The organism is Chloroflexota bacterium (genome assembly GCA_026708035.1).
In the GTDB taxonomy this organism is placed as follows: Bacteria; Chloroflexota; UBA11872; order UBA11872; family UBA11872; genus JAJECS01.
This window is the reverse complement of the sequence record JAPOVQ010000001.1, coordinates 1-115,343: the sequence shown is the minus strand read 5'-3', so window position 1 is coordinate 115,343 and position 115,343 is coordinate 1. Positions and strand designations below refer to the sequence as shown.

The window sequence follows — 115,343 nt, the reverse complement described above, 5'->3', positions numbered from 1 at the left end:
AGTAGTTTTGGAACGTCACCGTGGCCATCGTCTGGCTCTCGCGCTGCACGGCGACGTTTTCCTTGGCCTCGATCGCCTGGTGCAAGCCGTCGCTGAAGCGCCGCCCGTGCATCAGACGGCCCGTGAACTCGTCCACGATCACCACCTCGGCCCGGCGATCGCGGCCATCGATGACTTGGCCGTTCGCAAACAGCACGTAGTCCTTGCCGCGCGTGTACATCACCTGCGCGCGCAGCGCCTGCTCCAGGTAGTGAACGAGCTGGAACGACTTTTCGTCGTACAGGTTGTCGACCTTGAGCAGCCGCTCCATCTTCGAGATGCCCACTTCCGTCAGTGATACGGCGCGGAGCTTCAGATCGACGGTGAAGTCCGTGGCCGCATCCAGCCGCGTCACGAGCCCCGCAAACTGGTAGTAGTGCTCGGTGGACTCCTCGGCGGCCCCCGAGATGATGAGCGGCGTCCGAGCCTCGTCGATGAGGATGTTGTCGACCTCGTCCACGATGGCGTAGTTGAGCCCGCGCTGCACCCGGTGCGCCAGGTCGTGCACCATGTTGTCGCGCAGGTAGTCGAACCCGAACTCGTTGTTCGTGCCGTAAGTCAGGTCGGCCGCATAGGCCGCGCGCCGATCGTCGGGCGGCAAGTCGTGCTGGATCACGCCGGCGGTCAGCCCCAAGCGCTCCACGAGGGCGCGGCCGTACCAGCCGGCGTCGCGCGCCGCCAGGTAGTCGTTCACCGTCACGATGTGCACGCCGCGGCCTTCGAGCGCGTTGAGATAGGCGGCCAATGCCGCCACCGACGTCTTGCCCTCACCGGTGCGCATCTCGGCAATGTCGCCGTCGTGCAGCACCATCCCGCCCATCAGCTGCACGTCGAACTGCCGCTCGCCCGTGTGCCGGCGCACGGCCTCGCGCACGGCGGCAAAGGCCTCCGGCAGCAGGTCGTCCAGCGACTCGCCGGACGCCAGCTGCTGGCGCAGCTCGTCGGTTACGCCAAGCAGCTCCCGATCCGAGAGCCGCTGCGTCTCGGGTTCCAGGTCGTTGATCTCGGCCACGCGAGGTCGAAGCTGTCGCGCAGTGCGCTCGGCATCGTCGCCGACGAGGTGTTTGAGAATGCCCAGGGCCATGGCAGAAAGATGGTCCGGCCGCTCGCGGCCGCTACTTCAGTCGAGTATATCGGCGGATTCGCCGCCTGACCGTGGCATCGCCAACCCGACCCCGGTGACTCAGAGGCTGATCACCTGCTCGTAGAGCTCCACGATCTCGGCCTCGGAGGCCAGCCGGGGATTGTTGCCCGGACTGCCGCTGGCCAGCGCGTCGCGCGCCATCTTGGGCGTGGCGCGCCGAAACGCCTCGCGATCGACGCCCCATGCGGCCAGCGTCGGCACCTCGACCTGGGCGCAGAGCTCCTCGACCAGCCGCATGCCGCTCGCGGCGGCCGCTTCGTCGGTGTCGCCGGCCCCGGCCGCGCCCATGGCTCGCCCAATGTCGGCATAGCGCGCCACGGCTCCAGGGATGCTGAACGCCATCACCGCGGGCAGCAGCATGGCGTTCGAGAGCCCGTGCGGGACGTGGAACAACGCGCCGATGGGCCGCGACATGCCGTGCACCAGCGCCACCGAGGAGTTGTGGAACGCCATGCCCGCGTGCAGCGAGCCCCGCGCCATCGCGTCACGGGCCTCCAAGTCGTCCGGGCACTCATAGGCCCGCACCAGCGACCCGGCGATGCGCTTGACGGCGTCGATAGCCAGCGCGTCGGTAAGCGGATAGCTCTTGCGGGAAACGTACGCCTCGATGGCGTGCGTCAGCGCGTCGAGGCCGGTGGAGGCCGTCACCCCCGGCGGCATGCTCACGGTCGGCGCCGGGTCGACGATGGCCGCCGCCGGCACCAGCTGCGCGCTCATCAGCAGCATCTTCACGTCGCGTACGGGATCGGTGACCGCCACGCCGCGGGTCACCTCCGCGCCAGTCCCGGCCGTGGTGGGAATCGCAATAACCGGCAGCCCCGGACGCGGAATCCGCTCGTACCCTTCGTAGTCGGGCAGCCCGCCCGGATTGCCCGCCAGCACGGCCGCCGACTTGGCCGTATCGATGGCGCTGCCGCCGCCGAACGCGATCACGCCATCCGCGTCGCTCGCGCGAATGCGCCCCAGCGCGCGGCCCACGTCGTCCGTCGTCGGCTCTGCCGCCAGCGCATCGTCGATCGTCAGCTCGACCTCGGCCTCGGCCGCATATGCCTGCAAGACGGGCATCCACGGCCCGCTGGCGAGCACGCGATCCGTCACCAGCACCGCGCGCTGGATGCCCAGGTCGGTCAGGGTTTCCGGCAGTCGTGACAGGGCGCCTTCGCCGACGTGAATCACGGGCGGCACGCGAAAGTCTCGGCCCTGGGGCATTTCGGCCATGACGGTCTCCTCTGGCGGCCCTATAGCGACCGCTCGGCGACTTCCTCGAATCGCCCGTGCGAGCGAATGAATCGCAGATCCAGTTCACCGACCGGCCCGTTGCGTTGCTTGGCAATCGTCAGGCGCAGGTCCACGGGCTTTCCAATCACTTCGTCGTCGCGCTCGGGCTCGTGCAGGAAGACTACGACGTCAGCGTCCTGCTCGATGGACCCGCTTTCGCGCAGGTCCGAAAGCCGGGGCGTGGGGTTTGGCCGCTGCTCGACGGCGCGCGAGAGCTGGGCGCAGGCCACGACCGGGATGTTGAGCTCACGGGCCAGCGACTTCAGCGAGCGGGTGATCTCGGTGATCTCTTGCACCCGATTGTCGCGGTAGGTCGCGGAGCTCATTAGCTGCAAGTAGTCAACGATGAGCAGCCCGATGGTGTGCTCCAGGTGCATGCGCCGGGCCTTCCCCCGCAGCTCGAGCACCGTCAGCGACGGCGAATCGTCGATCAAGATCGGGTACTCGGCGAGCTCGGCCATCGCCGCCACGGCCTTGGCAATCTCCGCGTCGTTGAGCTCGCCGTCTCGAATCCGCATGGAGTCGACCCGGGCGCGGCTGCCCACGATCCGCTGCGCCAGCTGATGCCCCGGCATCTCCAGCGCGAAGAAGCCGACTGGAACGTCGTTGTGCATGGCGGCGTGCAGCGCCAGTTGCAGGGCGAACGCCGTTTTCCCCATGCCGGGCCGCGCCGCCAGGACGATCAAGTCGGAGCGCTGCAGGCCGCCCGTCAACCGATCCAGCTCGCCGATGCCGGTTGCCACGCCGCTCAGGACGCCTCGATGTTGCAGCCGGAACATGAGCTGCTCTTCGAACACGTGCATCACCGCGCGCAGCGACTCGAAGTCGCGCGTCCCCATCTCATTGGCGATGCTGAAGATGAGGCTCTCGGCCAGGTCCAGCACGTCGTCGGGATCGGCGCCCGCGCGATAGGACGCGCCGGCCATTTGCGTGGCCGCCTGGATGATCCGCCGCAGGATGCCCGTCCGCCGCACGATAGAGGCGTAGTGCTCCACGTGGAACGCCGTGGGCACCGCGTTGATCAAGTCGGCGATATACGGCGGGCCGCCAGCGAGCTCCAGGCTCTCCGTCCGGCGCAGCTCGTCGGATACCGTCACCGAGTCCGAGCGTTCGTTGCGCGAGGCGATGTTGGAGACGGCCTCGAAGATGGCGCGGTGCTGCTCGCGGTAGAAGTCGTCGGGCTGGATTTTGCCGCTGACCGTGCTCACGGCATCCGAGTCGATCAGCAAGCTGCCCAGCAATGAGCGCTCGGCATCCAGGTCCTGGGGCGGAAGTCGTTCGATCTCGGTCGTCACAGCGGCAAAACCGTCCGTTCGGGGATCAATGGCGGCGTGCCATTAAGGGGGCATTTGAGCGCCCTTGCCACGGCGCGCTGTATCGCCGCGCGTGACTCCCGAGCATGGGCCCCCCCATCCACAGCTGTTTCCGAAAGACTCCAATATGCCGTGGGGATAACCACGCCCTCGAAAAGCAGACCACGATAAGGCGGGACAATTATACCAGACATAATACGAACAACGCGCTTTTTGCGCGGGTGGATCGCGGTCCACTCTGAGTCCGTCAATCCGGCGAAGGCCGGAATCCAGTCCGGTCGAACCGGCAGCCGCTCTGGGTGTCTGTTGCAGGGGCGGGTCTCAGACCCGCCCGCGCAGCTTGCTCGCTTCGTCGGATCGCCGTCCGGTCCCCTCTCCCTTGATGGGAGAGGGCTAGGGTGAGGGTGCACTCGGAGACGCTTGCGCCGGACGCGATCCTTCAGGAAGCAGGGAGACCTACCACTGCCCTATCCACAGTTACAGAAGGAACCTGTGCGTTTGAAGAAGAACGGCCAGCCCTAGCGCGAGAAGTCGTATTCCCCAACTTCGACGGCACCTGGCTCGGCTTCCTCCGGCGCCTCCGGCTCCTCCGGCTCCTCGGGCTCTTCCGCCGGCTCCTCGTATTCGACTACCTCGAGCGTGATGGACGCCTCAACGCCCGCCGCGACTCGAATCGGCAGCAGGTAGCGGCCCAGCGACCGGATCGGACTGTCGATCTGCAGCGTGTGACGATCGATCTCCACCCCAAGCTGCTCGCGAATCGCCGTGGCGACGTCCTGGTTGGTGATCTGGCCGTGCATGCGTCCCTGGTCGCCCACGACCACCGCGATCGTGATGGCCTGGCCCTGGAGGGCGGCGGCGAGGCCCTCCGCCTCGGCCCGCGCGGCCGCCTCGCGCCGGTCGGCCAATTCCTCATGAAAGTGCGTGTCCGCCAGCCGTTTGGCGGTCGCGGTCACCGCCAGGCCGCGCGGCAACAAATAGTTGCGCGCATAGCCCGCCGAGACCGAGGCCACGTCGCCAATCTGGCCCAGACTCGGCACGTCTTTGATCAGCACGACTTTGACGCTTGGCATGTCAGGACTGCTCGAAGCTTCTGGTATATGAAGCGGCGTAGATCATAAGCCGAATCTACCCGCCCTGCTCGCTGAGGGACTTGAAGAACGCCGCATTGCTTTCCGTGCGGCGCATGCGGTCGAACATCAGTTCGGTGGAATTCGAGGAATCGTGCGAGTCCATGGCGTTGAGCATCCGCCGCAGGCGCCAGAAGTACTTCAGCTCGTCGTCGGCCAGCAGCAGCTCTACGCGTCGGGTCCCGGACCGCAGCACGTCCACGGCTGGGAAGGTGCCGCGCTCGGCCAGGCGCCGGTCGAGCATCAGCTCCCAGTTCCCCGTGCCCTTGAACTCCTCGTAGATCACCTCGTCCATCCGGCTGCCCGTCTCGATCAGACACGACGCGATGATGGTGAGGCTGCCGCCGTCGTCCACCTTTCGCGCGGCGCCGAAGAACCCCTTGGGCGGATAGAGGGCTTGCGGTTCGATGCCTCCTGAAAGCGTGCGCCCGCTCGACGGTTGCACCAGGTTGTAGGCCCGGGTCAGTCGCGTGATGCTGTCCAGCAGAATCAGCACGTCCTCGCCGCTCTCCACCTGGCGCTTGGCGCGTGCCGACGTCATCTCCGCGACGCGGGTATGGCTCTGCGGCTGCTCGTCAAACGTCGAGCTGATCACCTCGGCGCCCTCAACGGTGCGTGCCCAGTCGGTGACTTCCTCCGGGCGCTCGCCAATCAACGCCACGATCACCCGCACGTCGCTGTAGTTGTGCAGCACCGAGCGGGCGATGCGCTTCATCAGCTCCGTCTTGCCGGCCTTGGGCGGTGAGAGCACCAGGCCCCGCTGGCCGCGTCCGATGGGGGACACGATGTCGATGACGCGAGACGTCAGCTCGGACTTGTTGTATTCGAGGCGCAGTTGCTCATTGGGAAAGACGGGCACCAGCTTCTCGAACAGCAGGCGGTTGCGGGCGCGCTCGGGGTCGAGGCCGTTGACGGCCACCACGCGCACCAGCCCGTGATAGCGGTCGTTCTGGCGCGCCGGACGGACCTGGCCGCTGACGAGGTCGCCCGTGCGCAGGCTGAAGCGGCGGATCTGCGACTGCGAGACATACACGTCCTCGGGACTCGGCATCCAGTGCGCGTCGCGCCGCAGGAATCCGTAGCCCTCGTCCACGATCTCCAGCACGCCTTCCAGGAACAGGGACCCCTCGCGCTCGTTGCGCGCCTGGACGATCAGATTGATCAGCAGCTCTTTGGTCGTGTCGACCTCGCCGTTGGGCTGGATGCCCAGTTCGGCCGCCAGGGCTTGAAGCTCGTCCATCGAGCGCGCCTCGAGCTCGGCCCACTCGATGCCGGGGTCTTCCTGGAGCTCATAGGTCCGCTGCCGGCCGTGTCCGCCGCCGCGACGGCCTCGTCCGGGACGCCGGGAGCGCCGATTCGACCCGCCGCGACCGCCGCCGGAGTCCATCATCATCAGCTCCTCCCCAACGCCGCGCGTGAATCCTGGGACGGTGGCATAGGCCGGCGATATGGCTTGCGCATGGGGTACCTACGAGGTCCAAAACGCACAACGAACCATTGCGAACGCGGTGAAGTCGCGGGCCCGGTTCGTTGCCGGGGGCGCCCGCCGTCAAGTATGCGGGCGGCTCGAATCACGCTAGCACCGCGCGAAATTCGATGTCAAGAAGCCCAGCGCCACTGCCGATTCACACCTGACCGCTCCGTCGCGCGTCGACGGCTTCCAGGTTCCATCGGGCAACGTCCGGCCGCACGAAGGCAAGGGGCGCGGCCCGCCGACCGCGGGCGCTTCACGACGTTTGGAGTGTCAATGTGGGTGATGAACCGGACGCCGCGCCGTCTCGGGATCCGCTGGTCCCAGCCATGTCCACCGGCGCCGCGATGGTCGGTCGGTCACGCCACCAATTCACCCGCTGCCTCATGGTAATCTGGCGCGTCCACCAGCCTACTCATCTAACGCACAACTGCCATTGGACAACCGGTGCGCCTCATGCGCGCCCTGATGCACGGCACGCACCTGAGGCCTAGCGCCACCGGGGCGGCGCAGCGGCTCATTCGGCGGGCCGGCCTTGGCGCGGCCCTCCTGCTGGCCGCCCTCGTGTTGGCGGCGTGCGGCGTGACGCCGCAGACCATCCTCGAGCCCACCACCGAGGCCGCGCGCGCCTCGCATTGGCTCTTCCTGGTCGTCTTTTGGGCCGGATTGGCCGTCTTCGTCGTCGTCGAGGGCGCCTTGCTCTACACGATCTTTCGCTATCGCCGGCGGCGCGGCGACACCCTGCCGGCGCAGACCCACGGCAATCTCAAGCTCGAGATCGGGTGGACCATCGCCCCAACCATTCTCGTCGTCCTCCTGGCGGCGCTGACGGTGCCCGTGATCTTCGCCAATGCCCAGCAGCCGGAGGACGACGCCATTCGGGTCGAGGCCATCGGCCACCAGTGGTGGTTCGAGTTTCGCTATCCGGATCTGGGCGTCGTGACCGCCAACGAGCTGCACCTCCCGGTCGGCAGGCCGGCCGCGATCATCATCAAGAGTGAGGACGTGCTGCACAGCTTCTGGGTGCCGGCCCTGCGCGGCAAGTTGGACATGGTGCCGGGCCGCACCAGCGTGTTCCGCATCTTCCCGGAGCAGACCGGTACCTTCCCGGGCCAGTGCGCCGAGTTCTGCGGCACCGCCCACGCCCTCATGCGCTTCACGGTTGTCGTGGAGGAGCCTGAAGAGTTCGACGCCTGGGCGGCCCATCAGTTGACCGACCGCGTGCCGCCGACCACCGAGTTGGCGCAGGCCGGCGAAGCCCTCCTCACACCGGCCGGCTGCGCCCTGTGCCACACGATTCGCGGCGTCACCGACATCGGCACCATCGGGCCGGATCTGACCCACGTCGGGAGCCGCGCCCACATTGCGGCCAACACGATGGGAATGTCACGGACGGACCTGGAGCACTGGCTCCGCGATCCCACGGGCATGAAGCCCGGCAATCTGATGATCTTGCCGCGTGAGCTCACCGAGGACGAAATCGACGCGCTCACCGAATATCTGATGGGTCTCAAGTGATACGGTGCGGCCGAGTCGCGGCGGCGCCTCCGCGGAGCAGTTTCTGATGGCCACCACCACGGTCAGCGTTCGGCCCAACACCTACGCCGGGACGGCGTGGAGTTGGATCACCACGGTCGACCACAAGCGCATCGCCGTGCTCTATTTCGTCACCTCGCTGGCGTTCTTTGCGCTCGGCGGCCTTGAGGCGCTCCTCATACGGTTGCAGCTTTCGCGTCCCGAGCTCGATCTCGTCCATCCCGATCGCTTCGCCGAGCTCTTCACCATGCACGGCACGACCATGGTGTTCCTGGCGCTGATGCCCCTGTCGGCGGCGTTCTTCAACCTCCTGGTGCCGCTCATGATCGGCGCGCGCGATGTGGCCTTTCCGCGGCTGAACGCGCTCAGCTATTGGGTCTATCTCTTCGGCGGCATCTTCCTGAATATCAGCTTCATCGCCGGCGGCGCTCCGGCCATGGGCTGGTTTGGCTACGCGCCGCTGACCGCCATGGAGTTTGCCGACACGCACGCCGTCGACTTCTGGGCATTTGGGCTCCAGATCCTCGGCGTCTCGTCGATCCTGGCCTCCATCAACTTCATCGTCACGATCATCAACATGCGGGCGCCCGGCATGACGTTCAACCGCATGCCAATGTTCGTCTGGATGACGCTGATCACCGGGTTCCTGATCATCTTCGCCTTCCCCGTGATCACCATCGGACTCGTGCTGCTGCTCTTCGACCGCTACCTCGGGACCAGCTTCTTCCTCTACCAGGGCGGCGGCGACCCGGTCCTGTGGCAGCATCTGTTCTGGGTGTTCGGCCACCCCGAGGTCTACATCCTGATCCTGCCCGCGATGGGCATCGTGTCTGACGTCCTGCCCACCTTCTCTCGCAAGCCGCTGTTCGGCTACGCGGTGGTGGCCTACTCAGGCGCGGCGATCGCGCTGGTCGGATTTGGCGTCTGGACGCACCATATGTTTACCGTCGGCCTGGGTCCGGTGGCCGACACCGCCTTCGCGATATCCACGATGGCCGTGGCCGTCCCGACCGGCGTCAAGATCTTCAACTGGATCGCCACGCTCTGGGGCGGCTCGATTAGCTTGCGCACGCCGATGCTGTTCGCCATCGGCTTCATCGCCATGTTCATCCTTGGCGGTCTTACCGGCGTCAGCCTCGGCTCGCCGCCGGTGGACACCCAGGTGCAAGACACCTATTACGTGGTGGCTCACCTGCACTACGTGCTGTTCGGCGGCACGATCTTCGGGCTCTTCGCCGGCATCTACTTCTGGTTCCCCAAGATGACCGGCCGAATGCTCAATGAAGGCTGGGGCAAGGTCCACTTCTGGCTCATGATGATCGGCTTCAACCTCGCGTTCGGACCGCAGCACCAGTTGGGCATCGACGGCATGCCCCGGCGGATCCACACCTACGGCGCCGACATGGGCTGGGATCTGTGGAATTTGATGTCGACCGTGGGCGCGTGGACCATCGGGCTCTCGATGCTCATCTTCGCCATCAACGCCATCCGCTCCCTGCGCAGCGGACGTGACGCCGGACCGGACCCGTGGGACGGCGGCACTCTGGAATGGGCCATGTCGTCGCCGCCGCCGGTCTACAACTTCGCCGAAGTGCCCGTGGTCGACGACCGCTACCCCGTGTGGAAGGAGAAGCACGGTGGCGGCCACACTGGAGCCGCCGTGGCGGAGCCTCCGGCCGCCGAGACGGCGCACGAGGACGATGAACCGCATATCCACATGCCAAATCCGTCGTACTGGCCCATTCTGGTGGCCGCCGGCATGGTCCTCGCGGCCTGTGGGCTGATCTTCCACCAGGTGTTCATCTTGGTCGGCGCATTGATCTTTGGCATCTCCCTGATCGGCTGGATCGAGGAACCGCCCGGATGACCATCGACGCTCACGCACACGAGGAGCACCCCACCTCCACCGGCCTCGACAGCCGCAAGGTCGCCATGTGGGCCTTCCTGGGCTCGGAGACCATGTTCTTCGGCAGCCTGATCCTGGTCATGCTGATCAACAAGCACAACACCCTCGGGGTCATGCTTGGGCACGGCGACCACACGTTCGAGGCCGGCCAGGGAATGCTCGACCTCGTGCTCACGTCGTTCACCACCTTCGTGCTGCTCACCAGCAGTCTGGCGATGGTGCTCGCGCTGGCCGCGTTCCGAAATCGCAGCCTGAATTGGGGCCGCTTTTGGCTGATGGCGGTGGTCGCACTCGGGGCCATCTTTCTCGGCGGCCAGGTCTACGAGTTCACGGCGTTCGTCCGCGAGGGGCTGACACCGTCCACCAATCTCTTCGGCGCGTCCTTTTACATGCTGGTCGGCTTCCACGGCGCGCACGTCGCCATTGGAATTTTGTGGCTGCTCGCCGTGGTGTACTACTCCTATCGCGGCCGGTATCAGACCGCCGACACTTGGGGTGTCGAAATGGTCGGCCTGTACTGGCACTTCGTGGACCTCGTCTGGGTGGCCATCTTCACCCTCATCTACCTGATCTAGACCGAGTGACGCACTGATGTCAGCCGAGCATCCCCCCGAGGGCCACGCCGCCGAGGAGCACGACGAGCGCCACGGCTACGCCCACTACGTGGTGGTGGGGGTCATTCTCACGGTCGTCACCATCGTCGAGATCATGATTCCCAGCATCGACGCCATCCGTAACGCGCTGGGCACCGTGTGGACGACGACGTCGCTGCTCATCCTGTCGTTCCTCAAGGGCGCCGGCGTGGTCATGTACTACATGCACCTGCGGGAAGACGACCGCCTGTTCACCGCGCTCTTCATGTTCCCGTTCATGATCGCGACCACCATCGTGATCATTCTGTTCCTCTTCTGGACGCTCACCGGCCTGATTGCCTAGAAGGCATATCGGGTTCCCTCCGCCTAAGGGAGAGGGTGAGGGTGAGGGGAATCCGCCGTCTGGGCGCGGTCGGCTGAATCCCCGCCCCGCCCTGCGTAGACTTCGGTGATGACCTTCTATCTGATCCCGGAGATCACGCTGGGGCTGCTGGTGCTCACCGGCGGCTATCTCTACGCCGTGAGCCCTCTCAACCCGGACCGTGTGGAACCGGTCGCATGGCCCAGGATCGCCGCGTTCGTCACCGCCGCCGTCACGCTGTTCGTGACGCTGCACCCGCCGTTCGACACGCTCGCGGCAACGCACTTCAGCGTCCACATGTGGCAGCACAGCCTGCTGGTGTTCGCGGCGACGCCCCTGCTGCTCATTGGACTGCCCGACTGGCTGCTGGCGCCGATCTTTCGGGTGCGCGTGGTGCGATTCGTCGCGCAACAGGCGACGCGCTTGCCCGTGGCGCTGGGGCTCAGCACTACCGCCTTCTGGATCTGGCACATGCCGCCGCTCTACGAGCTGGCGCTGCAGGACCGCATCGCCCACGACTTCGAGCACCTCACCATGATCGTCGGCGGCCTCGTGATGTGGTGGCCGGTCCTCAGCCGGGTGCGCGCGGTGCCCGCGGCCGTGCCGCCCATGCAGATGCTCTACCTGCTGCTGCTGTCCATCCCGTCCGGATTCTTCAGCGCCATTTTCGTCTTCGCCAACGACCCGCTGTATCCGACCTACGAGCTTGCCCGTGGAGCGGAGGCGCTCGTCGACCAGCGCATCGGCGGTCTCATCATGAAGCTCGGCGGAACCCTCGTGCTCTGGACCATCCTCAGCGTCAAGTTCATCCGCTGGCTCAACCAACGGCCCGACGCCCATCCCGCGTCACCCCGCCCGCCGCACTAGAGGGCACGTCCTGTTTCCTCTCCTTGAGGGCGAGGGTTAGGGTAAGGGCTTCCGCGGCTCGGGCGTTGGATTCAGCGATCCTCCCGCATTGCGGAATCCGCCGCCCCCGTAGGGGCGCCCTTTGTGGGCGCCCGAGCGTCTAATCTTCGGGCTTACCCGCCGCTCACTTCGAGCGTCGCCCGCTGACCCCGCACCGCGTGTCCCTCGATCGGACACGTCAGCGTACGCGTCCCCGGACGGACGTCGACGTCCAGATACCCCGTCTGTCCCGGTCCGATATTCGGCGACGTGACGGGATCGCGATCCACGGCAAGCTCGAGCGAGTGGGTGAAGGTGCCCTCGTTCGTGATGCGGAAGCGAACCCGCGAGGCGCTTGTGGTCATGCTCGACGGCACGATCTTGAAGTCCGACATGATCACGTCGATCACCTCGCATGACGGCGCGAGGCAGTTCGTGGCCGGCGTGGTCAGGAAGTCGGGCGGCGGATTCTCGGCCACTACATACGCCAGCCCCTCGCCACAGGCCGCGAGAAGGAACGACGCGACCAGCAGCAGCGGGAAAATGGCGCGACGCACGGGTATCGGGATGTGAAGCCTCGGAAGTTGGTCGGCAACCGCTTGCCGACCGTCAAGCATAGGAGCGCGCTCCCGCGCCGTGCAACGAAAATGAAATTCCTCCGAATCTCGCTTACGCCGGCCGCGAGCGGGCGTATACAATTACGTGGAGATTGGTATCCCTGCGCTGGATGGAGTTGCTGCGTCCACGCCTCGACCGGACCTCGCGGGCGATCGCCCGAAGTCTAAACTGACCCCTCTGCTCCGGATCGGCAGATGCAGCTTCCGCGATTGCCGGGTGCTGGCGCCGTGCGTCGGCCTCGGACTGGAGCCATTGGCGCAGGGTTGGGGATCGAGACACTGATGCACACAAAGGTGGGCTGTCGTTGACGCTTGAAGTTGCCCTAGTCCTTGACGAAGAGACTCTTGAAAACGGGTTGGCCGAGCTGGTGGCGCTCGGCGCCGAGCCTGGATTCATCTATCGCGACGCCATCAACCGGGTGCTGCCGGACACCACGCAGATCCCCGACGACATCGTGCAGTGGTTCCGCGATCGGCTCGCCGAGGAAGAAATCGAGCTGCGCGACGAGCGGCCCGAGGAACGCACCGAAGAGCCCGCGCCCATCACCACGGCCCGCAGTCAGCGCGAAGAGCAGTTCGAACTCGAGTCGGCCAGCCAGGACACCGTTCGCAGCTATCTCAACGAGATTGGCCGCATCCTGCTGCTCACCGCCAAGGAAGAGGTGGACCTCGCGCAGCGGATCGAGCGCGGCGACGAAAGCGCCCGCGAGCACCTGATCACGGCCAATCTCCGCCTGGTCGTGAGCGTGGCCAAGAAGTACACCGGGCACGGCATCCCTTTGCTGGACCTCATCCAGGAAGGCAACGCCGGGCTCATGCGTGCGGCCGAGAAGTTCGACTGGCGCCGCGGCTACAAGTTCAGCACCTACGCCACATGGTGGATTCGGCAGGCCGTCACGCGCGCCATCGCCGAGCAGAGCCGAACCATCCGCCTGCCCGTCCACGTGCACGAAAAGCTCACCAAGTCCTACCGCGTGCAGCGCGACCTCCAGCTTCGGCTTGGACGCGAGCCGACCGACGACGAGATTGCCGGTGAGATGGAGATGTCGGAGGACCAGATCGGCGAGCTCAAGCAGGCGGCCAGGCTGCCCATTTCGCTGGAAACTCCCATCGGCGAGGACGGCGACACCGAAATTGGTCACCTCATCCCCGACGACGACGCAGTGGAGCCCATGGAGGCCGCCACGCGGCAGCTGCTCACCGAGCAGCTCGACAACGTGATGGAGATGCTGGATCCGCGCGAGCAGAAGATCCTGCGGCTGCGCTACGGCCTTGACGACGACACGCCGCGCACGCTGGATCAGGTCGGCCAGGAGTTCGGCTTGACGCGCGAACGCATCCGCCAGATCGAGTCACAGGCGCTCCGCAAGCTCCGCCATCCCCGCCTCGCCCGCCGCCTCAAGGACTTCCTGGCCTAGACGACGCCTCCAATTCGACTCTTTCCCCCTTCGAGGGGGAAGGTCGGGATGAGGGTCCAACCCCTTCCCCCGGCAAGGAGACGTTTGCGCCACCCCTCCGTCATTCCGGCGGAGCCTGTCCCCGCGCAGGCGGGGAGCCGGAATCCAGTCCGGACGAACCTGGCCGCAAGCCAAATGTCCGGGGTAGGGGCGGGTCTCAGACCCGCCTTTCCGGTTCCCAGCGTGCCCCGCTGCTAGATATTTCGCACACGAAGAAAATGCCCGAACATGTATAAAAACTCCAGCCCCAATCCCTTCGCCGCCTCTCTGCCTTAACGCACGACGCCCGGCGCACAAGGCGCCGGGCGTCGTGTAGGCAGCCCTTCGGCTACATCATGCCGAGGTCGCCCGCGGGCGGAATCGGCGAAGCCTTCTTCTTCGGCGGCAGGTCCGCGATCAGCGTCTCCGTCGAGAGGATCATCATCGCCACGCTGCCGGCGTTCTGCAGCGCGGCCCGAACCACCTTCGTCGGATCGACCACGCCAACCTCGGTGAGGTCGGCGATCTGACCGTCCGCTCCGTTGTAGCCCATCGGGCCTTCGGCGTCGGCGACGCGCTGAACGATGACATCGCCCGTCTCGCCGGCGTTGACGGCAATCTGCCGTAGGGGCACCGGCAAGGCGTCGCGCACGATCCGGGCGCCGATCGCCTCGTCGCCGGAAAGCTCTTTGTGCACTTGGTCGACCGCGGCCATTGCGCGGACGTACGCCGTCCCCGCGCCGGGCACGATGCCCTCATCCACCGCGGCCTGGGTCGCCGACAGGGCGTCTTCCACGCGGTGCTTCTTCTCCTTGAGCTCCACCTCGGTCGGGGCGCCCACGCGCAGCACCGCCACGCCGCCGGCCAGCTTGGCCGCGCGCTCCTGGAGCTTCTCGCGGTCGTAGGCCGAATCGGTGTTGTCCATCTCCGCGCGAATCTGCTCGATGCGGGTGTTGATGTCGCGCGTCGATCCGGCGCCCTCGACGATGGTGGTCTCGTCCTTGGTCACCAGGACGCGGCGAGCCTTGCCAAGCACGGACAGCGGCGTGTCCTTCAGGTCCTCGCCCAGATCGCGCGCCACCACCGTGGCGTCGACCAAGATCGCGATGTCCTCCAGGATCGCCTTCCGCCGATCGCCGTAGGCCGGCGCCTTGATCGCGATCGAGTTGAGAAGGCCGCGGGCCTTGTTGACGATCAGCGTCGCCAGCATGTCGCCTTCGACATCCTCGGCAATGACCAGCACGTTGCGGTGTCCGCCCTGCACCAGGCGCTCCAGGAACGGCAGCATGTCCTGGGCGCTCTTGAGCTGCCAGTCCGTCACGAAGATGCTGGCGTCTTCCAGCTCCGCCGACATGCGGTCGGTGTTGCTGATCAGGTACGGCGAGATATAGCCGCGGTCGAGCTGCATGCCGTCCACCAACTCCAGCTCGAGCGCGTTCGTGCGGCCTTCTTCCACCGAAACCGCGCCGTTCTTGCCCGCGCGGTCAAGGGATTCGGCGATCATCCGACCAACCTCGGGATCGCCCGAAGAGATCGTCGCGACCCATTCCATCTGGCGCGGATCGTCCACCTCGCGCGACTGCTCGCCGATCGCGTCGTCGGCCGCCTTCAGCGCCTTTTGAATCCCGCGCTTGAGGATCATCGGATTCAAATCGGCGGCGATCGCCCGCAAGCCGCCGTGAATCATGGCCTGCGCCAAGACCGTGGCGGTCGTTGTGCCGTCGCCGGCGATGTCGTTGGTCTTGCTGGCGGCTTCCTTGATGAGCTGGGTGCCCATGTTCGCGAAGTTGCTTCCGAGCTCGATGTCTCGGGCGACCGTCACTCCGTCGTTGGTGACCACGGGAGCCCCGAAATTGCGGCCCAGCGCCACATTGCGTCCCCGGGGACCCAGGGTCACGCGCACGGCGTTGGCGACCGCGTCCACGCCCTGCAGCAGGGCGCTGCGGGCCTCGGCGCTGAATCGGAGCTCTTTGGGATTGCCAGGCATAGTCGGCAGCCTCCTGAATGTGTGAGCTGTGTGGGAAAGGCGCGCGGGGAATTGCGGGACCCGGCGCGCGGGTCAGCCGATGATTGGCTTCGTTAGCGCCAAATTGTAGCGCAGAGTCTCCGAGCCCAACAGAATGAGCCGCCGGATTTCGATCGACCGCCGGCGCGCCTACCGGCCTTTCCAGTAAGGGTTGGCCGACCACCGCCTCACCGGCGCCAGCCCGAGGGCCCGCGCGACCTCGGCATTGGCCAGCATGCTCTCGCGCAATCGGGCAAGGGCGTCGTCGCGGCTCGCGCCGTTCAGGACCATCACCTCGCGCCGGCCAACCTGCGCGGCGGCGCGCCATGTGGAACCACCGCGCCACACGGAGACCTCGACCTCGACGCTGCCCAGATTGAGCGATGTTGCCGCTCGGGGATCGTCGCGAGACTGCGGTGCGTCGCACATCGGCGTTGACACGGTTGAACGGCGCCAAAGTGTATCGGGCCGGCCGGCGTGGACGCCGCGCCGCCCGCGCGACAGAATCAAGCACACGCCGTCATCTGAAGAGCGTCGCGGGCATGGCAACTGAGCTTTTCGAAGTCGTTTCGCCCGAAACGGCGTTGGAACGGCTGCTCGAAGCCGGCTTGCCCGAGCCGCGCGTGGAAACCGTGCCGTTGTCGGCCGCCGCCGGCCGGGTTTCGGCGCGCCCGGTGCGAGCGCCCGAGTCGAGTCCGTCCTTCGACCGATCCTTGATGGACGGATTCGCCGTGCGCGCGTCGGACACCTTCGGCGCGACCGAGTCGTTGCCCGCCGCCCTCGCCGTGATCGGCGAGGTGCCGATGGGCGCGCCGCCGACGCAGGGCATTGCGCCCGGCGAGGCCATGGTGATCCACACCGGCGGCATGTTGCCGCCGGGCAGCGACGCCGTCGTGATGGTGGAACACACCGAGTGGATCGATGACCGAATGATCGAAGTCCTGCGTTCGGTCGCGGCCCGGGATGCGGTGATTCGGCGCGGCGACGACGTCGCCGAGGGCGCGGTGGTCATCCCCCAGGGCGCGCGATTTCGATCGCAGGATCTTGGCGGGCTCGCCGCGCTTGGCGTGACACAGGTCCCAATTGCCCAAGCTCCGGTCGTGGGGCTCATCGCGACCGGCGACGAGGTCGTGCCGCCTCACCAGACGCCGGAACCGGGCGAAGTTCGGGACGTGAACTCGACCACGCTCAGCGTGGAGGTTGAGCGCGCGGGCGGTGCGGCGCGAACCTACGGCATCGTGCCCGATACCCGCTCGGCGCTGGAGTCTGCGGCGCGTGACGCGCTGGGCGAGTGCGACATCGTCGTCATCAGCGCCGGAAGCTCAGTCAGCACGCGCGATCACACGGCGGACGTGATCGGGTCGCTGGGCTCGCCCGGCGTCTTGGCGCACGGTTTGGCCCTCAAGCCCGGCAAGCCGTCGATCGTGGGCCTCGCCGACGGCACGCCGGTGTTCGGCCTTCCCGGCAATCCGGTGTCTGCGCTCGTGGTGTTCGACCTGCTGGTCACGCCCACGATTCGCCGGTTGCAAGGCGCCCCGCCCGACACCGCCGCGTCACCGCTGCGTGCCCGGCTGGCGCGCAACGTGGCATCCACGGCGGGCCGCCTGGATTTCATCCCCGCGCGCCTCACTGAGCGTGACGGCTGCATGTGGGCGGAGCCCATATTCGGCGCATCCAATCTCATCTTCACGCTCGTGCGCGCCGACGCGCTGATCCGGATACCGGCCGACGCGAACGGCCTCCAAGTCGGCGCGTTCGTCGACATTCGCCCGCTGGCATGACCGCGCCCTCCCGATCGGGCGAGCGACCCAGCCACGACGCTCAACCTGGGAGCGGCGACCGCGTGCCGTATTTGCAGGACGTGCCGCTGGACGAGGCGCGGGCGCGTTTCGACGAGGCGCTGCGCCGTGCGGGCGCCCTGGCGCCCGGACCGGCGGTTTCCGTGCCCCTCGAAGCGGCGGTGGGACGGGTCACGGCCTCGGCGGTCTGGGCCCGTTCGTCAAACCCCCACTACCACGCCGCAGCCATGGATGGCGTCGCGGTCGCGGCGGAAACGACGCTCGGGGCGTCGCCCACGTCGCCGCTGCGGCTTGGCGTGGGCCGGGACGCCGTGTGGGTCGACACCGGCGACGCCATGCCCTTAGGCACGGATGCGGTGGTGATGCTGGAAGACCTGCACGAGGTCGGCGACGGCAGCGTTGAGATCCTTGCGGCTGTCGCGCCTTGGCAGCATGTTCGTCCGCTGGGCGAGGACATCGTGGCGACCGAATTGGTGCTTCCCGCCGGCCACACGCTGCGTCCGGTGGACATCGCCGCCGCCGCCGCGGCCGGCCACGCGTCGCTCGAAATCCGTCAGCCCCCACGTGTGGCGGTGCTTCCCACCGGCTCGGAGCTGGTGCCGCCGGGAGCCGAGGCCGAGCCGGGCCAGATCGTGGACTCAAACTCGCTCATGCTGGCCGCAACCGCGCGGGAGTGGGGCGCGGACGCCGAGCGTCTGCCGCCGATACCCGACGACTTCCCGCGCCTGCGAGCGGCCGTGGATGAGGCACTCGACCGCGCCGACATCGTGGTCGTCAACGCCGGCTCGTCGGCAGGCGCGGAAGACTTCACGGCGCGAGTCATCGCCGCGCACGGCGAGGTGCTGGTGCACGGCGTGGCGATCCGGCCGGGTCACCCGGTGGTCCTTGGCGTCGCGCGCGGGCGCGCTGTCGTGGGCATTCCCGGGTATCCGGTGTCCGCGGCGTTGGCGATGGAGCTGTTCGTGGCCCCGCTCATCGACGCCAGGCTCGGCCGGCGGCGAAGCCGCCGGCCAACGCTGCGCGCGGTGGTCCCGCGGGCCGTGGTGTCGCCGATGGGAGACGACGAATTCGTGCGCGTGAAAGTCGGGCGCGTCGGGGAGCGCACCATCGCCGCGCCGCTCGCGCGCGGGGCCGGGATGATCACCTCGATGGTGCGCGCCGACGGCGTCATCCGCATTCCCAGGATGTCCGAAGGGCTCGCGGCGGGATCATCGGTCGGCGTGGATCTGCTCACCGATCCGGATGCCGTCGACCACACCGCGGTGCTCATCGGCAGCCACGATCCCGCCCTCGACCTTCTGGCCAACGAGGTCCACCGGCGCTTCGCCCCGGCAGCGGTGGCGTCGACCAACGTCGGCAGTCAGAGCGGGCTCGTGGCGCTGCGACGGAACAATGCACATGCCGCCGGATGCCACCTGATCGACCCGGACACCGGCGCCTACAACGTCGCCGACGTTCGACGCATCCTTCCCGGTCGCGATGTCGTCCTTGTGACCTTTGCGCACCGCCAACAGGGACTCATGGTCGCTCCCGGCAATCCGCGCGGCATCCAGGCAATTGATGACCTGGTGCGCGACGACGTTGTCTTCGTGAACCGGCAGCGAGGCTCGGGCACCCGGATGCTGCTGGACTACGAGTTGCAGCGCCGCGGTCTCACCGGCGCGGCAATAGGCGGCTATGACCGCGAGCTGTACACCCACGTCGCGGTGGCCGCCGACGTGGCCGCCGGCGGCGCGGACGCCGGTCTCGGCGTGCTGGCCGCCGCCCGGGCGCTGAATCTCGACTTCGTCCCGCTGCTCGAAGAGCGCTACGACCTCGTCATCCCGCGCGAGCACTACGAATCGCCGGTGCTGCAGCCCGTTCTGGACGTGTTGCGCGATTCGGCATTCGCGCGCGAGGTCGAGGCCATGGGCGGCTACGACACGTCGCGGATGGGGCAGGTGGCCGCCGAGCTTCCAGCCTCGCCGGCGGGCGAAACGCCGACCTAGCTTGGCCAATACGCCGGAGCAAGCGCAGCCGGCGGGCGGGCGGGCCGCTAATGCCGACTCCCCGTCACACCTCAGGGTCTATCGCTGGATCGGCCTCCTCCTCGCGCCTGCAGCGGTGGCGCTGGCGATCCTTACGCCCAGTGCCCTGCCGGAGTCCGCTCCGCCTCAGGTCGCGCAATCGAGCGCGGCGATCGAGCTTTCGGCCGCGACGCTCCAGTGGATCAACGCGGCATCCGCCGAGGAGCTCGCCGATGAGCTGCCCGGCATCGGCCCCCTGTACGCCGAGCGGATTACCACCTACCGCCGCCTGTTTGGCTCCATCACGGAGTCTCGGACGCTCACCGATCTGGGAATCCCCGCGAGCGTGGTGCAGCGGCTCCCGGCTCAAGCGCCCTCAGCTCAGTGACGGCCTGGCTGGGCGCGGCGATCTTGCTGGGGATCGGGCTCGCCGCCTGGTGGGGCCCAGCGCCGGCTTGGGCGGTCATCGGGCTGGCCGTCATAGGCGCGGCAGCTGCCCTAACCGGCCGCCGCCTATTGCTGGTTGGTGCGGTTCTCGCCGCGCTGGCCCTTGGCCTGGCGCGCGGCGGTCATCACGTCGCCTCGCAGACGCCGTTGCTGCAGGCGCCTGCAGGAGCGGCGCTGACGGTGATCGGAACCGTGGTCGACGACGTACCGGGCCCGCGACGAACGCTCCAAGTTGTGGGTGTTGCCGGAGCACAGGACCAGGGGTCGCGGCCGGCCGCAGGTCGCGTGCAAGTCTTCGCTCCGCGGGCCCTGGCGCTGCCGAACGCCCGAGTGGCGGTCAGCGGGGTGTTCGTGCCCGCAAGCCCGCGGGCTACGAATTCCCTCGCCGGAAACGCCGACACCTGGGCCGGGACGCTGGGCGACGCCACGGTTAGGGTCATCGAGGCCGGCACGGCCGCGGATCCTCCGGCGCTTCTGCGCCTGCGGCGCCATGTCGACGCCAGCATTCGCTCGGCCTTGCCCGAGCCCCATGCCTCGCTGCTCTCGGCCATGCTCGTGGGCATTCGTCAACGACTGCCCGACGAGCTGCGAGATGACTTTCTCACGTCGGGCTTGATTCATATCGTCGCCATCTCGGGCTTCAACATCACCTTGATCGCGCTCTGGGTGCGACGGCTCGCCGGCTGGGGGCTTGGCCGCTATGGAGTCGGCCTGGCCGCGGTGTTGCTGCCGCTCTACGCGGTGCTGGCCGGCGCCGAGCCGGGCGTGATACGGGCGGCCATCATGGGCGACCTGGTGCTCGTGGCATGGATCCTCGGGCGGGACGCCGATGCGCTCACGGCGCTGGCGCTGGCCGGAGCTGGAATGGCGCTGGTACAGCCCCAGGCGCTGGGCGACGTCGGATTTCAACTGTCGTTCGCGGGAACGCTGGGCCTGATCGTGATTGCGCCGCGCGTGTCGGCCGTGCTCACCGAACGCATCCGCTTTCCCCGGTGGAGCGCCGAGCTGATCGCCACCACCACGGCCGCCAGTCTGATGGTGACCCCGATCATCGCCCACACGTTCGAGCGCTTTCAGCTCATGGCGGTGCCGGCCAATCTGCTGGCCCTCGCGGCGCCAGCCGCCATCATGGCCACCGGCGCACCCGTCGCCATCTGGGCGTCCGCCGGGTGGCCGGCGGCCGACGTGGTCGGGTGGGCCGCCTGGCTTCCGCTTGAGTACTTGATTCAGGCCGGGCGGCTCGCCGCGCAGTTGCCAGGGGCCTCGCTCGCGACCAGCGGGTTCGACTTGCCCCAGGCGCTGGTCTCATATCTCTGCATAGGCGCGGCGCTGGTCCTGCTTGGCCGTCCGCCGCCGCGTCTCGTTCGCTCACGCGTCGGGTCGATCGTGCTTCCCCGACGCGCCGTCTACGGCGTGGCGTTGGTCGCCTTGATCGCGCCGCCGGCGATGGCGGTCGCGGGAATGCCACGCGTCTTCGACGACGGCGCCACGGTGGCCACCGTCGACCTCTCGGGCCGTGCTCCCACCGTCTACGTCAGGAAGGGCGATGACCGGGTGGTCGTCGCGGGAAGCCGCCTGGACCGGTTGCTGCTTGACCGCGCGCTGCCGCGCTGGGACCTCCAGGTCGACAACCTGGCCGTTGCCTCGTCGGGCGGCAATCTCTCGCACATGGCCCTCGACCTCGTTGGCGCCCGAGACGTAGCCGTAGTGCAAGCGCCTCCCACCCATGCGTTGGGGGCGCACCTGGTAGCGCCCAACCGTGCCGGCCGCGCGCCCGTCGTCGTGGACGCGAGCCGGACTACCGGCGCCCTGGAAACGCAGCTAGTCCCGGCAGAAGGCCGCGCCTGGGTGTTGGTGAGGTCAAGCGACGCGGTGTTCGCCGTCGCCCCGCCGACCGTGTCGCAGCCGGCGCTGCCAGCGGACCTGCGCGCGGACGTGCTGGTGCTCGGCCGGTCCACGACGCTCGGAGCCATGCCCGCGTCCGCCCTGCGGGACTCGGGCGTCGCAGTCGTAATTGCCCCGCACCCTCGACTTCCCGAAATCGTCGCGCGAGCCGTGAATGAGGATGGCCAAATCGTCGTTCCGGAGCCCACACTCGACACCCCACGGCTTGTCGGCAGCGCCTGGCTCCGCGCCGACCGGGGAACCATCGAGGTGCGGCGCTGAGCCTTGCCCGGCCAATCAGCAGGTAGGATCGCCAACGTCGGTTCTTCCTTGAGGTCGCGACCCGTGAGCGAGCGCGTCACCGTCATCGGCGCCGGGGCAATGGGCGGTGCGGTGGTATCCGCCCTGGCCGCCAGCGGCGCGGTTCCCGCCGCGTCGATCGTCGTGAGCGAGATTGACGACGCGCGCCGCGATGCCGTCGTCGCGGCGACCGGCGCAACCGCTGGCGAGGGATTGCCGCACGACGTGACGGGCGCGCAGGCGCTGGTTCTCGCCGTGAAGCCGCAGTCCTTCGCCACGGTGGCGGCTGTCCTCGCCCCCGCGCTGGCGCCGTTGCAATTGGTGATTTCGATCATGGCCGGGGTGCGCCTGGAAACCATGGAATCCGCGCTGGGCGCCTCGCGCCTCGTTCGCGCGATGCCCAACACGCCGGCCCAGATCGGCCGCGGCATGACGGTCTGGATGGCGGGCAGCGGCGTTGACGACGCCGACCGCCGTCGCACCCGACAGATCCTGGGATCGTTTGGCGCCGAGATCGAGGTCCACGCCGAAGACATGCTGGACGCCGCGACGGCGGTGCACGGCAGCGGCCCCGCCTATGTCTACCTGGTCGCCGAGGCGTGGGTCGACGCCGCCGTCGCCGTCGGGCTCGACCGGGAGATCGCCACAACGCTCGTTCGGGAAACCCTCATCGGATCCGCCGAGCTGTGGAACGCCGGCGACATGAGCGCCGAGGCCCTGCGGCATGCCGTCACCTCGCCCGGCGGCACCACGGCCGCCGCGCTCGACGCATTCGAGGAGCGAGACCTGCGCGCGGCGTTCCTCGCCGCCGTGACCGCGGCCTACCGCCGATCGCAGGAGCTCGGCTGAGCGCACTCACACGGGTCGTGGACATGCGTCGGGAGCACTGTCACTTTCCCCGGCGACCGCCATGGTTCCGTTCGCCCTGACCTTGTCGAAGGGCGTGGTTCGACTGAGCCTGCCGAAGGGCTCACCACGAACGGGTCAGGTCCTTGGCTACACCGTGCTACGGTTTGCCCCGCGTGTGTGAAGGACGCCACGAGGTGAGCCTTGGCCGTCAACTTGACGCCCGAACAGCTCGAAGAGCTGCGCCAGATCGATTCAGCCACGATCGCCAACGCGATCGAAGAGTTCAACGTCCGCGACCGGACCGAGGGATACCTCGGCAGCGACGTGCGTTGCCTATTCCCGGAGATCGGCGAGGCCGTGGTGGGCTACGCGGTGACCGTGAAGGGCGATAGCACGACCCACGGACGCCGCCGCAATCCGTCGGGGCAGATGGATCTGTGGGAGCTGGTGGAGCGCTCACCGAGCCCAACGATCCTGGTGATCCAGGACTCGGGAAACAACCCGGCCAAGTCCTGCCATTTCGGCGACGTCATGGCCACCATTTTCAAGGCGCTGGGCGGCGTGGCCGTCGTCACCGATGGGTGCGTGCGCGACCTCTCCGAGGTGCGCGAGATTGGCGTCCAATACTTCGCCCGCGGCGTCACCGTGTCGCACGGCACCTCGGTGAGCTTGGAGCCGGGCGATCCGGTGATCATCGACGGCACGCCCATCAAGATGGGCGATCTCGTACACGCCGATGAAAACGGCGTGGTGGTCATCCCGGACGAAGTGGCGGGCGAGCTCGCGGAAGCGGCGCGCAATGTGCTGGACTACGAGGCCGGGCGCAAGGAATTTGCGCAGCAGCCGGGCTTTACGGTGGCCAAGCTGCGCGAGAAGACCGGCCTCTAGCCCCGACCGCCTACGTGTAGGACGTCCGCAGGCTTCGACGTTCCTGGTGGCGCTCGAGCGCCAGCCGGATCAGCCGGTCCATGAGCTCCCGCGCGGGCACGCCGCTGGCTTCCCATAGCTTGGGATACATGCTGATCTCGGTGAAGCCGGGAATGGTGTTGATCTCGCCTATGGTCGGCGCCAGCGTCTCGGCGTCGACCAGAAAATCCACCCGCGCATAGCCGGCGCAGTCCAGGGCGCGAAACGCCCGCACGGCGTCCCCGCGAATGCGATCGGCCAGCTGCGGTGGCAGCTCGGCCGGGACGATGGCCTGTGACCGGTCGTCCTCGTACTTCGCGGCGTAGTCGTAAAACTCGGTCGCCGGGACGATTTCCCCGCATACCGACGCCTCGGGTTGATCGTTGCCGAGGATGCTGACCTCGATCTCACGCGCGTTCGGGACGCCCTGCTCGATGATGATGCGGCGGTCGAATTCGGCCGCGGCGGCCATGGCGTCGTCGAGTTCACCGGCGTTGTGGACCTTGGACACGCCCACGCTGCTCCCCAGGTTGCAGGGCTTGGTGAAGAGCGGATAGGTCAGCTGCGCCTCGATCTCCGCCCGCACGGCCGCTGGGTCGGCCCGCCACGCCGACACGGTCACGACGTGCCAGAGACCCACCGAGAGACCGTGGTCACGCAAGACCGCCTTCGCCACGCCCTTGTCCATCGCCACGGCCGAGCCCGTGACGCCCGAGCCCACGTAGGGCAGGTCGGCAAGCTCCAGCAGCCCCTGCACCGTGCCGTCTTCACCGTAGGTGCCGTGAAGTACCGGAAACACCACGTCGAGCGCCCCAACCGACGCCCGTCCCGAGGCGGGGAGATGCGCCGTCGGCAGCGTGACCGGCAGCGACGCGCCGGAGTCGGCGGCGGGCGCCGCGCTGAGCTGGCGCATTGGATCGGCGTCTAGCAGCCACTCGCCCTGTTTGCCAATGCCGATTGGCACCACGTCGTACTTGGCGCGGTCGAGGGAATCCATCACAAAGGCCGCCGACCGCAGCGACACCTCATGCTCGCCGGAGCGTCCGCCGAATATCACGCCAATGCTCAGGCGGCCGGAGGGGAATTCCATAGCAATAGCCTAGCGACTCCGCGTGGCTTGCACGGGCGCGAGGCGTAGCGTCACGATGTAGACGCCCTGACCACCCGGTCGCAACGCATGCCCAACGGGCTCATCATCGGCATCACCGGCTTCACCGGCAGCGCCCTGGCGCGCCGGCTGGCGGCTGCGGGATGGGATGTCCGCGGCATCGACGAGCACGAAGACGCGGCCCCCGAGCTCGATGAACTTGGCGTCACGATCGAGCTCGCCGACGTGGGCGACCCGGACGAGCTGGAAGACCTCGGCCGGGACGGCGATCACGTCTTCTACGTGATGCGCAGTGTCTCGGACAGCGAGGACGACATGGAGCGGCGCACCATCCGCGGCGTGATGAACGTCGTCGAGGCCCTGAGTGGAACCGATATCGCGTCGTTCGTTTACGGCAGCACCATGGCCGTGTTTGGCGCAGGGTCTCGGGACACGCTGACCGAAACATCGCCACCGGCGCCAAATACCGTGCTGGGGCGGCTCAATCTCGAAACGGAGCAATACCTCCAGGAACAGCACGAAACGGAGGGGCTTCCGGCGCGCGTCGTGCGGGCGGGGACGGTGTATGGCCCTGACGGTGGAACCCTTGAGTCGCTACGGGGCGGCAACCTGCGGCTCATCGGCGGCGGCAAGCACCCGACCAGCCGCATCCACGTGGAGGACGCTGCCGCGATTCTCGAGGCCGTCGCGCTCCGGGGGCGCTCCGGCGAGGTGTACCTGGCGGTGGACGACCACCCGGCCCCGGCCGGCGAGTATCTGCGCTACCTGGCCGCGCAATCCGGAGCGCGTCCGCCGCGGTCGTCGCCCAAGCACTTGGTGCAGGGTTTGGTGAAGCTGCACGAGGGCTTCACTCGCCTGACGCGCACCAAGGCCTCGATCTCCTCCAGCCTGTTCGGCCTGGTGACCGGCTCCTACCCAACCTCGAACGCCAAGGTGCGCGAGGAGCTTGGCGTCGAGCTGCGCTATCCGACCTACGTTGAGGGAGCCGCCACGCTGCTCCCACCGGAAGAGGACGAGGGCTAGCCACCGGATGCGGCGCGCGGCATTCGGATGACCGGCGAGATCGTGTTCGTGCTGGTGGTCGTGGCTATTGCGGTGGTGGCCCTGGCCAGCGGACGCGTGCCGTTCGAAGTGACGGCCATCGGCGTGCTGCTGGTCCTGTTCCTTGGTCGCGCAATCGACTTGGAGGCGGCCCTGCGCGGGTTCTCCAACAGCGCGGTCGTGACGATCGGCGCGGTGATGGTGATGAGCGCCGGCCTCGCGAACACCGGCGTGGCGCACTGGATGGGACGTTTGATCGGGCGGCTCGCCGGGAACAGCGAGGCGCGGCTGATCGCCTTCACGGTGCTCGCCGCCGCCCTGCTCTCGGGCTTCATGAACGCGATTGCCGCAGGCGGCGTGCTCCTGCCAGCCGCGGTGGCCGCCGCGCGCGAGCTCAAGATCCCGATTTCCCGCGTATTGCTACCGCTGTCATACGCCACCCTGCTTGGCAGCGTGCTCACCCTGGTGGGAACGCCGTCGAATCTGCTGGTGAACAGCGTGGTCGTCCAGGAAGGGATCGAGCCGTTCGGCCTGCTGGATTTCACGCCGTTCGGAGCGGCGATTTTGGTTGCCGGAATTCTGGCGCTGGTGTTCGGGCGGCACCGGATATTGCCGCGGCATGCGTCAGGCGCCGCCGGTGATGCATTGCTTCCGCGGGCGCGCGAAGACCACGTGCCCTATCGGCTCGAAGAACGCCTATACGAAGTTGCCATTCCGCCCGCCAGCCCGCTCGTGGGGCTCACCTTGCGCGAGAGCGGCATCCGCACCGACTTCGGCATCTCCATCGTGGCCATCCAGCGGCAGGGCCGCACGGACATCGCGCCGGCGCCTGAAATGACGCTGAACGCGCGCGACGTACTGGTCATGAGCGCCCGCAACCGTGACATCGTCCGGCTGCGCGAGCGTTTCGCGCTGCCCGAGCCACGCCCATCGACCCTGGGCGCCGCCGCGCTGCAGACTGAAAACGTGGAGTTTGCCGAGGCGTCGCTGGCCCCGCGCAGCACCCTGGTGGGTGAGACGGTGCCCTCGCTCAACTTCCGGGATCGCTACGGATTGAGCGTCGTGGGCATCTGGCGAGACGGGGCGCCCCGGCGCACCCACCTCCATGACATGCCGTTGCGCGTCGGCGATGCGTTGCTGGTGCTCGGACCGCTGCCGCGAATCGCGGAGCTAAGCGACGACCCAGACTTCGTAGTCGTGACCGAGCGCGTGGGCCTTACGCTGCGTCCGCGACAGGCGCCCATTGCGATCGCCATCGTGGCCGGATTCGCCGCCGCGCTCATGTTGCAACTCGCGCCGGTGGCCATCGTGGCGCTGGCGGCGGCGGTGGCCATGGTCGCCACCGGCTGCGTTCGCGGCCGGGAGACGCTGGCCGCCGTCGACTGGCGCGCGATCGTGGTCATCGGCGGCATGCTGACCCTGGCCGAGGCCATGCGACAGAGCGGCGCCGCGGCGCTGGTCGGGGAGTCGCTGGCCGAGTCGCTCGGCGACGGCGGTCCCTGGATGCTGCTCGCCAGCATGCTCTTGCTTACCGCCATGTTCACCCACGTGCTCGGGAACCACGTCACCGCGGTGCTGATGGCGCCGGTGGCGCTCAGCGCCGCGGCCCTTGTCGGCGCCGACCACCGCATGTTTGCCATGGGTGTGGCGCTGGCGGCCTCAACGGGATTTATCACCGCCTACGCGCACCCGGTCAATCTGCTCGTCATGGGACCGGGGAACTTTCGCCCGCGTGACTACGCGCGCGCCGGCATTCCCATTGCCCTGCTTGTATTGCTCGTCGACTTCGGCATGCTGGCGCTGATGTTTGGCGCCGGAGGTTCATAAACCCAAAGGGGGACCGATGCGCAATCACTCCAGCGGAGATTCGGAGAGCCGGTCCGGTCCCCTCTCCCTTGAAGGGAGAGGGTTAGGGTGAGGGTCATCCGAGGCTTGCGCGCGGGACATCGACCACTCATGCAAAGGTTTCCAAAAGAGGGAGCGTCCAAATGATTCGCATCGCCATGCTCGGCAGCGGCTTCGTGTGTGACTTCTTCATGCGCGCGCTGCGCTACGTGCCGGGCCAAGAGGTCGTGGTGAACTTCTCGCGCAGTGAGGCGCGGGCCTCGAAGTTTGCGGGCGAGTGGGGCATTCCCGAGTGGACCACCGACATGCATGCGGCCGTCGCGCGTGACGACGTCGACCTGGTCGCGGTCGGTTTGCCGAACGACGCCCACGCGCCCGCCTGCATTGCCGCCGCTGAAGCTGGCAAGGCCGTCGTCTGCACCAAGCCGCTCGGTCGCAACGGGCCCGAGGCCAAGACCATCCTCGACGCGGTGCGCGAGCACGGCGTGTGGCATGGCTACGCCGAGACCGAGGCTTTCATGCCCGACGTGCTGCGGGCGCGGCAGGCGGTGGAGGATGGCGCCATCGGCAAGGTGCTCATCGTCCGCGCGCGCGAGGCCCACACGGGCTCCCACGCCAGCTATGCCTGGGACGTGGAAAAGAGCGGCGGCGGCCCGCTCCTGGGCATGGGCATTCACGCCGTGGCCGCGTGCCGCATCTTCGTCGGCAAGGACGTGATGCCGAAGGAGGTGTTCTGCTGGGCCGACACCCTGGAACACGACGTGCCCTTCGAGGACAACGCCATCGCGCTTGTCCGCTTCGAGAACGACAGCCTCGGCCAGGTCGAGGCCGGCTGGAGCAATCACGGCGGCATGGACGTGCGCACGGAGGTCTACGGCACCGACGGGCTGATCCACATCAACTCCACCCACGGCACGCCGATTCGGGCCTTCAGCCTCAACTCCATCGGCTACGTGCAGGAAAAGGCCGACTCCGACACCGGCTGGACCTTCCCGCAGGCCGATGAAGCATGGCAGTACGGCTACCACGGCCAGATGTTCCACTTCGTCGAGGCCCTGAGCCGGGGCAAGCCGTCCGACGAGGACTTCGTCGACGGCTATATCGCCAACATGGTGATCGACGCGGCCTACCGCAGCGCCAAGTCGCGCCAGTGGGAGCCGGTGAACCTCGATCTGTAGTGCGGCGGCCCGACTGAACTGGTCAGCAGACGAGGACTCCGCTCGCGGGCCGCGCGCATGACAAGCCGGACGCCGTTGCGGGGGATTCTGGGGCACGCGGCGGGCGGCGCAGGCGCCCTCGCCGCAACCGCCGCGCTGGTCTCTGTTCCTGTCTGGCTGGGCTATGACGTGCCGTGGGGCTGGTTCGGAGCAGGGGCGCTGGGATGGGTGCTGGCGCTGGTGCTGCGCCTGCCGGTCGTCCTGGGTCTGCGGAGACTCGGCGCCGGCGTGGACGTCATGCGCCGCTGGACGCCCGCACTGGCGGGGCCGACCGAAGAGTTGGTGCGGCTGGGCGTCGTGCTCGCGGCCAGCCAGGATTTCGCGACGGCCTACGCCGTCGGGGCCGGCTGGGCGGCGATCGAGGCCGTCTACGGGATCCAGGTCGGATTCGTCCGGCTCGCGCTCCTGCGGCGTGACGACCCCAAGGCGCTGGAGGCGCGACAAGAGCTCGCCGCGATGGGTCTCGACCGCGAGATCGCGCCCGCCTGGGGCGTCGTCGAGCGGCTGTTCGCCGGCGCCGCGCACATTGGCTTCACGCTGCTCGTCGCGCGGTGGCCGCTGCTGGTGATCGCCCTCATACCCATACATGCGGCGGTGAACATGGGGGTCATGGCCCTGCTGCCTCGGGGGATCGCCCGCACCGAGGCTCTCGTGGCGCTTTCCGGCACCGTGCTCTTCCTCGGCGGCTTGGCCGCGTTCGGCGTCATTGGCGGAACCTGAAAAAGTGCGTCGCCAAACGCCAACCCGCGTCGCGTATGCTCCCCGGACCGACGATTGAGAATCCACCTGAATGACGACGAGCCAGAATCGCCGTGCCGCTGTTGCCGTTGAAATCGCCGATGCTGTTTTCCCGACGGACAGCCGTGGACTAGGCGCTTGTCGTGGCCTTCTTCCGGAGGACGCCTATGCCCGGGCAGCCGTAGCCATCGCGGATCGCCCGCCCGCCCAGGCCATGCTCCTGACCGGATTTCCAGTCGGCGGGATTGGAGAGACCGACGGACCTCCCGGAGCGATGGCGGTCGGCCTGACGCTTTCCGCGCTGGGGTGGGACGTGGTCACGGTGGCCTGCGACACCACGGTACCCGTGGTGGATGCGCTGCTTGCCGATGTCGGCCCGGTCATTGCCGCCCCGTGCACCGAACGCGGCGCCGAGGAGGCATGCGAAGCGTTGCGCCGTGAGTACGCGCCCGATCTGGTGGTGGCGATCGAGCGGCCGGGTACCACGGCGGACGGGCGTCGATTGACCATGCGCGGCGAGGACATTACCGGCATCGCCGCCGCGCTGGACCCGCTGATGCGCGCGCCACTCTCGGTGGCGGTCGGCGACGGCGGCAACGAGATCGGCATGGGCGCCATCGCGCCCTACCTCCAGGCCAAAGGCCTCATTCCCGGCGTCAGCGTGACCCGCGCGTCGCACCTGCTGCTGGCCGAGGTCAGCAACTGGGGCGCCTACGGCCTCGTCGCCATGCTGGATATCGTGACCGGGCGCGACACGCTGCCCGACGGCGCCACCGAGGCGGCCTGGATCGAGCGGCTGGTGGCGGCCGGCGCGGTGGACGGCATGTCCCGCTCGAACTCCGCCATGGTCGACGGCCACTCGCACCAGGTCAACGCGCAGATGCTTGATCGGCTGCGGGAGATCGTCGAACGCTGCCGAGGAGCCTCAGGCGCGGCATAACCCGGTCCCGTCGACCGTTTTCACCAACGTGCGAGGAGCGTCCAGTCCCGTCTCACGTCGCGAGGCCTTCGCGTGACTCCTCCGTCATTCCGGCGGAAGCCGGAATCCAGTCCGCACGAAGCCATCGGCGCGCTCGAGGCTTGGCATCGCGCAGAACCTTAGACCCGGTCCCGTCGATTGCAATAGGCCGCAGGTAGGGGCGGTCCGGTCCCTTCTCCCCTGGTGGGAGAAGGTTAGGATGAGGGGGAAATCGGCCACGGACGCGGGCATGGCGATCACGGAACGACTCGAAACCGGCGCGGCCGTGCGGGCGGCGTGCCGCGATGGCTCGTGGACCGCGACCACCGCCGGTCTGGCCCCGGGCTACGTCCAGGCCAACCTGGTCATGCTGCCGGCGGCACTGGCCGACGACTTCGAGGCCTTTTGCATCGCCAATCCACAACCGTGCCCGCTGCTGGAGCGCACCGCGGTTGGCGATGCCGAGCCGCTTCGATTCGCTCCCGGTGCCGACATCCGCCGCGACGCCCCGCGCTACCGCGTATACGTTGACGGAGAGGCGCGCGGCGGGGAGCCCACCGATTCGCTGGCGCACTGGCGCGACGACTTGGTGGGGTTTCTGCTCGGCTGCAGCTTCACGTTCGAGGCCGCGCTGCATGACGCCGGAATCCCTCTACGCCACCTTGAGCAGGATGTGATCGTGCCGATGTTCCGCACCTCGGTCGACTGCACGCCCGTCGGACCGTTCGCCGGTCCCATGGTCGTGAGCATGCGCCCCATCCCGGCCGATCGAGTGGACGAAGCCCACGAAATCTCGGCCCGCTACCCGCGCGTGCACGGGGCGCCCGTGCACGCCGGTGACCCAGCGGCGCTGGGTATTGCCGATATCGCGGCGCCGGATTGGGGCGATCCGGTCGAGATGCGCCGAGACGAAGTGCCGGTCTTCTGGGCGTGCGGCGTCACGCCCCAGGCCGTGGCGCAGGCCTCGCGTCCGCCACTGATGATCACCCATGCCCCCGGCCACATGTTCGTGACCGACTGGCGCGACCACGAGCTTGCCGGCGACGCGCCGGCGCTCGCCTAGCCTCCAAACAACCCCTTGAGACCGGCCGGCATCTTGCCGCTGCTCATCATCTGCATCATCTGGCGGGCTTGCTTGAACTGCTTGAGCAGCTGGTTCACGTCCTGCACCGACGTGCCGCTGCCAGCCGCGATGCGCCGCCGCCGACGGCCCGTGATGATGTCCGGCGACGCGCGTTCCTGGGGCGTCATGGAGAGGATGATCGCCTCGAATCGGCGCAGTCCCTCGCCCTCAACCGCCTGCCGAACCTCCGGATCGTTCAGCGCGCCGCTCATGCCCGGCAGCATGCTCATCACCTGGCTCAGCGACCCCATCTTCTTCACCTGCTCCAGCTGATCCAGGAAATCGTCCAGCCCAAAGGAGGCCTCGCGCATCTTGCGCTGCATCTCCTTGGCCTGGCGCTCGTCGATGACCTGCTCGGCCCGCTCGACCAGCGACAGCACGTCGCCCATCCCCAGGATTCGTGAGGCCATGCGGTCGGGATGGAACGTCTCCAGCGGTTCGATGGCCTCACCCGTGCCGACGAACTTGATCGGCACACCGGTCACGGCTCGCACTGACAGCGCCGCGCCGCCCCTCGCGTCGCCGTCGAGCTTCGTCAGGATCAGTCCCGTGAGCGGGCTGCGGGCATGGAATGCCTCGGCCACGGCCACCGCCTCCTGGCCCGTGGTGGAGTCGGCGACCAACAGCGTCTCGTCGGGCTTGATGCGCTTCGAGATGCGCCCGATCTCGTCCATCAGCGCGTCGTCCACCTGCAGGCGGCCGGCGGTGTCGAGGATCACGTGACTGTGGCCTTCGGCTTGCGCGCGAGTCACGCCGTTGACGGCGATATCCAGCGGCGCGGGCCGGGTGCCCTCCTCGTGGACCGGCAGATCAACCTGCCCAGCCAGCGTGACGAGCTGGTCAATCGCGGCGGGACGCTGCGTGTCCGCGGCCACCAGCAGCGGCGTGCCGCCGCGTCCCTTGGCGCCCAGCGCCAGCTTGGCCGCCGTCGTGGTCTTGCCCGATCCCTGCAGACCCACCAGCATCACGACCGTGGGCGGGGTCGAGGCGGTCGCCAGCGGCACCGCTTCGGTGCCCAGAAGCTCGACCAGCTGATCGTTGACGATCTTGATGACCTGCTGCGCGGGCGTGACGCTCTCGAGGACCTCGGCGCCCACGGCGCGCTCGCGGATGCCCGCCACCAGATCCCGCGCCACCTTGAAGTTGACGTCGGCCTCGAGCAGCGCCATGCGCACCTCGCGCAGGGCGGCGGTGACATCCTTCTCGGAAAGCCGCCCGCGGCGCCCCAGGCGCTCAAACACGCCCCCCAACCGCTCGGTCAGCGTGTCAAACATCTGTGCTCGTCTGGCTAGGCGTGGCGGTCCTCCTGCGAATCCCGGCCGCTGCTGATGAGGCTAGCGAATTTGGTCCGATCCCCTCTCCCTTGACGGGAGAGGGTTAGGGTGAGGGTGCAGGCCCCAGCAAGCACGGTGACCTACGTCCGTCGATTCTACGCGGCTGCACCGTGCATTGCCGTTTCGGTAGCATGGCGGGCGGCGCAACGCCGCATGGGGCATTCGTCTAGCGGCCTAGGACACCGCCCTCTCAAGGCGGAGATCGCGGGTTCGAATCCCGCATGCCCTACCAGTCATCGAGTCATGCGACGAGTACGCCTCCGCGGTTGAAGAAAGCCGTCGCCGACCTGCCGGACGCCGCCGCTGGGCGCAGGCGCCGCAGATCACCTGCGCGCCCGGGTTGTTCAACGTGGACGCCCCGCACGATTACGCCAGTTGCCCCGCCTGCCTTACCCGAATATCATGAACGTAAGGAGGCTGCCATGCTCGTCAAGATCACCTCGAAGCGTCAGGTCACCTTTCCCAAGCGCGTACTGGACGAACTTGGCGTGGGGCCAGGGGACCGGCTGGAGCTGCTGGAGGGACCCGATGGGTTCACCCTACGCCCAAAACGGATCGACTATTCCAAGCTAGGAACCCTCAGCGACAAGATAAAGCCCGGAACTCCGCCCTTCGATATCCGCAAGTTCAGGGACCAAAGGGAGCAAGGGCATGGCCCTTCGCTCCGGAGTTGACACTTCGATCTTGGTCAGGTTGGTCGCGAGAGAACCGCAAGAGGACTTCGAGCGCTGCGTGAGCCGGCTTGGCGGCCTGATTGAGGAGCGGGGATGTGAGGTCTTCGCATCCAATCAGGCCATCGGCGAGGCCTTCGCGGCACTCATGCACCACTACGGCGTCGCCAGTGCCGACGCCCGATCCGGGCTTCTGGATGCGCTGACCAGCGGTCTCGTCGCTCCCCTGAACGGCCCAGCCGTGCTCGAAGCCCTCTCGGCGACGGGCGATCCCGGCCTCTTCGACCGACTGATCGTCAATGACTATTCCCAAGCCGGCTTGGAGACCCTGACGTTGGATCGCAGTATGGCTTCCCTCTCCGGGGCGCAACGCCTCTAGACGAAAGTCTTGCGGCGGTAGAAGCTGAACAGCCCTGGCCTCAACGACAGGCCACCGACGTCACCTGCCTCTTCCCGCCGCGGCCGTTGCTCGAGGAGCTCGGTCACGCCGAAGGGCAGCGCGGATCGATTTAGGCTGTCAAACCGCGATGCGCCCCGCCAATGCTCGTGCGATACGGAGCGAGTGAGCCGGTGGTCGAAGAGCCGCCTATGTCCGCGTCGAGTCAAACTTGAGGCATTCCTCGCAGACCGACTTCGGCACCAACCCCCAGCGAATCATGTAGTTGAACACAAAGCATCCGGCGCAGAAACCCAGAAATGACTCAAGCGCGGCAAACACGGTCAGCACGGCCAATACGGCGCCGGCCGCCACCGACAATCCGGCGGCGAAGTGCAGCACCAGCGCGGTGATGGAGAAAATAAGCCCCACCGTTTGCGCAAAGCGCTTGGGCGGCCCGGGGACTAGCCGCTCTTTGGCGATCCGCGGCGCGATCACCCTGGTCGCCAGCAGGCCCATTGGGCTAAGCGTAGGGCCGGTGGCTACTCTCGCCAGAAAGCCATACGCAAGAATGAACATCAGCCACCACTGACCGGTTACCAATACAGCAATGGACAGGATGACTACCATTCCGGCTACGATTCTTGCAGCTACTTCGTTGACCGGATTCGGAAAGCTGAAGATATTGCGAAGCCAATGTGGAATATGTTCGTCTAGGCGCTGCGTAATCACTGGTTGAGCCTCGCCTCCTGCGCATTTAGGCCGAGATCATACATCGGTTCACATTCGGCGCTGTGGCGGCACACCGAACCGGCAACCTCTGGCGCGTCGCCAGCCGATCAAGCAGTTGGAATAGTCGGCGCGCTCCGGGGTTGAACTGGCGGGATGGGGCGACCCCGGCGTGATGTGCGCGGAGAAGGCCGCGTCCGCCGCCGTGACGTTGCACCAAGAGAGGCCGAGCGCCTGAAGCATGGCAACGTCCGGCACGGGGCGCCACTGGCTCAGGGCGCCGGCAAGGCCACGCGCTGGACGAGCGCGCCTCGCGCCGGGTCTTCCTAACTCTTCTCCGTGAACTCCAAGCTGGCGAACGCCGGCTGACAGAACGAGGGGCGCTCGCCGTTCCTGGTGAGACTGCTCTCATAGCTGCACCGGCTCACTTGCCACAGTGACTTGCGCCGACCCTCCCCGTGTGACAGGCTCCTTATTGAGATAACATCTCAATAACACGAAGGGTGAGTAGGAGATGATTCGACGAATGGCGCTTACGCTCGTGGCGGCTCTGGCTCTGCCACTGGCCGTGGCCTGCGGGGAGACCGCCGACAGTCCGGCAGCGGCTGCAACATCGGCGCCCGTGACTTCCGCGGCCACCTCGCCGACGGCAGCGCCGCCGCCCCCGGCAGCAACCACGGCTCCGCACAAGCCTTCTCCAGCAGCCGAAACAGCTCGACAGCCGACAGCTCCGACCGCCAAGGCCGAAGAAGCTTCGGTGGGCGCCAGCGTCGATGCGGCACGTCCCACCCTGAAGGCCGGCGTCATCTGGCTTGACAGCCCGCTGGACCCGGTGCGGGGCGGTTGGGTTGCCAGTCAATCCGGGATGTCCGAAAACCTCTTCCGCCTGTCTCCCACCAATTTCAGGCCGGTGCCATGGCTGGCGACGGCAGCCACGGACGTGGACCCGTTAGCTTGGCGAATCGACCTGCGGTCCGGCGTGAGGTTCCACAACGGCGCGGTGATGGATGCGGAAGCGGTGAAGGCGTCGCTGGAACGAACGATCCGGCTATCGGAAGCGTCCGCGAACGCGCTGGGGATCGAGAGCATCGCGGTGAACGACGAGCAGACCATCACCATCACCACGCTGGAGCCTCGACCCACGCTGCCCGGCCTGCTGACCAATCCGGCGGTGGCCATTACCGATGCCGCGGCTGCCGACGCCGCCGGCGAGGACAACTTTCTGCAGGCCCGCGCCCTGACGGGGCCTTACATTCCCACCGAGTACATCCAGAAGGAACGCCTCAGCAGCGTTGCCAATGACGATTACTGGGGCGGTGCTCCGCCGCTGGCCGGCATCGAACACTTCGCCATTCCGGACACCAACAGCAGGGAACTGGCCCTGCAGGCCGGCGACATCGACGTTGCCGTCAACATATCCCCGGAAGGGGCCCAGACTATAGACGCCCATCCCGAATTGGAGAGTCGTACCGCCGGAATAGGCGCCGCGGCGGTGATCTGGTGGGTCAACTTCGAGCGGCCGGCGCTGTCCGATCCTCTGGTGCGCCGGGCGGTGAGCCTTGCCATTGATCGCGAGAGCATCGCGGGGCTGATTGCGCCTGCCGGATCCGGGTCATTTGCCGACTTCCTGTTGCCCGATGCCCTCGCGTCCTGCCCCGGCGTCACCACCCCGGGTTTCGACCCTGCTCAGGCCCGCGAACTACTGACCGAGGCCGGCTACGTCGACACCGACGACGACGGGTTTGTGGACAAAGACGGCAGTCCTCTGGAAATCGTCATCGGCGGTTACCCCGAGCGGTTCCAGCTGCCCGTCATGGCCGAAGCCGCCCAGGCCATGCTGGCCGACGTGGGCATCAAGGCCGAGGTGCTGATCACCGAATGGTCGGTTGTGAAGGATCCCGGCTGGGATCTCTTCGGGTGGTACAACAACGTGGTGGAGGCTGGAGACCCCATCCAGAACATCGGCAAGTTTGTCGGGGTCAGCGCCGACGCCTCCGGTAGCGGCGCCAACAACTACGGCCACTTCCACAGCGCCGAGCTGGAGAACATCATCAGCAGCGCATCGAGCGTGGCCGACACCCAGCAACGCCAGGAAATTGCCTGCCGGGCGCTGGATGTTGTTGCATCCGAAACCGCGCTCCTGCCGGTGGCGCACCCCTACCTGGTCTACGGTGTCAGCAAGCGGGTCACCGATTTCGAGCCGCACCCGGCCAATCTCTATTTCTTCGACCATCGCATCGGTCTGAAAGCGTGAGCGAGGTAGCGGGATAGCGGGGGCGCCAAGAGCCTCTCCGGCATGGGAGCATACGTGGCCCGACGGTTGGTCACGCTGCCGCTGCTGCTCCTCGGAATCTCGGCGGTCAGCTTCGCGCTGCTGAATCTGGCGCCGGGCGATCCTGCCGAGACCGTGCTGCACCAGCGCAACCCCGGCCAGATGCCCAGCCCGGCCGCCGTGTCTGCCATGCGTGCCGAACTTGGTCTCGACGCTCCCCTCCCGGCGCAATACGTTAGCTGGATGTCCCGGGCGCTAGGGGGCGACATGGGCCGCTCCTACCTGACGGAACAGCCCGTGGCCGCCCAGTTGGCGCGCTGCACGGTCCCAACGGCCTTGCTCACGGCGGCTGCTTTGGGCCTGGCGCTCCTGCTCGCCGTGCCCATGGGCGTTCTGTCCGCCCGGCGACGGGGCGGCGCCCTGGATGTCATCGTACGCTTGGCGGCGCTGGTGGGCGCGGCGGCGCCGTCCTACGCCTTGGCCTTCGGGCTGATCATTCTGTTCGCGGTGAAACTGTCCTGGTTGCCCGCCGTGGGCTACGGTTCGGCTGCTCAAATCGTGCTTCCGGCCATCGCCCTGTCGCTAGCCCCGATGGCTCAGCTGACGCGGCTGATACGCGCCAGCATTCTGGAAGTCCTGGGGCAGGACTACATCCGCACGGCGCGGGCCAAGGGGCTGTCTGAACAGGCCGTAATCGTGGGGCATGCCCTGCGCAACGCGCTGCTGCCGGCCATTGGAGCGACTGGGGTAATGGTGGCGCACCTTCTCGGCGGCGCCGTCATCATTGAGACGATATTCACCTGGCCGGGCTTGGGGCAGTTGATCGTGGGCGCGGCCCTGACCCGGGACTACCCGGTGGTACAGGGGTTCGTAACCTACCTTGCCGTAGTAGTGCTGCTGGCCAACCTTGCGGCTGACATTGCCCTGCGCCTCGCGAACCCGCGCCTGCGCTTCGAACGGGGCAATGCGTAGCGGCCGATGACGACGAATGCTGGACGCGCTGGGGTACGACTTCCCCACCGGCCGGCCATCACCGGTCCGCGCCGCCGCAGACAGTGGATTTCGCTGCTGCGGGAGCCGGGGACCGCCCTGGGGCTTTTTCTGGTGGTGTCCCTGCTGACGGCGGGATTGTTGGCGCCCTGGAGCCCGCTGGCTGATCCAACCGAAATCAACCTGCCCAAACGGTTGCTCGCTCCGTCGCCGGAGCACCCGTTGGGCACCGATCATCTGGGTCGGGACACCTTCAGCCGAATGATCCACGGCGCGCGCACCACGCTGCTGGCTGCCGCGGCAACCCTGATCCTCAGCATGACCGTCGCCGTGACCGTGGGCATGCTGTCCGGATACTACGGCGGCTGGCCGGACACGGCGCTGATGGGGGTCGTGGACCTGCTGTTGGCCTTTCCTTCGCTGATCTTGGCGCTGGCCGTGGCGGGAGTCTTGGGTCCCGGTCTGCTCAACCTGCTGCTGGCAGTTGGCGCCGTGTGGTGGGTGGGCCACGCCCGCATTATTCGCGGGATCACCCTGGGGGAGCGACAAATGGGGTACGTGACGGCGGCACGGGCCGCTGGGGCCAGTAACCCGCGCATCATCCTCCGGCACATCGCGCCAAACATCGTCGGCCCAATCGTCGTGCTCGCCTCCCTGGATGTCGGCTGGATCATCCTGGGAATCGCCGGTCTCAGCTTCCTGGGGCTGGGGGCGCAGCCGCCCACACCGGAGTGGGGCGCCATGCTCAGCGACGCCCGCCCGCACCTGCAAACCGCGCCGCATCTCCTGCTGCTGCCGGGAGCGGCCATCTTTGTGGCGGTGTTGGGGTTCAATCTGCTGGGTGACGGCCTGCGGGACCTGTTGGACCCCCGCATCCGACGCCTAGGGGACTGACCGACGAGGATGAAGGTGCATTGGGGCTAGCCGGTTCAGGCCGGCCCAGAGTCTCAGTGCTGCTTGCGTTCGTTGCGGCAAGGCACATTGCCAGCGAGGACTGGCTTGGGCTCGCGTTCGTGATCGTCGGTGGGACACGGTTCAGCTGCGTTGGTGCGTGATAAGTCGATGCCCGCATCGCCGCGCAGACCTGCGCGGACGCGGGCCATGCGGCCCTCCTATCGTCCTATTCGCCAGGCTGTCACGCCGCCCCGCGCGTCGAGCGCCGCAAGCGCGCGCCCGTCTGGCCGCCAGTAGACGTCCGCCACTTCGCCCGCCAAGTCCGCAGCCCCTATCGGGCCGCCTTGTCCATCTTTCTGCAGCGACCACACAACCACGGCGCCATCGCGGTCCCCCGATGCCAGGCGCCTCACGCCCGGAGCGAAGGCAAGCGTCGTGACGGGTTCAACATGAAGGTCCAGAACGCCGGGCCGGGTGCCTTCGGGCCCCTGTCCCTGGAAGCTCCACACCGTCACTTCCTCCCCGCCGCCGGTGGCCAACAGGGTGCCGGTGTCATCGAATGCCAGGGCCGACGGCTTGGCCGGATATCCCGACATCATGGAGTCCTGCTCCGTCGAGCGACGCTAGAAGTGCACCGAGTTGTCCTGGCTGCCGCAGGCCACGATATCTCCGTCCGGGCTCAATACCATCGACACCAGGGAGCCCATCCACTCCAGCTGCTGGCGAAGCTCCCCAGTGGACGCGTCCAAGAACGTCACCCGGCCGTAGCAGGCCGTCGCCAACTCGTCGGCGCCGGACCACGCGATTGCGCTGACGGTGCTGGGATGATCAGGAGACCGCCAGGTTTGCACGCCATCCGCACCGTAGGTGCAAACCTGCCGGGAGCAGGAGGCCGCCAACCACCGACCGTCCGGCGACCATGCCACGTTTTCAACCCAATCGCTTCCGACGACGATCGCCTGGTTGACCTGACCATCGGCGGCGCTCCAGACGAGGACTCGGCCGTCCTGACCCGCCGTAGCGAACGCGGGTCTGCTTGGGTGGATTGCCAGCGCGAGCACTCCGCCTTGGTGGACATCAGGCTGCGCCCAGATGGTCGCGCCAGACTTGCCGTCGAACGCGAAGACGCCACCCGCGGCATCACCGACCACCAGCGCCTCACCGCGAACGGTCCAGCCCCCGGCGATGGCGTAGTCACCGACCCCCGCGGTCCAGCCCGGGCGAAGATCACCCCTCGGGCCGTCGACGTTCAAACCAGACAAGCCTCGAATCCCTGGCGCATGCTCTGCCCATCGAGGTTGCGGCCGATGAATACGAGTTGATTGCGGCGGGGCGCCTCGCCCCATTCGCGATCCGGCTGGCCGTCAAAGAGCATGTGAACCCCTTGGAAGACGAAGCGACGCGACTCACCCGCGAGGCTGATGAAGCCCTTCATGCGGAAGATGTCCACCCCGCGTTCACGGAGCAGCTCGCCAAGCCACAGGTTGAGCCGGTCGGGATCGACGTCGCCCTCAATCTCGATCGCGATCGAGCCCACTTCGTCGTCGTGCTCATGCTGTGCGACCCAGATTCGCTCGACCTCGGCGGGGACCGCCGCGCGATCCGCGTTTGTCAGTCGGAGATCGAACTCCTCCGCGAGGTGCTGGGCGTAGAGGCCAACCCGCATTGGCGAATCGACTTCCAAGACGAACGACTTGCACCCTGGGGAATCGAGCCGGAGGTTCGCGTGCTTTCCGAAAGGAATCTCTTCGCCTGGGCGAATGAGCTCCGCGGGTTCGGCGTATCGCCGCACACACCACTCCGCGCGCTCACGGAGAGTGGCGTCATCCGTGCCCTGCTCGGACACGACGACGAGCGACATCTCCGGATCGGGTCCATCGGCGAGGCAGAGTTCGTAGCGGCCGACATCGAGCGAATAGACGCCGGTCCACTCGAACGGATACTCCGGCTCGAGAAAGGTGGGACGACGCTCGAGCACCTGATCCAGGTCGAAGGCGCCGAGGTTGAGGACAGTGTCGACGGAAACGTCCGCCCGCTCACTGCGCACGACTCGCGCCATTCGATTCATGTCTCGGAGCCGAGTCTCGAGCCCGTCGAGCGCCTCGCCGTTGACCAGGTCCGTCTTGTTGAGCACCAGGACGTCTGCAAACGCGATTTGCTCCGTGCTTTCGTCGCTTCGGCCGAGTTGCTGCTCGATGTGGGCGGCATCGACCAGCGTGACGATCCCGTCAAGCGAGTACGCCGCATCTATCTCGTCGTCCATGAAGAACGTCTGAGCGACTGGACCGGGATCGGCCAGCCCCGTGGTCTCCACCAGCACATAGTCGAATTTGTCGCGGCGCTTATTGAGATTGCCGAGAACCCGAATCAGGTCTCCGCGCACCGTGCAGCAGATGCAACCGTTCGACATCTCGAAAATTTCCTCGTCAGCGTTGATGACGAGCGCCTGATCGATGCCCACCTCCCCGAACTCGTTCTCGACCACGGCGATGCGCTTGCCGTGCTCCTCAGTCAAGATCCGATTGAGCAGGGTCGTCTTACCCGAGCCGAGGAAGCCGGTGAGGATGGTGACCGGTACTTTGCTCTCCGTGTACATACAGGACCCTCTCTCGGATTTTGTTGAGATATAGTCTCAATTAGAGACTTTCGGATGGTACACACCGCCGCTGCCGCTCTCAACCAGCGATCAGGCTCGGCGCGTTCAGGCGTCGATGCAACTCAGATAGCCTCGACGACTGCGGCCCCATGGCGGCGCCTGGTGGGCGGGGGTCTCCCGGACCAATCGACGAGCAGGGCAAGAGGGCGATTCTCAGCAGACGTCAGCAAGGTGGGCGGCAGGGAGTCTCGCACGCCCCTCCTTAAGAACGCTCATCGATGTCGGAGGAAGGCAGACTCTCTAGCTGTCCGTCCGTCCGCGCCACTGCGGGTCTTGGGTGCCCGAGGCGGCGTTGGCGGCGCGGGCCATCTCGAAGAGCACGTCGGACAATCGGTTGAGAAACACCGGCGAGCCGTCCGGCGCGGGATCCGTCACCACGCGCCACACGCCGCGCTCGGCGCGGCGGCACACCGAGCGGGCCACTTGCAGCGCGGCGGCCAGCGGGTGCCCGCCGGGCAGGATGAAATGCCGCAGCGGCGGCAGCGCGTCGCGGTATTCGGCGAGCCAGCCATCCAACTCCTGCAGGGACCCTGTTGACAGTGAGGTGCTGCGAGCGCGGCCGCCGGGATTTGCCAGGTCGGCGCCGACCTCCAGCAGCCGCTCCTGGACCCAGCGCAGCCGGTCGCCCACTCCGGCGACGTCCGGCTGCGCCGCAGCGAATCCCAGCCACGAGTTGAGCTCGTCCACCGCGCCCAGCGCCTCGATCCGCGCATCGACCTTCTCCACACGGGTGCCGTCGAACAGGCTCGTTTCGCCGTGGTCGCCGTGGTGCGTCGTCACTGGGCGTCCTGCAGGAGCTCGCGCTCGAAGAAGTCCGCCGTTGCCGTCACTGCCCGGCGCGCGTTCCGGGTCAGGTAGTGCCCGACGCCGGGATGAATGGTCAGCTCGCTCGCCACGCCCGCCTCTTCGAGCGCCTCGTGCAGCCGTTCCGCCCAGCGCGGCTTGACGGCCAGGTCTGCCGCACCCTGGTGGATGGTCACCGGCCCCACCAGGTATTCCAGAAAATTGCCCGGCGATAGGGCGTGACGCAGGTCTTCCGACGACGACAGCGTGGGCAGCCGGTAGTAGTCGACCAAGTCCTCGGCCCACGCGCTCAGCGGCGCCCACATGCCCACCGGCTGCACGCGTGCGTCCACCTCGGCGGCGCGCAGCGCCAGATCGCATCCCAGGCTGTGGCCCCACATGCCCACGCGCTCGTGCTGGGCGTCCGGCAGCGAGGGGATCGAGGCGACAAGGTTGAGCACGTCGATCGCGAAGTCCAGCCGTGCGCCGAGGTTCATGCGCGAATCGTCCTCGGAGCCGCCAAGGCCCCGATAGTCGCTGGCCAGCGTGATGAAACCTCTCGGCGTCAGCTCGGTGGCCAAGGCGCGCGTGCCGTCCCCGCTCCGGTACTGCACGGGAAGCGTGAACCCGTGGTTCAGCACGACGACGGGGTGCGGACCGGCTGAATTCGGGATCGTGGCCACCCCGGTGAGCAGCAGTTCGTCTGAGCGGTACGTCATGGCGTAGGTCGTATAGCGGGGGCGCTGGTTGAGCGTGCGGTGCAAGCGGATGTCGCCGGCGCGGTAGTCCCGCGCGCGCAGCGCCTCGATGGCGAACGGCGATCCGCCCGGATACCGGTCGTCGGCGTTGCCCACCACCGACCACGCGTCGCAGGCCTGCGCGGTGCCGGCTGCCAATGCCAGGCCGCCGCCCCGCAGCAGACGGCGTCGCGAAAGCCGGAATGACGGCAAGGAGTGTTGGTCATTCGAGCGAGTCATGGGTCTCATTGAACGTGCACCATGCGGCGCCGTGACGTCAGCGGCTGCCGCCGGACTTGGCGAACTCGGCGAGCAACCGGGCACATCGGTGGCCCCCATCGTGGCATGTGAACGGTTCGGTTGCCGTGGGCAAGGCGACACATCGGGCAGTACGGGATCACCGCCCGCCGACGGTCGACCCGAGGCGCTAGGCGGTCGCGGCTTCCAGTCCGGATGCGATGGTCGGCACCAGTTGCGCGCGCACCGCGCGATCGGCCGCCAGCAGCGCGTTGGTCACGGCGGGCGCCTTGGACCGGCCATGGCCGATCAGCAGCAGGCCCTTGAGTCCGAGGAGTGGCGTGGCGCCGATCTCGGCATAGTCGATTCGCCGCCGCAGCGCGCGAAACGCCGGCCGCAGGCCAAGCGCCGCGAGCTTCGCCAGCCGGCGCCGCAGAATCTCGACCCGCAACTCGCCAAAGGCGTATTCGGCCGTGGCTTCCGCCGTTTTGATCACCACGTTGCCGGTGAACCCGTCGCACACGATCACGTCGGCCTCACCGTGGAAGATGTGGGCCGGGTCCAGGTGTCCGATGTAGTTCAGGTTGCTTGACGCCAGCATGGCCGAAGCCTCATGCACCAGCGTGTTCCCCTTGGACTCCTCCTCACCGATGCTCAGCAGCCCCACCCGGGGATTCGCAAGGCCTTGCAGGCGTTCCTGGTAGACGCGACCCATCACGGCAAATTGCACCAGGTGCCGGGGACGCGCCTCGGCGTTGGCGCCCACGTCGATCAGGAGCGGGCGCGGATCGTGTGCCGGCAGCAGCACGCCCAACCCTGGGCGCTCGACGTCCGGCAGGCGCCCTACGATCAGCACGCCGGCCGCGACAGCTGCTCCGGTGTGGCCCATCGTCACGACGGCGTCGACTTCGTCCGCGCTCAGCATCTCGGCCGCTTTGCGGATCGACGTCGGCCGCCGCGAGCGCACCGCCTCGACGGCGTGCTCGTCCATAGCCACGGCCTCCGGGACGTGCACGATCTGCCAGGGCGCCGCCTCGACGCCTTCGGCGTCCAACTGGGCCCGGAGCGCGGCTTCGTCGCCCACCAGAAGTGGCGTCACTCCGGCCTCGCGTTGTGCCACCAGCGCGCCGCGCACGGTCTCCGCCGGGGCGTAGTCGCCGCCCATCGCATCGAGCGCGATTCGGGGAGCTACAAGATGCAGCGCGCTACCTCCGCCTAGATGTCGAGGTTTCGGACCGCGTGGGCGTGATTGAAGATGAAGTGGCGGCGCTCGGCAACGTCCGTTCCCATCAGCCGCCTGAACACGTCATCGGCGTGCTCGGCGTCCGACACGCCGACGTTGAGGAGGTGCCGCGACTCGGGATTCATAGTGGTGTCCCACAGCTGATCGGCGTTCATCTCGCCCAAGCCCTTGTAGCGCTGCACGGCCACCTTGCCGGACATCTGCTTGAGGGCTTGATCTCGCTCATCGTCCGAGAAGGCGTATATCTCCCGCTGGCTGTTGGCCACGCGGAACAAGGGCGGCTGGGCGATGTAGAGGTGCCCCTCGTCGATGAGTTCCGGAAGGTTGCGAAAGAAGAACGTCAGCAGCAGCGTGCGGATGTGCGACCCGTCGACGTCGGCATCGGTCATCACGATCACGCGCCCGTAGCGCAGCTTGCTCAGGTCGACCTCGTCGCCGACGCCCGCGCCGACGGCCGTGATCAGGTTGCGGATGGCCTCGCTGGAGAGCACCCGGTCGATGCGCGCCTTTTCGACGTTCAGAATCTTGCCGCGCAGCGGCAGCACGGCCTGGAATCGCCGATCGCGGCCTTGCTTGGCGTTGCCGCCGGCTGAGTCGCCTTCCACGATGAACAGCTCGCAGCGGTCGGGGTCGCGCTCCTGGCAGTCGGCCAGCTTGCCGGGCAGCGCCATGCCGTCGAGGGCGCCCTTGCGCACCACCAGATCGCGGGCCTTTTGCGCCGCGATGCGGGCACGCGCCGCCAGCAAGGTCTTCTCGACGATGCGGCGGGCGTCGGAGGGATGCTCGTGCAGGAACGTGCTCAGTTGCTCGTTGACCACCGACTGCACGTGACCTGCCACCTCGCTGTTGCCCAGCCGGTGCTTGGTTTGGCCCTCGAACTGCGGCTCGGGAATCATGACGCTGATCACCGCCGTGAGCCCCTCGCGCACGTCCTCGCCGGTCAGGTTGGAGTCGTTGTCCTTGAGCGTGCCCTGCTTGCGGGCGTATTCGTTCAGCGTGCGGGTGAGGGCCGTCCGGAATCCGGTCAAGTGCGTTCCGCCGCTGATGTTGCGGATCGTGTTGGCGAAGGTCAGCACCTGCTCGGCAACCGTGTCGCAGTACTGCAAGGAGATGTCGATCTTCGTCGTTTCAACCTCATCCCGAATGCAGATCGGATCGGGGTGCAGCGGCGTGCGTCGCCGGGCCAGCAGCTTGACGAAGGACTTGGTGCCGCCCTCGAAATAGAAGGTCCGGCGATCGCCGGTGCGCTCGTCGCGCAGATCGATGCGCGTGTTGGCCACCAGAATGGCCATTTCCCGAAAGCGCTGCACCAGGGTGTCGAAGTCGAGGTCGAGAGTCTCGAAGATCTCTGGATCCGGCATCCACTCAATCGTCGTGCCGTGGTCTTTAGTCCGCCGACCGCGCTTGAGATCGGCGAGCGGGCGCCCGTGTCTGTACTCCTGGGTCCAGGTGTATCCGTCGCGCTCGACCTCGACCTGAAGATGCTCGGACAACGCGTTGACGATGGAGACGCCGACGCCGTGCAAGCCGCCGGAGACCTTGTAGGCGTCGCTGTCGAACTTGCCGCCGGCGTGCAGCTTGGTCAGCACCACCTCAACGGCGGGGCGACCCACCCGCGGATGCTTGTCGACCGGAATGCCGGAGCCGTTGTCCCGCACCCGCACCCGTCCGCCCGGCATCAGCGTGATGTCGATCTCGCTGGCGCGCCCGGCCAGCGCCTCGTCCACGCTGTTGTCCACGACCTCGTAGACCAGGTGGTGCAGGCCGCGCGCGTCGGTGCTGCCGATGTACATGCCCGGACGCCGTCGGACCGCCTCCAGGCCTTCGAGAACCTGAATGTCCTTGGCGCTATACGCCATTCGTCTCGCTACTCCTTCGAACGCGTGACCTCACGGATCGCGCGATGTTTTGTCTAAGCAAACGGCCGGTCGAACGGACGGCCAGACGACACTGATAGCCGCCACGGCGCGCATGTTGCGCCGCGTGGCCTGTGGGTGGTTGGGTCAAGCTGCATGTTGGCGGGTCAATCAGAAGGGACGGCGATTGGCGCGAGACCAGTCCACCTGGTCGATTCGTGAGCGTTTCGCGCTGCCAACTTGCACACTCAATGGTATCACAGTTGGGACGAAAACTGGCTCAGAGGCCGAGCTGATTTCGGTCTTGTAGCTACATTATCTCGAAGGCTGCGAGACGGTCCTAAATCAAGAATCGCCCATCTTGCTGAATCAACTCGCCATCCAGATACAGTGCGCCGTCCTGACGCAGATCCTTGATCATGTCCCAGTGCACCGCCGACTCATTGCGTCCGCCCGTGAACTCGTAGGCACGGCCAATGGCCAGGTGCACCGTGCCGCCCATCTTTTCATCGAACAGGATGTTCTTGGTGTGGCGCTGGATGCCGAAGTTGGTGCCAATGCCGATCTCACCGAGTCGACGCGCGCCAGGATCGGTGTCGAGAATGTCCGTGAGGAACTCCTCGCCCTTGTCCGCCGTGGCGGTCACGATCTTGCCGCCGGCGAACTCGAGCCGGATGCCCTGCACCTCGCGCCCTTGGTAGATGGCCGGAAACTCGTAGCGAATGTGCCCCGCCGTGGCATCCTCGATCGGCGCGGTGAAGATTTCGCCGTCCGGCATGTTGTGCGTGCCGGCCGCCGGCTCCCAGATTCGCCCCTCCACGCGCAGCGTCAGGTCCGTCTCCGGTCCCACGATGCGAATCTCACTGCCTGCTTCCAGCCGCGCCTTGATGCGGGTCAGATCGGCTTCCATGGCCGTCCAGTCGATGTTGGTGGCGCCAAAGAGAAAGTCGGCGTATTCATCCAGCGCCATCTCGGCCTCTTGAGCGAAGGCGTTGGTGGGGTAGTCGCACAGCACCCAGCGCACGTTTTCGATGATCTGGTTCATCACCGGACGCGAGGCGGTCATGACCTTGCCGATCTTGCTCGTGTCGCTGCTGGTGAGCGCCCGCGTGTTGCTGGCGGCCCGGAGGCGGATGGCGGCGTCGATGGTGTCGGCCTCGAACTTGCGCACCGGGTCCAGGTGGCTCAGCTGCTCATCGGAGGCATGGCGCAGAAAGAGCCCCTCGGTCTCCTCAAACGTCACGCTCATGCGCGGATGGGCGCCCGCCTCGAGCGCGAGGCGATAGCAGGTCAGCATCAATGGCTTGGCCTCGGCCGGCCCCATGATCGCCACCAGCTCGCCAGCCTGCAGCTTGGTCGAGTGATGCACCAGGATCTCGGCCAGACGGTCGATTCGCGGGTCGTTGAGCATGTCGCCTCAGCCTGGGCGCGGCACGGGCCAGACTAGCACCGGCAAAGCTGGACGCCGCGCTGCCTGTGCGCCCTTAGCTCGCGGGTCCGTTCGCCTGGATGTCGGCGAAATGGCGCCAGGCGCAGTAGTACACCTCGGACGCCTGCACCACCTCCGCGACCGGCACCCACTCGTCCTCGCTGTGCGCCACGGCAATGTCGCCCGGCCCGCATAGCACGCTTGGAATCCCGACTGCCGCCAGCGACGCCGCGTCCGAGCCGTAGGGCGCCCCCGTAATGACTGCCCGTCCGGTCACTCCCTCGCACGCCGCCATGAGCGACTGCACCACGCCGGCGTCTTCCGGTGTATCCAGGGAGCCCGCCACGACTTCCGGCTCGGCCTCTACCTGCAAACCGGGAAATCTTTGGCGCGCGATGTCGAGCACCTCGTCAAGCTCGGCGTCCACGGCCTCCAGCGGCTCGTCCGGCAGGAAGCGCCGGTCGAAGACCAGCTCGCAGTGGTCCGGCACGACGTTGAACGACGTGCCTGCGCGGATTGTTCCCGCGGAAAATGTGGAGTCTTCGCACAACGGATGCCAGCGCCCGGCCAAACGCCGCGTGAACTCCTCGCGCAGCACCTGGATGAGGTCTGACATGTGGTAGATGGCGTTGACGCCCAGGTCTGGACGCGAGCTGTGGGCCGACTTGCCGGCAGTGGTGATCTTCCAGAAACGTCCGCCGCGATGCGCGCGCACGATCTCCAGGCTCGTCGGTTCGCCCACGATCGCGCCGTCCGCGGTCACCGCCGAGGCCGCCAGCGTGTCGGCCCCGGTGCTTCCCGTCTCTTCGTCCACTGTCGCCGCTAGCACCAGCGTGCACGGTCGCACCGATTCACGCGATACGCGGCGCAGCGTGAGCAACATGGCCGCCAGCGAGCCCTTGGTGTCGCAGGCGCCGCGACCGTGCAGCAGGCCGGCGTCATCCAGCCACGGCTCATGCCCGCGCGTCATGGCGCCCAGGGCCACCGTGTCCATGTGCGCTTCCAGCATCAGGACCGGTGCCCCGGCGTCCCCTTCGAGCGTCCCCACCACGTTCGAGCGGCCAGGCAGCGCCTCCTGGAAGATCACGTCCGCGCCGCACGCTTCGGCATAGGCCGCGACCTTGGCCGCCATGGCCGCCTCGCCGGTGCCTCCGGGAATCTCGGGCGACACGCTCGGCGTGCTGACCAAGTCCGTCAGAAGCTCGATCGCGTCCCGTTCAGTCGGTGCCGACTCTCCGCGCATGGCCGCATGATAGGCCCGCGCGCCGTGCCATGCGCAACCGGGCAGCGGGTCACGCCGCTCGGCGTCGGTGCGTCCTGGCTGCGTTCCGCCCCCCTCTCCCTCGATGGGAGAGGGCTGGGGTGAGGGTGCCGGTGAAAATTGGCTTCACCCGGCGCCTGCCGGAGGATTCAGAATGGCCAACAACCGGCAATGCCGAGCGCGGTGTCGTCGGCATCCGCGTGGCGGACGCCTCAAATTCCCGCGGCCAGCTCCGCCCACTGGTCCTCGGGGAACGCCTCCATCGTCTGCGTGCCGCCGCCGAACCGCTCTCGGAACGCCATCATCGCCTGCGCGCAGGCCACGGTGTTGGGGAACTCCATGACCGCCACGCCGTCGAACTGCCCCATGGTCAAGTAGATGGAAAGCAGCTTCCCGCCGTGCGCCTCCAGGACCTGGCGCGTCTCGGGCGCTCCTTCTTCCAATTTGTGGGCGAGGGAGCCCTCCTCGGCGGACTCGTTGGGCAGGGTGAGCAGAGCGATAAACGTGGCCATGGGATCTCCTGGCAAACGATGCGTTTAGCCAGTGAAGTATCGCACCCGTCCCATGCGGCCAGGCACCGGGTCGCGTTTGGCGTCGTCCGGTGCTCTCACAATCCTCCGGCAGAGCCTGGCCTTCGCTCCTCTGGTGAGAATCGGGTCCGGCTCCCTCTCCATGGGGAGAGGGTTGGGGTGAGGGGCCGCCCCGCATGCCTGGGCCGCACTCGAGGACAGCAACCACGCGGTCTCACCGCGTGCGGCGCGCGCCGCGTGCAAAATGACGCAGAGTTGAAAGCAGAGGACGAGGACCCATGGCCTACGACGAAGGACTGGCGCAGCGTTTGCGCGAGGCCCTGGCGGACGAAGGCGGGCTCACCGAGCGGCGCATGTTCGGCGGCGTCGCCTTCATGCTGGACGGCAATATGGCCGTCGGCGTCTCGGGCGACGAGCTGATGGTGCGCGCGGGGCCTGATCGGTTCGACGCGGCGCTGGCGCGTCCCCATGCGCGCATCTTCGACCTGAGTGGGCGGCCCATGAACGGCTGGGTGCTTGTCACGCCCGAGGGAACGGCGGACGACGCCGACCTGGCCAGCTGGCTGGAGTTGGGCGCGTCGTTCGCCCGCTCGCTGCCGCCGAAATAGCGCCGGGCTACATCGGGATGTTCTTGACCAGGCCGATCACGTGACCCTCGGGGTCGGCGAAGATCCCAATCACCACGTCCTCCATCACTTCCATCTCCGGCATCACCACGCTGCCGCCCATGCTCGCGGCCTTTTCCAGGTATTCGGTCACGTCGTCCACGCCCACGTAGAACGTCACCCGGGTGGGCGGCTCAACGTCCCCCATGCCCATGATCCCGCCGCCGATGCCCGGACCATCGCTCGGCGCGCTCACCACCCCGTAGCCCATGGGGTTGTCGGCCGTGACCTCCCAGTCAAAGAGATCGCCGTAGAACTTCTGCATCGCCGGTCCGTCTTTGGCGTTGATTTCCCAATGCACCACGCTGTTCGCCATCTCACTGCTCCTTCTGTCTACTCGCGGTCGAAGTCGCTGCGGTCTGCCTGGCCGCTTTGCATGCCTGCGCGGCCCCGCGGCGGCGCCAACCCTACACCGTCGAGGCGCGCCGACGCGTCCGATCGACGCGCACCATGCGGACCGTAAATCGGTAGGCTGACCCATTCAGCAGGTAAACCTACGGAATCGGCATGAGGCGACCCTTGCGTAGTCGTACATCGTGCCCACCCCCTTCGTCATTCTGGCGGAGAGCCTGCCCCGTACTCGATACGGGGCCGGAATCCAGTCCGGTCGAATCTGGAGGCGCGCCAATTGCCAGGCGTCGGGCGAGTCTCGGACCCACCCCTCCGTCATTCCCGCAAAGGGCCTGCCCCGCGCCCGTCCGGTCCCCTCTCCCTGGAAGGGAGAGGGCTAGGGAGAGGGTCAACAGGCACCGCGCTGGCCGCACGACCCGACCTCCGTCATCCCCGCGGAGGCGGGAGTTCATCCCCGCCGACCGGCTCCACGCCACAACGACCCCGCATCCGCGGTCCGGTCCCCTCTCCCCACCGAGGGAGAGGGCTAGGGAGAGGGTCAACAGGCACCGCGCTGGCCGCACCACCGGCGGCACCCGACGCCGCATCGGCAGTAGGACCCCCTAGGTGGAGTTCCTCCAAGCGCCCGTCCTCGGCGTCGCCGCCGGCCTCAACCCTTACGTCACCGTGGCGCTCACCGCGCTCTTCGCCTGGCGCTCCGACTTCGTCACACCCAACCCCGCATTCGAGTTCGTCGGCACCAGCGCCGTGTTCCTGATTGCCCTCCTGCTCCTGCCAATCGACCTCTTCGCCGACAAGTTCCCCGGCAGCGGCGGCCTCATGGACCGCGTGGGCTGGGTGCTCCGGCCCGTGGCCGGCGGCTTGGCCGGCGCCGCGGTCATGCCGGACCACCCGGCCGCGATCATCGGCGGGCTCGTGCTCGGCGCCGTGGCCGCTGCCGCCATCCACGGCCTGCGCCTCCACCTGCGCCGCCGCCTGCAATGGCGCATGCTCGGCTTCGGTCGCCTCGTCCTCGGCGCCTACGCCGACCTCACCAGCGGCATCGTCGCCGCCGTCGTCCTCCTCACCGCCCCCATCGGCGCCGTCATCGCCGTCCTGGCCCTCGCCGGCGCCCTCCTCGCCGACCGCCGATGGGGCGCCGTGGAGGCTGCTGCAAATGCCCCGGATGAACCGGACGCGGAGACCAGCGGCGATTAGACGCCCTGATTCTCGTAACGCCCCCTTGACTCGCGCGGACGCGTAGGCGGGGGAAAAACCATGCACTTGCCTGATGGTGCCATATGTGTTACTAACTGCTCGAGATCGAGGTCCACGAGTACATCGATCACAGGGGCCGCAGCCCGTTTGCCGACTGGTTCAATCGACTCGACGGTCGGGTCGCGGCCAGGGTGCGACTGGTCGTTGAGCGCATTGGGGCCGGGTATCTGTCAGGCATCAAAGCTGTCGGCGGCGGAGTGCTGGAGTACCGCATGCACTCAGGACCCGGCTACCGGATCTACTTCGGACGAGATGGCGACACCGTGATCATTCTGCTCGGCGGAGGAACCAAGCGGCGCCAGTCGGCGGATATTGCGGCCGCCCGGCATCGTTGGGCGGACTACCTACGGCGCAAGCGCGAGGAGAGCTAGGGAATGCCGCTCACGCGCGACTTCAGAGAAACGGTGATGGCCCGCGCGCGGCGCGATCCGGAATTCCGGGAAGGGCTGTTGAACGAAGGAATCGGGGCGCTGCTGAACGGTGAGGTGGATGTTGGCAAGGCTCTGCTGCGCGACTACATCAACGCTACGGTCGGGTTCGATGAATTGGGCCGTCTCACCGGCAAATCATCCAAGAGCCTGATGCGCATGTTCGGTCCCTCCGGCAACCCGCAGGCCCGCAACCTCTTCGAGGTCATCAACCAGATCCAGCGACACGAAGGCGTCCGGCTGCACGTAACGGCCGAGCGCTGACGCACAAACGGCGCCGGGCTTGTCGTCCGGGGCTTTGAATGCGGCGGGGGCGTGGAGTCGCGGGGCGACCACCAGGCTCTGTGCCATCGAGCTGGCTTGGGCAAGCTTTGCCCAACGCGCGTCAGTGCGGCGCCTGCTTCTACGGGGAAGTGCCCGGTTCGGCTATCGCTTTCGGATTTGGGCCGGAACTACGGCCCACATCAGGAAGAGGCCTAGAAAGGCTACTAGACCAAGAATGGCTTCGACTGCCAACGGCATGCCTCCTACGCTCCCTCGGTTTCCCGGGTGAGCAACTACGGCCACCGCTGCAACTCCACCCCCCTTCGCCGCTATTCGGCGCGCAGTGTAGCGGAGCATCGACCGTGGCGCGTGGGGAAATGGCTACGGGTGAGCGGAGATCGTGGATTGGAGCGCGGGGTATGCGGGGCGGACGCGTCCGGTCCCTTCTCCCCTGGTGTCGATCCTTGCATGGACCGCAAAGTCCCACGTCCAAGCCTCGGATCACCCTCACCCCAACCCTCTCCCATCGAGGGAGAGGGGGCCGAGCCGGCGCCCGACTTGGGATCGGCTCCGGCTAGAGCCGCACGATCTCGCGGGCGTCGCTCACCACTTCCAGCGGCAGGTGCAGGGCCTCGACGAAGTTCACGATGGCGGTGAGCTGGCCGTCCACGTAGCGGCTGTCGTTGGACACGCAGGCCACGCCCACGCGGGCCGTGTGCGGCGCCGGGTCGTGCTCCAGGTCGGCCACCGCCGCGTTGAACTTGTTGCGCAGCCGGGCCGTGAGCGCCCGCACCACGCGGCGCCGATCCTTGAGGGAGTCCGCGCCGTGGATGCGCAGCACCAGCTCCAGGGTTCCCACGTGCACGTCGGCAGTGTAGGTGGCCGGTCACCGCGGGAAGTCCAGCTTCGTTCGTGGCGAGCCCTTCGGCAGGCTCTGTCGAACCACGCCCAGCCACCGATCACCCTCACCTTCTCCCATCAAGCGAGAGGGGACCGGACCCGCTCTCCAATCTCCGCGGCAGGGATTACGCAAACGTCTCCCTCCGCGGGAGTGACGGACTTGGATGCGGGAAGGATGCGATGAGGCGCTCGGCGCTACCCGGCCTTCGAGACCTCCAGCACGTGCGCCCGCGCCTCGCGCACGCCGGCCTCCACCTGCTCGGGCGGAAGGTCGGCCGTGCCGTCCCAGCTGAAGGTGAACATGCCGTAGTAGTTGCGCTCCTCGAGCTGGTCGAGCATGGCGCCGAGGGCGTCCGAGTTGTCGGGATCGGCGCCGGCGAGGTGTACGTGGCCGATGCGGGCGCCGGCGGCGTCGGCCAGCGCCTCGAACGTCAGCCCGTCGCGCGCGGCCTGCGCCGGATCGAGGCTCAGCTGCACGCGGGGATGGCCCACGTCGTCCAGGAACGACGCCACCTCTTCGGCCGTGTCCATCCAGGTCTCCGCCTGGTGCGCCAGGCAGAGGGTGACGCCCGCCTCTTGCGCCGTGCGCCCGTAGGCGCGGACGTCGTCGGCGGCCTCGCGCCGGTCGTAGTCGCGCGGCGGCGCCGTGGCGATGACCACGCGCGCGCCCAGTTCCGCGGCAAAGCCGATGCGCTGCAGCATGTCGTCGCCGGATGTGGCAATGGCCGTCACTGACGACGCGCGCAGCCCGCGCGCTTCGAGGCTCGCTTGGACATCCGCCGCGCTTTCCGCCGCCGGGTCCACGTGGTCCAGCACCGTCGGCGCCGCCCATAGATCGACGTGATCGATGCCCGCCGCCTTCACCCCGTCCAACGCGCGATCCAGCGACTGCGCGCGGAACAAGAGCGTCGAGCACGCGAGTCGGGTGGAAATGTCGTAGACGAACATCGATTCCCGTTGCGAGGCGCGCCGGAGCGGCAGGCTACCACCCTATTGTCGCGCATCCGCCCAGATTGGCCTACAGGCCGGTCCTCAGGCCAAGAATGGGTTGTGGAGCTTCTCCTCGCCCACGGTTGTCGGCGGACCGTGTCCGGGAAAAAACTTCGTCTCGTCGTCGCGGGTCATCAGCTTGGCGCGGATGGCCGCCAGCTGTCCGGCATACCCGAGATTGCCCGTGCGCGTGCCGCCAATCGATCCGGCAAAGACCGTGTCGCCCACCAGCACCCCGTCGCGCAGTGCGTAGGCCGTGTGGCCGGGGGCGTGACCGGGCGTTTCCAGCGCTTCGAGCGCAAAGGGCCCCACCGTGAACGGCCCGTCGCCGGTCACGACGTTCAGGTCCGAGTCGTTGACGCCGTGGACGAGTGACTGTGCGCCCTCGTGCACCCACACCGGGGCAGGCGCCTGGGCGTAGACCGCGGCCAACGCGTCGATGTGGTCGGCATCGCCATGCGTGATCAGGTAGGCCGTCACGCGCCAGCCGGCCTCGCTCACCGTTTCCAGCACCGTCTCCGGCAGCGCGCCGGGATCGACTACCAGCGCATCGCCGGTCGCCGGGTCGCCGACGATGTACATCGTCACGCGCATGGGCGGGTGCGGAATCATGCGCACCTGCAGGCCGCCGGCCAGCGTGGCCGACTGCGCCTGCGGTCGCCACGCCTCCGTGGCGACGTCCCAGAGACTCGGCCCGTGAAGTTCCAGCGCGGCTGCCAGACGGTCGCTTTCGGCGCGCGTCGGCTGGCGCTCGTAGTCCTCCATGCTCTGCACGGTGGCCTCGTCCAGATCCGCACGCCGGGCGAGTTCCACCGGTTCTAGGCCGAGCCCGCGGCGCGCCTTGCCCATGACGTCGCCGAACTCGTCCTCCAGCGGAATCGTCGTCATCCCCGCGTCGCTCATTCCGCGCGCTCCAGCAACTCGATCTCGTACCCGTCCGGATCGTCGATGAATGCCATTTTTCGTCCGAGCGGAAACTTCTCTCGCCAGCCGTCGGGCCAAATCTCGATCCCACGGCGCTCCAGGTCGTCGCAAAACGCGATCAGGTCGGGCACGCCGATGGCGAAGTGCATCAGGTCTTCGGGGACATTGAGTTCATAGTCCTCGGACCATGTGAACTCAATCGTATGCGCATTGCCCGGCAACTCCAGGTGCACGATGTGATTGCCGGAGGGCGATCGGTCCGTCCGACTGATGACTCGAAAACCTAGGAATTCCTCGTAGAAGCGAATCGAACGTTCAAGGTCGCTGACGCGGATGCGCGTGTGCAGCAGTTGAGCCATCATTAAGATCTCCTCACGCAGCGCCGGTTCATAGTCTCACGCCTCGTGCGTTGGTGCGTCCGGCGGCTCGGTCTTCCCTGACGAGCGGGCCCAAAGCGGCATCACGGGCCGTCGCCGCCACCGCGCCAGGAGCACATAGAGCGCCGGACCGGCCAGCGCGACCAGCCACGGAGCCACATGTTCGAGCACCGCATTGGGCGCCAAGTGACCATGCATGGCCTCATCCCAGGTCAGGACGATCTGTTGCCCGGTCGAGTCCACATCGATCCCCCCATGCCAGGCCGAGTCCTCGAGAATCAGAACCAGCGCGATGCGGAAGATCAGCGCGCTTCCCACGTAGATGATCAGCGGCAGCCGCTCGGTGGCGAACGCGATCAGACCCGCGCCCACGAACAGCAGCGGAATAGAGAGCGCCAGCCCGATCACCAGCAGCGAGATGTCCCCGTGGGCTGCGCCGGCGATGGTCAGCACGTTGTCCAGACTCATCACCACGTCCGCCAGGATGATCAGCCGCAGCGCCTGCCAGAAGGTCGCGGCCGCTTCGTGGTGCTCATCGTCGCCGTGAGGAGCGAGCAGGCGCCAGCCGACCCAGAACAGTGCCAACCCGCCGACCAGCGAGATAATCGGCAACTGCAGCAGCAGCGTCGCGATGGACGCGAACGCGATCCGCAATACCACGGCACCGCCCGCGCCGAACAGAATGGCCAGTCGCCGCTGCCGTCCCCGCAGCCGGCTGGCCACCACCCCGATCACCACGGCGTTGTCGCCGCTGAGGATCAGGTCGAACAGAATGATCTGTCCCAGAGCGGCTACGTACTCCGTCTGCGTCTCCACGCGGACTCCTCGCCCTGCACCCTCGCCGCCGCGAATGCACGGCGGATGTCTCGGCGGCCTAGCCTACATGCCGGAGCGCATGTGCCGACGCATACCCTGCCGGGCTGCCCCGCGCCGGGCGCCGACGCTTACGCAAAAAACCCCGCGGCCGAGCTACGCGAAGCGGGCGATAGAATGATCCCCAGGCGTGGCACGCTGGCGAGCACATGCGCTGGTCACCGGTTCGACCCAGACTTTGGCTGCTGATTTTTCCGCTCTGGCTTCCGCTGGCCATCCTGGTCGTGACGGCCATCCGCTTCGCCAGTCTCTCGCCGGGTGATGAAGTGGGCGGGATTCCGGGCGCGGTCGCGACGATCGCGCTCATGGTGTTGTTCGCCTGGATTGCCGCGTTCCCGCTAACGCTGGCCGTAATCTCCTTGCATCGGAGGGTGCGAGCCTTGGCCTACGTGTGCGGCGTCGTGCTGGCGCCGCTGACGGTCTATGGCGCGGTGATCGGCGGGCTGTTCGGACCGGTTGGCATCGTGCTCTACCCGCTGGTCCTCTCGCTCCCGGCCTGGCTCGTGCTGGGCGTCACCGTCCTCGTCCAGCGGAGGCGCTCCAACGTGCGCCCCGCAGAGAGTGGCTAGCTGTGCTGATCCGGGTCGGCCAAGCCGCGGCAATCGAAGACGAGGCTGGACATCGTGAAGATTAGCGGCCTGTTCGCGAGGGCGGCAAGCATTCTTGTACTCCTGGTTGCCTTTGCCTGCGGTTCCACGCCTGAGAGTCGGAAGCTTGACGCTACGCCTGGGAATCAAGAGCTTGATGAATATTATTTAGGAGAGGGATACAAGATACAGCCGCCATATGGTTGGGAGGTCGGCAAGGTATCTGGAATTGTCTACTTTAGAAGTCCGGATGTGGAAGATCTGACCTTCCAAGCCAACATTAATATCCTTGAAGAACACGCCCCCGGAATCACTCTGAAAAGTTATGTTGATATATCAAAACAGCAGCTTCCCTTGGTGCTAAATGAATACGAGGTGATAAACGAATATGCGTCGTCAGTCAATGGACGCTCTGCCCATTTCTTGATGTCAACATTCCGCCAAGTCGAATACGATCTGCAAAACCTACAGATGTTCGTCTCTAACGATGACAGTATGTTCGTGATCACAGCGACGGCACTGCGATCAACTTGGGAGAGCTATGACGACCTCTTCGATGCTGCCCTGGGTAGTTTCGTAATAGACTAGAGCGCCGATGAGCGCTGAGCATAGCTGGCTAGTTTTGCAGTCGTAGAGTGGCGATTTCGGCAGCGCCGAGTTCCCGCGCCGCGCCAGGCGCCAAGTCTCCAAGCACCACCGAGCCGATGCGCACGCGCTGCAGCCGGGTGACGCGCATCCCCACCGCCTCGAACATTCGCCGCACCTGGCGCTTGCGGCCCTCGACTAGCACCAGCTGCCAGCCCTGGCTCACGCGACGGGCACGTAGGGCGCGGGCCGGCCGCCGGTCGCCGATATCGACGCCCTCGGTGAGCCGCTGGGCAAGGCCGGGCGGTTCGGGTCCGCGGACCGTCACCACGTATTCGCGCTCGTGGCCGAAGCGCGGGTGCATGAGCTGAAACGCCAGGTCGCCGTCGTTGGTCAACAGCACCAGGCCCTCGGAGGCGAAGTCGAGCCGACCGACCGGATAGAGACGCTCGCGCCGCAGCGCCGAGGGCAGCAAATGCAGCACCGTCGGGCGGCCGTGCGGATCGTGGGTGGTGGTGAGAACTCGCGGCGGCTTGTGCAGCGCGATGACTATCCCCGGTTGTCGCTTCGGTTGGACGAGCTTCCCGTCCAACCGAATCTCCTGCGTCTCAGGATCAACCCGAACTCCGAGCGTCGTCACGGTTTGGCCGTCAACAGCCACCCGCCCGCCGCGGATCGCCTGCTCCATCGTTCGCCGCGACCCGCGCCCCGCTCGCGCGAGAAACACTTGCAACCGCAAGCCGCGGCTGTCTTGTCGTCCGTCGCGATCGGCGTCGGACGCTGGCGTGTGGCTGGTGCGCGATGACAAACGCCGTCTCCGGATTTAGAGTGACCTGCGGAGCATACGCGCGCGGAGGACCTCGTTATGCAGCGTCGCCTGTATCGCAGCGAGCAGGATCGCCTGCTCACGGGACTCTCGGGTGGCATGGCGGACTACTTCGACGTCGACCCCACGCTCATGCGCCTGCTCTGGGTGCTCCTGGCGATATTCACCGGCGGGGTCGCCATCATCATCTATTTCGTCATGGTGGTCGTCGTGCCCACGGGCTCTGTTCCCGCGCCGGGAAGCGAACCCGGTGCGGTTGGCGCGGATGACGAACCCGCCCCAGCCGGCGACGGACCAGGGCCGGGCGACGAGCCCGCGGGTGGGGAAGGCGCGACCCGGCAGGCATCCGAGACCGCGGCTCCCGGCGCCGCGCAAACGTATCAGCCCTATGCGCCCGAACGGCCGTCGGGCAGTCGGAGCAGCTCCATGGGCGGTGCGGCATTCGTCGGGCTCGCATTGGTCGTCATCGGCGTGCTCGCGCTGCTGGATTCGCTGGGGCTTCTCGCGCAGTTCGATGCGTGGCGGCTGTGGCCGGTGATCCTGATCGCCTTCGGCGCATTCCTCATCATCAGGCGCCGCTGACCACGCGCCTTGGCGAACGCCTGCGGGATCCACGGCGGCTCCGTTACACCTCGAACTCCGTCTCCGGATCCACCGCCAGCGGCGACCAGTCTTGGCCCGCCAAGAGGCGCAGCGTAATCTCGGCCACCTGCTCGATGTAGTGCTCTTCGCCCGGAATCAGCTGGTGCGCGGCGGCGTATCCGGTCTCCACTCGGGACGCGCCGGGTCGCCGAACCAGCGCCGGAATGCGCCGTGCCTCGCCGCCGGCGAGTCGCCGCAGGGCGTCCGAGTCGACGGCCAGCAGCGCCGCCACCTCGGGATAGGGCGGGCGAAGCTCGAGCAGGTCGTAGGGGCAGCGCCAGAGCCATAGCTCTTGGACCTCGAGGTCAATCTGTCCGTTTGGGAGCCGTGCCCCGCTCTGCCGCTCGCCCAGCGACAGCACCTCGCCCGCCGCCGGTCGCCGACCGAGCTCCTCCTCGGCCTCGCGCCATGGGTCGGGATCGCCAACCCGCAAGTGACCGGCCGAGCTCGCGTCGAGACGGTTCGGCCAGGATGCCTTGAACGGCCCGCGCCGTTGCAGCACCATCATTGGCCCCGCGTCGCCCGCCGCGGGCAGCAGCGCCCACACGGTGCGCGTGCGGTGCCAGTCGCCGTCCGCGTGTATGGCGGCGCGCGACTTGACCTCACCAGTCGGTGTCCCATCGGGACGGGTCACCGCGAGCTGCTCGGCGTCCTCCGACGCGTCGGACGCGGGATTCGACGCCATGCGGAAACTCCGGGCGGCAAGGGCCGTGGGGCTCGTGGCACTCTAGCGTTTGCGAACCGGAAACGTCCGCGGCGGCGTGAGGCGGTGGTGGCATGCGGATTGGATGCTGCGCGTCGCTTGACGTGCTGGACGCGGCGCGAGATGCGGGCTTCGCCTACGTCGAGCCTCGCGTGGTGGACCTGGTTCCCGACGACGACGAGACGGTCTACGCGCCGATCCGTCGACGAATCCAGGATGCCGGATTGCCGGCCGAGGCTTTCAATGTGTTCGTGCCGGCGCACCACCCGGTGGTCGGGCCCAAGCGCGACCTCGCGGCGCTGCGCGCCTACGTGGACACCGCCATGGGACGCATGGCCGAGTTGGGAGCCCGCTCGGTGATCTTTGGCAGCGGACCGGCGCGCACCACGCCGTCCGGCTACGACCGGCACCTCGTGCCGGGTGAAATCCTCGAGTTCCTGGCGCTCGCCGCGAACGCCGCCGCGCCCTACGACCTGGACATCGTCATCGAGCCGCTCTGGCGCGAGGTCTGCGACAACATCAACACCGTCCTCGAGGCGGCGGTCGTGGCCCGCCAATCCGGAAGCTCGCGCGTGGCGGCGTTGGCCGACTGGTGGCACATGGCGCGCGAGCATGAGCCGCTGACCAACCTGGCCGAGTCGCGCGATCGACTGCGTCACGTCCATGTGCCGGTCCCGCCGCTTCCCGGTTCCCCGCCGCAGTCCACCGACGCCGGCCTGCCGGAGTTTCTTCGGGCGCTCACCGCTGTGAACTACTCCGGCCGCGTCAGCATTGAAGACAACGGCAAGCGGTTTGACTGCTACAGCCGCCAGGCGCCGCAGGCGCTGGCCTACCTTCGCACCCACTTCCGCCGTTGAGTGCGCCGGCGCCGCGGACCTGGGAATTCGCGTTTGACGACCAGGTCGCGCGGCTGGATGCCGCGCACCGGCCCAGCCACGCCTTCCGACCCGGCATTGACTTCGCGACATGGCGCCGCAGCCTGCGGGACGCCATCGCGGCCCTGCGCGGCCCCTTGCCGACCCCGGTCGATCCCGAGCCCGTGGAGCTGGAACGCACGCTCGGCAGCGGCTACGCGCAGACCCGGCTCGTCTTCCGCACCGCATCCGATGTTGACCTGCCGGCCCTTCTGCTCGTGCCCGACGGCGTCGATGCCGACCATCCGGCGCCGGCAATCCTCGCCTTGCACGGCCACGGCGGGGGCAAGGGCGACCTCGTCACGCCGGGCATCTACCATGCCAATGCCAAGCGCTTCGCGCAGCGCGGCTACGTGGTGCTGGCCCCCGACGCGCCGGGCTTCGGCGAGCGTGCCCAAGGATTCCGCCGCTACGGCGGTCGCGACGGCTGCAACATCAACTTTCTCAAGCTGGCCCTCTTCGGGCGCAACATGATGGCGCTCGCCCTTTGGGACGACCAGCGCGCGCTGGATGTCCTCCAGGCCCGGCCCGAGGTGGACGCCAGCCGCATCGGCGTTGCCGGTCTGTCATTCGGCGGCACCCGCGCGATGTATCTGGCGGCGCTCGACGACCGCCCGGCGGCCGTGGTGGTGAGCGGCTACCTCACGACATTCCGCTCCTATGCCCTCGACGCCGGAAATTTCTGCGGCTCCCAGTTTCTCCCCGGCATCTATGCCGTGGCCGACGTGCCCGATATCCACGGCTGCATCGCCCCGAGGCCGCTGCTCATTCAGGCGGGACGGTCCGATCGCGGCTTTGCCATCGAGGCGTCGCGGCAGGCCCACGCCCATCTTGCGGACATCTACGCGGCAGCCGGTGCGAGTGAACGCCTCGCCCGCGACGAGTTCGACGGGGGCCACGAATTCCTGCCCGAGGCCCCCCTCGAATTCATGGATCGATGGTTGCGCGCGCGGTGAGCTACCGCGCACGGGACCCGTGTTGCGGCGTCGGACGCTAGGCGAAGCCTGACGTCAGCGCGACGCCCTGCGTGCCGTCGGTGCTCGAGGGGCTAGCCGAAGCGTAGAAACTGGCCTTGGACCCAGTTCCCGTCCTCGAGCTCCCACCACGTCACGCCGTCGACGACCGTGTTCTCGCCGGTCAGTTGCAACCGTGATCCGGCCGGTGCGACATTCGCGGGAGTGGCGGTGGCACTCGGTTCCGGGCGCACGTTCAGTCCGCCTTCAGGCACGACCACGGCGGTGAGCTCCTCATCGCTCGGCGGCTCGGTGGCAGCCGCCGTCGCGGCGGCGGTTGGCGTGGGGGCGGCGGTCCCCGCCGGCGCCGGTGTGGTCGCCGGGGCGGGAGCAGCCGTCCCTCCCAATTCAAGGTACTGGCCCTGCACCCAGTTGCCGTCATCCACCTGATGCCAGCGGATGCCGTTGATCTCCTGAACCTCGCCCGTCAAGTTGAGTTGCGTCCCGCCCCCCGCGACGTACTGCACGGTGCTGGTAGTGGTGTTGGGCTCGTTGCGAACGTTCAGCCCGTCGTCGGGTATCACCACCCCCGTCAGCGCCGCGCCCGTGCCGGTACCTGTGCCGGTGGCAGGCGCGTCCGGGAGGGGGGCTGCCGTGGCGCCCAGCTCCAGGTATTGGCTCTGCACCCAGTTGCCGTCCTCGACCTCGTGCCAGCGGATGCCGTCAATGTCCTCGAAGACGCCCGTCAGGTTGAGCTGCGATCCGGCGCGCGCGACGTACTGCACCGTGCTGGTGGCGGTGTTGGGCTGGTCGCGAACATTCAGGCCATCGCTCGGAATCACGACTCCCGTCAACGCGACGGGAATCGCATCGAGCCGCTCGGCGAGCTGGCTCGGATCCGTCGGAATCTCGATGATCTGTCCGACAAAGATGATCACTTCCGCGTTGGCAAAGCCGTTGAAGGCCACGATGTCGTCCAAGGCAACGCCATAAGCATCGGCAATGCCCGACAGCGTTTCATCGGCCTGGACCGTGTGCTCGATGGGGCCGGTGGGCGTCGGCGTCGCGGTGGGTGTTGGCGTCGCGGTTGGCTCGGCCGGCACCGTCGGCGTCGGCGTGTCCACGATGACCGGAGTCTGGGTGGGCCGCACCTGCAGCGTTGGCGGGGAGGTCCTTGCGGGCGGCACGCCGCCACCGGTTCCTGGCGAGGCAGTGACGGCTGGCGTAGTGGTTTCGGCCGTGGAATCCGTCTCGCCGTCGCCGCCGAACAAGGTGATGATCAGAACCACGATGATGGCGATGACAAGCGCCGGTCCAACAAGCAACGTGAGGAACAGCCGATATCTACGCAAGCTGTTCAAGGAGGCCCCCATTCATGGGCAAGCGAATGCTATCCCAGCGCCCCCCCGCGTCCAGCGACCCCGCACGCCCGGTGGGCACGTACGTCTGACGTCGGCTGAACGCTGCCGACATTCTACACGTGCCCGGAGCCGCGCGATACTGTAGCAGCTTGGCCCGGCGATGTGCATGGTCCCGCGACCCAACGTTGTGAGTGGGCCGCCTCCGCGGCGTATGGTTGGGCAGAATAGGGGACGGGCGCCAGGCGCGCGTCCAAACACCTTGCAGGGGGGAGCGAGCTTTTGGCCACACGACGTCGGGTATCACTCAGCGACCTATATGCCGATGCATGTCGTCGCGTCGATGTCACGCCCGAAGAGGCCGTGGGGTGCGAGCGCGTCAGAGACCGGCTTCGGCTCATGGTGACGCGCGATACCACGGTTGAGTTCTTGCTCGTCGAAGATCCCGAAAGCGATCGCCTAGTCCTCGGACCGACCATCGAGGGGTAGCAAGCCGCACCGAACCTCCGCCCGGCTATGACACCCCCGCCCGGCGGTCAAGCGCTGCATTGGCCAGCCGCACCACCAGCCCGAAGATCGCCAGCAGCCCCACCAGGAATCCGGCAGGTCCCCAGGCTCCGAATGCGAAAGCCCAAGTTCCGAGCATGAACACGCCCCAGGCGCCGCTGGCGAGGCCGAGCACCATCAACGGAAACACGAGCAGCACGGCCATTGCCGTGTAGCCGGTGGAATGCCGCACGCCGGGAATGCGGCTGACGCCGAACGCCCGGCGACTCTCGCGATCCAGGTGATAGGCCGCCGCGAACCAGAACGCGCTCAAGATCAACGGCGCGCCCACCCAGGCTGCGGTCATGAGGCTCAGATCGGCGGCGAGCCGCGGGTCGTCCGGAGTCGGCAGCGGCGCCCAGCCGATGTCCATGGCCAGCACGCGCTGCACGGTCCCTGGGATTCCCTCCGGCCAGGGCACGAGTGCGGAGATCACGGCCCACGCCAGGGCGCTCGCGATGACGAGCGCCACGGCGGCAATGGGCCGTTGCCAACGCGTGCGGCGCAGCCACCGCGAGAAATCGCTCCAAGTCTCCGCCAGGGTCAGCGGACGATCGAGGTCTCGTGAAGCAGCCGTCGAGCCCGACGCCTCGGGCGCGCCGGCATCTATGTCGGCAAGCCGTTCAATCGATCCGGGGGCATTCGGCGGCTCCGCGTCGCCGGAGGCCGAGTGGGGGGCCGGGGCTCGCCCGCTCGGGTCGTTGGCCGTCATAGCTGCGTCGGCGCCAAGCTGCCCATGTCGAGCATTCTACGCAGCCCATTCGCGGAGTTTGGCGGCCTCGCGGTTGACAGCCGCGCCTTCGCGGCGTAAGTACGGGGAACAAGTAAGTGTGCGGCGCTGAGCGAGACCAGTAGCCGTCCTTCACGCGGACAGCGAGCCGGCGGCGGTGCGAGGCCGGTGCGCGTCGGACGGCGAATTGCCCTCGTGAGCCGCTCGGCCGAAGCAACGGCGTGGGTAGGCCGAGCCGGTTGGCCTCCGGTAGCGGGCTTGGGTGCCTTGGCACCCGCTGAGGTTGCGTGCCGCGAGGCCGCAGCGCAGGAAGGTGGAATCACGGGAGCGCCCGTCCTTCGGGATGGGCGCTCCTCGCACGTTTGAGGGGGATTGGAGAATCGACCCAAGGAATGGCGGCGCGTCCGAAATGCCGGAAGCCGCGGCAGGGAAACGCCGTGGGCCGGAGTGGATGCGCGTCGTGCTCGACAAGGATCCAGCCGCCAAGAACGTGCTCGAGGTGTTGCTCTATCCCAGCGTGCACGCGCTCTTCTTCCATCGGATCGCCCATTGGCTCTATGTGCGCGGCGTTCCCGTGCTGCCCCGCGCCGTCAGTCAGTTCGCGCGACTTGCCACCGGCGGCATCGAGATTCATCCGGGCGCGGTCATTGGTCGCCGCTTCTTTATCGACCACGGCTCAGGCGTGGTGATCGGAGAGACCGCGCGCGTGGGTGACGACGTCATGCTGTACCACCAGGTGACCTTGGGCGCCACCGGGTGGTGGCGTGACGATGGCGTCGGCGGCAAGCGGCGGCACCCGATCGTCGAGGACGGCGTGACCATCGGCGTCGGGGCCAGCATCCTTGGCCCGGTCACCATCGGCGCCGGCAGCCGCATTGGCGCATTGGCGATCGTCACCGAAGACGTGCCCCCCGGCTCCACGGTCGTCGGGCCTCGCGCTAGCTACGTGGAGCGTCGCGGCGAGCCGGTTCGACGGCAACCGATCCGCCAGCTTGGCGAGCGGCGCGACCCGCCCGACTACGTGATCTGAGCTGGCCGATACACTGACCGGCGGCTTGTGGTCGCCGTGAGGCCGTCCGTGCAACGTTTGTCCGCGCTCTTCGGTCGCACCCTGCGTGAAGACCCCGCCGACGCCACCATCGCGTCCCACCGACTCATGGTGCGCGGCGCCTTCATACGTCCGCTCGGCGCGGGAATTTTCAGCTATCTGCCGTTGGGCTGGCGCACCTTGCGACGAATCGAGCAGGTCGTTCGCGAAGAAATGGACGCCGTCGGCTGCCAAGAGCTCCTGATGCCCGTGGTGCATCCGTCGACGCTTTGGGAACGCACCGGCCGCTTCGCCTCGCTCGGACCCGAGCTGGTGCGATTCAAGGATCGCGCCGAACGCAACATGGTGCTGGCCCTCACCCATGAGGAGATCGCCCTCGACCTCGCCGCGCGAGTCGTGGGCTCCTACCGCCAGCTCCCTGTCAGCGTGTACCACTTTCAAACGAAGTTCCGCGACGAGCCTCGTCCGCGTGGCGGCCTGCTGCGGACCCGCGAGTTCACCATGAAGGACGCCTACACCTTCGACCCGTCGCCGGAGAGCCTGGACGCGACCTACCGGCAGTTCGTCACGGCCTACGTGCGCGCGTTCCGCCGCTGTGGGATCGAACCGCTGGTCGTCGAGTCCGACGCCGGCGCGATGGGCGGTTCGGACGCGGACGAGTTTCACGCTCTGACCTCCGCGGGCGAAGACACGATCGTGGTGTGCCCCACCTGCGACTACGGGGCCAACCAGGAAGTGGCGACCACGCAGCCGCCCGAGCTCGACGACGCCGAGCCGCTCCCCATGGAGAAGGTCGAGACCCCCGGGCAGGAAACCATCGCCGCCGTGGCGGGCTATCTGGGCATCCCGACCCGCCGCACGCTCAAAGCCGTGTTCTATTGGACGGGCGAGCAGATTGCGTTTGTGGCCATTCGCGGCGATCTGGACGTCAACGAGGCCAAGCTGCGCCGGGCCCTGGGCGCGCCCGACATTCGTCTCGCGGCCGACCAAGAATTGACCGCCGCCGGCCTCGTGCCGGGCTACGCATCGCCGGTGGGGCTCGAGCAGGTCCTGGTCGTCGTGGATCGCTCGGTGGAGTCCGCGGCCAACTTGGTCGCCGGGGCCAATATGCCCGGCGTGCATCTGTTGAACGTAAACTTCCCGCGCGACTTCGCCGCGGATATCGTCGCGGATATCGCCGACGTCGCTGCCGGAGATCCTTGCCCCAAGTGCGGCGCGGCCCTCGAGCTCCGCACGGGCATCGAAATTGGCAATACCTTCAAGTTCGGCGCCTACTACAGCGACAAGCTCGACGCCATGTACCTTTCCGAAGGCGGATCGCCACAGCCCATTGTGATGGGCTCATATGGCATCGGGATCACGCGACTGGCTGCGGCCGTCGTGGAGCTGCATCACGACGAAGACGGGATCATCTGGCCCGCCAGCGTGGCGCCCTATGACGTGCACGTGGTGCAGCTGGGACAGGCCGAGATGCAGGAGGCCGCGGAGCGTCTCGCCCACGATCTCGAAGCGGCCGGCCTCACGGTGCTGGTGGACGACCGTGACGAGAGCGCGGGGGTCAAATTCAACGATGCCGACCTCCTGGGGATCCCCATTCGATGCACGGTCAGCCGCCGCACGGTGCGGGCCGACGCCGTCGAGATCAAGCTCCGGCACCGGGATGAGCGAGAGCAGGCGGCATCCGCGGAGGCGGTCGCCAGGGTCGTGGCGGAGCGCGATGCGCTGCTGGCCGCACTTAGCCCGGATGCCCCGCTCGGATAGCCTCGGGAGGCGACAGCAGCTATGGCCAATTCGCACGACCGGTTGATGGGCCCGTGACGACCGCCGCGCCATCCAGTTCCGCCGACGGCGTCGTTTGGGATCTGTCCGCGCTCTATGGCGGGCTCGACGATCCTTGCATTGAGCGCGACCAGGACGCCGCCGACTCCCGCGCTCAGGACTTCGGCACGCGCTATCGGGGGCGGCTCGGGGAGTTATCCGCGTCCGGCCTTCGCGAGGCCCTCCAGGAGCTTGAAGACATCTACGAACTCATGGACGCGCCGGTGATCTTCGCGCATCTGCGGCACGCCGCCCACAGTGACGACCCGGCTGCCGGGCGACTGCTCAACAGCACCCAGGCGCGCAGCACCGAGATTCGGAAGCACCTCATCTTCTTCGACTTGGAATGGGTGCACCTCGATGACGACCGCGCCGCCGAGTTGATGGCGGACCCGCGGCTGGCCGAATTCGCCTATCTGCTGGAGCGCGAGCGCCGCACCAAGCCGCATCGGCTGGCCGAAGGCGAAGAGCAGGTGATGGATGAGAAGGCCAACACCGGCGCGCGCTCGTGGTCGCGCCTGTTCGACGAAATCACCAGCCGAATCACCTGCGAGGTAGAACTCGACGGGGAGCGGCGCACCCTGACCGAAGCCGAAACCCTGGCCCAGCTGTACAACCCCAACCGCGACACCCGCCGCAGCGCCGCGGCCGGCCTCACCGCCGCGCTCGCGGCCCATCAGCATTCGCTCACCTACCTCTTCAACGTCTGCCTGCAGGATCACGCCATCGACGACCGGCTGCGGCACTACCCGACGCCCATCGCGGCCCGCAACCTGGCCAACGAGATCGAGCCGGCCGCCGTTGAGGCGCTGGTGGCCGCCTGCGAGGCTGGGTTCGGCATCGTGCAGCGGTACTACCGCCTCAAGCGGCGCCTGCTCGGCCTGGATGAGCTGTTCGACTATGACCGCTACGCGCCGATCAAGGCCGATGACACCGTGTACTCGTGGGACCGCTGCCGCGAGATCGTGGTCGATAGCTATGCGGCCTTCTCGGAAACGCTCGGCGGCATCGCGTCGCGGGCGTTCGAGGAGCGCTGGATCGACGCGGAGCTGCGCCTCGGCAAACGCGGCGGAGCGTTCAGCGCCGGATCGACCACCCAGACCCACCCCTACGTGCTCTGCAACTACACCGACCGCATCCGTGACGTCATGACCGTCGCCCACGAATTGGGTCATGCCGCACACCAGTTCTTGTCGCGCGGGGTGGGCTACCTGCAAGCGCACACGCCCTTGACCACCGCGGAGACTGCCTCGGTGTTCGGGGAAATGCTGGTATTTCGCCGTCTGCTGGAGGCCCAGCCGTCCGACCAGGCGCGCCTGTCGTTGCTGGCGAGCAAGATCGAGGACAGCTTCGCCACCGTGTTCCGGCAGATCGTCATGCACCGCTTCGAGGAGTCCGCCCACGCAGCCCGCCGCGCCGAGGGAGAGTTGCCGGCGGAGCGCCTGAGCGAGCTGTGGATCGCGGCCAACGCGCCGATGCACGGCGACGCCGTGACTCTCACCGACGACTATCGCACCTGGTGGAGCTATATCCCGCACTTCGTGCACTCGCCGTTCTACGTCTACGCCTACGCGTTCGGCGAGCTGCTCGTCCTGGCGCTGCTCCAGGTCTATGACGCGCGGGGCGACGCCTTCGCGCCGGCATATACCGAGATGCTGAGCCGCGGTGGCTCGGTCTCGCCCGAGGCACTGGTCCGCCCAATGGGCATCGATCTCAACGACCCAGGCTTCTGGTCCGGTGGAGTGGCAATATTGGGCGACATGGTGGCTCAGGCCGAGGCGCTGGCCTCCCGAGACGCATGAACGTCCGATCCCAGGTGCTCCAGGCCGAGGCGTCGCCCGCCGTCACGGCCCCAGACGCCGCGGCCGTGATCGCCGATGCGCTGTCCGAGCTCCCGCTCGATGCGTCCCGCGTGCTGGTGCTGGCGCCCGACGACACTCGCAAGGTTCCGGTTAGCCAGACGTTCAAGGCTGTCTGGCAGGCGCTCCAGGGGCGCGCCGCCTCGGTGGACGTCATGATCGCGCAGGGCACCCACGCGTCGATGCCCGAAGCCGCCAAGCGGCGGTGGGTCTTCGGCGCCGACGCCTATCCCTCAGTCCCCATCCACGACCACGAATGGGCGCGCCCCGACGCCCTGGTCGAAATCGGTTCCGTGCCGCTGGCCGAGCAGCAGGCGCGATTCGGCGTCTACGGGGACCTCGCGCCCGGGCTGGGGTTCGACCGCGACATGCCGGTGCGGATCAACCGCCGGCTGCTCGACTATGACCGCGTGATCCTGATCACGCGCGTCCAGCCGCACGAGGGCGCGGGATTCGCGGGAGGCGCCAAGCAGATCTTTCCCGGCGTCTCGGGTCCCGAGATGATCAATCTCCTCCACACCATCGGCAGCCTGCGCGGCGCGCGGGCCATTCAGGGCGTGCTCGACAACCCCGTGCGTGAGCTGATCGACGACATGACCAGCAAAGTTCCGGTTCCCCTCACCACCATTGCCCTGGTGGTCGACGACGCCTCGGGGTCCACGCGCGGCGTATTCGTGCAGCCCGACGGGTGGCGCGAGGTCACCCGCGCGGCGGCGGCGTTGAGTGCCGACGTCAACATCCGTTACACCACTCGCCGTGTTTCGCGCGCGGTGGCCGCCACGCCGCGCATGCCCGACGGCACGTGGATGTATCCCGAGCTTTGGACCGGCGCCAAGGGCGTATTTCGGGGCGACGACACGGTGGCCGACGGCGGCGAGCTTGTCCTGTACGCCCCCGGCGTGCGGGAGATATCCGCCAACCACGGCCCCGCCATAAGCCGGGTCGGACTCCACGGGTGGCCATACCTGCTGGCCCATCCCGAGGCCTGGCAGCCTCATGGCGTCAGCCCCTTGTCGCTCACCCTGGGAGTCTTGATCAAAGGTGACGCGCCCATGATCGACGGGCGTGAAACGCCGCGCATTGACGTCCGCCTGGCCACCGCCATTCCGCCGGATGAGTGCCGCGCCCTCGACGTGGGCTATGAGGACCCGGATCAGGTGGCACGCGAGATCGAAGCGGCCCCGGCCGACGTCATCGACGACGACCGGCTCGTCATGCACAACGCCGGCGGCATCCTGTGGCGCTATCGGTCACCCAACGGCCAGACAGGGCCGTAGCGGCCGGGATCGGCCATGGGCGGGAAATCGACGGTCATGCCCCAGCACTGCGGAGGCCGTTGCGTATCATCCGTCGAATCGGAGTCGGCATTCGGGCTCTGGGCAAGCGATATGGTTGAGAACCCTCCAGCGCTGAACTGGATGCCCCGGCCGAGCCAGGAGTGGTGATGACGGCCGACGCACCCCTCGAACCGTTCGAGCAGGTTGACACGCCAATCGAAGAGCTCCCCGACCTCTCGGTCGTCATACCGACCTATCGTCAGTCCGACGTCATCGGCCACCAGGTCGGCGAAGTTCTTCGGGCGCTGGACGGCCTTGGCTGCGACTACGAGGTGCTGGTCGTTGTCGATGGCGATGAGGACGGCACGTCGGACGCGCTCGCGAAAACCGAGCACGATCGGTTGCGCGTCGCGGTGCATGAGCGGAACGCGGGCAAGGGCGAGGCCGTGCGACGCGGGCTGCTGGCGGTTGCCGGGCGCTCGCGGGCCTTTCTCGACGGTGGCGGAGACATTCCCCCGCACTGCCTCGTGGAGGCCTATCGGCTCCACGTGGAGTCGGGGGCGGACATCGTGGTCGGATCGAAGCTGCACGCCCAGTCCGTGGTCGAGTATCCGCTGGCGCGTCGCGTCTATAGCTGGGGATACCGGCAACTTACGCGCTTGCTCTTCGGTCTGGCCGTGCGCGACACGCAGGTCGGGCTGAAGATCTATGCGGCGCCGGTCGTCGAGCGGGTGTTTCCTCACGTGCGCACGTCCGGCTTTGCCTTTGACATCGAGGCGTTGGCGCTGGCAATTCGGCTTGGGTTCCGCACCATCGTCGAGGCGCCCGTGATCGTGCGTGACCGGTATCCCAGCACGATCCGACCGACAACCGTCGCCACAATGTTCGTCGAGACGCTGATGGTGGCGAGCCGCCTGCGCCGGTTCAATCCCGAGTAGTTCGGCGAGCGCTCCGGTCCGGCTCCGGCTCGTTTCCCCGCGAGGGGAAGGCTGGGATGGGGATCCCTGCCGCGACGCCCGTGCCTCCCTTGTCATTCCCGCGAAGGGAGACCCTTGCGTGATCTCTTCCGTGCAGAGTAGAGAGCAGGTCCGGTCCCCTCTGCCTTGATGGAAGAGGGTTGGGTGAGGGCGATCGGACACTTGGGCCTGGCATGTCGGCCACTGTTGCAACGGTCTCTGAATGCGGGGAGCCACCGGTCACTCAGCCTGGGAGCGCACGGGATTCGCACGGCCATCCTTCGTCCGCCGGGATTCTGCAAGGACCCGCGACGTTCTGACCGCCGCCGTCGCCACGCGGTAGTTCTGAAGCTGCTGGCTATGCTGGCGTCAGTGCCAGCGACGGAAGGACCGGGTAAACGATGCAGTCGCAGACGGGCAGCGAGGCCCAAGACGGCCTGGCGATCACACTTGGAATCGAGGAGGAGTTCTTTCTCGTCGATCCCGCGTCGCGCGACCTGCTTGCCGACCCTGACGTTCGCATTTTCGAAACTGCTGCGGCGGGCAGTGGGCCGCACGAGGTTTCACGCGAGCTGCTGCGCACCCAGATCGAGGCGATCTCCCGGGTTTGCGCATCGGTGGCCGAGATTCGCGCCGCGCTGCTGGAGACCCGCCGCATCGTCACCCAAGCGGCTGAGACCTATGGGGCTGCGGTGATGGCGGCCTCGACCCATCCCTTCGCGGCATGGCGGGCGCAGGCCACCACCCCGCGCGAACGCTATGAACGCTTCGCCACGACGTATCAGGAGAGCGTTCGCCGGTTTCTGATCGGCGGCATGCACATCCACGCGGGATTCGGCGACCCGGATGAGCGCATTCGGGTGATGACCGCCATGCGGCGCTACCTGCCGCTGCTCCACGCGCTCTCAACCAACTCGCCGTTCAACGGAGGCCACGACACCGGCTTCAAGTCCTACCGTTTGAATCTGGCGGGCAACCTGCCGCGGACCAGCCTGCCCGGGCCCCTGTGGTCGCGCGCCGACTATGACCGGCTGGTGGCCGACTACCAGCGCATGGAGTTCATCGCCGACGGCAGCGAGCTGTGGTGGGATATTCGCCCTTCCCATGCCCATCCGACGATCGAGATGCGCATCTGCGATGTCTGCACGCGCATCGACGACGCCATGTGCATTGTGGCCATCTACGCGTCGCTCGTCCGACGCTTGCTTCGCCAGCACCGGGACGGCGCGCTGCCGCCGGAGCCGCCGACCGAAATCATTGCCGAGAATCGCTGGCTGGCCCAGCGCTACGGCGTTCTCGCCTTCTTTGGGGACGAGCGCGGCGGCGGGCGGAAGGACATCAGCGACTTGACGGACGAGCTGGTCGAGGACCTGGCCGACGACGCCCGCGCGCTCGGCTGCGAGGCAGAGTTGCGCCACGCGCCCACCATCATCCGCGAAGGGACCGGCGCCGACCGGCAACTCGATCTGTATCGACTCCGGCGGCTGGAAGGGGATACGCGCGAGGAAGCGCTGCGCCGCGTCGTCGATCTGGTGCTCACCGAAACTCGCGCGAGCGTGGGCGCGTGATCTGAGGTCGCAGCGGCGCCCGCCGGCGAACCGCTCCTTTAGGCGTTGCAGGTGCGATGCGCCGCATGGTTCGCCCTATGTCACCAATTGGAAAACGGGCTAGGACGACGGAGGACGCGGCCGCACCAAACCGCCCAAGAAGTGCCAGCCGTAGCACAGGTGGCTGGCGACGATCGTGGGGATCACCGCCGCTCCGATCCCCACGCTGCCCGATCCGTGCATCGCGTGAATCGCGCTTCCACCTACCGCAAGGCCATAGAGCGCCAGGCTGCCAAGCAACACCCACCGAATCGGCTCAACCCAAACTGACGCCAGCGCGGCGATGACCAGCCACAGCAGCCACAGGCTGGGAATGAAGTATTGAAGCCGGCGCGAGGTTTCCGGAAACACGCGGGCGAAATAGCCGCGATGCCGCCCGTAGTGCGCGATCTGCCGCAGGTGCCCTCGCATCACCGGCCGTCGATGGTGATAGACGAGCGCGCCGGGCTCATACACGATGCCGCCGCCGCGGCGAACGATCTCCAGGCACAACTTGGTGTCCTCCCCGGGATAAAAGGCGCTGTCGAACCCGCCAACGGCCTCGAACGCCGAGCGGCGGACCATGAGATTCATCGACGGATAGTCGTCCACGGCGCGGCGCCGACCCGGCACATAGCGGAAACGCGTGGGACCGGACACGATCCATGAGGCGTAGGTCCACCCGGAGACCTGCGCGCGGAATCCGTCGTTTGGCGGGGTGACGCCCGGACCGCCGACCGCCGACACGGCTGGATTCTCGAAGTGGGGCGCCGATGCTTCGAGCCAGCCGGGGGCGGGATACGCGTCGTCATCGAGAAACGTCACCCACGCGCCGTCGGCGGCCGCCGCAGCCATGTCTCGCTTTTGCGCCGGACCCGTCGGACCACTAACGATGCACCGGACTGACCCCAGATCACCCGGCGGCTCCTCGTCGAGGACGACGATCGTCTCCCGAGGCGGACGTTTCAGGCGCGCGATTGCCGACAGCGCCTCGTCGAGGTAAGCCGTCTGGCGCGCCGCGACGATGATGATCGACACGTCCACGAATGCTGACGCAGGCGGCGCCTGGCGTCCGTGACCGTCTGTAATTGGCGCTTTGGGCGGGGGTTCGAAGTCACCCATGGTGTTCTAGAATCATAAAGCCGACGTGTTGCGCGGCGGAACAAGCCTGACGCCAGTCCATTGATGCTGCCGCTTCACCACCCTTGGAACGATAAACCCGCGTGAGAGTTGCCATCAGCTTTCCGCCGTTCGAGAGCGCCAAGGGCATCCCGCTTCTCAGTCAAAACCGGCAATATCAGGTCTTTTCGACGGGCCGCAGCGAGGGCAGCGGGCTCGTGGGCGCGCTGAACCGGTTCGTCGGCGACAACGCGACGGTCATCTTTCCCGTGCTGCCGGCGCTGGCGGCCACGCTGCTGCAACGGCATGGCCACGAGGCCGTCTGGCTGGACGGGATTGCCGAAGGCTGGGACTGGGAAGCCTACTGCCGAGAGATCGAGCTGGCGCGTCCCGACCTGATGATGATCGAAACCAAGACGCCCAGCGCGCCACCGCTCTACCAAGCGATCGGCGACCTCAAGTCGCGATTTCCGTCCATGACCATCGCGCTGGTGGGCGACCATGTCACCGCGTTTCCCGAAGAGCCGTTTCTCTTTTGCCCGGTCGACTATGTGATCCGGGGCGGCCAGTTCGATTTCGCCATCTTGAATCTTGCCGATTTCCTGGAAGGTCGAGACGACCTTGGAGGCGGCGTGTTCTGGCGCCATGACGAGACCGAGATCGTCAACTCCGGCGAAGAGCCCGACCCGCCGGTCCGGGAAGCGGTCCGGCCGCACATCGACCGCCGGCTGGCCAAGTGGGAGCTCTATGCCTATCGCAACGGCAACTTTCTGAAGAAGGGCACCTATGGCTGGGCCACCGGGGCGAGCAGTGCCGACTGCTGGTGGCGGCGGCGGGTGCCCGGCGGCCCGCGGCGCGGTGGCGGGGGGTGCACCTTCTGCTCCTGGACCAGCATGCTTCCGACGTGGTCGGTCAGGCCCGTTGACGACTATCTGGACGAGCTGGAGCAACTCGTCGATCTCGGCGTCGAGGAAGTGTTCGACGACACGGGCACCTTCCCCGCGGGACGCTGGCTGACGGACTTTTGCACCGGGTTCCGCGAGCGTGGTCTGCATCAGGTCCTGATGATGGGCTGCAACATGCGGGCCGATGCCCTGTCCCAGGCCGAATACGACATGCTGGGAGCCAGCAATTTTCGCTTCATCCTCTACGGCATCGAGTCGGCCAATCAACGCTCTCTCGATCTGCTCAACAAGGGCACGACGGTTCGCCAGCAATGGGAATCGGTGAAGTGGGCCAGCGAAGCCGGGCTGGAACCCCACGTGACCTGCATGGTCGGCTACCCGTGGGAGACGTTCGACGAGGCGAAGCGGACCATCGACTTCACGCGCGAGACCTTCGACCGCGGCTGGATCAATACCCTGCAAGGCACCATCGTCATTCCCTACCCGGGCACCCAGCTCTACGCCCAGGCGCGCGAGCACGACTGGCTCCGCTTCGACGGCCCGGAGCACTGGGAACGCTACGACATGCGCGAACCTGTGCTGCGCTCGCCAATTCCGACGGCGGAAATCATGGGCCTGGTGCAGTCGCTCTACACCAGCTTCCTCACCCCGCGCTACGTGACCCGCAAGCTGCTGCATGCGGGCAAGAGCCGCGACCACTTCCTCTACTACGTGGTGCGCGGGTCGCGCTACATCGTGGGCCACATGCTCGACTTTCGGAAGGGCCAACTTGACGCGGGCGAAACCGGTGCCGCACCGGTCGACACCGGCGTCGCCGAGCTTCCCGCCAGGCTATTCACCGCCGGCGGGTCAACCGCGCCGATCGACGCAAGCCTGCTCGAGCCTTCGGCGCCCGAAGCCGCGCCGGCGATCGCCGGAGGCTAGGCTTCCATGTGCGGTGGCTAGGTCTCCGGCTGCCGTAGACCCAACGCAAACTCACCGATGAGCGCCAGCCTGCCTGAACGGACGGGGCGCTTGACCAGAATGCCCCCCCGACTGCACGTCAGGGCGTCTGGGGCAGCGACATTTGCCGCACTAGCGCAGCGCGTCTTGGCCCACGATGCGGTCTGGATCGCGCTTGGGCTGCTGATTGCTTTCGCGGTGGCGTGGCGCGTGGTGGCGACGCCGGGCGAACTCACTATTGGGGATCGGGAGTACCCGTTTGCCGCAGAATTATGGCTCCGAAAGTTCCTCAGCGCGTGGGACACGTCGAGCGGCAGCAGCCTCATCAACATATCGCGCACCTATGCGGACGCTCCCTGGGGGCTAATCGTTTGGATATTTGGGCTCTCGACCGAGGTGGCGGGCAAGTTCCACTGGATGAGCTGGCACCTGCTGGGGTTTCTGGCCGGGTATTTCGGCGCGCGCTTGCTCGTTGGACCGAAAACGCGCGCCGCGCATCCAGTCGCGGCCCGTGCGGGCCTCTTGCTTGCAGGCCTCTTTTGGGCTCTCAATCCTTGGATCCTGGCGCGTTCGGAGCAGTTGCACGTGTGGGTGAGCGCGCTGATGCTCCCGCTGCTCCTCGGCTTGCTCGTATCGGCGACGCGAACGCAAATGCCGCGCGCCAGGGTGCAGCGAGCGCTGGCGGCATCGGCGATTCTCGCGTTCACCATTTCGGTCTCGCCGCACTACATGGCGGTTGGCGTCCTCGCGGGAATCGGCTGGCTGGTCGTTGCCTTGGTCACCACGCCTCGCCGTCGGCGCCAGATCATGGTCACCGCCGCGGTATTCGTGAGCGGCTACTTGGTACTTGCGGCATTCATCCTCGTTCCTTACGTCACCGCCACCGTCGCCGGATCGCCGACCGGGCCTGCGTATCTCGAGACCGGCAAGCGCCTGCCGGTGGCCTATCCCCTCAAGTCGGTCGACAACACCCTCTCCCTCACCGGTGAGAGATCCGGAGATCCGATCTTGAAGCCATCGGTTCCAGGTGCGCTGCCGGGCTGGCGCCTGGCAGCCATGATTCCCGCGGCACTGCTGTTGCTGGCGCTTTGCCGCCTGCCGGATCACCGGCAGGTGCTGGGCTATGCGGTCGTTTTCGGCGGCGTCACGGCGCTGCTTCAGATTGCCACCTTCGACGACGTCACCCGCCCAACATATTTGGAGCTGATGGCCGACGCATCGTTCGGTTGGGTCGTCACCGAACCGGGCAAGCTCTCGGGCTCGTTGGCGCTCGCTTTTCTCCCGGGAATTGCCCTTGCGCCCGTCGTGTTCACGCGCGACGCACCTCGCCGCTTCCCGATTCTTGGCGGCGTTCAGACCGTCGCGATTGGCGTCGGACTTCTGGTCTACGTGCTGCCCGCGCTCAATTGGACCCTGTTCGACGAGTCGGCGCAAAACGTGCCTGTACGCTTTCCGTCTTCATTCAGCACCGCGCCGGCGGAGCTCGACCGGCGCAACGCCGCCGGGATGTCGCGCACCTTCCTGGCAATCCTCACGGCGAGCCGCTACCCCGAATGGTCGGATGCTCCGGTCATTCACCATCCCGAACACACGGCGATCACGACCCCTATCGTGGCGCATACGACCCTTCTGCACGCAAGACTGCAAGACCTCGTGCGCAGCGAATCTCCGGAGCTGGTTGCCGCCCTCCGCCGGCACAGCGTTGCCCGAGCGCTGGTGCCCACCGGAACGCCCGCTGGTCGCGCTTTAGCCGAGCAGCTGCATGAGACCGACGGGCTGGAGCTCGAATTCTCGGAGGGTTACTTCGAGGTTTTCCGGACGGCCGATCCCCCGCACCCGTGGGTGTACGAAGTGAATCCCGGGGGACCGGTCGAGCTTTCGTGGCGGCGTGAAGGCATGCACCGGCTCGTCATCGACGTGCCGCCCGGCCCAGAGGCGCCGCGCGAGATCGTCGTCCAGGAATTCTGGGATCCGCTTTGGGTCGCTCATCTGCCGGACCACGCAACCTCCCTGGAACGCTCCGCGCAGGGGTCGCTGAGCGTGCGGCTGGCGCCGGGCGCCCATGGCCGGCTAGTCCTGGACTACGCCCTGCAGCGCGCCCTGGTGGCGGGTCACGCCGTCACATGGACCGGGCTCATCGCGTGGGCCGGGTGGACGCTGTGGCCGCGACGGCCGCGACGATCGCGGGGGCGCCCGTGAAAACCGCGGCCTGGCTGGCTGGCACGGTCGTAGCGCTCTTACTGGCAGCGGTGGTTGGACTGGAGCGCCTGCCGCTCGCCACCCCCAAAGATCCGAGGCTGCCGCACTTTCAGTTCGGCCCAGTCCTGGGATCGGTCACGCAAACAATCGAGATGCCACGCGGCTCGTTGGAGACCATGGTTGTCTGGACGCGCAGCAACGGCGCGCACCCGGCTGCGGCCGAGGCTCACCTGCTCCGGTCGCCGGATGGTCCGCCCCTCCGTTCGGCGGTATTCGAGGCGCCGGTGGGTGCTGATCTGCAGGCGACGCGCATCCCGTTTGCGCCGATCGATCTGTCGCCTGGCACCCTGCTCCTGCGCATTGGGACGTCCGAGGGCAGCGCGGCGGCGCTATTCGTCGGGGCGACGCTGGGCAATGTCTACCCGGACGGGCAGCTCACCGACCGCCTGGGCGATTCACCGATCGACATCGATTTAGCGTTTTCGGCCACCGGCTCTGCGGGCGCGCTCACCCGTTGGCGAACACAAGCCAGCGAAGCCCCGTTTCACCTGGCGGTTGGGCTGACCTTGGCCCTCCTGGCGGGCGCTGTGGCCGGCCGGGTGGCATGGTCGTCGCTCGAAAACGGACCCATAGGCCGGATGGCCGCGGTGACCGTCGGCGCTGGTGCTGCCGCGGCAACGGCGATGGGCCCGCTGCTTGGGCCGATCGCGTTCCTTTGAAGGTGGCCGCGCCTGCAATAGGACTCCGCCAACCCATTCGGCTCAACCTCGCACTGCGCCACACCAATCAACGGTGGTCCGATCAGAATGCCCCTGGTGCTTCTTGCATCCGATTGTGGCAGGCTAGCACTAGAACATTGGTAAGGTACGTTAGTATGAGAGCAGGGTTTCACTCTAGGTTTGTACTCGAGGCAGATCACACCGATGGCATTGATGGTATCTATTGATATTCGAGAACCATGTGCAACTGCGATGCAACTGAGACATGACGATTTATGTGAAAGTGACACGATGGTTCAAGTTGCAAATGTCATCCTATATTCCTGGGGATACCTGCGTATAAGAGGCGTCAACGCTAGCGTAGATTGATGGTGCTTGTCTGTCCGCCAATCGCTGAAATTGCACTGGCGTTGCCTCGGCGGATTCTGGCAACGGATCGGCGTCGGTGGTAGCATCCTGCGCTCGCTGCCGTGGTGCCGACGCCGTTGCGAATCCTGCTGATCATGAACGGTTTGGTTCGCGAGCAGATCGATGGTGGGTGCGTCAGGATCATCGAGATCGCGAAGCAGTGGCAGCGCGCCGGCCATGAGATTCACCTGATGGGCAGCGAACAAGCCGGGATTTCGTGTCGGCAGTGGGGGCTCGAGCCGACTCTGCACACCAGCCGCTGGCGCGGAGGCCAGGGCCGCTGGTGGCTGGCGCTGCACTCCATCACTGTGTGCCTCTTTCTTCCGCTTTCGCTGTGGCGCCTGCGTCCGGATCTGATCGTGACGTCGCATGATCAGCCCTACGACGTTTTGCCTGGCGTCATGCTCAAGCTGCAACGCTGGCGGGGAGTGCGCCTGGCAGTCTCGGTTCCCATGATGATGCGTTGGCGGTTCTGGCGTCGCCAAGGGCCTCGCTGGTACAACGCCCTCGCCTTCTTGGTCGCCCAGCGCCTATCCCTGGTGTTCGCGGCAGTCTTCGCGGACCGAACGCTTGCGTTGGGCCTGGCCACCGCCCGCCAGCTTCGGGGAACCGGATTCCCGATGCGGCGGGCTGCCGCGGTTGCAGCTGGCGTCGACCTGGCTGGAATCCGTGCAGCCGTGCCAAGCCCGCCGGCGGTGCAGTACGACGCGGTGCTGGTTGGACGCTTGGCCGCCTCCAAGGGGGCGTTGGATCTCATTGATGCGTGGCAGATCGTCGTCGCGGGGAAGCGAGACGCCAAACTCGCAGTTATTGGTGACGGCCCGGACGGCGAGGCAATGAAGGATCGGATCCGGATCCACGGCCTCGAAGGCCATGTCGATTTCCTCGGCCCGATTCTCGATACCGCGGAAAAGTTCAGGTGGATTGGTGCTTCCAGGCTGTTCGCACTTCCGTCGCACGAAGAGAGTTGGTCGATCGCCATGGCCGAAGCCATGGCCCTTGGTGTCCCTGTGGTCGCCTACGACCTGCCGGAGCTTCTTGAGGTCTGGGGCGATGCCTTTCACGCGGTTCCCGGAGGGGACATCGCGGCCTTTGGAGCGGCTGTTTCGTTCCTCTTGACGGACGCACCGGTGCGTCACGGGCTTGCCGAGCGCGGCTTGGCCCGAGTGAGTGAGCTTGACTGGTCAGTGATCGCCGAGCGCGAGCTTGAGCTGATCCTGGGAAACGTCGCTGACGTAGATCCGCTCGGTGCCGACCCCTGGCTGGTGGCGTCGCCGGAGTCGCGCGCGTCGGGTGACGCGTCGCAGTCCGGGCCGCCGACTGTCACGCCCGGCTAGATATTCGTCCCTCACGAAAGCCCCGCGAACGCACACATGGCACGGCGCTGAGCAAGCAAACGCCTGAGGTGCGCTAGGCCCCAGTAGCGCCCAACGGTGCCGATGCTGGCGGTGTGCATACGCGCTCGACCGCGCCGCAGATTGCGTCTGGGCCCGGATCGTCCTGGCGGCGCGTCGTTGCCCGTGACACCGTGGTGCTTGGCGGCCTCAATCTGCTCGCCAGCCTGACGTCCTTTGGGTTTCAGTGGGCCATGGCGCGCCTGCTCGCGCCGGGTGGCATGCCGACCTCTTCGCGGTGCCGGCGCTGCTTGCCGTGCTCTCCGTGCCCTCGCCGAGGCTGCTGCAGCCGATAGGCACGCGAGTTAGTTGCAGTCCGGTCAGCATGCCCCCGGGCCCGTTCTGCATTCGATGCTGGCAAACGAATGTTAGAAGATAGTCAATGTCGATCAGCAGAACATCACGGTATAGCTCCGGGAATACACTCGGGTGTAATCACACCGTTGATTTTTGTGTAATCTATCGGAATTCGAGAACCACTGAAACCCAGACGCGACTGGAGCTTGACCGGATATGCGCGAAGGATACGATGGTGCAAGTTGCAAATGGCATTCTGTGTTCCCGCGAATACCTGCGCAAAGGAAGCGTCAACTTTAGTGTGGATTGATGGTGCTCGTTTTTCCGCCAATCGCGAAAATTGCACTGGCATTGGCTCGGCGGATTCTGGCAACGGAGCGGCGTCGGTGGTAGCATCCCGCGCTCGCTGCCCTGGTGCCGACGCCGTTGCGAATCTTGCTGATCATGAACGGTTTGGTTCGCGAGCAAGTCGACGGCGGGTGCGTCAGGATCATCGAGATCGCCAAGCAGTGGCAGCGTTCCGGCCATGACATTCATCTGATGGGCAGCCTCCAGGCCGGCGCCTCATGCCGCCAATGGGGGCTCGAACCGACGCTGCACACCAGCCGCTGGCGAGGCGGTCACAGCCGCTGGTGGCTGGCCTTGCACTCGATCACCGTATGCCTGTTTCTTCCGCCATCGCTGTGGCGCCTCCGCCCCGACCTCATCGTGACGTCGCATGATCAGCCCTACGATGTCTTGCCCGGCGTCATGCTCAAGCTCCGGCGCTGGCGGCGCGCGCGCCTGGCCGTCTCGGTGCCCATGATGCCGGTCTGGCGGTTTTGGCGCCGCCGAGGGCCGCCTTGGTACAACGCGCTGGCCTTCCTGTTCGCCCAACGCTTCTCCTTGCTCCTTGCGGCGCTGCTCGCGGACCGCACGATCGCCGTGGCCCGCGCGACCGCTCGCCAGCTTCGTCGCAGCGGATTTCCGATGGGCCGTGTCACCGCAGTTGCTTGCGGTGTGGATTTGCCGGGCCTCCGCGGTGTTACCCCGAGCCCGCAGTCACCGAAATACGACGCCGTGTCGGTTGGCCGACTGGCGGCCGCCAAGGGTGTCTTTGACCTCGTGGATGCGTGGGCGCTGGTCGCCGTGCAGAAGCCGGACGCCAAGCTCGCGATCATCGGCGACGGACCCGACCAGGACCTGGTGCGGGAGCGAGTGCGACGCCTTGGCCTTTCGGGCAACGTTGACCTGCTCGGCGCGATCGATTCCGACGAGAAGAACCAGTGTGTCAGTGACTGTCGTCTGTTCACGCTCCCGTCGCATGAGGAGAGCTGGTCGATTGCGATGGGCGAGGCCATGGCCCTTGGCACTCCGGTGGTCGCCTACGACCTGCCTGAACTCCTTGAAGTCTGGGGGGATGCCTACCGCGCCGTTTCCGAGGGCGACATTTCGGCGCTTGCTGGCGCTATTCTGTCGCTGTTGGACGACGAAAGTGGTCGTCGCGAGCTTGCCGGGCGGGGCTCGGCCCGCGTGAGCGAGCTCGATTGGTCGGTGATCGCCGAGCGCGAGCTTCAGCTACTCATGGGAGACCTTGCTGATGACGATTCGCTCGGCGCGGACCCTTGGTTGGTGGCATCGCCTGACTCGCGCGCGGCCGCCCGCGTGCCGCACTCCAGGCCTCCGACGATCGCGACCAACTAAGTGTTTGTCCCGGAAGCCGATCGCTCCGGACACGCGCGTGTGGCAGACCGCTGAGCCAATCGCAGTCTGAGGCGCGCCAAGCCGCAACAGCTCCCGATGGCGTCGACGGACGAAGCGCCCCGGACGGGCCGGCCGCGGCGTCCAGCGCCGCCGGGCCTGGATCCTCGGGGCCGCGCGTCGTTGCCCGCGACACGGTGGTGCTTGGCGGCCTCAGCTTTCTCGCCAGCCTGACGTCCTTTGGGTTTCAGTGGGCCATGGCGCGCCTGCTGGCGCCAGGCGACTATGCGGACCTGTTCGCGGTGCTGGCGCTGTTCGCCGTGCTCTCGGTGCCGTCGCAGTTGCTGCTGCCGATCGGCACCCGCATCACAAGCCTGGCCGTCGTGGGGCAGGGGCGCGCGGCCGCTCTCGAGGTCTTACGGCGGTCGCTCATCCGGAGTGCGCTGATTGGCTTGATCGCGTGGCTCGTCGTCGTGGCAACCAGCGGTGCCATCGAGCTCTTGATTGGGACCGACAACCGTCCCGCAATTGTCTGGCTGGGCGGTGCGGTTGCCATCGGCTTTGTCGTCCCGTTCACCAAGGCGCTGCTCACCGGCTTGCGCGCGTTTCTCCTGCTCGGGGCCTCGAACCTGGTGGACGGCGTGATGCGCGCCTCGATCGGGGTTGGCCTGGTTGCGCTTGGCTTTGGCGTGGCCGGAGGCATGGCCGCCTCTGCGCTTGCTGGACTTGTGGGGGTCGCGGTCGTGGTGCTCGCCGCGCCATACATCGCGCGGGCGACGACGGAGGCGCCGGTTGGTGCTGTCCCGGATGCGACCGGAGTGTCGGCACACGTGCGGGTTGGGTTGCTCGCTCTCTCGCTGGCCATCCTGACGAACGTGGACGTATTGGTCGTGCGGCACTTTTTCGACGATGCCAGCGCGTCGTTGTACGCGGCCTCTGCCCTCGTTGGGCGAATCGTCCTTTTCGCATCGTTACCTGCGGCGCAGGTGGTGCTCCCGCACATCATTCGGCACGTAGCCGCCGGCGAGCCGCTGACTCGCACCTTCGCGGTAACTGCCGCGTTCACCGTCCTGATCGGCGGCGGCGCAGCGCTGATCATCGTCGCGCTGCCCGAGCTGGTCTTCCAGATCATCTTCGCCGACCGCTACGTGCCGGTCCCACAGCTCGTCTGGGCCTATACCCTTGCCGGATCGCTCCTTGCGCTCGTGACCATGCTCACCTACTTCCACATCGGGGCCGGTACGCTTCGCGTATGGGTTGTGCTTGTCCCGCTGTGCATCGCGTGCACCGTCACGTTGTGGTTGCATCACGAGTCCCTGACAGCCGTGGCGTGGACGCTCGACGCCTTCCTAGGCGCCGGGGTGCTCGCGTTGCTCGGCTGGGCCGTCTGGGTGCTCCGGCGGGACCGTGCCATTGCGACGCCGTAGTCGGCGAGCCTGGAATCCGGACACGCGCGTCCGGGCTGACGATACGCCGCGGCTGCCGGCAGGTGGTTGACGCTGTCCGGCGACATGCCACGTGACGGCCGTGAAGTGAGCGCGCCTCCCGCATGAGCCTACAGACATCGCTGCCCGTGGCGCGCCACGGGCGGTCGACCGGGATGGAAACGCTCCACCGTGTCGTCGCGTGGGCCAGGCAGCTGATCGCGCGCCATCCGGACGCGTCTGCCTACTTGGCCATCCTCGCGCTGGTGGTGCTGTGGCATCGGGGCCTGATCTTCGACTCGGGCTACCTGGGGCTGCGCGACGACTGGACCACCCCGTTTGCCGCCTGGCAGAACACCGACTTCGCTGTCGATCGGCTCTCGGCCTGGCAGACGAACTATTTCGGTTCGTCCGAGGAAGAGCGGGCGATGAGCCAGTACCTCCAGCTTGCCCTGGGAGCCTTGGCGCTCATTCCAGGCGTGGATGGCTGGCTGACCTCGCGCGTCTCCATCATATTTCTCGCTTTGGCCGGCGTATTTATGTACCAGGCCGGCAAACGCTTCGCGTTTGGCAGGCCCGCCGCCTTCACGGCGGCGGTCGTCTACATGACCACGCCGTTCTTCCTCGATGCCTTCGTCACCGGCTATGCCGCCATGCTCATCAGCGTGGCGCTGCTGCCCAAGGCGCTGCAGGTCGCCCATGAGACCTTCGACCGTGCCCCCGGCGTTCGTGGATTCGTGCGCGGCAGCCTTTGGATCGGGTTGGCGGCCAGCTCAATTCACATGACGTTCATCACCACCGCTGTGGTTGGCCTCTATGCGCTCTTTCGGGCCTTTACCGCTCCGGGCACGCGAGGCCTGCGGCTACGCCGACTCGGACTGGTCGCCGCCATGGGGCTCAGCGTCATCCTGCTGCACCCGGCCATTGCCTTCATTTCCTGGCAGCTCATCGTCGTGCCCTCGGCAAACCAGGTCATGTCGGCCTGGAGCCTGGAGGCCGCCGCCCAATGGATCAAGGGCGCCGCGCCGACTCTGGCCGAGGCGCTGACTCTAACCGGCACGCCCTATAACTATTCCCAGAATCCGGAAGGGCCGCTCGCCGCCGGCAGCGGCATCCAGCTCGTTGCCCGCGGCCTGATGACTGGCCTCGCCCTTGTGGCGCCCATCCTGCTGCGCGGGCAAGCCCGACAGCGTGCCCTGCTGGGCGTGATCGGGTTTCTTGCCCTGGTGCTGATCGGGAAGGGCTTCAACGAACCGTTCTCCGTCATCCAGGACTCGATCGACGGCACGGTGGTGGGCGCGATCTTCAGGAATATCCGCTATCTCACCGTCGGGGCGGGACTGCTGCTGGCCTTCCTGGTGGGGCAAAGCGTCGCCCACCTCGTGGCCCGGCCGCCGAGTGCGTGGCGCAGCGCGGGCGGCATGCTCGTGGGTGTCGTGGTGGCCGTGAGCACCCTCCCCTTCTGGAACGGGAACCTGGCGGGCCATCTGCCGCCCTACACGATTGATGACGACACCGTCGCCGTGATCGACAACCTGCGCGCGCTGCCGCACAACGACCGCATGGTTCATCTGCCGATGTTTTGGCCGAGCAGCTATCAGAGCCGCACCGGCCGATTCTCAACCCAGGGGAATCCCCCCACCGTCGTCCAGCCGCCCAAGCGATCTATCTGGGGCTCGGCGGCCTCCACCCTCAACGGCCCGTGGACGGCCACCCTCAATCAGGGGCTCTATGGACCCAACCGGTATCCCGTGGACCGGCTCTTGGCGTACGGCCGCTTTCGCAACGTCATGCTCGATCCGCATTGGGAGAGCACGCATGCCGGCTTCATCGTGCCCACCGGCGAACCGTGGCTGGAGTGGCAGGAACGTCGGCCGCGGCCGCGGCTCGCGCTGGCGGCTCAGCCGGGTCTCGATCGCCTGGATGACCTGTCCGTGGGCGAGGTCGAGCTGTACGAGGTAGCCACGCCGCCCGCGTCGCGGCTGGGAGTTCCTGGGCGCATCATCGTCGGCTCTCCGTCCCTCCGACCGCTCGTCACCGCCTGGCACATGTTCGACGACGCAGGAGCAGTTTCCATCGCCAGCGGCGAGCTGGGTGTGCGCGGAATTGACGGCGCCCCAGGCGGCGCCGTCCGAGCCGCCACGGAGATCTGGATAGGCGCTGATCCGCTGGACCTGACGGCCAATTATCTGCCCGAGGGGGCATTGGTGAGCCCGGCGGACAACTTCTGGCCGGAGGTCCCGGACGCCACGCGGGAGTGGGTAGCCCCGTACAAGAATGCCTGGTGGTACGCCGATCCTGAGATCGCGGACATGACGCGCGGGCTGCTGACCCGAGCCGACGGCGTGGCCTTCGCGGCTACGGTCAACACCGCCGGCGCGACCAGCGAGCTCTGGATTCGACATTTCGTAAGCCCGGAGGGCGGCGCGCTCGAGATTTTCGTGGACGGGCAATCCGTCGCGCGCATCCCGACCCGGCAAGCGGACGGCTACGGGTATCGCTGGACGCGGGTCGAGGCGCCGACCACCCGCGCTGGCTCGCATGAGGTCCTGGTGCGAACCGATGGCCCCGGACTCAACGCCGTTTCGAAGTTGGGATTGCTCTCATCGTCGGAGATCCAGGCAGCCGAGCGCGCGGCGGAGCGGGCATTCGGCCGGCTTCCCGTCTATACGGTGCTGCCAGACCTCGGCACCACCGACGGCGACCGCACGTTCCGGCTGGCACGGTCGGGCCCCTACACCGTGCGACTCGCCGCTGTGCCGGGCCTGCAGCCGACGGTCGGCATCGACGGGTCGCTGGTGCCGCTGGCACGCACGAGCACCGAGTTGGGCTATGACATCCTTGAAGGCAGCGTGGACCTCGAGGCTGGTCCGCACCGTCTCACGCTACAGGCGCCGCCGCCGCCCGAGCCGGTCGTCCGCGTGAGCCACCGACTCCCGGAGGCCACGGAGTATCAGCCCTGCGACACCGCCATATGCGCCGGGGCTGTGCGCGTGGAAGTTACGGTGCCGTCCGACGGACGCACCGTTGCCATCAGTGGACGCGTCACCACCGGCGTCGACGGCGTCAATGTGATCGGCGCCCAGGCATACCCCTACGTCGCGCATGCGATGCACCAAGAGCTGGCCAATCGGCACGACAGGTTCGTGGAGGTCGAGGTGCCGCTGGATGCCGGGTCTCCCGTCGCCACGCTTGACGTGCAACACCTGCGCGAAGGACTGACGGGTCTGGAGTTCGAGCTGCTCGACGTCGCGGTCTCCCCGCTGCCGCATGGCCTGTCCATCGTCCTCGAGCATGCGCCGCAGTCGCGGTCGCACGCCGGGGGCGGGCTTGCCCTAACGGGCGAAGGGGCGGGATGGGCATCCGCCGAATACCAGGGCCAGCCGCGTGAGCAACTCGTCCGGTTCGACGAGCGCTTCGATCCGCGCTGGGTGCTCCACGTCAACGACGATGAGGTCAGCCCCGAGCATCACGTCGTCGTCGACGGGCACTTCAATGGCTGGTTCGTGGACTTGGCGCCCGGGGACGTGGTGACGGCGACGTTCACGCCGAACTTCGGCTATTTCTGGATTCTGATGGTGAACCTTGGATTTCTCGTCGGCATGCCGGTCATCGGTTGGGCGCCGATGCCGCGCCGGTGGTGGCGGCGGTGACTGTGAGACGACGCCGGCCCGTCGTCCCGGCAGTTTGGATCGTGGCCGTGGCCCTCAGCGTGGCCGCCGCCGTTGGCTGGCCGGCGGGACCCCTGGTCGTCGGTGGCGTGGACGGTGAGCCTTTCGAGATTGGACCGTTGCTCCCGGGGTGGAGCATGCGGCAGGCGATCAGCCCCGAGCGTGGGCCGGAGCTGTTTGTGGGATTTCAGGCGCGCCCGACCGCATCGGTCGCGGCGCCGCCAACGCTCGAAGTGCGGCTCGAGCGTGGCGACTCCGTGGAGTGGGCCGATCGGCTGCGCCTCACCGGCTCGGGCATGGCGGAATATGTGGCCACGTTCCCCGTGCCAACCGAGAGTGACGGCTACACATTGGCCGTACGCGTACTCGACGCGCCCGGCGGCGGAGTGGTGCTGCGGGGCGTCGACATCGGTGATCCAAACGCAAGATCGCAACTCACCATCATGGGTCAGCCGCTGCGGGGGTTTCTTGCGTTGGGCCACCGGATGTTTCAACGTCTGCCGCCCGCGCTCCATCTGGAGGCCATCGTGGCGGCCTTGGAACAGCGGGCGCTTGCCGTTGCTGCCGGTGTCGCCGTGCTGGCGGCATTGGTCGGCGCGGCGGCGGCCATGCTCGTCGCAAGCATGTACGGGCGATTCGCGGCGGCTGCCACGACGCTCGCCGGCCTCGCCGCGCTGGTGGTGTGGCTCTTCATGGCTACGGCGCATCTCAGCGTGCCGCTCAATACGGGAACTCACATTGGAATCCTGAGTGGTCTGACGCCGACCGGCATCGCCGCCATGCTCGCGTTTCCCATCGTGGTGATCGCTGGGTTGACCGTCATCGTCGTCGCGGCGCCTCGGGCAGCCGTCGCCAGCGTCGTCAGTGTCGCTCGGGGCTTGTGGCTTGCAACAGTCGCCGCGATCCGACATTGGTATCTCGCTCCCATCCCTCTCGGGGGCGCGGCGGCTGCGGCCGTCACGCAGGAGGCCTATGACGTGGCGACGGCCTTGGCCTTCCTGACCGGCGCCTGGGCGCTACTGGGCACGGCGACACGGGCGGCCGCCTCCCGGCTACGCGGCGGACGGCTTGCTGATGAGGAAGTCCTCGAGCGCTAGATAGGCGAGGTCGCTCTCGAGGAGGGTGCGCAGCGCGTCGTCCGGTGAGTTCACCATCGGGTCGCCGTGCAAGTTCAGGCTGGTATTGAGCACGGCGCCGATCCCGGTGCGATCGCGAAAGCGCTCAATCAGGCGGTAATACTCCGGATTCGCTCGGCGCTCGAGAATCTGCGCCCGGCAGGAGCGGTCGTAGGGATGCGTCCCGGCGGCGATCTCGTGCCAGCGGTCCGGCACGGTGTCGAAGGCGAGCATCATGTGGGGCGACGTCGGGGCCGGCGGCGTTTGCAGATAGGTCGATGCCGCCTCGTCGAGAACCGTGGCGGCAAAGGGCATCCAGAAGTCGCGGCTCTTGATGCGCTTGTTGATCTCGCGCACGCTGTCGTGCCGCGAGGGATCGGCGAGGATGGACCGATTGCCCAGAGCGCGGGCGCCCCACTCCATGCGCCCGCGAAAGCGCGCGACGACGTGGCCCTTCGCCAGCAAGGCCGCGGTGCGGTCGGCAATGTCCTTGGGACGCTCCACGCGGAGCCCGTGCTCGCCGGCGGCTCGATCGACGGTCGGCCTGATGTCGGCGTTGCTCCAGCCCGGCCCAAGGTAGAGGTGATTGGCCTGCTGAAACTGCGGTTGGCGCCCGGCCACGGTACAGGCGTCCATGTAGCCGAGGAATGCCGCACCGACGGCGCAGGACTCGTCGCCACAGCTGGGAATCGGCGTGACCGAGTTGGCCCAGTCCTGTTGAGCGATCTGCATGTTGGCCTTGACGTTCATGAAAACCCCGCCGCCCAGCCCGATGTCCACGCCTTCGCGGTCGAGACCCAGATGCCGCACCCAGGCCGACATCCATTCCAGAATGGTCTCCTCGCACAGGCGCTGCACCGCCCCGCACTGTGCGTCGAACCTGAACTCCCGCAGGTAGTCGCCAATGAATCGATGCACTAGACGCGTGCCCCGCGAGGCCGCCATGGTCGGCGCGCCAGACCGGTCCTTCGCCACCCAGAGCAGGGATCGCAGGCGCTGATAACACGCGTCGCGCGCGCCGGCGTGCGCGTAGGGCGCCATGCCCATGACCTTGAATTCGTCCTGGTGCGGCGTCATCCGCAGGTGGCCGGTCACTCCGGCGTAGACGTGACCGAGCGAGGCATTGCGGGACACCGCGCCGAGTCGCTCCGGCGGCTGGCCGTTGCGGTACCACGCGACCGCTCCGCTCAAGCCGTCGCCCTCGCCATCCAGGGTGAAGGCCAGGGTCGGCTCGGGGCCGATCAGCGGAGCCAACGCCATGGCATGCGCGGTGTGGTGGTCGTAGAACACCATCCGCTCGGCATCGGCCCCGGTTGCGTCGACAACCGCGGCGGCGCGTGCGCGCTGGAGGACTGACCGGCCAAGCCGGCGGGCCGCATCGGAGGGCAGGGTGAGGGCTCGGCTTGCTGGCCAGAGCCGCTCAATCGACGCCAGCAGGCTCCACCCAGCGCCGTATAGGTCATAGAACCGCCGTGTCGCCTGTGACGCCGGCACGTCGTCGACGGTCGGCATGATCCCGTCCTGGGTGCTGATCGCGATCAGGTCAACGTCATCGATCGTGTGGCCCGCCGTCGCCAACACTGCTTCGACTGCGTGCAGCGGAATGCCTGCTTGGTTCTTCTTGCGCGTCAGGCGCTCTTCGGCGCAGGCCGCGCGGAGTTCGCCATCGACGACGAGGGCGGCCGCGGCCACCATTCCGTCGTGAATGCCAAGCGTGATGATTGGCGTGTTGGTCATTGGCGACGATTCAGATCCGGGCCGACCGCGCGTCGAGCACTCATCCGTGCGGCAGCGCCGCCGGAGATCCGGATCGCGCGTCGCGACGGCGACCTGGACCGTCGCGGCACTGTGCCCAAGCGAGCCGTCAGCGTGGGTGCACCGTCACGGCCCAAACGCCGACCCGGCCCACGGGCCGGCCATGCCCGCAGCATGCGGCGGCGCTCGATGCCTGGGATTTGGTGAATTGCACATCGCCTGGATAGACGCGGCCATGGCCGGGCGGCGTCAGGCCATCCCGGCCGGCGGTGTTCCTTCAGTTATCGTACCAACGCTGCCCCGTCTAGCACCTATGCCGAGGGGTAGGAGGACCGCCAGTCGCACCGGTCGGCGTCCACGACGCCCACCGCCGTTCTGCTAGCTTCACGAGCTTCGTGGATAGGCAGGGCCCGGAACCATACGCATTCTCCTGATCGTGAACGGCATCGCCGGACAAGAGGCCGTCGGCGTGGCCGGCGGGGACATTCGGATCATCGAAGTCGCGAAGCATTGGGCCCAGGCCGGCCATGAGATTCACCTCATGGGCAGTGTGGCGAGCACTGATTTGTTCGAGAGGCGTGGCCTCACGGTCCAGCCGCACATTGTTGCCTGGCACGGTGGCGAGAGCCGGTGGTCATTCATGCTGCGTGCCCTGACTGTGTGCCTCCGGCTCCCGCGGTCGCTCCTGCGCCTGCGGCCGGACGTGATCGTGAGCGCCAACGAACAGCTCTACGACACCCTGCCCGGATTGATACTCAAGCTCTGGTACCGAAGGCGCGTGCGCTGGGCAGTTGTGGCGCACAACATCCCGGCATGGAGGTTCTGGCAACGCGAGGGCCATCATTGGTACCAATCCCTGGCGTTCCTCGTTTCCGAGCGGCTATCGCTACTCGTGGCAGCGCCGGGAGCCAACCGCGTGCTCGCGGTGTCACCCGCCACGACTCGACAACTCTACGGCTTGGGGTTCCCAAAGAGCCGCGTCGTCGGCGTTCCCTGCGGCGTGGACTTGACCGCGCTGGACGCCATCGCTCGAACAACGCAGGCACGGAGGTATGACGCGGCGACGTTCATGCGCGTCTCGGCTGAAAAGGGAGTATTCGCGCTCATCGACGCCTGGAAGCTCGTCGTGGCGGCGGCGCCAAACGCCAGGCTGGCGATCATCGGTGGCGGCATAGACATAGAAGCCGCCCAAGCGCGAGTTCGCGCGCTCGGACTCGACGGCAACATCGACTTCTTGGGGCTGATTCTCGATGCCACCAAGGCCTTTACCACCCTTCGCACCGCCCGGCTCTTCGTGCACCCGTCGTTCAAAGAGAACTGGGCCATCGCGATCGGTGAAGCGATGGCGCTGGGCATGCCCGTGATCGCCTTCGATCTGCCGGAGCTCAGAGAGGTCTGGGGCGAGGCCTTCCGCGCCGTTCCGAAGGGCGACACGTTGGCGTTTGCCGACGAGATCTTGTCGCTTCTGGCGGACGACGCCGGGCGCCGGGACCTTGCCGAGCGAGGACGGGCCCGCGTGCGCTCGCTGGACTGGGCCGACATCGCCGAGCGCGAGCTCGCGGCGATTGCGGACCATCGGACGTAGCCGACCCCCGTCGCAAGACCGGCGGATGCCTCCGCCCTGTGGTGCCGCCGCAGTTCGCCCGAGCTGCCGGGGCCGGCGAGTCAACGACGCCTGCGCCGCTGATGGCTAAGGAGATCTCCTCACCGCGCGAATGGCCAGATTCGTGCTCGGCCCCAACGGATCCCGCAACGTGTCGTTGCGGCGATCGATCGCCTGCATCAGTCGCAGTCCCCACGTGATCGGGTTCAGGCTGAGGCGCCGATGCGGCGTGCGCGAGTACTCGAATTTCTCCATCGAACGATAGGCCGCTGAAGATTCCGGCAATCGCCCGTACAACTGCTTGCCGGTCCACAGCAGCATGTGGTTGAACGGCAGACACCACCGGGTCAGGCCCTCGAGGTGCGTCACTTCCAGGCGCTCGTCGCTTGCGACCGCCCGCCGAAACTCATCCGGACGATAGAGGCGCAGATGCATGGCCCAAAGCCCGCCCCAGAAACCCGAATCCGGGCTGAAGTGGCCTAACCCAAGCCGCTCACGCACCCAATTCAACGGGTCCCACAACGCCGGATAGTTCGCACAGGGCACGGTCAGCGCGGCTACGCTACCGGACTTGAGCACCCGCGCAATCTCACGCACCACGGCGGTGTCGTCCTCCACGTGCTCCAACACCTCCGAGCACACCACCCCATCGAAGCTCCCGTCGCGAAACGGCAGTTGGGCGCCATCGCCCAGCAGCCACACGTGTCGGGACCCGTGAACGTCGCGATCAATGCCCTGGTGCAGAATCGGTGGCGCGGCGTCCAGCGCCACGATGCGGCAGCCAAAGGCCTCGCGCAGGGCCAGGCTCACGAAGCCCTCGCCCGCCCCCAAGTCGAGGATGCGCTGCTCTGGCTTGGGATCCAGATACTCCGCAATGGACTGGATCCGCCGTCGATAGGACAGATCTCCGACATTGGTCAAAACGTGGGCGAGCCGCTCCCACGATGCCCGCGGTGACCCCGAGTCAGCGGCGCGGTGCATGCATGCAGGTGGCGCGTGGCCGATGGCGGATCATCATGATTCCCACACCACGATGTAAGGTGCCTGACGGTGCATTCGTTGCCGGTGAGTGCGCTGGATCCCTGACGGGTTGGTGGTCGGAATAGTACTCAACGCACCTGGCCTCATATTGCCGCTGGCGCGAATCTTCGCCCACCAGCCGAAGTCGTCTCAATGACCACCCACATCGCCCGGCTGCTGGCCCGCGATTCGGCGTGGATTGCGCTCGGCCTGTTGCTCACCCTCGCCGCGGGCTGGCGGGTCGTCGCGACGCCGGGCGAAATCATTCAGGGCGATCTCGGCTATCCGTTCGCCAACGAGTTCTGGACTCGTCGCTTCACCAGTGCCTGGGATACCTCCTACGGCACCGTGCTCGTCAATGTCATGCGCACGTACACCTATGTGCCCTGGGGCTATCTCGTTCAAGCCTTCGACCTCACCACGGAAGTGGCGGGCAAGTTTCACTGGCTGAGTTGGCACGTCTTGGGATTCCTCGGCGGATATTTCGGTGCCCGGTTGGTGACGGGACCAGAAACTCGAGCCCAACATCCTGTCGCAATTCGCCTCGGCCTCGTGCTGGCTGGCCTGTTTTGGGCGCTCAATCCCTGGACGCTGGCGCGCTGGGAGCAGTTGGGCGTCCACGTGAGCGGCGTGCTGCTGCCGCTGGTGCTCGGTCTCGTCGTGTCGGCGACCCGCACGCAGAACTCTCGCGCTCGAATCCATCGCGCGCTGGCGGCGGCCGCCATGCTGGCATTTGCCGTCGCCACCTCGCCGCACTACATGGCGATTGGCCTGCTCGTGGGCCTCGGATGGTTCGCCTTCGCCGCCGTCACCAGTCGCGGCCCCCGCCTCCCGATCGGCGCAGCCGCTGTGGCGTTCCTCGGTGGCACTGCCGTATTCGCCGCATTCATCCTGATACCGCTCCTGGTCACGGCAGCCGCCGGGTCGCCCACCGGACCCAGGTACGCCGAAGGAACTGATGTCCAGCCGGTGCTCGAGAGCGGCCAATCCGTCATCGACACCCTCACCCTGACGGGGCACACATTCTTCGGCGGGGGCCTGAAGCCCGCGGCCACCGCTTTGCCGGGGTGGCGCATGGCCGCCCTGATCCCGGTCGCCTTGCTCGCACTGGCGTTTTGGCGCCAGCCCAGTCAGCGCCGCGTGCTGGGATACGCCGCCGTCGTCGGCGCAGCTACGGCGTTCATTCAGATTGCCAGCTGGCACGAGGGGCTGCGCCCCGGCTACCTGGCCGTCGCCGCGCATGCCCCGTTCGGCTGGGCGCTCAGAGAACCGGACAAGCTCTCCGGCGCGCTGGCCCTGGCCTATCTGCCCGGACTTGCCCTCGCACCGGCGACGCTCGTCCGAATTGCCCCACGCCGCCTGCCGGCCGTCGGAACCATCCAGGCAGCAGTCCTCGGGCTATTGCTGGCGGCCTTTATGGTGCCGGGGATCCAGCGCATGCTCTGGGACGATCGGACCCTGAGCCTGGTGCCCGAGCGGTTCCCGGCCTCGTTCCGCACGGTGCCCGAGGAAATCGACCGGCGCAACGCCGCCGCCGGCTCCCGCACGGTTCTGGCCGTGTGGCCCTTGCGGTCCCCGGAGTGGTCGCAGCATCACCGTGTCTTGCACGCCATCGAAACGCTGGCCGTCACCACGCCCTATGCGACGGAAAACTCGCTGGTCGGCGACCGCCTCGTGTCGCTAATCGAAGCCGGCCCGTCGGACCTCGCCGACACGCTCCGCGCCCACGGCGTGTCCCGGGTGCTGGTTCCAACGGGCACTCTCCGCGGTCGGGAGCTTGCCCAGGCCCTGCGCCAGACTGACGGTCTTGCGCTCGAGCTGACCGCGGACTATTACGAGGTGTTTCGCACGGTCGAGCCGGCGTATCCGTGGGTCTACGTGACAGGTCCCCGTGGACCGATTGAGCTACCGTGGCGGCGCGAGGGCATGCATCGCCTTGTCATCGACCTACCGCCAGCCGGGGAGCATGCGCACGAAATCTTCACCCAGGAATATTGGGACCCACTCTGGACCGCTGACGTGCCGGGCTATGCCGCGACGGTCGAAGCGTCCGAGCGAGACCTGCTGCGCGTGCGCACGGAGGCCGGCGCCTCAGGCCCTCTGGTCCTCGAATATCGCTTGCACCAGGCGTTGCTGGTGGGCCACGCCGTAGCGTGGGCGGGGCTCTTCGCGTGGGCCGTCTGGACGCTGTGGCCGCACCGGCCGCGGCCAAGTGGTCCGCGTCCATGAGGATCGCCGTCTGGCTCCTCGCCACGGTGCTGGCGTTGATGCTCGGGGCCGCGGTCGGCCTGGGGTGGAAGCCGATGACCACCGCCAAGAATCCGGTGGCGCCGAGCTTCGGGCTCGGACCGATCGTTGGCTCGATCACGCAGTCGGTCGCCTTCGCCGGCGGCCCCATAGACACCGTGACTATCTGGGCGCGGAGCGAAGGCGGTCCCGCGGCGTACGCGGACGTTCACCTCCTGCGTGCCGACGATGGCCCGCCGCTCCGGTCGGCTCGCTTCGAGGCGCCGCCGGGCGCTGAACTTCGCGAGGTGTCAATCGCGATGGCGTCGGTTGACCTACCAGCCGGACTGCTTGCCATTCGGGTCGTGGCGCTCGAAGACAGTCCGGCGAAGCTCTACGTCGGGGCCACGGGAAACGATACGTATGCGGGTGGGCAGCTCGTCGATCAGTTCGGCCGATCGCCGGTTGACGTCGATCTGGCCTTTTCAGCCACCGGCCACGCAGGCCCGCTCACGCGGCTGCGAGTGCAGGCCACCGAGTCGCCGCTCTACCTGGCGGTCGGAGGCGCCGTTGCGCTGCTGGTGGGCATGGTGATGGGTAGCGCCGCGCAGTCCTCGCTGCATCTTCGGCGCTTCGGACGCTCGGCGGCTGTGGCGGTGGGCAGTGGCGTGGCGGCGGCCGTCATTATCGGCCTGCTTCATGGGCCGGCCGCAATCACATGACGCCGGCGGCGCGCGATTCGCACTCCGGCGACCGTCGGCGTGTGCTCATGCTGTCACCCTTCGCCTCGCCCAATCGTGGCGGCGTCGAGACGCACATCGATGCCCTCATCGCCGCGCTCGCGCGGCGCGACATCTGGGTCACGCTCCTCACGCACCAACCGCTGGTCGCCCCGGTGAAGGCCCCGTCGCGCGAACCGCTCCCAAACGGCGAAGTCATCCGCATTCCGTGGTTTGGGCGCGGATGGCATCCGCGCATCGAACCATACGCGCCGCTGGTGTTTGCCTACCTGGTTCCCGGCCTGCTGGTGGGCGCCGTCCGACACCGTATCCGCCATAGCGACGGCTTCGACGTCATCCATGCGCACGGGTTGGCCGCCGCCGTGGCGGCCTTGGGGATGCGCTGGACCGGTGCGCCGCAGCCGATCGTCGTCAGCATGCACGCGATCTACGAGTTGCGGCAGCGCCGGCTGCTCGCGCAAGCCGTGCGCTCCCTGCTCGGGCGCGCCGATCGGGTGCTGACCGTGAGCGAGGCGTCCCGGCAGGAGCTTCTCGCCATCGGCCTGGACCCGGCTCGCGTCACCGCCCATCAGCACTGGGTCGACCTCGAAGTGTTTCGGCCGCGCAGTCAGGCCGAGGCCCGCCCGCGGCTCGGCTGGCCCAAGTCGACGCCCACCTGCCTCTTTGTTGGCCGACTCCTGCGCAAGAAGGGCGTGGGCATCGTTCTCGAGCTCGCCCGGCGCCTGCCCAACGTGCAATTCCGGATGCTGGGCGCCGAAGGAGATATGGGAACCGAGGTCGCGGAGGCTTCAACGGCGTTGCCAAACTTGACGCTCATGCAGGATCCTGCCGGCCCGCCAGCCGAACGCCTCGACACCATCGCCTCGATGTATGCCGCGGCTGACCTGCTGCTGGTGCCGTCGCAGTACGAAGAAGCGGCGGGAATCGTGGTGCTCGAGGGCAGCGCGGCCGGCACGCCAATCGTCGCGAGCAACCTCGGCGGTCTGCGAGAAGCCGTGACTCCCGAAATCGGGCGGCTCGTTGAGCCGTGCGCCGAGGCGTTCATGGCGGGACTGCAGGACATGCTGGCCGATCGCGCCGGTCTGGACGCGCTCCGCGAGCAAGCGCGCGCCGAGGCTGAGCGCCGGTTCTCCGAGCGAAACGTGGACGTGATCGTCCGGCAATATGGCTTCGACGCCGACAACGGCGGCGCGTCCGGCAACGACGCGTAGGAGTCGCCGCGCGCGAATACCGCGTCGTGGTGGCGGAGTCGAGCCGACCCGCTCAGGGGGACGCTTCGGCATACTGCCTGCCATGGCGGATGCCCCCGGAATCTCGATTGTCATTCCCACGCTCAACTGCGCGCGGAGTCTTGAAATCGCCCTCCGGTCGATTCGCGCCCAGCGATATCCGGCGGATCGGCTGGAAGTCATCGTCGCCGACGGCGGCTCAACCGACACGACGCGCAACGTCGCCGAATCGTCGGGCTGCACGGTGGTCGAAAACCCGCTGGTCACGGGTGAAGCCGGCAAGGCCGCCGGTCTGGCGCAGGCGACCCACGCGATCGTGGGCTTTGTCGACTCGGACAACGAGTTGCCGTCGCCATCCACCCTGGAGGCCGTCGTCGACGCCTTGGGCGATCCACAAGTTGCCGGCGCCGAGCCCATCCGATTCACCGCCCTGGACACGATGCCCGCGCTCGACCGCTACTTCGCGCTGCTCGGCATGAACGATCCCTTCGTCCTCTTTCTCGGGACCTACGACCGCGAATGCCTCGTCACGGGCAAGTGGACCGGCGTGGATCACGAGGTCTATGAGGAGACTCCCACCTTCCGCAAGGTTCGGTTCCGTCGCGAGCGCCTGCCGACGGTGGGGGCCAACGGCTTCTTCACCCGGCGGTCGGTTGCCGCCGCCGCCGTGCGCGACGGGTATCTCTTCGATGTCGACATCCTCCACTCGGGCACTTCTGGGTCCTTCGTCCACGTCGCCAAGCTGCACCTTGGCATCGCGCACCACTACGCCCAATCCCTACGACAGTTCGCCCGCAAGCAAACCCGGCGGGCGCAAGACTTTCTCTACTTCAGCGCGGCCGGCATGCGGACGGGGCCGACCGCCCCGCCGTGGCGCGGCGCCCTGCTATTCGCCGCCGCCACGCTGACCGTGGCGCCCCTGCTGGTCCAGGCGGCGATTGGCTGGCTGCGGCGGCGGGATCGCGCCTGGCTCTACCACCTGCCCGCGTGCTGGATCACGCTGGTCGTCTACGGCACGGTGACGCTGCGACGCCTGCTGGGGGCGGCGCGGCCGCACAGCCGCGCCGAGTGGGGCGGCTAGCCCGGTCAGGTCACCCAGGGCGCGAGGACTTCGAAGCCGACGCGCAGAAGTCCAAGTCCCGCCGCGACGCCCAGCAATCCAGCCGCCGCCATCACCGATCGAGATCGGTCGGCAAATCGACGCCAGAACCAGGCCAGCGCCAGACCGGCGAGCGCGATGAGCGACACCAGCGCAAAGAGGGCGCCGAGCGCGTTCGCGCGCAGCACCTCCATCCCCAGCGCCGTCGGCGTGACACGCCGCCAGGTCTGTAGCACCAGGTCAACCGAACCCGTACCGGGGTCGCTGCCGATGGCGGCTTGTCCATCCCTATAGGGGTCGGTGTGATTGGCCTGGAGCGCTAAGGGCATGGGTGAATCGGGCGGATTGATGACCTGGATCTGCAGGAACCGTGCACTGGTATCCACCGTCCCCGGAACGTCTAGCCGTATCGCGCCGTCGGCGGCAATCCCAACGCTGGACTCGACCAGCACCACCGCTGCCGGATCGCCGACATCGTGCAACCGAACCGTGACGGTCTCGGGCCAGGGGCTCACCGCACGCAGCTCGATGCGGCGCAGCGGCGTGGCCGGAGCCGCGAACGTCTGCTCCAGGCTGCCGCCGGCAAAGGCGGGCCCGAAGTCCAGGTTGAACGCGTAGGTCGGGAACGCCGGCCACTGGCGTTCCGCGCCTCCCAGCGCCAGGGCGGCCGCCAGAGCCGCGACTACACTCAAAGCCGCCAGCACACCCCGCGCCATTCCCAATCGACGCCACGTCATCGGCAGTGACTCGCCGTCCAGGTCGCAGCCCTTCGCCGCTGCCGTCCCTCTGGCGGCTCGGCGTACGGCTGGCAAGCCCCTGGGCGCTGGCGTTCGCCGCCGGCGCGCTGATCGTGGTGGCCGTGTTCTGGGCCGTCATCACGACCCCCGGCGACTTGCAACAGCGTGATCTCTATCCCTCGCTCTTCCTGGATCGCGTCGTCGAGCACAGCGTCTATCCCCTGTGGTCGCCGCGCGAGACGCTGAGCATCGCGGGCACCGGACGCCTGCCGATCACACTCACTCTGGTTGGCGTTGCCAAAGCGCTCGGCCTGGACGGCGCGACGTATGCCCGGCTGATCGTGCTGTGGATCGCGGGCGTCGGATACGTCAGCGCATTCGCCGCATTTGCGTTGTTCGCCCGCTGGCGCACTGAGATTCCTCGCACCGCCGCAGCCATGGGCGCCATGGTCGCGGCGGTGGCATTGGTGGTCAATCCGTGGACGATCGCGCGACTGGAGCACAGCTGGCTGCTGGCCCAATGGGCGGCGGCGCCGCTTGTCCTGGGGCTCTATCTCGAGGGCACGCGAACCACGCAGCGGCGCTGGACGGTTGCGTCCGCCCTCGTCTTCGCGCTCTTGGGCGCCGCGCAGCCCCACTACCTGGTCTTCACCACGCTCATGATTGCCGCGTGGGTCGTCGGCACGATGGTGCAGTGCCCGGTCAAGCGTCGGCGGGCGTTGACCGACGGCCTCGTGTGGTCGGCGGCGCTCATCCCGCTGTTGGCCTACCAGATCGCGCCGTATGTCGCAGTCAAGCTCTACGGAGGCAGCCCCGACCCGGCCTACACGCTCATGGACCAAACGCGCACGGTGCTCGCGCGACACCAGGACCTGCCGACCACGCTCCAGGGAGCCGCAAATGCCAACTGGCATGGGGTCTTGATTCCCTCGGGCGCCGGCCGGCTGCCCTGGGAGTTCGCCGGATGGGCGGTGGCGGCGCTGCCACTGGCGGCCGTTGCTCTACGCCGGTGGGGACCGCCCGCACTCTATCTGGCCGTCGGGGGATACGCGGCGGCCCTGGTCGCGGCCGCGTCGAACTGGGGGCTCACGGCCGACATCTATCAGGCAGCCGTGAATGCCGTTCCCGGCCTGTGGGTCTTTCGTGAACCGGACCGGGTGGTCGGTCTGCTCATCTTGGCGCAGGCCTTCGGCGCCGGATTCGTCGTCGCCGATCTCTTCAGCCGGGTTGGGGCCGGCGGGTGGACGCGAAGCGCGCTCGGTCCTTCACTGCTGGCGGGCTATGTCGCCCTCGCGCTCGGCGTCCACGCGATTCCCGCCGTGCCGCTGCTGTGGAGCACTGATCAACCCGGCTACCTCCCGCGACCGCTGCCGGCGGACTATCGCGACGTGTTGCGGGCGGCGGACGCGGCCGCCGGGCCGGAGGGTCGAATCCTGGTCGTGTCCTCCGACGACCGGCCCGCGCCCTGGGACCCGGCGCGCACCCTGCGCCTGATGGAGGCGGCGAGCCTGGCGAATCCATCCCTCACCGGCGATACGCGTTCGCCGGCGCCGCCGTCGCCCGTCCCCGGTCGCTGGATCGAGTACATCTACGGCATCGAGCCTGCCGAGGCGCTCGCCGCCGCCGAACGCGCGGGTTTCAGCCACGTGGTCGTGATGCGCGACCAACCGGCCGGTGACGCGCTGGCCACGGCCCTCGCCGCGCTGCCTCGCGCCTCGGTCGTTGCGTCCGGCCCGAACGCCATGGCGTTCGGGCTCGGCGCCGCTGCGGCGGTGCTCGAATCGACCGGCGCGGCCTGGAGCGACGGGCTGGCTGCCGACGCCGACGCCGGCGCCACGCGCATCCTGGCTAACCACCGCGCGCGTCCGCCGCTGCCTGACTCGGTCGCCCCCGCGCAGCCAACCACCGACGCAATCTTCGCCGCCGCCGCCGACGTTGAGCTGATGCCCGTCACCGGCTGGTTTGGCTTCGACGGCACACGGGGCGGTTGGACCCGCGGCGGCGCCTACGCGGATGAGCGACAGTCCTGGCTCAAGCGCCTTGGACGGGAGGGGCTCCACGACTGGGCGTCGGACTACGGCCTGGGTCTGGCATTCGCCACGCCGGGAGGCGAGCGTGACGCGCTGCGGATTCACGTTCCCGACGACCACGACCGCTCCGTCTGGCTGCGCGTCTTCACCAGCCCTAGCTCGACCTGGCTCGACGTTGCGACCGCTAACTCCAGCGCGCACCTCACCACCACTGCACCGACGTCCGGCTGGCGCTGGATGCGCGTCGGAGCCGCGGCGGATGGAGATATCGGCGTGACCGCCGGATCCGGGCTCGAAGCCGTGAGCACCCTGGCCCTCGCGCCCGCCGACTGGCGTCCCACGAGCGCGCCGGCCTCACCCGCATTGGTCCAGCCGCGTCTGGAAGTCTCGACGCGCGAGCCCACGCGAATCGAAGCCACCGCGCGCGGCGCCGGCGGTTGGGCGTTCGTCGTTCTCCGCCGGGCGTACGATCCCACCTGGCTGGCCTGGGTGGACGGCGAAGCGTTCGCCCCGCTGCTCGCCGACGGCCTTTGGAACGGCTATTTCCTGCCGGTTTCCGAAGACTCCGCGATAACCTTCGAGTACGCGCCGCAGCCCTGGTATGACCTCGGCATCGCCATAGCCGCCGTCACCGCCGGAGGTCTGGTGGCGAGCCTCACGGCTACCGGCGTCGACTTCTCCCGTTGCTGCTCGATGTTGCGGCGAGCACGCCGACGCCCAGGACGCCGTTGATGCCCCCGCCGTGCGTCCGGCCGTGACCGTGCCACCGGGGCAGTTCCTGTCGCTGGGCTAGTCCTCCAGCAATTGCCGTGCGGTAGTCTGCGCGTCGTCCAGCGTGGCGACGAAGCGATCGGCTGGAACGCGTCGCAGTACGTTGAGGGCCTGCAGCGTGATGGCGGGCCGACCTCCCAAACCCATCACGATGCACTGCGTGTCTTCGGCAATGGCCGTATCGATCATCTGCTCCACCACGAGCGCGGCGCTGTCGTCCATATAGACCGTGTCGGAGAAATCGAGGATCACAACGTCGTGATCCCGAATGTCGACGCTGATGGTGTTGATCAGCTTGTTCGCGGAGGCCACCGAGAAGCTTCCCCGCAACGACACCAGGCCGACGCGCGCGGCGAAGGAGTCTGCGCCCTCCGCGCCGGCAAGAAAGCTCTGGTCGAGCAGCGGCGTGGAAACCACGCTGTCCATCTCCAGGCGCTCGAACTGCCGCGCGCTCGCCATTCCGGCCGCAATCAGGCCGATGGCCACGGCGGTCACCAGGTCCAGGAACACCGTGAGTCCCATCGTGATCAGCATCACCAGCAGGTGTTCGCGCTGCACCCGGTGAATGCGGGTGATGAACCGCCAATCGATGATGTCCCAGCCGACCTTCATCAAGATTCCGGCCAACGCCGCGTGGGGAATGGCCTCGACGAATTGCCCCAGACCCAAGACCAAGGCCAGCAGGATGGCCGCGCGCAGCACCCCCGAGACCGGGGTGCGGCCGCCGGCGCGGAGGTTCACTACGGTGCCGAGGGTGGCCCCGGCGCCCGGCATGCCCCCGATGAAGCCGGCGGCCATGTTGCCGATGCCCTGACCGATCAACTCCCGATTGGGGTTGTGCCGCGTGCGGGTCATCGAGTCGGCCACCAGCGACGTCAGCAGGCTGTCGATGGATCCCAGCAGCGCAATGATCAGCGCCGGTTGCACGGCGGCCGCCAACGCGCCGAAGGACACGTCCGGCAGTTGCAGGTCCGGCAGGCCCGTTGGCACTTCGCCGATGAGGGGCGTATCGCTCAGCCACAGCACGCTCAGCAGGGTGCCGGCCAGCAGCGCCGCCAGCGTCGGCGGCAGGTACTTGCGCAGCCGGCCCGGCCACGCAATCCCCACCGCCAGCGTGACCGCGGCTATGGCCAAGGCGCTGTAGTTGATGTCGTTGCGCACGTCCAGCCAGGCGCGCACCGTGCCCACGGGGCCGCCCTCCGCGACCGAAGCGCCCACGAACGGCAGCGTCTGCACCAGGATGATGATCACGCCTACGCCGGACATGAACCCGGAGATCACGGAATACGGCGTGTAGGCGATGAAACGACCGACGCGGATGGCCCCCAGCAGCAGCTGGATGAGGCCCGCCATGATGACGATGGTGAACGCTTGGGCCAGGTTGTCGGCGTGGGTGGCCACCACCACCGCCATCGCCACGGCCATGGGACCGGTGGGGCCGGAGATTTGCGACTTCGTCCCCCCGAACACCGCCGCGAAGAACCCCACGGCGATCGCGCCGTAAAGGCCGGCGATTGGGCCAAGACCCGAGGCGACGCCGAAGGCCAGCGCCACCGGCAGGCCGACCACGGCCGCCGTGACACCGCCGAAAAGGTCGCCGCGGAGGGTCTGCAGGTTGTAGCTCACGACCAAGGGCCTGCCGCACGTCCGGCCGCGGTCGGACGGCGACGCCGATCGCGTGCTGTGTCCGAATCGACGAGGTCCGCCGACCCGTTGCTCGACGATTGCGGCCGGAGCATTGCGCTACGCCAAGCAGTCGCCACAATGAGCAACGCGCCCCCCTCGCTGCCGTGTGACGGGCCGCGCGGATCCCGCCAAGCCAATCGATGCCAGACTATAGCACCAACCAACTATGCGGACAATTCTTCTGGAAGTATCATGGGAACGATGGATATATCCAATCGATAGCGCGTGTCTTATCAGCCGATTATGAATTGAGGATTAGTGATTGATAGAGTTTGCTTCAAGCTATGCTTTTCAGCTATTCCGTTGCAACCTCCGTGATCTTGCCCGAGGCGCAATCGTAGATGAACCCCCGAATCTGATCTTTGTGTGGAATAAACGGGCTGACGTGGATTCGGGCGATGGACTGCCGCACGTTCTGCTCGAGATCTGCGAAGGCTTCGAGCGCGAACGCCGGACGAATCCCCGTATCGGCCTCAATCTCGTCCTTGAAGTCGTCGTCGCGAAATTTCAGCATGCCGCAGTCAGTGTGCTGGATGAGCATGACCTCGCGGGTGCCCAGTAGGCGCTGGGAAATGATCAGCGACCGGATCACGTCGTCGGTGATCACGCCGCCCGCATTTCGAATCACGTGAGCGTCGCCTTCCTTGAGCCCCAGGATTCTGTGCACGTCGATGCGCGCGTCTGCGCACGCCACCACCGCAAGGCTGCGCCCGGGCGACGCTGTCAAATCCCCCGCGCCGAAGCTTGCCGCATAGCTGGCGCTGCTTGCCAAGACCTCGTCGATTTCAGTCAAATCGTTCCCCTCTCATGTAGGGAAAACAAGAAATAAAGCGACGGTATTGCCCAAGCAATATATCACGACGCTTGCTTCTAAATGAAATCCGTGCTGCGCCAACATGTGCCATGGACCCCGGCGCGCCGACGAGGATGGCCTAGCCGAAGACCGGCTTGTGCACCATCAGGTAGAGCGAGGCGACGGGGAGCAGAATCGCCAGCACGCCCCAGAAATACCACTGACGGATCGCCGAGACAAACCGGGGCGGCAGCGAATCCGGATAGGCCAACGGGTCCGAGAACACCGCCATGCGATGTTGGGCGGGGAGCAGGGCGCCCACCCAGATCACGCCGGACGCAATGAACAGCCCCAGCGCAATGGTGACCCACGAGATCTGATGAAACGCGTCCCACCCGCCCCACCGGTCAACCACCATCACCACCCCGTTGATCACGAGCAGCAGCACGCCGGGCAGCGTGAACAGAAAGTCCGCGCGGATCACCGCCTTGGCCGAGAAGTGGATTACCGGGATGCTCCGCGTTCGCTCCGCCAGCAGCATCCACACGCCCGTGACGATGATGTTGCCCAGGAAGACGACCGCCCCGGCAATATGCATGAACACGTGCCACTGGTACGGAAACAGGGGCAGCGACAGCACCACCACCACACCGGTCAGGAATCCGTAGCCAAACAGTTCATTTCGGCCGATATAGCGCATGGTCGGTCCACCGGATGGCACTCGGCGGGCGCTTGAGCATAGCGACCCACTACCGGGCGGGCTATTCGGGCCACCGGCGGATCGCGCCCCAAGCCAAGCGCGCCCACCGCTGGCGCGGCAGGTGCGAAGGTGGCAGCATTCGTGGGGCGGGCAGTGAGCACGAGCGGATCGGAGCGCGCCATGCTACTCACCGAGCAACAACTGCGATTCTTCAAGACCTTCGGCTACCTGGCGTTGCGGGGCCTCTTTCGCGACGAGGTCGACGCGCTCAACGACGCCTTCCGCGACGTGTGGACGGCCAATGGCGGCGGGCTGGACGGAGCGTCGGATGATCTGGACGAGCGGCTGACGGTAGTGGTGCCGTTCATCGACCAGCACCCGTATCTGAGCTCGCTGCTCGACGACCCGCGAGTCCTCGGCATCGGGTCCTCGATCTGCGGCGAGGACTTCAACTACATGACCAGCGACGGCAACGTCTACAGCGGCGATACGCCCTGGCATTCCGACACGAGCTGGGGAGCCAAGCTCCCCATCAAGACCGCGTTCTACCTGGATCCGCTGGACGCCGCGTCTGGCAGCCTGCGAGTGATTCCAGGCAGCCACCACAAGGGCGGCCGCTTCTGGCGGATGTTGGGCGCCGTCGACTACTACCGCACGCCGCTCGACGAGCGCGGGGCGCTGCCCGAGAAGACGTGGGGCCTGTCAGGGGCCGAGGTGCCGTCCGTTGCGCTGGAAACCGAACCCGGCGACGTCCTGGTATTCAATCACGAGATCAAGCACGCGTCGTTCGGGGGCGGTACGCGGCGGCGCATGTTCACCATCAACATGCAAGCGCGGCAACCCGACGACGACTTGGAGCCCGTTCGAAAGTCGGTGGCCAATCTGTCACGGCACGAGATGGAACGCGCCTACGGCGAAATAATGCTCCAAACCGCCTCGCCGGAGCGCATGCGGCACCTGGAACAGCGCCTCGCCAATGACGGCCACCTGGCCGCGCTCTCCGCCAAGGTCCGCGCCGAACGACAGCAAGCCGCCGCCGGCTAGCGCGAACCTAGCCCGGATGTCCGGCTCCCTCTCCCACCGGAGAGGGCCGGGGTGAGGGGGCGCCCGCCCGTCTCCGCTACCGCTCGATTGAACCCTCGCGTATCCCTCCGTCATTCCGGCGAAAGCCGGAATCCAGTCCGGCTGAGCCAGGAGGCGCACTGACAACGCGGGGTAGGGGCGGGTCTCAGCCCCGCCCGTCCGGGACTCGGCCAGCGTCTCCCATCGGAGACCTTTGCGTGACACTTCGTCATTCCCGCGAAGAGCCTGCCCCGTACTCGATACGGGGCGGGAATCCACCCTTCATTGAACCCGGGGGCGGTCGCCGTGCGCCCGGTCATCCCCAAGCCCGTCCGATTCTGCAGGGGTCGCTTGGTGGGAGAGGGCTGGAGTGTGGGTGCCGGGACCAGCCCGACCACAGCCCCAATGACCGTCATTCCGAGCGCAGCGAGGAATCTAGAGCGCACGACCTCAGCGCACCGGATGAACACCGGCGCGGCCCGCCCCCCTCTCCCTCGACTCCTGCCCCCTCCACCTGGAAGGGAGAGGGCTGGGGTGAGGGTCAGCCTGAGGGCGCCGCCCGCCCCCCTCTCCCTCGACTCCTGCCCCCTCCACCTGGAAGGGAGAGGGCTGGAGTGAGGGTCAGCCTGAGGGCGCCGCCTGCCCGACCCCCTCTCCCTTGACGGGAGAGGGTTGGGGTGAGGGTGCCGCCCGACTTCCTAGACCTCCTAGACCGCCACCGCCCGCACCTCGTCCGACCAGTCCTTCCAGATGTCGTCGAGGGTCTCATTCTCCACGCTCTCGTCCGGCATGGACTCCGGCGTCTTGGCGAAGGCGTAAAGCGTCGCCTGGCGGATGATGTCGCTCGAAGTGTTGACGCCGGCCATGTGCAGCATGATCGAGTGCCACAGCACCACTGAGCCCGCTGGCCCGTGGGTATCCACCGGCTCCGTGTCGGCCTTGATGTCGGCCACCACGGGGTGGTTGTAGCCGTCATAATTCTCGCCCGAGCCGCTCTGCTTGAGTTCGCGGTAGGCCTCCCAGACCCTGGCGTGGCTGCCGGGCCAGAGGTGCAGGCCGCCCGCGCCCAGCGGCAGGTCGTCGAAGTAGACCGCGGTTTGCACCTTCCAGCGGCTCTCGGAGCCCATGCCCTCGCCGGAATGGGCGGAGGGATAGTTCGGTCCGCGGGGGGACCCGTTTGGCAGCGTGCAATACATGCCGCGCGTGCCCTGGCCCGTCACCCAGTGGGGACCGGTCTTCGGCAGGCGCAGCGGTCCGGTCCTATTGGTCGGCGGACCGGTCCATTCCCTCGTCTTGTCACCCAGGTGGGACTCCATGCCCTTCACCGCGCCCTCGGTCAGGTAGCACGGCCCCGTGGTGTGGCCGGTGGCGTCCAGGCCTGCGGGGTAGACCACCTCGCCCTCGCCCAACAGCTGCTCGGCGACGTCCCACACGACGCGGGCGCCAATGTCCAGCAGCAAATCCTCGGCCCCGTTGCGGATGTAGAACCGGTGCCCTCCACCGCCGAAGTAGGGGTCGCCGCCCGTCACTTCGCGGGTATAGCTGGCGTTCTCCTCGTCGCTGATCGGGGTCCAGGTGGAGGGATCGTCGCGCCGCATGCTGGGGCGGTACTGCGCGATCGTGTCCCACATCTGATCGCGCGCCTGCCGGCACAGCTCGGGATCGACCACGCCCGGCAGCACGAGAAATCCTTCGCGCTTGAACTGGGCAATCTGGTCCGTCGTCAGCCGCGGCGCCTGCGCAACGGCGGGGGAAGTCATCGTCATGGAAGTCCTGCCTCGCTAGGCGAATCCAACCGATGTTGACGGGAAGTCATTATGGCGGATTCGCCGCCGCAGCCCAAGTTGGAAACGGCGGATTCCGGACCTTGACTACGGCCCCAGGCATCGCTGGGAATCAGAATTCGAAGCTCGCTCGAGGCGATCAGCGGGCATCGACCGCCGCGGCGCCGTATTCGTTTGTCGGGTCGCGATAGATCGAGTGGTAGTGCGCGCGGTCGCCGCCGGCGCGGCTTTGGGTGGCGAACTCGATGATGAGCGCCGGTCCCTGGATGCGGTAGTAGATGGGCCGGCCGGCGTCGACGTTGCCGTGCCAGGCGAAATAGGTATCGCCAAGGTAGTCCGCGATCTCGACCATGCGGATCTTCGCGCTCGCGGCGGGCAGCAGGCCGACCCACTGCGCGACCGCGTCCAGCAGCAGGTCTTGCTGGGACTCACTCCACCCCGCCACAGCTGAGCCTTCCAGCGGCGGCAGCACGCCGTCCTTGCCCGCGCCGGCCCACAGCTCACTGGGACGCTGCACCCGCGCCGCCTCCCGCTGGCTCTCATCCAGGGCATTCATCAGTGCCAGTCCGGCCTGCACCTCGGCGGCCAGAGGCGCGACGGTGACGCCGTCGACCTCGTAGGACGCCGGTTGAATTGCCACCAGTGTTGGCGAGAGATACGAGCGCCCGTCCACGACCGTCACGTTCACCGCCAGGTGGTGACCGCCGAACTGCCAGCCCCAGGGGTGGTCCGCGGAGGGCTCGCCAAAGAAGGCCAACCAGTAGTTGTCCGCGCTCAATTGCCGGCTGGACGTCAGGGCCAGCGCGTCTTCGGCCCCCACGATGCCGACAACCTTGACGTAGCCGTCGGGACTCAGAGCCGCCCGCAGAAAGTCGTGCAGAAGCTCGGTGTGCGTTGCGTCGAGATCGCCAATCCGGACGCCGTTGTGCTCGAAGGGAGTCAATCCCGGAGGCAGGTTTGACCAGTTGGGGCGCAGTGGCGAGTTAAAGGCGAGCAGCGCCGCCGATCGTTGGTCCTCGGTGAGCGCGTCGAGGAATGCATTGGCGGCGTCAACGACACCAAGCGCTTCGGAGACCGCAACGCCAGGAGCCGGTACGGCCGTCGTGACTGCGGGCGAGGGCGCTGTTGTTGGCGAAATCGCCGCCACCGTCGCGGCTGGGGACGGCACCGTGGTTGCCGCCGAAGCCGCCGACGCGGTTGCGGTGGGCACCGGTTGCGCCGGCGCCGGGGACGCCTGCACGGTGATGGTCGAAACCGCTGGCGCCTGAGGCTCGGCCGTCTCGGATGCGTCCTCGCCGCAGGCAAACAGCACAGAGGCCGCCAGCGCGGCAACGACGAGCGCCCTAACCATCATGTCGCTTCCAGAATCGCCATGCCAACCCAACGTTAGCGCCGTTTCGGCCCCTGGTCCCGGCCCTTGGGATGGTTGGCCATGCGATTCTCCGCGGCCAACTCGACGGTCCGCGCGATGCGCCCGGCCCGGGTCTCGGGTTTCCGCGCCGATTTGATCCACCACAGGATGCTCTTCTTTGCCGAGGCGGCGAAATGCTCGAAGCAGTCCCTCGCCGTCTCATTGGCCGCCAGGGCCGAAGCCAAGTCGGGCGGGATCACCAGGTCCTCGATCTCGTCGCCGACCGTCCACCATCCGTTTGCCTTCGCCGTCTCGACCATTCGCATGCCGGCCGGCGCCATCCGGCCCTGCTCCGTGAGTTGCGCCACCTTCGCCCTGTTGATGCGCGACCAGAGGCTTTTCGGTTTCCGTGGCGTGAATAGCCGCATCGCCCGTTCGTCGTCCACCCGGTTGGGCCGCGAGTCAATCCAGCCGAAGCACAGCGCTTCGTCCACAGTGTTGGGATAGGGAATGAACGGCTTGCCCGTGGCCTTCTTCCACGAGACGAGCCACACGCCGTCCGCACTTTGGTGATTCTGCTCCAGCCACGCCCGCCACTCGGCCTGAGTCTCCGCGTGCAGCAGCAGCCGTCCATCGCTCGGGTGGGCGCCAAGCTCAGCAATCACTGGCGGGCTCAGTCGCTCTCGGACGCGCGGCGCAGCGCCTCGATGTCAAGTTTGTCCATGGCGAGCAGCGCTTCCATCAGCTTCGACGTATTGCCCGCCATCAGTGCGGGCAATATCGACGGGGTCACCTGCCACGACAGGCCAAACTTGTCCTCGAGCCAGCCGCAGCGGCCCGGCTCGCCGTCTTCCGAAAGCCGGTCCCAGTAGTAGTCGATCTCCTCCTGCGAGTCGCAGGAAACAACGAACGAAACGGCCGGCGTGAAGTCGAACATCGGTCCGCCGTCCACGGCGCCGAACTTCTGGCCGTCGAGCTCGAACTCCACCAGCGCCTCGCCCTTGGCGGGGCCTTCCGAAATCACCGAGACACTCAGAATCCGAGAGTTCGGGAACACCGAGACGTAGAACTCGGCGGCCTCCTCGGATCGACCGTCGAACCAGAGAAACGGGCTGAGCTTGGATGTCGTCGCCATCACGGCCTGTCCTCCGGTGATTGCGGGACGTCCGCCGCCGCCGCTTGACCCATGTGACCGATCTCCCAGATGTGCCCGTCCAGGTCCTGGAATGCGCCGCCGTACATGCCTTGAAACTCCGACCGTTCCCGGAAGGCCGTTCCACCCGCCTCAACTGCCTTGTCGAGCATGGCGTCCACTTTCTCCCTCTCGGCCAGGAACACCGCGAGCAAGGCCTCGGTCGTATCCGAGGTGTCGGCGATCCGCCGCCCGGGAATGAAGCTGCCGAAAAAGCGCTCCGCCAGCAGCATCACCAAGATGTTCTCGCTGATGATCAGGCACGCGCCCTGATCGTTGGTGAACGCGGGATTGAACTCGAACCCCAGCTCGGTGAAGAACGCGACTGACTTGTCCACGTCCTTCACCGCCAGGTTTACGAATATGCTCCTGTTCGGTGCCACGCGAGTCGCTCCTCTCTCGTGGTCAGCGCGGATTGCAGTGGCAGGATCGGCCGCCGGTCACGGCAGGCACATTATCCGCGCCAGGGTGGCGAGATCGGGCGCCACGAGGTCGGGAACGGCGTCGACGCGGCGCGTGCCGCCGCCGCGATTCGCGCGGTTCACCCAGACGCTGGCGATTCCCAGCCGGTTTGCCGGTGCGATGTCGTGGTAGAGGCTCTCGGCGACGTGCAGCCAGGCGTCCGTGGTGACGGCCATGCGCGTCGCGGCGGCGTGGAAGTTGCGCAGACTCGGCTTGTAGCTCCGGATCTGCTGCGCCGTGACCACGGCGTCGAAGTCGATGTCCAGCACCTCGGCCGTCCCGGCGAACAGGTCGTCGTCCACGTTGGAAATGACCGCGAGCTTGAAGCGCGATTGCAGCGCCCGCAGCGCGTCCAACGTGTCCGGGAAGACCGGCCATCGTGGCAGGGTTTCGGCCAGGCATGCCAGCTCGGACTCGGTGGGCTGAAAGCCGAGATCGCTGCCAATCAAGGCCATCACGCGACGCAAGACGCGGCGGTACTCCAGGTAGCCTGCGCACTGCACTCGGGGCTCCGCGTCGGCGAACAGCGCCAGGACTTCAGCCCTCGACTTGCGAATGCCGTGGGACGCGAGGACCGGGGCGACCGCCTCCGCAATGCCGGTCTCCCAATCGATCAGGGTGCCGTAGCAGTCGAAGCTGACCCATTGGAAGCGGTCGAAGTCGAGCACCGGTCACCCTTCGGCCAGAACACGGGCGAGGCGGCTCTGTCTGGCATGGGCGTCATGGATGCGCTGATGGGCGCGTGTGAGACCTACGGCGCCGTGGTTCATCTGACCACGATCGTGGCCACGGATGCGATCAATGCCGCAGGCGGCGTCAATGGCCTCAGGCTGGAGTTCCTACGCACGGCCTTCCAGTCTCTCGCGCAGTGCCGCGACGCTGGCCTCAACCTGCTGTCCGGCTGTGTCGACGACGACGTTGGCGTCCCAGGGTTCATACTTCCGGTCGCACACCTGACGCCACGTGGGTAGTCGGTGGCCGGCGATGTCGGCTTTCCGTGTCTCCACCCTGCGCCGGTGCTCGGCATGGTCGGAACAGACGATCTCGATCTCGACGCAGCGCGTGCCTGCTCGCTGGGCGACGTTTCGCCAGGCGGCTCGTGTCACCTCCACGGGGTTCACCGAGTCGGCGATTAGGGTGCGGCCCAGTCTCAGGTTGTCCTCCGCGACCGCATAGGCGACCACGTAGCCCTCGGGCCCCGAAATCTCCACTCCGGAGTTGCGCAGCGCCTGCTCGATGGAATCGATGCGCAAATGCACCGCCCCAATGCCTCGCGCCAACTCGGTGGCAATTGCCGTCTTCCCCGCGGCAGGCAGGCCGCCAAAGATCAAGAGCATGGGGTGGTGTCTTGCTAGTTCCTTTGCCATCTCGGGCGGCGCTCGCGGGATGAGGCCCTAAACTGCGCACACAGTGTGCATCGGCGGCGCTCGGCGCCGGCCAATTTGCTCTGCGGGAGTACTTCATGCGCTTCTCATTATTGAAACGAATTGTCGCCCTAGGACTCCTGGCTGGTGTCGTGTCGGTCCTCGCGGCTTGCGGCGAGGATGCGGATGACGCAACTCCCTATCGCATTGGGGTCATGGAATCGCTCACGGGCGCTGGCGAGACCTACGGCACCGTGGCCAATCAGGCCAAGCTCATGGCCCTCGAGGAGATCAATGCCGCGGGCGGCGTCGACGGGCGCCGGCTGGAGCTGGTCGTCGAGGACTCGAAGTGCAACGCCCAGGACGCAATCAACGCCTACAACAAGCTCACCGACGTCGACGGCGTGAAGATCATCCTCGGAACATCGTGCAGCGGGGCCATGCTCGGCGTCGCGCCGCTGGCCGAGGCGGACGGCGTGGTGCTGTTCTCAGGACTGGCCAGCAACCCCGATATCGCCGACGCCGGCGACTACATCTTCCGCACCCAGATCAGCGACATCGAGGTCGGCATCCGCACCGGCGACGTGCTCTGGGCCGACGGCATCCGCACCCTGGCCACCATCACCGAGGAAACCGACTACGCCGAGGGCGTCCGGCGCACGACCGTTGCGCGGTTCGAGGAGAACGGCGGCGCCGTCGTCGCGGAGGAGCGCTTTGGCTCCGACGTCACGGACTTCCGGTCGCAGCTCACCAAGCTCTTCGAGGCCAACCCGGACGCGCTCCACGTCACGCCGCAGGCCGAGTTCGCGGCCGGCACCATCATCAAGCAGGCGCGAGAGCTGGGTTACACCGGCCCGATCTACGGCGAAACCATCACCGTGGGCAGCACCTCGCTCGAAATCGCGGGCGACGCGGCCACCGGGGTCAAAGCCATCACCGCCGCGCCCGACCCCAACAACGCCAAGGCGCAGTCGGTGCTCGCCGACTTCCGGCAGCGTTACGACTACATCACCCTCCCCTGGCACCTCGGCTCCGCCTACGACACCGTCTACATCGCGGCGGAGTGCCTCAGCCAAACCGGCGACGACCAGGACGCCGACGGATTCCGCGACTGCCTCTACGACATCACCTGGAGCGGCGCCCTCGGCGACGACTACAGCTTCGACGCCGACGGCGAGGTCGTGGGGCTATCCCGCGTCGTGGTCGAGGTGCTCCCCGTGGCCGAACGCACCAAGGACAACTACGGCTACAAGGTCCTGAGCGGCGGTTAGGCCACGTGAGCCCCGCGTCGACAGGTCATGTGTCCGTGTCAGATTCCAGGCGGTGCGGACCGTGAGCAGGATTCGGATCGGCGTCATCGGCTGCGGCGGTATTGCGCAGATACAGCATCTGCCGCACCTGGTTGAGCTGCGGGACGAGTTCGAGATCGCCGGGCTGTGTGATCTTTCGCGGGAGCTGCTGGCGCACGTCGGCGCCGCCTACGGCGTGCCGCCGGAGCGGCAACACGTGGACTACCGAGAGTTGGTCGAGCGGTCCGACATCGACGCGGTGATCGTTTGCACGACCGGCTCGCATGCGCCGCCGGCCATCGCGGCCGCCGAGGCCGGCAAGCACATCCTGGTCGAGAAGCCCGTGTGCTACGCGGTTGCCGAGGCGGAGGCGATGGCCGACGCCGCCGACCGCGCCGGCGTCGTCTACCAGGCGGCCTACATGAAGCGCTACGACCCGGCCTACCAATTCGCGCAGCGGCGGGTGGCGCAGATCGACGACGTGCGCTTCATCCAGGTCAACCACCTGCACCCCGACAACGCGCTGCACCTGGCGACGTTCGACTACCACGTGCCGTCGGACTTGCCGCCTGAGGTGATCGAGACCGGGCGCGCCGAGTCGGACCGGCTCGTCGCCGAGGCGCTGGGCCGCGACCGGGTCGACGCCGCCACGCTCAGCGCCTTCGGGGCAATCAACGGCAGCATGATCCACGACATCGGCAACCTGCACGGCATGTTCGGCAGCCCGCGCCGCGTGGTGAGCACCGACATCTGGTCCGGCGGCGTCGCCCTGACCACAGTGCTGGAGTACGCCGGCGGCGCGCGGGCCGTGTGCAACTGGATCGACCTGCCGGAGCTGTTCAGCTTCGAGGAAACGCTCGCGGTCTACGGCTCGCGCGATCGTGTGATCGCGTCGTTCCCCACGGGATGGAGCCGCGGGATTCCGACCGACGTCACCGTGCAGTGGATCGACGCCGAGGGCCACCCCGCCAAGACCACCCGGTCATGGCAGGCCAACCCGTTCAAGCTCGAGCTGGAGCACTTCGCGGCCTGCATCAGGCGGGGCGAGCAGCCGCTCACGCCGGGCCGCGAGGCCGTGGATCACGTGGCGCTGGTACGCGATATCGTGCTGGCGCACTTGGATACCGTTGCGTGACTCTCAGTCATTCCGGCGTCCGACTCCCTCTCCCTCAGGAGACCTTTGCATAAACCCAGGGGCGGGGCGGACCATGGGGCGTCGCCAGGCGG

98 protein-coding genes, 1 tRNA gene and 2 pseudogenes (1 of these 101 running past the window's edge) are annotated in these 115,343 nt (G+C 67.3%); 57 read left to right on the top strand and 44 right to left on the bottom strand.

The genetic code is table 11. The annotated features are described in order from the left end of the window. The 5 genes from secA to rho all read right to left on the bottom strand — a co-directional run. On the bottom strand, window positions 1-1,123 hold the start of the coding sequence (gene secA, locus OXG33_00505) for a preprotein translocase subunit SecA (GenBank protein MCY4112408.1). It extends 1,520 nt beyond the left edge of the window; only the first 1,123 of its 2,643 coding nucleotides appear in the window; the start codon lies at window positions 1,121-1,123; the stop codon falls past the left edge of the window. A gap of 99 nt (window positions 1,124-1,222) precedes the next feature. Further along, window positions 1,223-2,401: an iron-containing alcohol dehydrogenase gene (locus OXG33_00500; protein ID MCY4112407.1), complete on the bottom strand. Its 1,179-nt coding sequence runs from the start codon at window positions 2,399-2,401 to the stop codon at window positions 1,223-1,225. Window positions 2,402-2,421: 20 nt separating this feature from the next. Then, entirely contained in the window at window positions 2,422-3,756 is a 1,335-nt protein-coding gene (gene dnaB, locus OXG33_00495) for a replicative DNA helicase (protein MCY4112406.1), read from the bottom strand. Between the two features lie 536 nt (window positions 3,757-4,292). Further along, window positions 4,293-4,847 (bottom strand): 50S ribosomal protein L9, encoded by a 555-nt coding sequence (rplI, locus tag OXG33_00490; protein MCY4112405.1) that lies wholly within the window; start codon window positions 4,845-4,847, stop codon window positions 4,293-4,295. Window positions 4,848-4,902: 55 nt separating this feature from the next. After that, window positions 4,903-6,297 carry a transcription termination factor Rho gene (gene rho / locus OXG33_00485; protein ID MCY4112404.1) on the bottom strand — a complete coding sequence of 465 codons (1,395 nt, stop codon included), beginning with the start codon at window positions 6,295-6,297 and terminating at the stop codon, window positions 4,903-4,905. 534 nt (window positions 6,298-6,831) lie between these two features. On the opposite strand from rho, the gene coxB reads away from it, so the two are divergent. From coxB to OXG33_00460, 5 genes are all read left to right on the top strand, one after another. Next, window positions 6,832-7,893 (top strand): cytochrome c oxidase subunit II, encoded by a 1,062-nt coding sequence (gene coxB / locus OXG33_00480; protein MCY4112403.1) that lies wholly within the window; start codon window positions 6,832-6,834, stop codon window positions 7,891-7,893. Window positions 7,894-7,939: 46 nt separating this feature from the next. Next, complete coding sequence (gene ctaD, locus OXG33_00475) at window positions 7,940-9,778, top strand: cytochrome c oxidase subunit I (protein ID MCY4112402.1); 1,839 nt, start codon at window positions 7,940-7,942, stop codon at window positions 9,776-9,778. Next, window positions 9,775-10,392, top strand: a complete 618-nt coding sequence (locus OXG33_00470; GenBank protein ID MCY4112401.1) for a heme-copper oxidase subunit III — start codon at window positions 9,775-9,777, stop codon at window positions 10,390-10,392. Before ctaD ends, OXG33_00470 begins: the two co-directional genes overlap by 4 nt. A 16-nt stretch (window positions 10,393-10,408) precedes the next feature. Further along, complete coding sequence (locus OXG33_00465) at window positions 10,409-10,753, top strand: cytochrome C oxidase subunit IV family protein (GenBank protein ID MCY4112400.1); 345 nt, start codon at window positions 10,409-10,411, stop codon at window positions 10,751-10,753. Window positions 10,754-10,861: 108 nt separating this feature from the next. After that, complete coding sequence (locus OXG33_00460; protein MCY4112399.1) at window positions 10,862-11,638, top strand: cytochrome c oxidase assembly protein; 777 nt, start codon at window positions 10,862-10,864, stop codon at window positions 11,636-11,638. Between the two features lie 152 nt (window positions 11,639-11,790). Here the strand turns inward: OXG33_00460 and OXG33_00455 are convergent, their stop codons facing one another. Further along, on the bottom strand, window positions 11,791-12,273 hold the full coding sequence (locus OXG33_00455; GenBank protein ID MCY4112398.1) for a hypothetical protein: 483 nt from the start codon (window positions 12,271-12,273) through the stop codon (window positions 11,791-11,793). 542 nt (window positions 12,274-12,815) lie between these two features. Here OXG33_00455 and OXG33_00450 point away from each other — a divergent pair. Then, window positions 12,816-13,691: a sigma-70 family RNA polymerase sigma factor gene (locus tag OXG33_00450; protein MCY4112397.1), complete on the top strand. Its 876-nt coding sequence runs from the start codon at window positions 12,816-12,818 to the stop codon at window positions 13,689-13,691. Between the two features lie 367 nt (window positions 13,692-14,058). Here OXG33_00450 and groL read toward each other — a convergent pair whose 3' ends face one another. Next, a complete protein-coding gene (groL, locus tag OXG33_00445) occupies window positions 14,059-15,696 on the bottom strand; it encodes a chaperonin GroEL (GenBank protein ID MCY4112396.1) in 1,638 nt (545 codons plus the stop codon). Between the two features lie 168 nt (window positions 15,697-15,864). Next, the gene (locus OXG33_00440; protein MCY4112395.1) at window positions 15,865-16,224 is read right to left on the bottom strand and encodes a hypothetical protein; all 360 of its coding nucleotides are present in this window, start codon (window positions 16,222-16,224) and stop codon (window positions 15,865-15,867) included. Window positions 16,225-16,256: 32 nt separating this feature from the next. Between OXG33_00440 and OXG33_00435 the strand changes: the two genes are divergently transcribed. The 6 genes from OXG33_00435 (at window position 16,257) to OXG33_00410 (ending at window position 23,887) form a co-directional block, all read left to right on the top strand. Further along, on the top strand, window positions 16,257-17,495 hold the full coding sequence (locus OXG33_00435) for a molybdopterin molybdotransferase MoeA (GenBank protein MCY4112394.1): 1,239 nt from the start codon (window positions 16,257-16,259) through the stop codon (window positions 17,493-17,495). After that, the gene (locus OXG33_00430; GenBank protein MCY4112393.1) at window positions 17,492-19,501 is read left to right on the top strand and encodes a molybdopterin biosynthesis protein; all 2,010 of its coding nucleotides are present in this window, start codon (window positions 17,492-17,494) and stop codon (window positions 19,499-19,501) included. Before OXG33_00435 ends, OXG33_00430 begins: the two co-directional genes overlap by 4 nt. Before the next feature lie 115 nt (window positions 19,502-19,616). Further along, window positions 19,617-19,907, top strand: coding sequence for a helix-hairpin-helix domain-containing protein (locus OXG33_00425; protein MCY4112392.1), 291 nt, complete (start codon window positions 19,617-19,619; stop codon window positions 19,905-19,907). After that, the gene (locus OXG33_00420) at window positions 19,904-22,132 is read left to right on the top strand and encodes a ComEC/Rec2 family competence protein (protein MCY4112391.1); all 2,229 of its coding nucleotides are present in this window, start codon (window positions 19,904-19,906) and stop codon (window positions 22,130-22,132) included. Before OXG33_00425 ends, OXG33_00420 begins: the two co-directional genes overlap by 4 nt. 63 nt (window positions 22,133-22,195) lie before the next feature. Continuing rightward, on the top strand, window positions 22,196-22,999 hold the full coding sequence (proC, locus tag OXG33_00415; protein ID MCY4112390.1) for a pyrroline-5-carboxylate reductase: 804 nt from the start codon (window positions 22,196-22,198) through the stop codon (window positions 22,997-22,999). Window positions 23,000-23,200: 201 nt separating this feature from the next. Further along, entirely contained in the window at window positions 23,201-23,887 is a 687-nt protein-coding gene (locus tag OXG33_00410; protein MCY4112389.1) for an RraA family protein, read from the top strand. 10 nt (window positions 23,888-23,897) lie between these two features. On the opposite strand, the gene OXG33_00405 is transcribed toward OXG33_00410, so the two are convergent. Further along, window positions 23,898-24,995 carry a D-alanine--D-alanine ligase gene (locus OXG33_00405; GenBank protein ID MCY4112388.1) on the bottom strand — a complete coding sequence of 366 codons (1,098 nt, stop codon included), beginning with the start codon at window positions 24,993-24,995 and terminating at the stop codon, window positions 23,898-23,900. 87 nt (window positions 24,996-25,082) lie between these two features. Here OXG33_00405 and OXG33_00400 point away from each other — a divergent pair, with 87 nt between their 5' ends. From OXG33_00400 to OXG33_00375, 6 genes are all read left to right on the top strand, one after another. Beyond that, window positions 25,083-26,036, top strand: a complete 954-nt coding sequence (locus tag OXG33_00400; protein MCY4112387.1) for an NAD-dependent epimerase/dehydratase family protein — start codon at window positions 25,083-25,085, stop codon at window positions 26,034-26,036. A gap of 27 nt (window positions 26,037-26,063) precedes the next feature. Next, complete coding sequence (locus OXG33_00395) at window positions 26,064-27,881, top strand: SLC13 family permease (protein ID MCY4112386.1); 1,818 nt, start codon at window positions 26,064-26,066, stop codon at window positions 27,879-27,881. 161 nt (window positions 27,882-28,042) lie between these two features. After that, window positions 28,043-29,077 (top strand): Gfo/Idh/MocA family oxidoreductase, encoded by a 1,035-nt coding sequence (locus OXG33_00390; GenBank protein MCY4112385.1) that lies wholly within the window; start codon window positions 28,043-28,045, stop codon window positions 29,075-29,077. A 57-nt stretch (window positions 29,078-29,134) separates the two neighbouring features. Beyond that, on the top strand, window positions 29,135-29,836 hold the full coding sequence (locus OXG33_00385) for a hypothetical protein (protein MCY4112384.1): 702 nt from the start codon (window positions 29,135-29,137) through the stop codon (window positions 29,834-29,836). Between the two features lie 70 nt (window positions 29,837-29,906). Next, a complete protein-coding gene (locus tag OXG33_00380) occupies window positions 29,907-30,794 on the top strand; it encodes a DUF4392 domain-containing protein (protein ID MCY4112383.1) in 888 nt (295 codons plus the stop codon). 268 nt (window positions 30,795-31,062) lie between these two features. Continuing rightward, the gene (locus tag OXG33_00375; protein MCY4112382.1) at window positions 31,063-31,875 is read left to right on the top strand and encodes a putative hydro-lyase; all 813 of its coding nucleotides are present in this window, start codon (window positions 31,063-31,065) and stop codon (window positions 31,873-31,875) included. On the opposite strand, the gene ffh is transcribed toward OXG33_00375, so the two are convergent. Further along, window positions 31,872-33,209 (bottom strand): signal recognition particle protein, encoded by a 1,338-nt coding sequence (ffh, locus tag OXG33_00370; GenBank protein MCY4112381.1) that lies wholly within the window; start codon window positions 33,207-33,209, stop codon window positions 31,872-31,874. The two genes, OXG33_00375 and ffh, sit on opposite strands and share 4 nt — an antisense overlap. A 215-nt stretch (window positions 33,210-33,424) precedes the next feature. On the opposite strand from ffh, the gene OXG33_00365 reads away from it, so the two are divergent. The 3 genes from OXG33_00365 (at window position 33,425) to OXG33_00355 (ending at window position 34,319) form a co-directional block, all read left to right on the top strand. Beyond that, window positions 33,425-33,501 (top strand) — tRNA-Glu (locus OXG33_00365). A 190-nt stretch (window positions 33,502-33,691) separates the two neighbouring features. Further along, a complete protein-coding gene (locus OXG33_00360; GenBank protein MCY4112380.1) occupies window positions 33,692-33,943 on the top strand; it encodes an AbrB/MazE/SpoVT family DNA-binding domain-containing protein in 252 nt (83 codons plus the stop codon). Further along, a complete protein-coding gene (locus OXG33_00355) occupies window positions 33,921-34,319 on the top strand; it encodes a hypothetical protein (protein MCY4112379.1) in 399 nt (132 codons plus the stop codon). The genes OXG33_00360 and OXG33_00355 overlap by 23 nt, the downstream gene beginning before the upstream one ends. 207 nt (window positions 34,320-34,526) lie before the next feature. Here the strand turns inward: OXG33_00355 and OXG33_00350 are convergent, their stop codons facing one another. Next, window positions 34,527-35,048: a DUF4395 domain-containing protein gene (locus OXG33_00350; protein ID MCY4112378.1), complete on the bottom strand. Its 522-nt coding sequence runs from the start codon at window positions 35,046-35,048 to the stop codon at window positions 34,527-34,529. 754 nt (window positions 35,049-35,802) lie between these two features. Between OXG33_00350 and OXG33_00345 the strand changes: the two genes are divergently transcribed. Genes OXG33_00345 through OXG33_00335 form a run of 3 tightly spaced genes read left to right on the top strand, consistent with a single transcriptional unit; the run spans window position 35,803 to window position 39,201 of the window. After that, the gene (locus OXG33_00345) at window positions 35,803-37,299 is read left to right on the top strand and encodes an ABC transporter substrate-binding protein (protein MCY4112377.1); all 1,497 of its coding nucleotides are present in this window, start codon (window positions 35,803-35,805) and stop codon (window positions 37,297-37,299) included. Window positions 37,300-37,353: 54 nt separating this feature from the next. Beyond that, window positions 37,354-38,289, top strand: coding sequence for an ABC transporter permease (locus OXG33_00340; protein MCY4112376.1), 936 nt, complete (start codon window positions 37,354-37,356; stop codon window positions 38,287-38,289). A gap of 6 nt (window positions 38,290-38,295) precedes the next feature. Continuing rightward, the gene (locus OXG33_00335; GenBank protein MCY4112375.1) at window positions 38,296-39,201 is read left to right on the top strand and encodes an ABC transporter permease; all 906 of its coding nucleotides are present in this window, start codon (window positions 38,296-38,298) and stop codon (window positions 39,199-39,201) included. Between the two features lie 218 nt (window positions 39,202-39,419). Here the strand turns inward: OXG33_00335 and OXG33_00330 are convergent. From OXG33_00330 to OXG33_00290, 9 genes and pseudogenes are all read right to left on the bottom strand, one after another. Continuing rightward, a pseudogene (locus OXG33_00330) lies at window positions 39,420-40,463 on the bottom strand (PQQ-binding-like beta-propeller repeat protein). Then, on the bottom strand, window positions 40,451-41,797 hold the full coding sequence (locus tag OXG33_00325; protein ID MCY4112374.1) for a GTP-binding protein: 1,347 nt from the start codon (window positions 41,795-41,797) through the stop codon (window positions 40,451-40,453). Before OXG33_00325 ends, OXG33_00330 begins: the two are co-directional and overlap by 13 nt. A gap of 300 nt (window positions 41,798-42,097) precedes the next feature. Next, window positions 42,098-42,637 (bottom strand): cob(I)yrinic acid a,c-diamide adenosyltransferase, encoded by a 540-nt coding sequence (locus OXG33_00320; protein ID MCY4112373.1) that lies wholly within the window; start codon window positions 42,635-42,637, stop codon window positions 42,098-42,100. Next, on the bottom strand, window positions 42,634-43,536 hold the full coding sequence (locus OXG33_00315) for a prolyl oligopeptidase family serine peptidase (GenBank protein ID MCY4112372.1): 903 nt from the start codon (window positions 43,534-43,536) through the stop codon (window positions 42,634-42,636). The genes OXG33_00320 and OXG33_00315 overlap by 4 nt, the downstream gene beginning before the upstream one ends. Before the next feature lie 268 nt (window positions 43,537-43,804). Continuing rightward, a complete protein-coding gene (plsX, locus tag OXG33_00310; protein MCY4112371.1) occupies window positions 43,805-44,794 on the bottom strand; it encodes a phosphate acyltransferase PlsX in 990 nt (329 codons plus the stop codon). Window positions 44,795-44,829: 35 nt separating this feature from the next. Next, window positions 44,830-46,716 (bottom strand): DNA topoisomerase (ATP-hydrolyzing) subunit B, encoded by a 1,887-nt coding sequence (gene gyrB, locus OXG33_00305; GenBank protein ID MCY4112370.1) that lies wholly within the window; start codon window positions 46,714-46,716, stop codon window positions 44,830-44,832. Between the two features lie 337 nt (window positions 46,717-47,053). After that, entirely contained in the window at window positions 47,054-48,124 is a 1,071-nt protein-coding gene (locus tag OXG33_00300) for an aminopeptidase (protein MCY4112369.1), read from the bottom strand. 73 nt (window positions 48,125-48,197) lie between these two features. Next, complete coding sequence (locus tag OXG33_00295; GenBank protein MCY4112368.1) at window positions 48,198-49,385, bottom strand: M20/M25/M40 family metallo-hydrolase; 1,188 nt, start codon at window positions 49,383-49,385, stop codon at window positions 48,198-48,200. 230 nt (window positions 49,386-49,615) lie between these two features. Next, window positions 49,616-49,915: a GYD domain-containing protein gene (locus OXG33_00290; GenBank protein MCY4112367.1), complete on the bottom strand. Its 300-nt coding sequence runs from the start codon at window positions 49,913-49,915 to the stop codon at window positions 49,616-49,618. A gap of 296 nt (window positions 49,916-50,211) precedes the next feature. On the opposite strand from OXG33_00290, the gene OXG33_00285 reads away from it, so the two are divergent. Further along, on the top strand, window positions 50,212-50,541 hold the full coding sequence (locus OXG33_00285) for a TfoX/Sxy family protein (protein ID MCY4112366.1): 330 nt from the start codon (window positions 50,212-50,214) through the stop codon (window positions 50,539-50,541). 7 nt (window positions 50,542-50,548) lie between these two features. Here OXG33_00285 and OXG33_00280 read toward each other — a convergent pair whose 3' ends face one another. Further along, the gene (locus tag OXG33_00280) at window positions 50,549-50,914 is read right to left on the bottom strand and encodes a glyoxalase (GenBank protein MCY4112365.1); all 366 of its coding nucleotides are present in this window, start codon (window positions 50,912-50,914) and stop codon (window positions 50,549-50,551) included. Window positions 50,915-51,555: 641 nt separating this feature from the next. Between OXG33_00280 and OXG33_00275 the strand changes: the two genes are divergently transcribed. From OXG33_00275 to OXG33_00265, 3 genes are all read left to right on the top strand, one after another. Further along, the gene (locus OXG33_00275; protein ID MCY4112364.1) at window positions 51,556-52,146 is read left to right on the top strand and encodes a DUF4126 domain-containing protein; all 591 of its coding nucleotides are present in this window, start codon (window positions 51,556-51,558) and stop codon (window positions 52,144-52,146) included. Between the two features lie 104 nt (window positions 52,147-52,250). Continuing rightward, entirely contained in the window at window positions 52,251-52,577 is a 327-nt protein-coding gene (locus OXG33_00270) for a type II toxin-antitoxin system RelE/ParE family toxin (GenBank protein ID MCY4112363.1), read from the top strand. A gap of 3 nt (window positions 52,578-52,580) precedes the next feature. Then, entirely contained in the window at window positions 52,581-52,898 is a 318-nt protein-coding gene (locus OXG33_00265; protein MCY4112362.1) for a transcriptional regulator, read from the top strand. A gap of 574 nt (window positions 52,899-53,472) precedes the next feature. Here OXG33_00265 and OXG33_00260 read toward each other — a convergent pair. The 5 genes from OXG33_00260 to OXG33_00240 all read right to left on the bottom strand — a co-directional run bounded on the left by OXG33_00260 (window position 53,473) and on the right by OXG33_00240 (window position 56,905). After that, window positions 53,473-53,763: a DUF503 domain-containing protein gene (locus OXG33_00260; GenBank protein MCY4112361.1), complete on the bottom strand. Its 291-nt coding sequence runs from the start codon at window positions 53,761-53,763 to the stop codon at window positions 53,473-53,475. Between the two features lie 230 nt (window positions 53,764-53,993). Further along, window positions 53,994-54,746: a sugar phosphate isomerase/epimerase gene (locus tag OXG33_00255; GenBank protein MCY4112360.1), complete on the bottom strand. Its 753-nt coding sequence runs from the start codon at window positions 54,744-54,746 to the stop codon at window positions 53,994-53,996. Between the two features lie 84 nt (window positions 54,747-54,830). Further along, window positions 54,831-55,691 (bottom strand): MBL fold metallo-hydrolase, encoded by an 861-nt coding sequence (locus OXG33_00250; protein MCY4112359.1) that lies wholly within the window; start codon window positions 55,689-55,691, stop codon window positions 54,831-54,833. Then, entirely contained in the window at window positions 55,688-56,071 is a 384-nt protein-coding gene (locus OXG33_00245; protein MCY4112358.1) for a VOC family protein, read from the bottom strand. Before OXG33_00245 ends, OXG33_00250 begins: the two co-directional genes overlap by 4 nt. 36 nt (window positions 56,072-56,107) lie before the next feature. Continuing rightward, window positions 56,108-56,905: a TerC family protein gene (locus OXG33_00240; protein ID MCY4112357.1), complete on the bottom strand. Its 798-nt coding sequence runs from the start codon at window positions 56,903-56,905 to the stop codon at window positions 56,108-56,110. A 206-nt stretch (window positions 56,906-57,111) separates the two neighbouring features. On the opposite strand from OXG33_00240, the gene OXG33_00235 reads away from it, so the two are divergent. Further along, a complete protein-coding gene (locus OXG33_00235; GenBank protein MCY4112356.1) occupies window positions 57,112-57,531 on the top strand; it encodes a hypothetical protein in 420 nt (139 codons plus the stop codon). Between the two features lie 54 nt (window positions 57,532-57,585). Continuing rightward, entirely contained in the window at window positions 57,586-58,137 is a 552-nt protein-coding gene (locus tag OXG33_00230) for a DcrB-related protein (protein ID MCY4112355.1), read from the top strand. A 28-nt stretch (window positions 58,138-58,165) separates the two neighbouring features. Here the strand turns inward: OXG33_00230 and OXG33_00225 are convergent, their stop codons facing one another. Beyond that, window positions 58,166-58,942 carry a pseudouridine synthase gene (locus OXG33_00225; protein ID MCY4112354.1) on the bottom strand — a complete coding sequence of 259 codons (777 nt, stop codon included), beginning with the start codon at window positions 58,940-58,942 and terminating at the stop codon, window positions 58,166-58,168. A gap of 57 nt (window positions 58,943-58,999) precedes the next feature. On the opposite strand from OXG33_00225, the gene OXG33_00220 reads away from it, so the two are divergent. Beyond that, window positions 59,000-59,542 carry a PspC domain-containing protein gene (locus OXG33_00220; GenBank protein ID MCY4112353.1) on the top strand — a complete coding sequence of 181 codons (543 nt, stop codon included), beginning with the start codon at window positions 59,000-59,002 and terminating at the stop codon, window positions 59,540-59,542. Between the two features lie 43 nt (window positions 59,543-59,585). Here OXG33_00220 and OXG33_00215 read toward each other — a convergent pair whose 3' ends face one another. After that, window positions 59,586-60,287, bottom strand: a complete 702-nt coding sequence (locus OXG33_00215) for a hypothetical protein (GenBank protein MCY4112352.1) — start codon at window positions 60,285-60,287, stop codon at window positions 59,586-59,588. A gap of 92 nt (window positions 60,288-60,379) precedes the next feature. On the opposite strand from OXG33_00215, the gene OXG33_00210 reads away from it, so the two are divergent. Beyond that, complete coding sequence (locus tag OXG33_00210) at window positions 60,380-61,162, top strand: sugar phosphate isomerase/epimerase (GenBank protein MCY4112351.1); 783 nt, start codon at window positions 60,380-60,382, stop codon at window positions 61,160-61,162. Further along, window positions 61,159-62,175, top strand: coding sequence for an acetylxylan esterase (locus OXG33_00205; GenBank protein ID MCY4112350.1), 1,017 nt, complete (start codon window positions 61,159-61,161; stop codon window positions 62,173-62,175). The genes OXG33_00210 and OXG33_00205 overlap by 4 nt, the downstream gene beginning before the upstream one ends. Before the next feature lie 92 nt (window positions 62,176-62,267). Here OXG33_00205 and OXG33_00200 read toward each other — a convergent pair whose 3' ends face one another. Further along, window positions 62,268-63,533 carry a LysM peptidoglycan-binding domain-containing protein gene (locus OXG33_00200; GenBank protein ID MCY4112349.1) on the bottom strand — a complete coding sequence of 422 codons (1,266 nt, stop codon included), beginning with the start codon at window positions 63,531-63,533 and terminating at the stop codon, window positions 62,268-62,270. A gap of 279 nt (window positions 63,534-63,812) precedes the next feature. Between OXG33_00200 and OXG33_00195 the strand changes: the two genes are divergently transcribed. After that, complete coding sequence (locus tag OXG33_00195) at window positions 63,813-64,019, top strand: hypothetical protein (GenBank protein MCY4112348.1); 207 nt, start codon at window positions 63,813-63,815, stop codon at window positions 64,017-64,019. A gap of 25 nt (window positions 64,020-64,044) precedes the next feature. Here the strand turns inward: OXG33_00195 and OXG33_00190 are convergent, their stop codons facing one another. After that, complete coding sequence (locus OXG33_00190) at window positions 64,045-64,788, bottom strand: hypothetical protein (GenBank protein ID MCY4112347.1); 744 nt, start codon at window positions 64,786-64,788, stop codon at window positions 64,045-64,047. Between the two features lie 469 nt (window positions 64,789-65,257). Here OXG33_00190 and OXG33_00185 point away from each other — a divergent pair. From OXG33_00185 to OXG33_00160, 6 genes and pseudogenes are all read left to right on the top strand, one after another. Continuing rightward, window positions 65,258-65,737 (top strand): annotated as a pseudogene (locus tag OXG33_00185) (serine O-acetyltransferase). Window positions 65,738-65,884: 147 nt separating this feature from the next. Then, window positions 65,885-67,615 (top strand): proline--tRNA ligase, encoded by a 1,731-nt coding sequence (locus OXG33_00180; protein ID MCY4112346.1) that lies wholly within the window; start codon window positions 65,885-65,887, stop codon window positions 67,613-67,615. Between the two features lie 53 nt (window positions 67,616-67,668). Continuing rightward, window positions 67,669-69,474, top strand: coding sequence for a M3 family oligoendopeptidase (locus OXG33_00175; GenBank protein MCY4112345.1), 1,806 nt, complete (start codon window positions 67,669-67,671; stop codon window positions 69,472-69,474). After that, window positions 69,471-70,808 (top strand): lactate racemase domain-containing protein, encoded by a 1,338-nt coding sequence (locus OXG33_00170; GenBank protein MCY4112344.1) that lies wholly within the window; start codon window positions 69,471-69,473, stop codon window positions 70,806-70,808. The genes OXG33_00175 and OXG33_00170 overlap by 4 nt, the downstream gene beginning before the upstream one ends. 167 nt (window positions 70,809-70,975) lie before the next feature. After that, window positions 70,976-71,746 carry a glycosyltransferase family 2 protein gene (locus OXG33_00165; protein MCY4112343.1) on the top strand — a complete coding sequence of 257 codons (771 nt, stop codon included), beginning with the start codon at window positions 70,976-70,978 and terminating at the stop codon, window positions 71,744-71,746. Between the two features lie 419 nt (window positions 71,747-72,165). After that, a complete protein-coding gene (locus tag OXG33_00160; GenBank protein ID MCY4112342.1) occupies window positions 72,166-73,332 on the top strand; it encodes a carboxylate-amine ligase in 1,167 nt (388 codons plus the stop codon). Between the two features lie 99 nt (window positions 73,333-73,431). On the opposite strand, the gene OXG33_00155 is transcribed toward OXG33_00160, so the two are convergent. Next, window positions 73,432-74,388, bottom strand: coding sequence for a glycosyltransferase (locus OXG33_00155; protein MCY4112341.1), 957 nt, complete (start codon window positions 74,386-74,388; stop codon window positions 73,432-73,434). Between the two features lie 185 nt (window positions 74,389-74,573). Between OXG33_00155 and OXG33_00150 the strand changes: the two genes are divergently transcribed. From OXG33_00150 to OXG33_00115, 8 genes are all read left to right on the top strand, one after another. Next, window positions 74,574-76,298 carry a B12-binding domain-containing radical SAM protein gene (locus tag OXG33_00150; GenBank protein MCY4112340.1) on the top strand — a complete coding sequence of 575 codons (1,725 nt, stop codon included), beginning with the start codon at window positions 74,574-74,576 and terminating at the stop codon, window positions 76,296-76,298. Between the two features lie 165 nt (window positions 76,299-76,463). After that, the gene (locus OXG33_00145; GenBank protein MCY4112339.1) at window positions 76,464-78,515 is read left to right on the top strand and encodes a hypothetical protein; all 2,052 of its coding nucleotides are present in this window, start codon (window positions 76,464-76,466) and stop codon (window positions 78,513-78,515) included. Continuing rightward, window positions 78,512-79,234 (top strand): hypothetical protein, encoded by a 723-nt coding sequence (locus tag OXG33_00140; GenBank protein ID MCY4112338.1) that lies wholly within the window; start codon window positions 78,512-78,514, stop codon window positions 79,232-79,234. The genes OXG33_00145 and OXG33_00140 overlap by 4 nt, the downstream gene beginning before the upstream one ends. Window positions 79,235-79,707: 473 nt before the next feature. Next, entirely contained in the window at window positions 79,708-80,979 is a 1,272-nt protein-coding gene (locus OXG33_00135) for a glycosyltransferase family 4 protein (protein MCY4112337.1), read from the top strand. 798 nt (window positions 80,980-81,777) lie between these two features. Next, a complete protein-coding gene (locus OXG33_00130; protein ID MCY4112336.1) occupies window positions 81,778-83,016 on the top strand; it encodes a glycosyltransferase in 1,239 nt (412 codons plus the stop codon). Window positions 83,017-83,213: 197 nt separating this feature from the next. Next, on the top strand, window positions 83,214-84,440 hold the full coding sequence (locus OXG33_00125) for a hypothetical protein (GenBank protein MCY4112335.1): 1,227 nt from the start codon (window positions 83,214-83,216) through the stop codon (window positions 84,438-84,440). A 122-nt stretch (window positions 84,441-84,562) separates the two neighbouring features. Beyond that, the gene (locus OXG33_00120) at window positions 84,563-88,090 is read left to right on the top strand and encodes a hypothetical protein (protein MCY4112334.1); all 3,528 of its coding nucleotides are present in this window, start codon (window positions 84,563-84,565) and stop codon (window positions 88,088-88,090) included. A gap of 2 nt (window positions 88,091-88,092) precedes the next feature. Next, entirely contained in the window at window positions 88,093-89,205 is a 1,113-nt protein-coding gene (locus OXG33_00115; GenBank protein ID MCY4112333.1) for a hypothetical protein, read from the top strand. On the opposite strand, the gene OXG33_00110 is transcribed toward OXG33_00115, so the two are convergent. Further along, entirely contained in the window at window positions 89,161-90,960 is a 1,800-nt protein-coding gene (locus OXG33_00110; GenBank protein ID MCY4112332.1) for a hypothetical protein, read from the bottom strand. The two genes, OXG33_00115 and OXG33_00110, sit on opposite strands and share 45 nt — an antisense overlap. A 454-nt stretch (window positions 90,961-91,414) precedes the next feature. On the opposite strand from OXG33_00110, the gene OXG33_00105 reads away from it, so the two are divergent. Further along, complete coding sequence (locus tag OXG33_00105; protein MCY4112331.1) at window positions 91,415-92,563, top strand: glycosyltransferase family 4 protein; 1,149 nt, start codon at window positions 91,415-91,417, stop codon at window positions 92,561-92,563. Between the two features lie 105 nt (window positions 92,564-92,668). Here OXG33_00105 and OXG33_00100 read toward each other — a convergent pair whose 3' ends face one another. Further along, complete coding sequence (locus OXG33_00100) at window positions 92,669-93,502, bottom strand: class I SAM-dependent methyltransferase (GenBank protein ID MCY4112330.1); 834 nt, start codon at window positions 93,500-93,502, stop codon at window positions 92,669-92,671. A 252-nt stretch (window positions 93,503-93,754) separates the two neighbouring features. On the opposite strand from OXG33_00100, the gene OXG33_00095 reads away from it, so the two are divergent. The 4 genes from OXG33_00095 to OXG33_00080 all read left to right on the top strand — a co-directional run bounded on the left by OXG33_00095 (window position 93,755) and on the right by OXG33_00080 (window position 98,877). After that, entirely contained in the window at window positions 93,755-95,830 is a 2,076-nt protein-coding gene (locus tag OXG33_00095; protein ID MCY4112329.1) for a hypothetical protein, read from the top strand. Further along, entirely contained in the window at window positions 95,827-96,549 is a 723-nt protein-coding gene (locus OXG33_00090; GenBank protein MCY4112328.1) for a hypothetical protein, read from the top strand. Before OXG33_00095 ends, OXG33_00090 begins: the two co-directional genes overlap by 4 nt. 47 nt (window positions 96,550-96,596) lie before the next feature. After that, window positions 96,597-97,778, top strand: coding sequence for a glycosyltransferase family 4 protein (locus OXG33_00085; protein ID MCY4112327.1), 1,182 nt, complete (start codon window positions 96,597-96,599; stop codon window positions 97,776-97,778). Window positions 97,779-97,860: 82 nt separating this feature from the next. After that, window positions 97,861-98,877, top strand: coding sequence for a glycosyltransferase (locus tag OXG33_00080; GenBank protein ID MCY4112326.1), 1,017 nt, complete (start codon window positions 97,861-97,863; stop codon window positions 98,875-98,877). A gap of 5 nt (window positions 98,878-98,882) precedes the next feature. Here the strand turns inward: OXG33_00080 and OXG33_00075 are convergent, their stop codons facing one another. Further along, entirely contained in the window at window positions 98,883-99,632 is a 750-nt protein-coding gene (locus OXG33_00075; GenBank protein MCY4112325.1) for a hypothetical protein, read from the bottom strand. 5 nt (window positions 99,633-99,637) lie between these two features. On the opposite strand from OXG33_00075, the gene OXG33_00070 reads away from it, so the two are divergent. Further along, on the top strand, window positions 99,638-102,394 hold the full coding sequence (locus OXG33_00070; protein MCY4112324.1) for a hypothetical protein: 2,757 nt from the start codon (window positions 99,638-99,640) through the stop codon (window positions 102,392-102,394). Between the two features lie 57 nt (window positions 102,395-102,451). Here the strand turns inward: OXG33_00070 and OXG33_00065 are convergent, their stop codons facing one another. The 3 genes from OXG33_00065 to OXG33_00055 all read right to left on the bottom strand — a co-directional run bounded on the left by OXG33_00065 (window position 102,452) and on the right by OXG33_00055 (window position 105,612). Continuing rightward, complete coding sequence (locus OXG33_00065; GenBank protein ID MCY4112323.1) at window positions 102,452-104,059, bottom strand: SulP family inorganic anion transporter; 1,608 nt, start codon at window positions 104,057-104,059, stop codon at window positions 102,452-102,454. A gap of 355 nt (window positions 104,060-104,414) precedes the next feature. Beyond that, window positions 104,415-104,912 (bottom strand): carbonic anhydrase, encoded by a 498-nt coding sequence (locus OXG33_00060; GenBank protein ID MCY4112322.1) that lies wholly within the window; start codon window positions 104,910-104,912, stop codon window positions 104,415-104,417. A gap of 139 nt (window positions 104,913-105,051) precedes the next feature. Continuing rightward, a complete protein-coding gene (locus OXG33_00055; protein ID MCY4112321.1) occupies window positions 105,052-105,612 on the bottom strand; it encodes a DUF2269 family protein in 561 nt (186 codons plus the stop codon). 180 nt (window positions 105,613-105,792) lie between these two features. Between OXG33_00055 and OXG33_00050 the strand changes: the two genes are divergently transcribed. Beyond that, window positions 105,793-106,656: a phytanoyl-CoA dioxygenase family protein gene (locus OXG33_00050; GenBank protein ID MCY4112320.1), complete on the top strand. Its 864-nt coding sequence runs from the start codon at window positions 105,793-105,795 to the stop codon at window positions 106,654-106,656. Window positions 106,657-107,381: 725 nt separating this feature from the next. Here the strand turns inward: OXG33_00050 and OXG33_00045 are convergent. The 7 genes from OXG33_00045 to OXG33_00015 form a co-directional block, all read right to left on the bottom strand. Beyond that, window positions 107,382-108,440: a phytanoyl-CoA dioxygenase family protein gene (locus OXG33_00045; GenBank protein MCY4112319.1), complete on the bottom strand. Its 1,059-nt coding sequence runs from the start codon at window positions 108,438-108,440 to the stop codon at window positions 107,382-107,384. Between the two features lie 157 nt (window positions 108,441-108,597). Continuing rightward, window positions 108,598-109,812 (bottom strand): DUF3500 domain-containing protein, encoded by a 1,215-nt coding sequence (locus OXG33_00040; GenBank protein MCY4112318.1) that lies wholly within the window; start codon window positions 109,810-109,812, stop codon window positions 108,598-108,600. Between the two features lie 32 nt (window positions 109,813-109,844). Continuing rightward, entirely contained in the window at window positions 109,845-110,474 is a 630-nt protein-coding gene (locus OXG33_00035) for a YdeI/OmpD-associated family protein (protein ID MCY4112317.1), read from the bottom strand. 8 nt (window positions 110,475-110,482) lie between these two features. Continuing rightward, window positions 110,483-110,944 carry a VOC family protein gene (locus OXG33_00030; GenBank protein MCY4112316.1) on the bottom strand — a complete coding sequence of 154 codons (462 nt, stop codon included), beginning with the start codon at window positions 110,942-110,944 and terminating at the stop codon, window positions 110,483-110,485. Continuing rightward, window positions 110,944-111,384 carry a glyoxalase/bleomycin resistance/extradiol dioxygenase family protein gene (locus OXG33_00025; protein MCY4112315.1) on the bottom strand — a complete coding sequence of 147 codons (441 nt, stop codon included), beginning with the start codon at window positions 111,382-111,384 and terminating at the stop codon, window positions 110,944-110,946. The genes OXG33_00030 and OXG33_00025 overlap by 1 nt, the downstream gene beginning before the upstream one ends. 57 nt (window positions 111,385-111,441) lie before the next feature. Then, window positions 111,442-112,131 (bottom strand): HAD-IA family hydrolase, encoded by a 690-nt coding sequence (locus OXG33_00020; protein MCY4112314.1) that lies wholly within the window; start codon window positions 112,129-112,131, stop codon window positions 111,442-111,444. A gap of 171 nt (window positions 112,132-112,302) precedes the next feature. Beyond that, the gene (locus tag OXG33_00015) at window positions 112,303-112,800 is read right to left on the bottom strand and encodes an AAA family ATPase (protein MCY4112313.1); all 498 of its coding nucleotides are present in this window, start codon (window positions 112,798-112,800) and stop codon (window positions 112,303-112,305) included. 125 nt (window positions 112,801-112,925) lie between these two features. On the opposite strand from OXG33_00015, the gene OXG33_00010 reads away from it, so the two are divergent. Then, a complete protein-coding gene (locus OXG33_00010) occupies window positions 112,926-114,098 on the top strand; it encodes an ABC transporter substrate-binding protein (GenBank protein MCY4112312.1) in 1,173 nt (390 codons plus the stop codon). Between the two features lie 61 nt (window positions 114,099-114,159). After that, window positions 114,160-115,251 carry a Gfo/Idh/MocA family oxidoreductase gene (locus OXG33_00005; protein ID MCY4112311.1) on the top strand — a complete coding sequence of 364 codons (1,092 nt, stop codon included), beginning with the start codon at window positions 114,160-114,162 and terminating at the stop codon, window positions 115,249-115,251. Window positions 115,252-115,343 lie beyond the last annotated feature (92 nt).

What these genes read in the sequence shown, in the direction of transcription:
- OXG33_00385 (MCY4112384.1), top strand. Translation starts at nt 29,135, where the DNA reads ATGACAAGCCGGACGCCGTTGCGGGGGATTCTGGGGCACGCGGCGGGC.
- OXG33_00220 (MCY4112353.1), top strand. Translation starts at nt 59,000, where the DNA reads ATGCAGCGTCGCCTGTATCGCAGCGAGCAGGATCGCCTGCTCACGGGA.
- OXG33_00050 (MCY4112320.1), top strand. Translation starts at nt 105,793, where the DNA reads ATGCTACTCACCGAGCAACAACTGCGATTCTTCAAGACCTTCGGCTAC.
- rho (MCY4112404.1), bottom strand. Translation starts at nt 6,297, where the DNA reads ATGATGATGGACTCCGGCGGCGGTCGCGGCGGGTCGAATCGGCGCTCC.
- OXG33_00460 (MCY4112399.1), top strand. Translation starts at nt 10,862, where the DNA reads ATGACCTTCTATCTGATCCCGGAGATCACGCTGGGGCTGCTGGTGCTC.
- groL (MCY4112396.1), bottom strand. Translation starts at nt 15,696, where the DNA reads ATGCCTGGCAATCCCAAAGAGCTCCGATTCAGCGCCGAGGCCCGCAGC.
- OXG33_00080 (MCY4112326.1), top strand. Translation starts at nt 97,861, where the DNA reads ATGGCGGATGCCCCCGGAATCTCGATTGTCATTCCCACGCTCAACTGC.
- OXG33_00500 (MCY4112407.1), bottom strand. Translation starts at nt 2,401, where the DNA reads ATGGCCGAAATGCCCCAGGGCCGAGACTTTCGCGTGCCGCCCGTGATT.
- OXG33_00210 (MCY4112351.1), top strand. Translation starts at nt 60,380, where the DNA reads ATGCGGATTGGATGCTGCGCGTCGCTTGACGTGCTGGACGCGGCGCGA.
- OXG33_00165 (MCY4112343.1), top strand. Translation starts at nt 70,976, where the DNA reads ATGACGGCCGACGCACCCCTCGAACCGTTCGAGCAGGTTGACACGCCA.
- OXG33_00095 (MCY4112329.1), top strand. Translation starts at nt 93,755, where the DNA reads ATGACCACCCACATCGCCCGGCTGCTGGCCCGCGATTCGGCGTGGATT.
- OXG33_00400 (MCY4112387.1), top strand. Translation starts at nt 25,083, where the DNA reads ATGCCCAACGGGCTCATCATCGGCATCACCGGCTTCACCGGCAGCGCC.
- gyrB (MCY4112370.1), bottom strand. Translation starts at nt 46,716, where the DNA reads ATGGCGTATAGCGCCAAGGACATTCAGGTTCTCGAAGGCCTGGAGGCG.
- OXG33_00160 (MCY4112342.1), top strand. Translation starts at nt 72,166, where the DNA reads ATGCAGTCGCAGACGGGCAGCGAGGCCCAAGACGGCCTGGCGATCACA.
- OXG33_00250 (MCY4112359.1), bottom strand. Translation starts at nt 55,691, where the DNA reads ATGAGCGACGCGGGGATGACGACGATTCCGCTGGAGGACGAGTTCGGC.
- ffh (MCY4112381.1), bottom strand. Translation starts at nt 33,209, where the DNA reads ATGTTTGACACGCTGACCGAGCGGTTGGGGGGCGTGTTTGAGCGCCTG.
- OXG33_00245 (MCY4112358.1), bottom strand. Translation starts at nt 56,071, where the DNA reads ATGGCTCAACTGCTGCACACGCGCATCCGCGTCAGCGACCTTGAACGT.
- OXG33_00325 (MCY4112374.1), bottom strand. Translation starts at nt 41,797, where the DNA reads ATGTACACGGAGAGCAAAGTACCGGTCACCATCCTCACCGGCTTCCTC.
- OXG33_00360 (MCY4112380.1), top strand. Translation starts at nt 33,692, where the DNA reads ATGCTCGTCAAGATCACCTCGAAGCGTCAGGTCACCTTTCCCAAGCGC.
- OXG33_00130 (MCY4112336.1), top strand. Translation starts at nt 81,778, where the DNA reads ATGAACGGTTTGGTTCGCGAGCAAGTCGACGGCGGGTGCGTCAGGATC.
- OXG33_00430 (MCY4112393.1), top strand. Translation starts at nt 17,492, where the DNA reads ATGACCGCGCCCTCCCGATCGGGCGAGCGACCCAGCCACGACGCTCAA.
- OXG33_00380 (MCY4112383.1), top strand. Translation starts at nt 29,907, where the DNA reads ATGACGACGAGCCAGAATCGCCGTGCCGCTGTTGCCGTTGAAATCGCC.
- coxB (MCY4112403.1), top strand. Translation starts at nt 6,832, where the DNA reads ATGCGCGCCCTGATGCACGGCACGCACCTGAGGCCTAGCGCCACCGGG.
- OXG33_00355 (MCY4112379.1), top strand. Translation starts at nt 33,921, where the DNA reads ATGGCCCTTCGCTCCGGAGTTGACACTTCGATCTTGGTCAGGTTGGTC.
- OXG33_00010 (MCY4112312.1), top strand. Translation starts at nt 112,926, where the DNA reads ATGCGCTTCTCATTATTGAAACGAATTGTCGCCCTAGGACTCCTGGCT.
- OXG33_00255 (MCY4112360.1), bottom strand. Translation starts at nt 54,746, where the DNA reads ATGTTCGTCTACGACATTTCCACCCGACTCGCGTGCTCGACGCTCTTG.
- OXG33_00470 (MCY4112401.1), top strand. Translation starts at nt 9,775, where the DNA reads ATGACCATCGACGCTCACGCACACGAGGAGCACCCCACCTCCACCGGC.
- OXG33_00170 (MCY4112344.1), top strand. Translation starts at nt 69,471, where the DNA reads ATGAACGTCCGATCCCAGGTGCTCCAGGCCGAGGCGTCGCCCGCCGTC.
- OXG33_00280 (MCY4112365.1), bottom strand. Translation starts at nt 50,914, where the DNA reads ATGGCGAACAGCGTGGTGCATTGGGAAATCAACGCCAAAGACGGACCG.
- OXG33_00375 (MCY4112382.1), top strand. Translation starts at nt 31,063, where the DNA reads ATGGCGATCACGGAACGACTCGAAACCGGCGCGGCCGTGCGGGCGGCG.
- OXG33_00455 (MCY4112398.1), bottom strand. Translation starts at nt 12,273, where the DNA reads ATGCTTGACGGTCGGCAAGCGGTTGCCGACCAACTTCCGAGGCTTCAC.
- OXG33_00235 (MCY4112356.1), top strand. Translation starts at nt 57,112, where the DNA reads ATGCGCTGGTCACCGGTTCGACCCAGACTTTGGCTGCTGATTTTTCCG.
- OXG33_00465 (MCY4112400.1), top strand. Translation starts at nt 10,409, where the DNA reads ATGTCAGCCGAGCATCCCCCCGAGGGCCACGCCGCCGAGGAGCACGAC.
- OXG33_00215 (MCY4112352.1), bottom strand. Translation starts at nt 60,287, where the DNA reads ATGGCGTCGAATCCCGCGTCCGACGCGTCGGAGGACGCCGAGCAGCTC.
- OXG33_00045 (MCY4112319.1), bottom strand. Translation starts at nt 108,440, where the DNA reads ATGACGATGACTTCCCCCGCCGTTGCGCAGGCGCCGCGGCTGACGACG.
- OXG33_00030 (MCY4112316.1), bottom strand. Translation starts at nt 110,944, where the DNA reads ATGGCGACGACATCCAAGCTCAGCCCGTTTCTCTGGTTCGACGGTCGA.
- ctaD (MCY4112402.1), top strand. Translation starts at nt 7,940, where the DNA reads ATGGCCACCACCACGGTCAGCGTTCGGCCCAACACCTACGCCGGGACG.
- OXG33_00295 (MCY4112368.1), bottom strand. Translation starts at nt 49,385, where the DNA reads ATGCGCGGAGAGTCGGCACCGACTGAACGGGACGCGATCGAGCTTCTG.
- OXG33_00265 (MCY4112362.1), top strand. Translation starts at nt 52,581, where the DNA reads ATGCCGCTCACGCGCGACTTCAGAGAAACGGTGATGGCCCGCGCGCGG.
- rplI (MCY4112405.1), bottom strand. Translation starts at nt 4,847, where the DNA reads ATGCCAAGCGTCAAAGTCGTGCTGATCAAAGACGTGCCGAGTCTGGGC.
- OXG33_00405 (MCY4112388.1), bottom strand. Translation starts at nt 24,995, where the DNA reads ATGGAATTCCCCTCCGGCCGCCTGAGCATTGGCGTGATATTCGGCGGA.
- OXG33_00435 (MCY4112394.1), top strand. Translation starts at nt 16,257, where the DNA reads ATGGCAACTGAGCTTTTCGAAGTCGTTTCGCCCGAAACGGCGTTGGAA.
- OXG33_00015 (MCY4112313.1), bottom strand. Translation starts at nt 112,800, where the DNA reads ATGCTCTTGATCTTTGGCGGCCTGCCTGCCGCGGGGAAGACGGCAATT.
- OXG33_00090 (MCY4112328.1), top strand. Translation starts at nt 95,827, where the DNA reads ATGAGGATCGCCGTCTGGCTCCTCGCCACGGTGCTGGCGTTGATGCTC.
- OXG33_00075 (MCY4112325.1), bottom strand. Translation starts at nt 99,632, where the DNA reads ATGACGTGGCGTCGATTGGGAATGGCGCGGGGTGTGCTGGCGGCTTTG.
- OXG33_00120 (MCY4112334.1), top strand. Translation starts at nt 84,563, where the DNA reads ATGAGCCTACAGACATCGCTGCCCGTGGCGCGCCACGGGCGGTCGACC.
- OXG33_00335 (MCY4112375.1), top strand. Translation starts at nt 38,296, where the DNA reads ATGACGACGAATGCTGGACGCGCTGGGGTACGACTTCCCCACCGGCCG.
- OXG33_00390 (MCY4112385.1), top strand. Translation starts at nt 28,043, where the DNA reads ATGATTCGCATCGCCATGCTCGGCAGCGGCTTCGTGTGTGACTTCTTC.
- OXG33_00055 (MCY4112321.1), bottom strand. Translation starts at nt 105,612, where the DNA reads ATGCGCTATATCGGCCGAAATGAACTGTTTGGCTACGGATTCCTGACC.
- OXG33_00285 (MCY4112366.1), top strand. Translation starts at nt 50,212, where the DNA reads ATGGCCTACGACGAAGGACTGGCGCAGCGTTTGCGCGAGGCCCTGGCG.
- OXG33_00110 (MCY4112332.1), bottom strand. Translation starts at nt 90,960, where the DNA reads ATGACCAACACGCCAATCATCACGCTTGGCATTCACGACGGAATGGTG.
- OXG33_00290 (MCY4112367.1), bottom strand. Translation starts at nt 49,915, where the DNA reads ATGGCCACGTTTATCGCTCTGCTCACCCTGCCCAACGAGTCCGCCGAG.
- OXG33_00040 (MCY4112318.1), bottom strand. Translation starts at nt 109,812, where the DNA reads ATGATGGTTAGGGCGCTCGTCGTTGCCGCGCTGGCGGCCTCTGTGCTG.
- OXG33_00395 (MCY4112386.1), top strand. Translation starts at nt 26,064, where the DNA reads ATGACCGGCGAGATCGTGTTCGTGCTGGTGGTCGTGGCTATTGCGGTG.
- OXG33_00300 (MCY4112369.1), bottom strand. Translation starts at nt 48,124, where the DNA reads ATGCTCAACGACCCGCGAATCGACCGTCTGGCCGAGATCCTGGTGCAT.
- OXG33_00085 (MCY4112327.1), top strand. Translation starts at nt 96,597, where the DNA reads ATGCTGTCACCCTTCGCCTCGCCCAATCGTGGCGGCGTCGAGACGCAC.
- OXG33_00190 (MCY4112347.1), bottom strand. Translation starts at nt 64,788, where the DNA reads ATGACGGCCAACGACCCGAGCGGGCGAGCCCCGGCCCCCCACTCGGCC.